The sequence below is a fragment of the Cricetibacter osteomyelitidis genome (assembly GCF_004340985.1).
Taxonomy (GTDB): Bacteria; Pseudomonadota; Gammaproteobacteria; order Enterobacterales; family Pasteurellaceae; genus Cricetibacter; species Cricetibacter osteomyelitidis.
Genome location: NZ_SLYB01000002.1, coordinates 1 through 115,343, shown reverse-complemented (window position 1 = coordinate 115,343; position 115,343 = coordinate 1). Strand labels below are relative to the sequence as shown.

General features: G+C 41.1%; 107 protein-coding genes (1 of these 107 running past the window's edge). 54 read left to right on the top strand and 53 right to left on the bottom strand.

Translation table 11 applies throughout. The features are described from left to right. On the top strand, nt 1-102 hold the 3' portion of the coding sequence (locus tag EDC44_RS01685; protein WP_131974746.1) for an MFS transporter. It extends 1,320 nt beyond the left edge of the window; the window shows 102 of its 1,422 coding nt (coding positions 1,321-1,422); its start codon lies off the left edge, out of view; its stop codon occupies nt 100-102. Nucleotides 103-307: 205 nt separating this feature from the next. Here EDC44_RS01685 and EDC44_RS01680 read toward each other — a convergent pair whose 3' ends face one another. Further along, nucleotides 308-1,099, bottom strand: coding sequence for a helix-turn-helix transcriptional regulator (locus tag EDC44_RS01680; protein WP_131974744.1), 792 nt, complete (start codon nt 1,097-1,099; stop codon nt 308-310). Between the two features lie 99 nt (nt 1,100-1,198). Between EDC44_RS01680 and EDC44_RS01675 the strand changes: the two genes are divergently transcribed. The 5 genes from EDC44_RS01675 (at nt 1,199) to modD (ending at nt 5,625) form a co-directional block, all read left to right on the top strand. After that, nucleotides 1,199-2,518: an MFS transporter gene (locus EDC44_RS01675; RefSeq protein ID WP_131974742.1), complete on the top strand. Its 1,320-nt coding sequence runs from the start codon at nt 1,199-1,201 to the stop codon at nt 2,516-2,518. Between the two features lie 132 nt (nt 2,519-2,650). Beyond that, on the top strand, nt 2,651-3,388 hold the full coding sequence (gene modA, locus EDC44_RS01670; RefSeq protein WP_131974740.1) for a molybdate ABC transporter substrate-binding protein: 738 nt from the start codon (nt 2,651-2,653) through the stop codon (nt 3,386-3,388). Next, nucleotides 3,363-4,160, top strand: coding sequence for an ABC transporter permease (locus tag EDC44_RS01665; RefSeq protein WP_131974738.1), 798 nt, complete (start codon nt 3,363-3,365; stop codon nt 4,158-4,160). Before modA ends, EDC44_RS01665 begins: the two co-directional genes overlap by 26 nt. 1 nt (nt 4,161) lies before the next feature. Then, on the top strand, nt 4,162-4,761 hold the full coding sequence (locus EDC44_RS01660) for an ABC transporter ATP-binding protein (RefSeq protein ID WP_131974736.1): 600 nt from the start codon (nt 4,162-4,164) through the stop codon (nt 4,759-4,761). A gap of 18 nt (nt 4,762-4,779) precedes the next feature. Then, a complete protein-coding gene (gene modD, locus EDC44_RS01655) occupies nt 4,780-5,625 on the top strand; it encodes a ModD protein (RefSeq protein WP_131974734.1) in 846 nt (281 codons plus the stop codon). A 190-nt stretch (nt 5,626-5,815) separates the two neighbouring features. Here the strand turns inward: modD and EDC44_RS01650 are convergent, their stop codons facing one another. The 11 genes from EDC44_RS01650 to mnmG all read right to left on the bottom strand — a co-directional run bounded on the left by EDC44_RS01650 (nt 5,816) and on the right by mnmG (nt 15,587). Continuing rightward, on the bottom strand, nt 5,816-6,244 hold the full coding sequence (locus EDC44_RS01650; RefSeq protein WP_131974732.1) for a F0F1 ATP synthase subunit epsilon: 429 nt from the start codon (nt 6,242-6,244) through the stop codon (nt 5,816-5,818). Between the two features lie 43 nt (nt 6,245-6,287). After that, a complete protein-coding gene (atpD, locus tag EDC44_RS01645) occupies nt 6,288-7,661 on the bottom strand; it encodes a F0F1 ATP synthase subunit beta (protein ID WP_131974730.1) in 1,374 nt (457 codons plus the stop codon). 20 nt (nt 7,662-7,681) lie between these two features. Beyond that, nucleotides 7,682-8,548 carry a F0F1 ATP synthase subunit gamma gene (atpG, locus tag EDC44_RS01640; protein ID WP_131974728.1) on the bottom strand — a complete coding sequence of 289 codons (867 nt, stop codon included), beginning with the start codon at nt 8,546-8,548 and terminating at the stop codon, nt 7,682-7,684. A gap of 21 nt (nt 8,549-8,569) precedes the next feature. Further along, nucleotides 8,570-10,111, bottom strand: a complete 1,542-nt coding sequence (atpA, locus tag EDC44_RS01635) for a F0F1 ATP synthase subunit alpha (protein ID WP_131974726.1) — start codon at nt 10,109-10,111, stop codon at nt 8,570-8,572. Between the two features lie 12 nt (nt 10,112-10,123). Next, complete coding sequence (atpH, locus tag EDC44_RS01630; RefSeq protein ID WP_131974724.1) at nt 10,124-10,657, bottom strand: F0F1 ATP synthase subunit delta; 534 nt, start codon at nt 10,655-10,657, stop codon at nt 10,124-10,126. Between the two features lie 10 nt (nt 10,658-10,667). After that, nucleotides 10,668-11,138 carry a F0F1 ATP synthase subunit B gene (gene atpF / locus EDC44_RS01625; RefSeq protein ID WP_131974722.1) on the bottom strand — a complete coding sequence of 157 codons (471 nt, stop codon included), beginning with the start codon at nt 11,136-11,138 and terminating at the stop codon, nt 10,668-10,670. A gap of 79 nt (nt 11,139-11,217) precedes the next feature. Continuing rightward, nucleotides 11,218-11,472, bottom strand: a complete 255-nt coding sequence (atpE, locus tag EDC44_RS01620; RefSeq protein ID WP_131974720.1) for a F0F1 ATP synthase subunit C — start codon at nt 11,470-11,472, stop codon at nt 11,218-11,220. Nucleotides 11,473-11,616: 144 nt separating this feature from the next. Beyond that, on the bottom strand, nt 11,617-12,417 hold the full coding sequence (atpB, locus tag EDC44_RS01615) for a F0F1 ATP synthase subunit A (protein ID WP_131974718.1): 801 nt from the start codon (nt 12,415-12,417) through the stop codon (nt 11,617-11,619). Nucleotides 12,418-12,435: 18 nt separating this feature from the next. Beyond that, complete coding sequence (locus EDC44_RS01610; protein WP_131974716.1) at nt 12,436-12,843, bottom strand: ATP synthase subunit I; 408 nt, start codon at nt 12,841-12,843, stop codon at nt 12,436-12,438. Nucleotides 12,844-13,065: 222 nt separating this feature from the next. Continuing rightward, nucleotides 13,066-13,698: a 16S rRNA (guanine(527)-N(7))-methyltransferase RsmG gene (gene rsmG, locus EDC44_RS01605; protein ID WP_131974714.1), complete on the bottom strand. Its 633-nt coding sequence runs from the start codon at nt 13,696-13,698 to the stop codon at nt 13,066-13,068. After that, nucleotides 13,698-15,587, bottom strand: a complete 1,890-nt coding sequence (gene mnmG / locus EDC44_RS01600) for a tRNA uridine-5-carboxymethylaminomethyl(34) synthesis enzyme MnmG (RefSeq protein ID WP_131974712.1) — start codon at nt 15,585-15,587, stop codon at nt 13,698-13,700. The genes rsmG and mnmG overlap by 1 nt, the downstream gene beginning before the upstream one ends. A gap of 641 nt (nt 15,588-16,228) precedes the next feature. On the opposite strand from mnmG, the gene recA reads away from it, so the two are divergent. Beyond that, on the top strand, nt 16,229-17,359 hold the full coding sequence (gene recA, locus EDC44_RS01595) for a recombinase RecA (protein ID WP_131974710.1): 1,131 nt from the start codon (nt 16,229-16,231) through the stop codon (nt 17,357-17,359). Nucleotides 17,360-17,450: 91 nt separating this feature from the next. On the opposite strand, the gene EDC44_RS01590 is transcribed toward recA, so the two are convergent. From EDC44_RS01590 to EDC44_RS01560, 7 genes are read right to left on the bottom strand one after another with little or no spacing between them, the layout of a single operon-like run. Beyond that, the gene (locus tag EDC44_RS01590) at nt 17,451-18,236 is read right to left on the bottom strand and encodes a DeoR/GlpR family DNA-binding transcription regulator (protein ID WP_131974708.1); all 786 of its coding nucleotides are present in this window, start codon (nt 18,234-18,236) and stop codon (nt 17,451-17,453) included. A gap of 54 nt (nt 18,237-18,290) precedes the next feature. Further along, the gene (locus EDC44_RS01585) at nt 18,291-19,334 is read right to left on the bottom strand and encodes a zinc-binding dehydrogenase (RefSeq protein ID WP_131974706.1); all 1,044 of its coding nucleotides are present in this window, start codon (nt 19,332-19,334) and stop codon (nt 18,291-18,293) included. Between the two features lie 56 nt (nt 19,335-19,390). Beyond that, nucleotides 19,391-20,749, bottom strand: coding sequence for a PTS galactitol transporter subunit IIC (locus EDC44_RS01580; protein WP_131974704.1), 1,359 nt, complete (start codon nt 20,747-20,749; stop codon nt 19,391-19,393). Between the two features lie 4 nt (nt 20,750-20,753). Further along, nucleotides 20,754-21,038, bottom strand: a complete 285-nt coding sequence (gatB, locus tag EDC44_RS01575; protein WP_131974702.1) for a PTS galactitol transporter subunit IIB — start codon at nt 21,036-21,038, stop codon at nt 20,754-20,756. Nucleotides 21,039-21,052: 14 nt separating this feature from the next. Then, the gene (gene gatA / locus EDC44_RS01570; RefSeq protein WP_131974700.1) at nt 21,053-21,502 is read right to left on the bottom strand and encodes a PTS galactitol transporter subunit IIA; all 450 of its coding nucleotides are present in this window, start codon (nt 21,500-21,502) and stop codon (nt 21,053-21,055) included. Then, on the bottom strand, nt 21,492-22,769 hold the full coding sequence (gene gatZ / locus EDC44_RS01565) for a tagatose-bisphosphate aldolase subunit GatZ (RefSeq protein WP_131974698.1): 1,278 nt from the start codon (nt 22,767-22,769) through the stop codon (nt 21,492-21,494). Before gatZ ends, gatA begins: the two co-directional genes overlap by 11 nt. 9 nt (nt 22,770-22,778) lie before the next feature. Then, nucleotides 22,779-23,726 (bottom strand): tagatose 1,6-diphosphate aldolase, encoded by a 948-nt coding sequence (locus EDC44_RS01560; RefSeq protein WP_131974696.1) that lies wholly within the window; start codon nt 23,724-23,726, stop codon nt 22,779-22,781. Nucleotides 23,727-23,982: 256 nt separating this feature from the next. Between EDC44_RS01560 and def the strand changes: the two genes are divergently transcribed. Genes def through EDC44_RS01530 form a run of 6 tightly spaced genes read left to right on the top strand, consistent with a single transcriptional unit; the run spans nt 23,983 to nt 29,791 of the window. Next, nucleotides 23,983-24,495, top strand: a complete 513-nt coding sequence (gene def / locus EDC44_RS01555) for a peptide deformylase (RefSeq protein WP_131974694.1) — start codon at nt 23,983-23,985, stop codon at nt 24,493-24,495. A 5-nt stretch (nt 24,496-24,500) separates the two neighbouring features. Further along, nucleotides 24,501-25,442, top strand: a complete 942-nt coding sequence (locus EDC44_RS01550) for an alpha/beta fold hydrolase (protein ID WP_131974692.1) — start codon at nt 24,501-24,503, stop codon at nt 25,440-25,442. 21 nt (nt 25,443-25,463) lie between these two features. Next, nucleotides 25,464-26,966, top strand: a complete 1,503-nt coding sequence (locus EDC44_RS01545; protein ID WP_131974690.1) for a helicase HerA-like C-terminal domain-containing protein — start codon at nt 25,464-25,466, stop codon at nt 26,964-26,966. A gap of 33 nt (nt 26,967-26,999) precedes the next feature. Beyond that, nucleotides 27,000-28,151 carry a UDP-galactopyranose mutase gene (gene glf / locus EDC44_RS01540; protein ID WP_131974688.1) on the top strand — a complete coding sequence of 384 codons (1,152 nt, stop codon included), beginning with the start codon at nt 27,000-27,002 and terminating at the stop codon, nt 28,149-28,151. 12 nt (nt 28,152-28,163) lie between these two features. Continuing rightward, a complete protein-coding gene (locus EDC44_RS01535) occupies nt 28,164-28,988 on the top strand; it encodes a DUF4422 domain-containing protein (protein ID WP_131974686.1) in 825 nt (274 codons plus the stop codon). Nucleotides 28,989-29,002: 14 nt separating this feature from the next. Next, on the top strand, nt 29,003-29,791 hold the full coding sequence (locus tag EDC44_RS01530; protein WP_131974684.1) for a DUF4422 domain-containing protein: 789 nt from the start codon (nt 29,003-29,005) through the stop codon (nt 29,789-29,791). Nucleotides 29,792-29,838: 47 nt separating this feature from the next. On the opposite strand, the gene EDC44_RS01525 is transcribed toward EDC44_RS01530, so the two are convergent. The 4 genes from EDC44_RS01525 to EDC44_RS01510 are packed head-to-tail and all read right to left on the bottom strand — an operon-like array spanning nt 29,839 to nt 36,060. Further along, entirely contained in the window at nt 29,839-31,230 is a 1,392-nt protein-coding gene (locus EDC44_RS01525) for an efflux transporter outer membrane subunit (RefSeq protein WP_131974682.1), read from the bottom strand. Between the two features lie 4 nt (nt 31,231-31,234). Then, the gene (locus EDC44_RS01520; RefSeq protein WP_131974680.1) at nt 31,235-32,353 is read right to left on the bottom strand and encodes an ABC transporter permease; all 1,119 of its coding nucleotides are present in this window, start codon (nt 32,351-32,353) and stop codon (nt 31,235-31,237) included. Continuing rightward, nucleotides 32,354-35,083, bottom strand: coding sequence for a ribosome-associated ATPase/putative transporter RbbA (gene rbbA / locus EDC44_RS01515; RefSeq protein ID WP_131974678.1), 2,730 nt, complete (start codon nt 35,081-35,083; stop codon nt 32,354-32,356). 8 nt (nt 35,084-35,091) lie between these two features. Further along, a complete protein-coding gene (locus EDC44_RS01510; RefSeq protein WP_131974676.1) occupies nt 35,092-36,060 on the bottom strand; it encodes an HlyD family secretion protein in 969 nt (322 codons plus the stop codon). Between the two features lie 158 nt (nt 36,061-36,218). Here EDC44_RS01510 and EDC44_RS01505 point away from each other — a divergent pair, with 158 nt between their 5' ends. The 6 genes from EDC44_RS01505 (at nt 36,219) to EDC44_RS01480 (ending at nt 44,342) form a co-directional block, all read left to right on the top strand. Next, the gene (locus EDC44_RS01505) at nt 36,219-36,794 is read left to right on the top strand and encodes a TetR/AcrR family transcriptional regulator (protein ID WP_165870211.1); all 576 of its coding nucleotides are present in this window, start codon (nt 36,219-36,221) and stop codon (nt 36,792-36,794) included. A gap of 80 nt (nt 36,795-36,874) precedes the next feature. Continuing rightward, entirely contained in the window at nt 36,875-39,223 is a 2,349-nt protein-coding gene (gene hsdR / locus EDC44_RS01500; protein ID WP_131974672.1) for an EcoAI/FtnUII family type I restriction enzme subunit R, read from the top strand. A 179-nt stretch (nt 39,224-39,402) separates the two neighbouring features. Then, nucleotides 39,403-40,872 (top strand): class I SAM-dependent DNA methyltransferase, encoded by a 1,470-nt coding sequence (locus EDC44_RS01495; RefSeq protein WP_131974670.1) that lies wholly within the window; start codon nt 39,403-39,405, stop codon nt 40,870-40,872. A 7-nt stretch (nt 40,873-40,879) separates the two neighbouring features. Beyond that, nucleotides 40,880-41,875 carry a virulence RhuM family protein gene (locus EDC44_RS01490; protein WP_131974668.1) on the top strand — a complete coding sequence of 332 codons (996 nt, stop codon included), beginning with the start codon at nt 40,880-40,882 and terminating at the stop codon, nt 41,873-41,875. Then, a complete protein-coding gene (locus tag EDC44_RS01485) occupies nt 41,872-43,395 on the top strand; it encodes a restriction endonuclease subunit S (RefSeq protein WP_131974666.1) in 1,524 nt (507 codons plus the stop codon). The genes EDC44_RS01490 and EDC44_RS01485 overlap by 4 nt, the downstream gene beginning before the upstream one ends. A gap of 143 nt (nt 43,396-43,538) precedes the next feature. Further along, nucleotides 43,539-44,342, top strand: coding sequence for a tyrosine-type recombinase/integrase (locus EDC44_RS01480; protein WP_131974664.1), 804 nt, complete (start codon nt 43,539-43,541; stop codon nt 44,340-44,342). A 44-nt stretch (nt 44,343-44,386) separates the two neighbouring features. Here EDC44_RS01480 and EDC44_RS01475 read toward each other — a convergent pair whose 3' ends face one another. After that, nucleotides 44,387-45,709 carry a restriction endonuclease subunit S gene (locus tag EDC44_RS01475; RefSeq protein WP_131974662.1) on the bottom strand — a complete coding sequence of 441 codons (1,323 nt, stop codon included), beginning with the start codon at nt 45,707-45,709 and terminating at the stop codon, nt 44,387-44,389. A 71-nt stretch (nt 45,710-45,780) separates the two neighbouring features. Continuing rightward, on the bottom strand, nt 45,781-46,671 hold the full coding sequence (locus EDC44_RS01470; RefSeq protein ID WP_131974660.1) for a LysR family transcriptional regulator: 891 nt from the start codon (nt 46,669-46,671) through the stop codon (nt 45,781-45,783). Nucleotides 46,672-46,793: 122 nt separating this feature from the next. Here EDC44_RS01470 and EDC44_RS01465 point away from each other — a divergent pair, with 122 nt between their 5' ends. Together EDC44_RS01465 and EDC44_RS01460 are read left to right on the top strand one after the other, a co-directional pair. Beyond that, entirely contained in the window at nt 46,794-47,237 is a 444-nt protein-coding gene (locus tag EDC44_RS01465) for a nuclear transport factor 2 family protein (protein WP_131974658.1), read from the top strand. Between the two features lie 32 nt (nt 47,238-47,269). Further along, a complete protein-coding gene (locus EDC44_RS01460; protein WP_131974656.1) occupies nt 47,270-47,929 on the top strand; it encodes an NAD(P)-dependent oxidoreductase in 660 nt (219 codons plus the stop codon). Between the two features lie 49 nt (nt 47,930-47,978). Here the strand turns inward: EDC44_RS01460 and EDC44_RS01455 are convergent, their stop codons facing one another. Next, nucleotides 47,979-48,239 carry an antitoxin gene (locus EDC44_RS01455; protein ID WP_243647872.1) on the bottom strand — a complete coding sequence of 87 codons (261 nt, stop codon included), beginning with the start codon at nt 48,237-48,239 and terminating at the stop codon, nt 47,979-47,981. Between the two features lie 243 nt (nt 48,240-48,482). On the opposite strand from EDC44_RS01455, the gene EDC44_RS01450 reads away from it, so the two are divergent. Beyond that, entirely contained in the window at nt 48,483-49,706 is a 1,224-nt protein-coding gene (locus tag EDC44_RS01450; RefSeq protein WP_131974654.1) for an ATP-binding protein, read from the top strand. 15 nt (nt 49,707-49,721) lie between these two features. On the opposite strand, the gene qatD is transcribed toward EDC44_RS01450, so the two are convergent. The 6 genes from qatD to EDC44_RS01420 form a co-directional block, all read right to left on the bottom strand. Then, a complete protein-coding gene (qatD, locus tag EDC44_RS01445; protein WP_131974652.1) occupies nt 49,722-50,453 on the bottom strand; it encodes a Qat anti-phage system TatD family nuclease QatD in 732 nt (243 codons plus the stop codon). Next, nucleotides 50,450-51,766 (bottom strand): Qat anti-phage system QueC-like protein QatC, encoded by a 1,317-nt coding sequence (qatC, locus tag EDC44_RS01440; protein ID WP_131974650.1) that lies wholly within the window; start codon nt 51,764-51,766, stop codon nt 50,450-50,452. The genes qatD and qatC overlap by 4 nt, the downstream gene beginning before the upstream one ends. Then, nucleotides 51,766-52,506: a hypothetical protein gene (locus EDC44_RS01435; RefSeq protein WP_131974648.1), complete on the bottom strand. Its 741-nt coding sequence runs from the start codon at nt 52,504-52,506 to the stop codon at nt 51,766-51,768. The genes qatC and EDC44_RS01435 overlap by 1 nt, the downstream gene beginning before the upstream one ends. Nucleotides 52,507-52,509: 3 nt before the next feature. After that, entirely contained in the window at nt 52,510-54,276 is a 1,767-nt protein-coding gene (locus tag EDC44_RS01430) for a KAP family P-loop NTPase fold protein (protein WP_131974646.1), read from the bottom strand. A gap of 125 nt (nt 54,277-54,401) precedes the next feature. Continuing rightward, nucleotides 54,402-55,082, bottom strand: coding sequence for a hypothetical protein (locus tag EDC44_RS01425; RefSeq protein WP_131974644.1), 681 nt, complete (start codon nt 55,080-55,082; stop codon nt 54,402-54,404). A gap of 708 nt (nt 55,083-55,790) precedes the next feature. Then, entirely contained in the window at nt 55,791-56,954 is a 1,164-nt protein-coding gene (locus EDC44_RS01420; protein ID WP_165870210.1) for a WYL domain-containing protein, read from the bottom strand. A gap of 157 nt (nt 56,955-57,111) precedes the next feature. Between EDC44_RS01420 and EDC44_RS12925 the strand changes: the two genes are divergently transcribed. Beyond that, entirely contained in the window at nt 57,112-57,285 is a 174-nt protein-coding gene (locus EDC44_RS12925; RefSeq protein ID WP_165870209.1) for a hypothetical protein, read from the top strand. Nucleotides 57,286-57,631: 346 nt separating this feature from the next. On the opposite strand, the gene metH is transcribed toward EDC44_RS12925, so the two are convergent. Further along, complete coding sequence (metH, locus tag EDC44_RS01415; RefSeq protein WP_131974640.1) at nt 57,632-61,318, bottom strand: methionine synthase; 3,687 nt, start codon at nt 61,316-61,318, stop codon at nt 57,632-57,634. Between the two features lie 210 nt (nt 61,319-61,528). Between metH and metF the strand changes: the two genes are divergently transcribed. The 7 genes from metF to EDC44_RS01380 all read left to right on the top strand — a co-directional run bounded on the left by metF (nt 61,529) and on the right by EDC44_RS01380 (nt 68,296). Continuing rightward, the gene (gene metF / locus EDC44_RS01410) at nt 61,529-62,443 is read left to right on the top strand and encodes a methylenetetrahydrofolate reductase (protein ID WP_131974638.1); all 915 of its coding nucleotides are present in this window, start codon (nt 61,529-61,531) and stop codon (nt 62,441-62,443) included. A 48-nt stretch (nt 62,444-62,491) separates the two neighbouring features. Then, nucleotides 62,492-64,342, top strand: a complete 1,851-nt coding sequence (locus tag EDC44_RS01405) for a TonB-dependent receptor domain-containing protein (RefSeq protein WP_131974636.1) — start codon at nt 62,492-62,494, stop codon at nt 64,340-64,342. Nucleotides 64,343-64,391: 49 nt separating this feature from the next. Beyond that, a complete protein-coding gene (locus EDC44_RS01400; RefSeq protein ID WP_131974634.1) occupies nt 64,392-65,207 on the top strand; it encodes a substrate-binding domain-containing protein in 816 nt (271 codons plus the stop codon). Nucleotides 65,208-65,214: 7 nt separating this feature from the next. Next, the gene (locus EDC44_RS01395; protein ID WP_131974632.1) at nt 65,215-66,240 is read left to right on the top strand and encodes a FecCD family ABC transporter permease; all 1,026 of its coding nucleotides are present in this window, start codon (nt 65,215-65,217) and stop codon (nt 66,238-66,240) included. After that, nucleotides 66,233-66,964, top strand: a complete 732-nt coding sequence (locus EDC44_RS01390) for an ABC transporter ATP-binding protein (protein WP_131974630.1) — start codon at nt 66,233-66,235, stop codon at nt 66,962-66,964. Before EDC44_RS01395 ends, EDC44_RS01390 begins: the two co-directional genes overlap by 8 nt. 72 nt (nt 66,965-67,036) lie before the next feature. After that, nucleotides 67,037-67,786, top strand: coding sequence for an MlaA family lipoprotein (locus tag EDC44_RS01385; protein ID WP_131974628.1), 750 nt, complete (start codon nt 67,037-67,039; stop codon nt 67,784-67,786). A 15-nt stretch (nt 67,787-67,801) separates the two neighbouring features. After that, entirely contained in the window at nt 67,802-68,296 is a 495-nt protein-coding gene (locus tag EDC44_RS01380) for a YfbU family protein (protein ID WP_131974626.1), read from the top strand. Between the two features lie 34 nt (nt 68,297-68,330). On the opposite strand, the gene rarD is transcribed toward EDC44_RS01380, so the two are convergent. From rarD to ftsY, 4 genes are read right to left on the bottom strand one after another with little or no spacing between them, the layout of a single operon-like run. Continuing rightward, nucleotides 68,331-69,206 carry an EamA family transporter RarD gene (rarD, locus tag EDC44_RS01375; RefSeq protein WP_131974840.1) on the bottom strand — a complete coding sequence of 292 codons (876 nt, stop codon included), beginning with the start codon at nt 69,204-69,206 and terminating at the stop codon, nt 68,331-68,333. 44 nt (nt 69,207-69,250) lie between these two features. Next, nucleotides 69,251-70,171: a permease-like cell division protein FtsX gene (gene ftsX / locus EDC44_RS01370; protein WP_131974624.1), complete on the bottom strand. Its 921-nt coding sequence runs from the start codon at nt 70,169-70,171 to the stop codon at nt 69,251-69,253. Between the two features lie 8 nt (nt 70,172-70,179). Further along, nucleotides 70,180-70,836: a cell division ATP-binding protein FtsE gene (gene ftsE, locus EDC44_RS01365; RefSeq protein ID WP_131974622.1), complete on the bottom strand. Its 657-nt coding sequence runs from the start codon at nt 70,834-70,836 to the stop codon at nt 70,180-70,182. A gap of 39 nt (nt 70,837-70,875) precedes the next feature. Beyond that, nucleotides 70,876-72,153: a signal recognition particle-docking protein FtsY gene (gene ftsY, locus EDC44_RS01360; protein WP_131974620.1), complete on the bottom strand. Its 1,278-nt coding sequence runs from the start codon at nt 72,151-72,153 to the stop codon at nt 70,876-70,878. Nucleotides 72,154-72,250: 97 nt separating this feature from the next. Between ftsY and rsmD the strand changes: the two genes are divergently transcribed. Next, the gene (gene rsmD / locus EDC44_RS01355) at nt 72,251-72,865 is read left to right on the top strand and encodes a 16S rRNA (guanine(966)-N(2))-methyltransferase RsmD (protein ID WP_131974618.1); all 615 of its coding nucleotides are present in this window, start codon (nt 72,251-72,253) and stop codon (nt 72,863-72,865) included. Nucleotides 72,866-72,868: 3 nt separating this feature from the next. Here rsmD and hypE read toward each other — a convergent pair whose 3' ends face one another. From hypE to hypB, 3 genes are read right to left on the bottom strand one after another with little or no spacing between them, the layout of a single operon-like run. After that, nucleotides 72,869-73,882 carry a hydrogenase expression/formation protein HypE gene (gene hypE / locus EDC44_RS01350; protein WP_131974616.1) on the bottom strand — a complete coding sequence of 338 codons (1,014 nt, stop codon included), beginning with the start codon at nt 73,880-73,882 and terminating at the stop codon, nt 72,869-72,871. Between the two features lie 9 nt (nt 73,883-73,891). Next, nucleotides 73,892-75,004 carry a hydrogenase formation protein HypD gene (hypD, locus tag EDC44_RS01345; RefSeq protein ID WP_131974614.1) on the bottom strand — a complete coding sequence of 371 codons (1,113 nt, stop codon included), beginning with the start codon at nt 75,002-75,004 and terminating at the stop codon, nt 73,892-73,894. A 3-nt stretch (nt 75,005-75,007) separates the two neighbouring features. Then, nucleotides 75,008-75,811, bottom strand: coding sequence for a hydrogenase nickel incorporation protein HypB (gene hypB / locus EDC44_RS01340; RefSeq protein WP_131974612.1), 804 nt, complete (start codon nt 75,809-75,811; stop codon nt 75,008-75,010). 137 nt (nt 75,812-75,948) lie between these two features. On the opposite strand from hypB, the gene hypA reads away from it, so the two are divergent. Next, nucleotides 75,949-76,290 carry a hydrogenase maturation nickel metallochaperone HypA gene (gene hypA / locus EDC44_RS01335; protein ID WP_131974610.1) on the top strand — a complete coding sequence of 114 codons (342 nt, stop codon included), beginning with the start codon at nt 75,949-75,951 and terminating at the stop codon, nt 76,288-76,290. A 41-nt stretch (nt 76,291-76,331) separates the two neighbouring features. Here hypA and fdhF read toward each other — a convergent pair whose 3' ends face one another. From fdhF to EDC44_RS01275, 12 genes are all read right to left on the bottom strand, one after another. Next, the gene (gene fdhF / locus EDC44_RS01330) at nt 76,332-78,485 is read right to left on the bottom strand and encodes a formate dehydrogenase subunit alpha (RefSeq protein ID WP_131974608.1); all 2,154 of its coding nucleotides are present in this window, start codon (nt 78,483-78,485) and stop codon (nt 76,332-76,334) included. A 134-nt stretch (nt 78,486-78,619) separates the two neighbouring features. Beyond that, nucleotides 78,620-79,078, bottom strand: coding sequence for a hydrogenase maturation peptidase HycI (gene hycI, locus EDC44_RS01325; RefSeq protein WP_131974606.1), 459 nt, complete (start codon nt 79,076-79,078; stop codon nt 78,620-78,622). Continuing rightward, nucleotides 79,071-79,472 (bottom strand): formate hydrogenlyase maturation HycH family protein, encoded by a 402-nt coding sequence (locus EDC44_RS01320; protein ID WP_131974604.1) that lies wholly within the window; start codon nt 79,470-79,472, stop codon nt 79,071-79,073. The genes hycI and EDC44_RS01320 overlap by 8 nt, the downstream gene beginning before the upstream one ends. Before the next feature lie 9 nt (nt 79,473-79,481). Next, complete coding sequence (locus EDC44_RS01315; protein WP_131974602.1) at nt 79,482-80,258, bottom strand: NADH-quinone oxidoreductase subunit B family protein; 777 nt, start codon at nt 80,256-80,258, stop codon at nt 79,482-79,484. A gap of 11 nt (nt 80,259-80,269) precedes the next feature. Then, a complete protein-coding gene (locus EDC44_RS01310; protein ID WP_131974600.1) occupies nt 80,270-80,842 on the bottom strand; it encodes a formate hydrogenlyase complex iron-sulfur subunit in 573 nt (190 codons plus the stop codon). Between the two features lie 22 nt (nt 80,843-80,864). Next, nucleotides 80,865-82,595, bottom strand: a complete 1,731-nt coding sequence (locus EDC44_RS01305) for a hydrogenase large subunit (RefSeq protein ID WP_131974598.1) — start codon at nt 82,593-82,595, stop codon at nt 80,865-80,867. Between the two features lie 17 nt (nt 82,596-82,612). Next, on the bottom strand, nt 82,613-84,148 hold the full coding sequence (locus tag EDC44_RS01300; RefSeq protein WP_131974596.1) for a hydrogenase 4 subunit F: 1,536 nt from the start codon (nt 84,146-84,148) through the stop codon (nt 82,613-82,615). 1 nt (nt 84,149) lies between these two features. Further along, nucleotides 84,150-84,788, bottom strand: a complete 639-nt coding sequence (gene hyfE / locus EDC44_RS01295; RefSeq protein ID WP_131974594.1) for a hydrogenase 4 membrane subunit — start codon at nt 84,786-84,788, stop codon at nt 84,150-84,152. Between the two features lie 10 nt (nt 84,789-84,798). Further along, nucleotides 84,799-86,244, bottom strand: a complete 1,446-nt coding sequence (locus EDC44_RS01290) for a hydrogenase 4 subunit D (protein WP_131974592.1) — start codon at nt 86,242-86,244, stop codon at nt 84,799-84,801. A 10-nt stretch (nt 86,245-86,254) separates the two neighbouring features. Continuing rightward, nucleotides 86,255-87,229, bottom strand: coding sequence for a respiratory chain complex I subunit 1 family protein (locus EDC44_RS01285; RefSeq protein ID WP_131974838.1), 975 nt, complete (start codon nt 87,227-87,229; stop codon nt 86,255-86,257). 10 nt (nt 87,230-87,239) lie between these two features. Continuing rightward, nucleotides 87,240-89,258 (bottom strand): hydrogenase 4 subunit B, encoded by a 2,019-nt coding sequence (hyfB, locus tag EDC44_RS01280; protein WP_424275969.1) that lies wholly within the window; start codon nt 89,256-89,258, stop codon nt 87,240-87,242. Nucleotides 89,259-89,292: 34 nt separating this feature from the next. Then, nucleotides 89,293-89,892, bottom strand: coding sequence for a 4Fe-4S dicluster domain-containing protein (locus EDC44_RS01275; RefSeq protein WP_131974588.1), 600 nt, complete (start codon nt 89,890-89,892; stop codon nt 89,293-89,295). Between the two features lie 325 nt (nt 89,893-90,217). Here EDC44_RS01275 and EDC44_RS01270 point away from each other — a divergent pair, with 325 nt between their 5' ends. The 6 genes from EDC44_RS01270 to EDC44_RS01245 all read left to right on the top strand — a co-directional run bounded on the left by EDC44_RS01270 (nt 90,218) and on the right by EDC44_RS01245 (nt 96,210). Continuing rightward, on the top strand, nt 90,218-90,691 hold the full coding sequence (locus tag EDC44_RS01270; RefSeq protein WP_131974586.1) for a low molecular weight protein-tyrosine-phosphatase: 474 nt from the start codon (nt 90,218-90,220) through the stop codon (nt 90,689-90,691). A gap of 182 nt (nt 90,692-90,873) precedes the next feature. Then, nucleotides 90,874-92,112: an HAAAP family serine/threonine permease gene (locus EDC44_RS01265; RefSeq protein ID WP_131974584.1), complete on the top strand. Its 1,239-nt coding sequence runs from the start codon at nt 90,874-90,876 to the stop codon at nt 92,110-92,112. Nucleotides 92,113-92,211: 99 nt separating this feature from the next. Further along, nucleotides 92,212-93,576 (top strand): L-serine ammonia-lyase, encoded by a 1,365-nt coding sequence (locus tag EDC44_RS01260; protein ID WP_131974582.1) that lies wholly within the window; start codon nt 92,212-92,214, stop codon nt 93,574-93,576. A 204-nt stretch (nt 93,577-93,780) separates the two neighbouring features. Continuing rightward, nucleotides 93,781-94,470: a 7-cyano-7-deazaguanine/7-aminomethyl-7-deazaguanine transporter gene (locus EDC44_RS01255; RefSeq protein ID WP_131974580.1), complete on the top strand. Its 690-nt coding sequence runs from the start codon at nt 93,781-93,783 to the stop codon at nt 94,468-94,470. 271 nt (nt 94,471-94,741) lie between these two features. After that, nucleotides 94,742-95,587: an RNA polymerase sigma factor RpoH gene (gene rpoH, locus EDC44_RS01250; RefSeq protein WP_131974578.1), complete on the top strand. Its 846-nt coding sequence runs from the start codon at nt 94,742-94,744 to the stop codon at nt 95,585-95,587. 77 nt (nt 95,588-95,664) lie between these two features. Next, nucleotides 95,665-96,210: a TIGR00645 family protein gene (locus EDC44_RS01245; protein WP_131974576.1), complete on the top strand. Its 546-nt coding sequence runs from the start codon at nt 95,665-95,667 to the stop codon at nt 96,208-96,210. 38 nt (nt 96,211-96,248) lie between these two features. Here EDC44_RS01245 and EDC44_RS01240 read toward each other — a convergent pair whose 3' ends face one another. After that, nucleotides 96,249-96,470 carry a SlyX family protein gene (locus EDC44_RS01240; protein ID WP_131974574.1) on the bottom strand — a complete coding sequence of 74 codons (222 nt, stop codon included), beginning with the start codon at nt 96,468-96,470 and terminating at the stop codon, nt 96,249-96,251. 67 nt (nt 96,471-96,537) lie between these two features. On the opposite strand from EDC44_RS01240, the gene fkpA reads away from it, so the two are divergent. The 16 genes from fkpA to EDC44_RS01160 all read left to right on the top strand — a co-directional run. Next, the gene (gene fkpA, locus EDC44_RS01235; RefSeq protein WP_131974572.1) at nt 96,538-97,272 is read left to right on the top strand and encodes an FKBP-type peptidyl-prolyl cis-trans isomerase; all 735 of its coding nucleotides are present in this window, start codon (nt 96,538-96,540) and stop codon (nt 97,270-97,272) included. Nucleotides 97,273-97,348: 76 nt separating this feature from the next. Further along, nucleotides 97,349-98,014 carry a helix-turn-helix transcriptional regulator gene (locus EDC44_RS01230; protein ID WP_131974570.1) on the top strand — a complete coding sequence of 222 codons (666 nt, stop codon included), beginning with the start codon at nt 97,349-97,351 and terminating at the stop codon, nt 98,012-98,014. After that, on the top strand, nt 98,011-98,391 hold the full coding sequence (tusD, locus tag EDC44_RS01225) for a sulfurtransferase complex subunit TusD (protein WP_131974568.1): 381 nt from the start codon (nt 98,011-98,013) through the stop codon (nt 98,389-98,391). The genes EDC44_RS01230 and tusD overlap by 4 nt, the downstream gene beginning before the upstream one ends. Then, the gene (gene tusC / locus EDC44_RS01220; RefSeq protein ID WP_207896678.1) at nt 98,391-98,750 is read left to right on the top strand and encodes a sulfurtransferase complex subunit TusC; all 360 of its coding nucleotides are present in this window, start codon (nt 98,391-98,393) and stop codon (nt 98,748-98,750) included. Before tusD ends, tusC begins: the two co-directional genes overlap by 1 nt. A gap of 1 nt (nt 98,751) precedes the next feature. Then, nucleotides 98,752-99,027: a DsrH/TusB family sulfur relay protein gene (locus EDC44_RS01215; RefSeq protein ID WP_131974564.1), complete on the top strand. Its 276-nt coding sequence runs from the start codon at nt 98,752-98,754 to the stop codon at nt 99,025-99,027. A 213-nt stretch (nt 99,028-99,240) separates the two neighbouring features. Next, entirely contained in the window at nt 99,241-99,615 is a 375-nt protein-coding gene (gene rpsL, locus EDC44_RS01210; protein WP_013745731.1) for a 30S ribosomal protein S12, read from the top strand. 141 nt (nt 99,616-99,756) lie between these two features. Continuing rightward, entirely contained in the window at nt 99,757-100,227 is a 471-nt protein-coding gene (gene rpsG, locus EDC44_RS01205; protein WP_131974562.1) for a 30S ribosomal protein S7, read from the top strand. A gap of 114 nt (nt 100,228-100,341) precedes the next feature. Next, nucleotides 100,342-102,444, top strand: coding sequence for an elongation factor G (fusA, locus tag EDC44_RS01200; RefSeq protein ID WP_131974560.1), 2,103 nt, complete (start codon nt 100,342-100,344; stop codon nt 102,442-102,444). A gap of 65 nt (nt 102,445-102,509) precedes the next feature. Further along, entirely contained in the window at nt 102,510-103,694 is a 1,185-nt protein-coding gene (gene tuf, locus EDC44_RS01195) for an elongation factor Tu (RefSeq protein WP_131974558.1), read from the top strand. Between the two features lie 177 nt (nt 103,695-103,871). Continuing rightward, complete coding sequence (gene proS, locus EDC44_RS01190) at nt 103,872-105,572, top strand: proline--tRNA ligase (RefSeq protein WP_131974555.1); 1,701 nt, start codon at nt 103,872-103,874, stop codon at nt 105,570-105,572. Between the two features lie 42 nt (nt 105,573-105,614). Beyond that, nucleotides 105,615-106,166, top strand: coding sequence for a DUF805 domain-containing protein (locus EDC44_RS01185; RefSeq protein WP_131974553.1), 552 nt, complete (start codon nt 105,615-105,617; stop codon nt 106,164-106,166). A gap of 74 nt (nt 106,167-106,240) precedes the next feature. Beyond that, complete coding sequence (gene ilvA, locus EDC44_RS01180) at nt 106,241-107,776, top strand: threonine ammonia-lyase, biosynthetic (protein ID WP_131974551.1); 1,536 nt, start codon at nt 106,241-106,243, stop codon at nt 107,774-107,776. Nucleotides 107,777-108,428: 652 nt separating this feature from the next. Continuing rightward, nucleotides 108,429-110,486: a type VI secretion system Vgr family protein gene (locus tag EDC44_RS01175; protein ID WP_131974549.1), complete on the top strand. Its 2,058-nt coding sequence runs from the start codon at nt 108,429-108,431 to the stop codon at nt 110,484-110,486. A 20-nt stretch (nt 110,487-110,506) separates the two neighbouring features. Then, a complete protein-coding gene (locus EDC44_RS01170; RefSeq protein ID WP_131974547.1) occupies nt 110,507-111,856 on the top strand; it encodes a DUF4123 domain-containing protein in 1,350 nt (449 codons plus the stop codon). Next, entirely contained in the window at nt 111,856-114,735 is a 2,880-nt protein-coding gene (locus EDC44_RS01165; RefSeq protein ID WP_131974545.1) for a toxin VasX, read from the top strand. The genes EDC44_RS01170 and EDC44_RS01165 overlap by 1 nt, the downstream gene beginning before the upstream one ends. Nucleotides 114,736-114,747: 12 nt before the next feature. Further along, nucleotides 114,748-115,343: hypothetical protein (locus tag EDC44_RS01160; RefSeq protein WP_131974543.1), on the top strand; the 596-nt coding region annotated here is incomplete at its 3' end.

Genomic DNA, 115,343 nt, shown 5'->3' with positions numbered 1-115,343 from the left:
TTAGCGGTGGGTTTAGGGGCGATATTGACCCTTACTGCCTTCTTTTCTGCAATGAAGATCCACACGGAATATAAGTTAGATAAGCCACACAACCACCATTAATCAGGGTATTTTATTATAGCGTTGTTGCCCAATAAAGTGCGGTCAGATTCAACATCATATTGTTTTCTACAAAATCTTAGTAAAAACCGACCGCACTTTTCTTGGCTTTTTTATTGATAATCTTTGCTCAATATTCAATTGATTGATTTTTTAATAAATTTTCTCTGTTTATCTAAAATTTTAAATCGCTATCCTTATGTTAAGTTTATTTTTTATTCTCTTGTATCCGCCAAGTAAAAAATTGACGCGGTGGCATTCCAAGCAACTGCCTGAACATATAAGAAAATGCACTCTGACCTTTATAACCAAGCGCTAATGCAATTTGGCTAAGGCTTTCTCCTTTTTCAAACAAAACAATCGCTTGAGAAAGTAACGCTTGTTTTCGCCACGTTGAAAAACTGCAATGAAGTTCCCGTTTAAAAAGCCGTTGTAATGTACTAATACTCGCTCCGGCTTGTAAAGTCAGATCGGCGAGTGTTTGTTGAAGATCTGGTTGCTTTAGCAGTTTTTCACAACAATGATATAAACGTTTATCTTTTGGCATCATTATTCCAAGACTAAATTGAGGTGCATAGCGGATTTCATACAAAATTAATGGCATTGTTAACGCATAATACTCGTCATTATGATGTTGTTCCTGCGTTAACGACATCAGAAGCGCTTTAAGTAATGGACGAACAAATATACTGTAGCATCGTAATGATTCATTAAGAGCTGATAAGCAAACGACATACAGATCGGCACTTTCTATTATATCGACAGAATGCGGTGTATTTGCCGGTATATACACAGCATAATGCGGTGGCAAGGTAAAAACCGTATTTTCACTCCATATTCTCACTACACCTTGTTCGGTAAAAATCAGCTGTGCCCAAGGATGGCTATGTTGGCATACATGATTTTGAGCAATATGTCGCCTAAAAATCACTTTTACAGGATAACTTTCACTGAGCTGAATCGGAAAATCCATTGGCGGAAGAATAATTTTTTCAGACATATTGACCTCTTTTCGATAATTTTTGATTTATCTTCGTAAGAATAGCATAACTTAGAGCATTAATATGTTAAAAAATAATGAAATAGATTGGGAGTTAATATGCTAAATAAATCCGACAAACATTTAATGTATTTATTAATACTGGGGATTGTACTTCCATTGCTGGATACAACCCTAGTTAATGTAGCGCTAACAGTAATTAACCGTGAATTTAATTCGGATTTAACGTATAGCCAATGGATCATTTCATCCTATGGATTAGCGGCAGTATGTACTGTTCCTCTAGCCGCATTCTTAACGGAGAGCATTGGAACAAAACGGGTCTGGCTTATTGGGTTAATGTTATTTTGTAGCGGAATATTACTTGCTGGTTTATCTGCTGCTCTCGGTTGGTTAATTACAGCAAGAATAATGCAAGGAGCCGCTACTGGTTTAATGTTACCAACAATGCAAATCATTGTTGTACAATCTGTCGGTGCAGAAAAAACAAGATCAGCGTTAGCAATGATGTCTGTACCTACGGTTATCGCCCCGATCATTGCCCCTTTAATCGCAGGTTTGATTTTAGATTATTACAGCTGGCAATGGCTATTTTGGTTACAAATGCCACTTTGTATATTGGCTTGGATTTTATCTTGGATTCACTTACCAGACTACCATCCAACAAATCAAAGTAAAGCAGATATTAGCGGACTATTAATGATTATATCGGCGCTTTGTTTAACGGTTTATAATCTTAACCATTTTCAAACATTCTATAACGGATTAGGAATCGGAGGTGGTTTGCTCATTGGTCTGCTGTTTTACTATCACCAAAAAAAGAAAGCTGAAGCTGCAATTAATCTTAACCTGTTCCATATATTGCACTTTCGCTATCAAATAAGTTTATTATTTCAAAGTAGCTTACTTTATTATGGAGGAATTGTATTTTACCCCATTCTATTTATTCAAAGCGGTCTCCCGGCTATTACAGTTGGTGGTTTGCTGGCTTTACAAGGCATAGGCACATTAATTTCCCGACAAATGCTAGCAAAATTATCAACACGTTATACTGATCATCAAATACTTATCTTTTGTAGCGGATTAACCTTAATCTCATCACTTATATTAGCTTTGCCTTTAGCAATTAACACAATTTCCATTACGGCTTTATTGATGTTATTACGAGGTTACGGTCTTGGTATTTTGACGATTTTACCTATGTCAAACCTCTATCAAGGCTTGGAGAAAAAACAGATTGCTCATGCTTCAGTCATCAGCAGAATGGTTATTTATCTTGCTGCATCACTTGCTGCCGTGATCGTATCCATTGGCTTAACCCTATCCTCTTCTACGATACATTTTATATTTGCCCTTGTAATACTATGGGGATTATTTGGTGAAAAAAACAGAAACAATTCAAATAATGAGTTTAAATAGGATTCTTGAAAAGGTGAAATATTACTAGAAATTAGAGCATGACATTAGTTGTAGAAATAGCGTTAAAATCGTTATATTATAAACTATACAATGATATAATATAGTCACTTTAGCGTTATCAAGGAGAACATAATGAAAAAACTTATCACATTAATTATATCCATCACGACTACCTTATCAGTACAAGCTGCTGATTTATATCTTTATGCCGGTGTAGGGCTTAAAGAACCCGTAGAAAAGATTGTGAAACAATTTGAGCAACAAACGGGACATAAAGTTACCATTGAATACGGCGGCTCAGGTCAATTATTAGCTCGTTATAATGCGGTTAAAACAGGCGATCTTTATTTGCCGGGCTCAAATGATTATGTTGAAAAACTGGAGAAAACAGGAGAAGTCAAAGCATCTGCCCAATTAGTGCTACATATTCCTGTTATGGCAATTCGTAAAGATAAAAGCGCAGGTATTCATTCTTTTCAAGCGCTTGCGGAAAGTCGGTTACGTTTAGGTATTGGAGATAGTAAAGCTATGGCACTGGGTAAAGGTGCAGAAAAAATCTTTGAACGCTCCGGATACCAAAAAGCATTAAATGACAAAGTGGTTGTAAAAGCGGCAACAGTCAAACAATTGATGCTTTACCTATTAAATGGCGATGTTGATGCAGCCGTTGTTGGGCGTGCCGGCGCTTGGAAAATACGTGATAAAGTAGATATACTTCCAAATCCGGCAGGCACACCAGAAGAAAAAGTCACAATAGCGCTGCTTTCTTCTAATCAACATCCGGCTGAAGCAAAACAGCTTCTCGATTTCTTCAAATCCGAACAAGGTGTGAAATATTTTACTGATGAAGGCTTCCTACCTATTAAGTAAGAGCACAAGTTTAAAGTTAGCATTAGTGCCTCTTGCTCTCTTATTATTCGTGGTAACAGGTGCTATATTTTCCTTAATCAGTCAACTTGATACTCATTTTTTCGGAATTATTTTAACCGATCCGGAATTACATTTTGCGTTGATGATGTCATTAGGAACATCGATTATATCGCTTATACTTGCACTAATGATAGCCATCCCTTCTGCCTGGGTAATGAGCCAAGTGCGGTTACCTTTTCAAAAGTTTATTGATACGGCACTTGATTTACCAATGGTCTTGCCACCGCTAGTAACAGGACTCAGTTTACTCCTGTTATTTAATTCGCAAGGCATTGTTAGCCAACTTATACCTATCGTCAGCCAATGGATTTTCAGTCCGACCGGAATTGTGATTGCGCAAACTTATATCGCAAGTTCCATTATATTACGTCATGCACGCGGTACCTTTTCTACATTAGATTCAGGTTATCGTCTCACCGCATATAATCTCGGTTTATCTCCATTAAAAACCTTAATCAGCATTGAACTTCCTATGTGTTGGAGACCTATCCTTTGTGGCGCGATCCTTGCTTGGTCACGCGCCATTGGTGAATTTGGTGCAACGCTGATGTTAGCGGGAGCAACCCGCTTTAAAACAGAAACATTACCGATGGCTGTTTATCTTAATATTGCAAGTGGTGATTTCGAAATTGCAATTGGTGCCTCGCTATGGCTATTGTTTATTTCAGCCTGCTTACTGTTTTTACTACGTACAATTAATCGGAACATTTAGTATGTTAAGAATTACACAATTATATGCAGGTATTCTTCAAAATATCCATTTATACCTTAATAAAGGTGAATGTATCGCTATCATTGGACAATCCGGCAGCGGGAAAACAACATTACTCAATACCATTGCCGGCTATATTGATTATCAGGGTGAAATTGAATTAGCTCAAAAAAATCTCAAGCAAATCCCACCTTGGCAACGTAGCTGTCGCTATCTCAATCAAAGACTATACTTGTTTCCGCATAAAACGGTTGCGGGTAACTTAACGTTAGCAAAACCAACCGCACTTCGTTCCGAACAACTACAGTTACTTGCTAAATTAAACATTGATCACTTGATTGATCGTTATCCACATCAGCTTTCAGGCGGTGAACAACAGCGTGCGGCACTTGCTAGAGCATTAATCAATCCTCCCGATGTATTACTGCTTGATGAACCGTTTTCATCACTTGACTGGGAAACCAGACAACATATTTGGATAGTGCTTAAGAAATTAATTCAGGCAGAAAAAATTACCACTCTGTTAGTCACACATGAACCCAAAGAAGCCGATTATTTTGCAGATCAACAAATTCAATTATGTAAAGGTAAACTGATTTAACTCAAAAAGGAACTTACTATGATTTATTTTTCAGATAAAGAACTTGATGACTTTTTACTTGAAGATATTTACCGTGGCGATCTCACGACTCATGCTTTAGGAATTGAGCATGTAGCTGCGAGGATTTTATTTAAACGTAAAACAGCAGGCATTGTAGCAGGTATTCACATTGCAGAAAAATTACTGCAAAAGCTAGGTATCCGACCTCATATTTATGTAAATGAAGGTGACATAGTCAAAGCGGGAGACTTACTAATTAGCGCAGAAGCATGCGCAGATCAGCTCCATCAAGCATGGAAAGTCATACAACTTATCTTAGAATGGTCTTGTGGAGTCGCACAATATACATCAGAGATGATCGCAACGGCCAAAGCAATTAACCCAAATGCAGTTGTCGCTTGCACACGTAAAAGTATTCCGAATACGAGAAAGCTTGCCACTAATGCCGTACTCGCTGCGGGCGGTCATATTCATCGACAAGGAATTAGTGAAACATTACTTGTCTTTACAAATCATCGTCACTTGCTCGATAAACCTGAAGATTGGCAACATATTGTCGCCACACTAAAACGAGAAGCGCCAGAAAATAAAGTGACATTGGAAGCAGATAATTTAGCACAATTTGAAGCAATGCTCATTGCCGAACCTGATATTATTCAATTAGACAAATTTTCACCGGCACAAGTAAGACAAGCTCTAGCGCTCTTAGCTGCATCACAAAAAAAGATAACTATCTCAGTTGCCGGTGGCGTCAATAAAAATAATATCGCTGATTACGCGAAATTAGGGATAGCGTTATTTATTACATCAGCCCCTTATTACGCACCTCCGGAAGATATTAAAGTAATCATTGAAAAGCAGTAACCTGATTATCAATCCTTACAAAAAAATTGAGCCCTGTAGATTACAGGGCTCAATATTTAAGTTAAATTATCTGTCCAGATTCTGGGGAGCAGATCACTTTGATAAATTCAAAGTGCGGTCACAAAAAACAACGATTTTTTTAACGTTAGCTTCACCAATGACCGATTATAAATACTCTTACAGAAAAATTTTAGCGTTTTGATTTCACTAATTTTTCTGTCAATTCATAAGCACGAAGTTTAGCAAGTTCTTTGGAAAGTTTGGCTGCCAGTAATTCGTGATTCGCATCCGAATGATGTGCCACGATATTTTCTTCCGCTTTGCGTTTCGCTTCCAAAATACGATTTTGATCCAATTCGGAACCGCGAATTGCCACATCAGCCAGCACGGTAACAATGTTCGGCTGTACTTCTAAAAATCCACCGGAAACATAAATAACATCTTCGCTACCGTTTTCCAAAGTAAATTTTACAATCCCAGGTTTTATACCGGTTAGTAACGGAGTATGTCCGGGTAAAATACCCAATTCACCTTCCGTACCTGTCGCCTGTACATTGTTTACAACGCCTTCGAAGATTTTTTCTTCAGCACTTACCACAGTTAAGTTAAATGTTGCCATATTATTCTCCTTCAAGTTATCTGGTAATCAGTTCTTGAAGTGATTACATTTTGTTGGCTTTTTCTAGCACTTCTTCAATTGAACCGACCATATAGAACGCTTGTTCCGGAATATGGTCGTATTCACCGTCTAAAATACCTTTGAAACCACGGATAGTATCTTTTAATGATACGTATTTACCCGGTGATCCGGTAAATACTTCGGCAACGAAGAATGGTTGTGATAAGAAACGTTCGATTTTACGTGCACGTGCTACCACTAATTTATCGTCTTCGGATAATTCGTCCATACCAAGGATTGCGATAATATCTTTCAATTCTTTATAACGTTGCAAAATACCTTGTACACCCCGTGCTACATCATAATGTTCTTGACCTACAACTAACGGGTCTAATTGGCGAGATGTAGAATCTAACGGGTCAACCGCCGGATAGATACCTAATGACGCAATTTGACGGCTCAATACTACTGTTGAATCCAAGTGAGCAAAGGTTGTAGCCGGAGATGGGTCGGTTAAGTCATCCGCCGGTACGTAAACCGCTTGAACGGAAGTGATAGAACCGGTTTTAGTTGATGTGATACGTTCTTGCAACACACCCATTTCTTCCGCCAATGTCGGCTGATAACCTACCGCTGACGGCATACGGCCTAACAATGCGGATACTTCTGTACCTGCAAGGGTATAACGATAAATATTATCCACGAAGAATAATACATCACGACCTTCATCACGGAATTTTTCTGCCATTGTTAAACCGGTTAATGCAACGCGTAAACGGTTACCCGGTGGCTCATTCATTTGACCGTACACTAAAGATACTTTATCCAATACGTTGGATTCTGTCATTTCATGATAGAAGTCGTTACCTTCTCGAGTACGTTCACCTACACCGGCGAATACGGAATAACCACTGTGTTCAATCGCGATGTTACGGATTAACTCCATCATATTAACGGTTTTACCCACACCCGCACCACCGAACAGACCCACTTTACCGCCTTTCGCAAACGGACAAATCAAGTCGATAACTTTGATACCGGTTTCCAATAACTCCGTACTGTTGGATTGATCTTCGTAGCTTGGTGCCTGACGATGGATTGCCCATTCTTCTTCAGCACCGATAGGACCTTGTTCATCAATAGGTTCGCCTAACACATTCATAATACGGCCTAAGGTTTTAGTACCTACCGGTACAGAGATAGGATTTCCCGTATTAGTTACGCTTAAACCACGTTTTAAACCGTCGGATGTACCCATTGCGATACAACGTACAACACCACCACCTAATTGTTGTTGAACTTCAAGGGTTAAACCCGATTCAACTTTCAATGCATCGTAAACTTTTGGCACTGCATCTTGTGGGAATTCAACGTCAATCACCGCACCGATGATTTGTATAATTTTTCCTGCTGCCATTACCGTTCCTCTAAGATTTGTTAAATTGCTGCCGCACCGGCTACAATTTCATTTAATTCATTTGTGATACTTGCTTGACGGGCTTTGTTATACACCAACTGCAATTCATTGATTAAATTACCTGCATTATCTGTTGCTGCTTTCATTGCTACCATCCGAGCTGCCTGCTCCGAAGCCAAATTATCAACCACCGATTGATAAACTTGAGATTCTAAATAACGGATCAATAGGCTGTCTAACAGCACTTTCGGATCCGGCTCGTAAATATAATCCCAAGATTGTTTTTCGTCTAAATTATCGCTATCTAATTCCGGTAGCGGAACCAATTGTTGGACAAGCGGTTTTTGCGACATCGTATTGATGAATTGATTATAGGCAATATAGATTGCATCAATTTTGCCTTTTTTATAAACTTCAAACATTTGGTTCGCAATACCGATTAATTCTTCTACCGAAGGATTATCGCCCATACCGGAATGTTGTGTTCTGATTTCTACCCCTAATGAACGGAAAAAAGCAATACCTTTCGAACCGATAATACCCAGTTCAACATCAACGCCTTTTTCCTTCCATTGTTTAATTTCGGTCATAATGGATTTAAATAAATTAATATTCAAACCACCACACATACCGCGGTCTGTAGAAACAACTAACATACCGATTTTTCTCGGTTCACGCTCGACTAAAAACGGATGTTTATAACCGATACTGGCTTTAGATACGTGGCTGATAACGTGACGAATTGTTTCAGAATACGGGCGAGATGAAGCCATACGATCCTGCGTTTTACGCATTTTCGATGTAGCTACCATTTCCATTGCCTTAGTAATTTTTTGTGTACTTTGTACACTGGCAATTTTGGTTTTTATCTCTTTTGCACCTGCCATTTCGTTTCTCCGTTTCCGCTATTACCAGGTATTATTTGCTTTGAATGTATCTAAAATACCTTTTAACGTATCTTTGATTTCATCGTTATAATTACCGGCTTTGGTTAAATCCTGCATAAAATCAGCATTTGTACGTTTCGCGTAATCTAAAAGTGCGGTCTCAAAATCAGCAATTTTGTTTAACTCCACATCCTCTAAATAGCCGAATTCCACAGCGAACAACATTACTGCTTGTTCAGCAACGGATAACGGTGCATATTGTTTTTGTTTCAACAATTCGGTTACTTTTTCACCATGTGCCAATTGTTTACGGGTTGCATCGTCAAGATCGGAGGCAAATTGAGCAAACGCCGCTAATTCACGATACTGAGCAAGTGCAGTACGAATACCACCGGCTAATTTTTTAATCACTTTAGTTTGTGCTGCACCACCTACCCGGGATACGGAAATACCCGGGTTTACTGCCGGACGAATACCCGCATTAAACATATTGGATTCTAAGAAAATCTGACCGTCGGTAATAGAAATTACGTTAGTCGGAACGAACGCTGATACGTCACCGGCCTGAGTTTCGATAATCGGTAATGCAGTCAAAGAACCTGTTTGACCTTTTACTGCACCTTTGGTGAATTTTTCTACGTATTCTTCGTTTACACGGGAAGCACGTTCAAGTAAACGTGAGTGTAAATAAAATACATCACCAGGAAATGCTTCACGGCCCGGCGGACGGCGTAATAATAAGGAAATTTGACGATAAGCTACCGCTTGTTTGGATAAATCATCATATACGATTAATGCATCTTCACCACGATCGCGGAAATATTCCCCCATCGCACAACCTGAATATGGTGCTAAATATTGTAATGCCGCTGATTCCGATGCCGAAGCGACAACTACAATAGTATTGGCTAATGCACCGTGTTCTTCCAATTTACGCACTACGTTGGCGATTGTCGATGCTTTTTGACCGATTGCCACATAGATACATTTAATACCTGAATCACGTTGGTTGATAATAGCATCAATAGCTAATGCGGTTTTACCTGTTTGACGGTCACCGATGATCAATTCGCGTTGGCCGCGACCGATTGGTACCATTGAGTCAACGGCTTTATAACCGGTTTGTACTGGCTGATCAACGGATTTACGTTCGATAACACCCGGTGCAATTACTTCAACCGGCGAGAAACCGTCATTTTCAATTTCGCCTTTACCGTCAATTGGCTGACCTAACGTATTTACCACACGACCTAACAAACCGCGACCTACCGGTACTTCAAGAATACGGCCGGTACATTGAACTTCCATACCTTCCGCTAAATCGGTGTAAGGGCCCATTACCACAGCACCGACTGAATCACGTTCCAAGTTCAATGCCATGGCATAAATATTACCCGGTAATGCAATCATTTCACCTTGCATCACATCCGTTAAGCCACTGATACGAATAATACCGTCACTTACGGAAACGATTGTACCAGTATTACGAGCTTCACTCGTTACATTAAAATCGGCAATTCGTTTTTTAATTAATTCACTAATTTCTGTAGAATTTAGTTGCATATATTGTTCCTCTTACAGTTGTAATTCGTTTGCCAAACGGGTGAGTTGTCCACGGCTTGAACCGTCAATCACCATATCGCCGGCACGAATAATTACCCCTGCGATCAATGTGCTGTCCACAGTACAATGTAATTTCACTTTTTTATCAAGTTTACGTTCCATTGCTTGTTGGATTTTTTTAATCTGTACATCACTTAATGGTTGAGCTGAAATGACATCAACGTCCGCAGTTGCTTGATGTTCGGCAACATAAGATAAAAATTGCTGAAACACTGCCGGAAGTGCGGTCAAACGTTGATTTTCCGCCATTAGCTTAATAAAGTTACGCCCCTGCTCATTAAGTTTGTCACCACAAATTGCAATTACAGTATCCGCTGTTTTATGTACTGATGAATCGCCGCGTAAAAATTGTTGAATAGTTTTGTTTTCAACAACCTGAGTAGCGAAATCAAGCATATTCTGCCATTGATCAATACTTTTGTTTTCTACTGCAAAATCAAATGCGGCTTTTGCATAAGGGCGAGCGATAGTAGTTAATTCCGACATAAGGCTCACCTTAGAGTTCTGCAACTAATTTATCAATAATGTCATTGTTTGCCGCTTCATCTACTGTACGACCCACAATTTTCTCAGCACCGGCAATTGCCAATGATGCCACTTTAACGCGTAATTCTTCTTGCACCCGTTTACGTTCGGATTCCACTTCGGCATGACCTTGAGCGATAATTTTCGCTTTTAATTCATCTGCTTCGGTTTTTACATTTTCTAAAATTTCATTACGACGTTTATTGGCTAAATCAACAATCTCTTGTGCTTGAGATTTCGCTTTCGCAATTTCTTGCTCTGCCAATACTTTAGTATCAGCCTGCTCTTTTCTCGCAGCATCAGCGGATGCAAGTGCATCGGCAATTTTTGCCTGACGCTCTTCAATCGCTTTGATGATCGGCGGCCATACAAATTTCATACAAAACAGTACGAAAAGAATAAAGGCTACCGTTTGCCAAATTAATGTTGCATTTAAATTCACAACGTCCTCCTCGAGTTGGTTATTAGTTTGTTTCAGAACAAACCAATTGGTTATTTAACACTAAGTCCAACTCTGTTTATTATGATAATAAACTAATAAATGGGTTTGCGAAGATGAAAAGTAAAGCAATACCAACAGCAATCATTGAAATCGCATCTAATAGACCGGCGATAATGAACATTTTTGTTTGTAAGCTGTTTGCCAATTCTGGTTGACGAGCAGAAGATTCTAAGAATTTACCGCCAAGCAAACCAAAGCCGATTGCCGTACCAATCGCCGCAAATGCTAGCAAAATCGCTGATGCAATGATAGTTGATGAAATTACAGTTTCCATAGTTTTCTCCATTAAGTTGAAGGAATTAGCCGAATGGCTAGGTTTAGTTAATAAAAATTTTTTGTATTAAGAGCGGTCAGTTTTTATAAAATTTATTAAAAATCCACCGCACTTTTATTCTATTCGTTAAAAATCGAATTCGTTTTAATGATCGGCTTTGTTATAACCAATACTTAAGTACACTACAGTCAACATCATAAAGATGAACGCTTGCAGAGTAATAACTAAAATATGGAAGATAGCCCAAATCAAGTGTAAAGGTACACCCATTGCCGCAATTAATCCGTTCGCTCCGTACATTACCGCGATTAAAACGAAAATCAATTCACCGGCATACATATTACCGAATAACCGGAATGCCAAAGAAATAGGTTTTGCCAAAAGCGTAACGGTTTCAAGGATAAAGTTTACCGGAATTAAAGCCCAGTGATTAAACGGATGTAGAGTATATTCTTTCACTAAACCGCTAAATCCTTTGGATTTAACCGTGTAGTATAAAATAAGGAAAAATACGCCGATACCTAAAGAAAGGGTAATACTGATATCAGCCGTCGGTACTGCGCGCAGATAGTGAAGACCGGTCATTTGAGCTGTTTGCGGCAAATAATCTACCGGTACCAAATCGATCAGGTTCATAATGAAAACCCAACAGAAAATGGTTAAAGCTAATGGTGCGACCACATTACGCGGACCGTGAAAATTTTCACGTACGACACCATCAACCCATTCAACCAGTATTTCTACAAAACATTGTAGCTTTCCCGGTACACCGCTAGTCGCTTTTTTCGCTGCCGAACGGAATATCCAAAGAAAAACCAAACCGGATAATACGCTAAAGAAAATAGAGTCGAGATGAACGGACCAAAAAGAATCACCTGTAGTTAAAAACTGTAAGTGATGCTGAATGTAACCTTCAGATGTAAGTTCAGTTGCTTGCCCAGCCATAAACTATCCTATTGATAATTAATTAAATACATTCTGTTTTTGGTTTTCTTTTTGTTTGAAATAAATAGGCAGTAAGTTATTAAGCACTAATGCCACAATAAAACCGACAAAAAAGAAAATGTAATTCATTGTTTGATACAAAGAGAAAAATCCCGCCATCAATACAATGGTTATTGCAAACTTGATCGCTTCACCTTGGTAAAGTGCGGTCATATTCTGCATATTTTGTTGAGATTGGCGGCGAAAATAAACAAAAAAAATCAGGGCACATTGCGGAACGAAAATACTGAATACCCCCAAGGCAAAAGCAATTCCGTCATTAATTTGATAACAAATGATAAGCAATGTCGCCGTTATAAAACACAGTAATTCAATAAGTATTACTTTTCGGTACATTTTTTTTGTTCGTTTTAATATTGCCGACATTTTTATTCCATTTTATATGAACAGGCATATAAATTTACAACAAATCAAACGCCCCCTATTATACGTTAGAAAGCATATTATTCAATGTTTTCCGTATAATAAATATGCCTTTAGATCAAATAAAAATGTGATAAAGATCACATTTCATACAAAAATTTAACATTTAATTAAAAAACAAGCAAAATTTTATTTTCTTAATTAAATTATATAACCTATAAAACCTTAACGAATCAGTATCAGATGTCGTTCACCCACTAATTCGGGTACTTGCAATTCAATCACTTGCAGTACCTTAAATTTTTTATCCAATTGCTGCACTTCATCTTGTTGATATTGCCCTTTTAAAGCATAAAACAGACCATTTTCGGCAGGCAAATGATGACACCAATCCGTCATATCTTTTAATAAGGCAAAAGCCCGACTTAATACTCCGTCAAATAGATGATCGGGTGCAAATTCTTCTACGCGACTAAGCACCGGCTGTATGTTAGTCAGATCTAACTCACGCACAGCATTACGGATAAAACTAATGCGTTTGCCGAGACTGTCTAATAATACAAACTGTTTATCGGGATTGATAATCGCTAGCGGCAAGCCCGGCAAACCGGGACCTGTACCCACATCAATAAAACGTTCGCCTTGTAAATAAGGGCTAACAATCACGCTATCCAAAATATGTTTTATCAACATTTCCAAAGGATCACGCACGGAAGTCAGATTATAGGCTTTATTCCATTTTTGTAATAACAACACTAACTGCACCAGCTGTTTTTTTTGTCGATCGGTCACGGAAAGTGCGGTCTGTTTTAACAAAATTTCCAGTTTTTCTGCTAACTGTTGTTCAAGGTTCATCATTATTCACCCCGCTTTAACATACCCTGTTTTTTCAGGTACACCAGCAAAATAGAAATAGCCGCCGGTGTCACGCCGGAAATTCGACTGGCTTGACCGATAGAAACCGGACGATGTTGTTCCAATTTAGACCGCACTTCGTTAGAAAGTCCGGAAACGGAAGCATAATCAAAGGTTGTTGGAATTACAGTATTTTCGTGGCGTTTTTGTTTTTCGATTTCTTCCAATTGATGTTCTATATAGCCTTGATATTTCACTCCTATTTCCACTTGTTCCGCCGCTTCTTTATCGCTCAAAGCAGGTTGGAACGGCGTAAGTGCGGTCAGAATTTCATAAGAAATTTCCGGACGACGTAATAAATCTTCACCGCTGGCTTCACGCACTAAAGGCGAACCCAATACCTGATTGGCTTCATCTAAATATTCGGAACGAGGATGCAGCCAAATACTACGTAAACGTTGTTTTTCCAGCTCAATATTATTCATTTTTTCATTAAAACGAGCCCATCGTTTGTCATCAATCAATCCTAATTTATAAGCAATCGGCGTTAAACGCATATCCGCATTGTCTTCACGCAATAACAAACGGTATTCCGCACGGGAAGTGAAAACACGATAGGGTTCTTTTGTGCCTAAAGTACAGAGATCATCTACCAACACACCGGTATAAGATTGATCACGACGCGGATACCACTGTTCTTTTTCTTGCACTAAAAGACCCGCATTAATACCTGCTAACAAACCTTGTGCCGCTGCTTCTTCATAACCGGTCGTGCCGTTAATCTGACCGGCAAAAAATAAACCACGGATTGCTTTAGTTTCTAAAGTAGGTTTTAAATCACGGGGATCAAAATAATCATATTCGATAGCATAACCCGGCTTCATAATACGGGTATGTTCCATACCTTTCATGGAATTTACTATTTTCATTTGCACATCAAAAGGCAGGCTGGTAGAAATTCCGTTCGGATAAATTTCATTGGATGTCAGTCCTTCCGGTTCCAAGTAAATTTGATGAGAATTACGTTCTGCAAAACGCATTACTTTATCTTCAATAGACGGACAATAACGCGGTCCGATCCCTTCTATCACACCAGTGTACATCGGACTGCGATCCAAATTATTACGAATCACGTCATGAGTTTGTTCATTGGTATGGGTAATATAACAGGGAATCTGACGAGGATGTTGATCTACGGATCCCATAAAAGAAAACACCGGCAATATATCATCGCCGTGCTGTTTGGCTAATACATCAAAATTAATGGTACGAGCATCCAAACGCGGTGGTGTACCGGTTTTTAAACGATCAACCCGCAATCCCAGATCACGCAAACGATCCGCCAGCATGACTGCTGCAGGATCGCCGGCACGACCACCGCTATAATTTTCCAAACCAATATGGATCTTACCTGCTAAAAAAGTACCGGCAGTTAAGATCACTGTTTTAGCACGGAATTTCAGCCCCATTTTGGTTTCTACCGCTGAAACTCGATCCTGATCCAATAAAATATCCGTTACTTCTTGTTGGAAAATATCTAAATTTTCTTGATTTTCTAAAGCAATACGCACTGCTTGACGATACAGCACACGATCAGCTTGAGCACGGGTTGCCCGCACCGCAGGGCCTTTTGAACTGTTTAAGGTACGAAACTGAATCCCCGCCTGATCGGCAGCCGTTGCCATTAAACCACCCATCGCATCAATTTCTTTTACTAAGTGCCCCTTACCAATCCCACCAATCGCAGGATTACAAGACATTTGTCCTAATGTATCAACATTGTGTGTAATCAGTAGTGTTTTTAATCCCATCCGAGCAGGGGCAAGAGCTGCTTCCGTACCGGCATGACCGCCGCCAATAACGATCACATCATAGTTTTCAGTATAAAACATAATTTCTTCTTAAATTCAGTATTAAAATAAATTTGGCGTATTTTACTGAAAATTCCCCTTGCTTGAAAGCAACATTTACGGATTAGCTAAAAAGCCCTTTTTTGAGATCCTGTTGCTTATAAAAGAAAGATCTTATTTATATATAAAGATCTTATTATTACTATTATTAGATCCTTTCGATCTTGTGAATAAGATCTTTTTTTCTTTAGATCTAAAGATCTTAACTTTGATCTTTAGTTGTGAAAATCTATCCTTTTTTAGGATCATTTGTTGTGGATAACTATGCTGTTTATCCACAATGGTTATTTGGTTTAAAGTTATTAAAGCGTTATTCCTGTATTTTACACAGATTTATAAATAAATTTATCCACAGGATCTTTTGGTTAATCTATCACCGTTTTGCATAAATAATACCTTTTTATTAAAAATTTTGTTATTTTGTGATCTGGTTTCCAAAAATGATCGTTACTATCTTTTGTTTCTTTTATTTAAACTGTCATTAATATAGTTTATAACTTATTAAGTTTATTTAATTCTTTAAAAAATTAAAAAAAGATCAAAATTTACTTGTTACTGTGATCCTATACAGTATAAAATACGGGAAAATTTATTTTATTACTGATGATATAAGGAATTTGAAAATGGCTAAAAACGATAAACCGACTAAAATTGTAAATAAAGTAGCGGGTGGTAATGCCTCTGAAGAAAAACAAAAAGCATTGGCTGCGGCATTAGGTCAAATTGAAAAACAATTTGGTAAAGGTTCTATTATGAAACTGGGAGATACGCCCGATTTGGATATAGAATCCGTTTCTACAGGTTCTTTAGGTTTGGATATTGCCTTAGGGATCGGCGGTTTGCCAATGGGTCGTATCGTAGAAATTTTCGGACCGGAATCATCGGGTAAAACCACGTTGACTCTTGAATTGATTGCTCAAGCACAGAAAAAAGGTAAAACTTGTGCCTTTATTGATGCGGAACATGCTTTAGATCCTATTTATGCAGCGAAATTAGGTGTTAATACGGCTGAATTATTGGTTTCTCAACCGGATAACGGCGAACAGGCCTTAGAAATTTGTGATGCCTTAGTGCGTTCAGGTGCGGTAGATGTAGTGATTGTGGACTCTGTGGCAGCATTAACGCCGAAAGCGGAAATAGAAGGCGATATGGGCGATTCCCACGTAGGTCTGCAGGCCCGTTTAATGTCACAAGCATTGCGTAAACTCACCGGTAATATTAAATCTGCTAATTGCTTAGTGGTGTTTATTAACCAAATTCGGATGAAAATAGGTGTTATGTTCGGTAATCCGGAAACTACCACCGGCGGTAATGCATTAAAATTTTATGCTTCCGTGCGTTTAGATATTCGTCGTACCGGTGCTATTAAAAACGGTGAAGAAATTATTGGTAATGAAACCCGCGTAAAAGTGGTGAAAAATAAAGTAGCAGCCCCGTTCCGTCAAGTGGATTTCCAAATTTACTATGGCGAAGGAATTTCCAAAAACGGCGAATTGATCGATTTAGGCGTTGCACATAAATTAATTGAAAAAGCCGGTGCTTGGTATGCTATGAACGGTGAAAAAATCGGTCAAGGTAAAACCAATGCAATGAAATGGTTGAAAGAACACCCTGAACAAGCAGAGGCATTGGAAGCCAAATTACGTAAAGAATTATTGGCTCATCCGGAAAAATCATTAACCGGTTTAACATCTGATAAAATGCTAAATTCAGAAAATGAAGATAATAATGAAGAATATAATGATAATTTTTAATCATTTAATTTAATGAATAAAGAGCGGTGAAAAATTTTGATATTTTTAGCCGCTCTTTTATTTTTAGTTGTTCTTAAAATAATCGTATTTGTTATACCAATTCAATATTAATTCCGCTTTCCCGTAAAATAGATACTTTTTCTTGTGGAGCTTTAATATCGGTAATAAGAGTATTTATTTTCTCTTTCGGCAGTACTAAATTAAACCCATTTCGATTAAATTTAGTGGAATCTACTACGGCAACCACTTTGGCGGAAGCCTCCGCCATTACAGCACTGATATGATAGCCTTCGTTAAAGGTTGTTATACCTACATTAGGATCAATGCCGTCGGCTCCCACGAACATAATGTCTGCTTTGATGCCTTGTAAAGTGCTTTCGGTGATAGAACCATGCATAGAGCGGGTTTTATGTCGCACATAGCCACCGCAAATAACAAGAGTGATGTCAAGGGAATCGGAGAGAATATAAGCCGCCGGTAAATTATTAGTGATAACGGTGATATTTTTGATTTTTAATAGCTCGTAAGCAATCATCATTGTGGTACTGCCGCTGTCTAAAATTACGGTATCACCTTCTTTAATCATCGCTGCGGCTTTTTCCGCTATGCGTTGTTTCGGATCTGCGGATAAGGTATAACGTTCTTCCAATACCTTTTCTCTGTGTTCTTCCGTTTCTCTGTCTATGTCGGGTGGAGCTTGAAATTTCCCCGCTCCACCATGGAAGCGAGTGAGGCGGCGTTGTTCTTCCAACACACGCAAATCCGTGCGGATGGTGACTTCTGAGGTGTCAAAGCGTTTTGCTAAATCGGCAACCAATACCGTACCGTTTTGTTGTAGTAGTTCAATAATGTGATTTCGTCTTTCAAATGTGTTCATTTTTATTCCTTTTATCACCGCCGCCTTATTTCAGATAATTTTATTTGCTTGCGGTTAGTTTGCTTTTAACACAATCTTACCATTCATTGGTTTTCCTTCAAGTTTTTTTACCGCTTGAACGTAACCGTCAAATTGTTTAACCGAAGCTATTAATGGCGGAATATTGATTTTGCCGGTATTGATTAATTTCATGGCTTGTGTCCATTCACGCCCCGGCCAAGGATGGGAATAATTCATCCATGAACCTAAAATTGCCAATTCTTTACGTAAAATCATTCCGAATACGGTTTGATTAAGGGTTAAATCGTGATGCAAAGTTCCCACTAACACTATTTGAGCTCGAGGGCCTGCCACTTCAATAGAAATATTAACCGCTTGCGGCACACCGGCAGTTTCCAATACTAATTGATCAAAACGCAAGTCATTTAACAGTTCACGAATTTCGGCAGCGGATTGTTTCATTGAATTGAATGCAAAATCTGCCCCTAATTCTTTAGCAAGAGTTAATTTTTCTTCGTTAATATCAATCACACTGACCGTTTTCGCCCCTAATCCTTTCGCTGCTTGAGCGGCTAATAGGCCGATAGTGCCGGCGCCGACGATGATTACATTTTTATTTTCACAGCCGTTGGCAAGGTAGATAGCGTGCAAGCCCACGGTAATGGGTTCGATAAATGAGCTGTATAACGGGTCAGAAGTGCGGTCGATTTTTACCAAGTTTTTTACATTTACGCTAATATATTCCGCATTACCGCCGGCACGTCTTGAACCTACAAAGGTGTAATTTTTACACAGGGAATAGAAACCTTTTTCACATTCGGGGCAGTTAAAGCACGGTAATAAAGGGGCACAGACCACTAAATCATTAATATCCAAATTTTTCACCGCACTTCCTTTACCCACCACTAGGCCACTAAATTCGTGACCGAGGATAATCGGGTAATTATGAGCGCCGTTATGGAAAATACGTGGAATATCCGAGCCGCAAACACCGGAATACAATACTTTTACTAAAACATCGTCGTTCGCCACGATTTTAGGCGTTTCTACTTCTTTTATCACAGGATTATTGTTTGATTCGATAACAACCGCTTTCATTTTATCTCTCCAAATATTTTGTTATACCTAGGGCAAATTACCCTAGGTTATTATTTTTATACTTGCTGATTTTCCGTGGCTATTTGTTTAGTGTATGCTCTGGCTCTTGCCCAAGTAAGATACACACCTAAAGCATACACCACACCAATCACCACTAAGCCCATTACATTTTCAAAGGTGAGTAATTGCACTAATAGATAGGTAATCGGAGCACCGCCTTGGTCCATCGCCCCCACCATTTCACCGGCTTTCAATGTGCCCGCATTGGCAGCAAGTTGAGTAACCAACGGAATAGTTTGAGTAGCAATCCATAAGGTGATGGACATAATAATACTGCCGGAAATCAAGGTTCTGAATAAATTGCCTTGATGAACCGCAACCGCCATTGCTACAAAGAAACCGATGGTTGCCAAGTCACCGAATGGTAAGAGTTGGTTGGTCGGTAATATTACGGAAATTAAAATAGTCACCGGAATAAAGATCAGGCTCGCAGATACCACAGCGGTTTGACCGAGTAATAACGCCGGATCCAAGCCGATTAAGAAATCCTGACCGCCGAATTTAGCCTGTAATTTTTTGCGTGCCTGTTTGGCAATTGGAGTTAAGCCGTCCATAATTGGTTTGATGACACGCGGCATTAATAGCATTACTGCTGCGGTTTTCACGCCTAGTTGTAATACGTCTTTAATTTCATATCCGGCCAATAAACCAATGATAATTCCCATAATAAAACCCACGGTTACCGGTTCACCCAAAGCACCGAAACGTTTTTGTAAATCGTCCGCTGAAAAGTGAATTTTATTTAAACCCGGTATTTTTTCGATTACAGTATCCACCAACACAGCGACAGGTCCGAGATAAGCGGAAGTACCGTGCGGAATGGCAATGCCGTCTAATTCAAAGAAGTGCTTGGTATCTTTGGCAAACCAATCACCTAATTTGTAGGCAAAGGCTGCATGTACTACCACACCTAAAATTCCTAACCAGTATGAGCCGGTAGCTATATGCACTAAGGCACCGGTAAAAGTCATATGCCAGATGTTCCAAATATCCACATTTACCACTCGGGTCATTTTGAGTAATAACATAACCACATTTACCGCAATGGCAATAGGAATGGCTATTAAGGCGATTTGTGATGCCCAAGTAATAGGTGCAGTACCTGGCCAACCGAGATCCACTACGTGTAGATTAATATCAAAAGTATGTGCCATCGCTTTTGCAGCAGGACCGATGGAATCCAACATCAATCCAATAACCAAACCGATCCCCACAAACCCAATACCGATTTGCAAACCAGCTTTAAAAGAATCACCGAATTTCATTCCCAGCAATAAAGAGAAAATGATGATAATAATCGGCAACATTACCGCCGGACCGAGATCCAAAATATATTGCATTACCTGTGCAAACATAGTTTTATCCTCTTAAAATAGTTAAGATTTTCTCTTTCAATTCATCAATACCCACACCGGATACAAAAGGCATACCGTGAACAATAGGCACATCACCATAGGTTTGGCTTATTTTGGCGGTAGCACAAATTAAATCCACATCGTCAATATAGCTGTCGATTTCATTAATACGGCATTGCACCAATTCCAACGGAATATTGTTTTCAGCACATAATTCTTTAATTTCTTCCGCTGCCAAAGTAGAAGTTGCAACAGCACCGCCACAAGCTACGATTACTTTCTTTTTCATAATTCACACTCCGTTTAGTTGAAATTCAGGTTTTGGTTGATTAGTACAGGCAGCTCGCTTTCGGTCGCCGCCAATAAACGTTCAACAAATTCATTGTCTTGCAATTTACCGAACAGGGTACGCAGCAGTTTAAGTTGCTGTTGCGGATCGGTAACGACCAAGGCGATAATCAAATCCACTGCAAGTTGTCCGTCTCCATCGGCACGGTTAAAATTCACTTTGTCATTCGGTCGAATGAAATAAATTGCCGGTTTCAACGCATGTTCCGCTTCACAGTGCGGAATGGCCACCGCATAATGTTCTAAAGCAATACCGGTGGGGAAATGTTCTTCCCGTTCTATTACCGATTGACGATAACTTTCTTTTACAATGCCTTTTGCTATCAGTTCATCTGCTAAAAAATTCAGTACATTTTCAAAGCCGTCAAAGCTGATATCGGTTTTAATTAAAACTTCAGTTTGCATTTTTTTCTCCGTGGCAACCGTATGCGTAATCTGCTAAAACTTGTTGGATTTTATCTAAAATCAATGCATTCGGTGAACGTTTTATCGAGCCTTGTAACACTTTATGGAATTGTTCCGGCAAGTATTGGCTGAGTAACCCGAGGGGAATATCCGCTTGAGCCAAATTTTCTGTTAATTTTTCCACCGCACTTTGAATACGAGGATGAGGCCAATAATAACGAATACGATCAGACAAACTGAAATACAAATCCACCATGGCTTTGGAATGTAGTGATGAATAATATTTTTGCCAATATTTCGGTTCGTCTTGCATAACTTGATCGGCAACATTTAATAGATAACTGCGGTGTTCCGGTGAAATCAATTCATCTTCGATTTTTGCCAAAGCAAATAAGGCTTCACGCAATGCAAAAGTCAACGCAGGCCCAACTTTTAAGATTGCAAAATGATCTTTCACCAAATTACGATAACTCTCACGGGTTTGATAATCCGTGGAATGTGCCTCAAAAATATAAGGGGTAGTTTCAATGAAGCTGACAATATCGGTTGCTAATTCCGGTTTATATAAAATCACTTTGGAATGATCAAATTCCACACCCGGTTGCACCACCACACCCACTACACGGTTAAAAGCCTCGTTTAAACCTAAATCTGCGAAAGCTTGGCGATGGGTTTCAATGGTTTCTTTTATGCTGTCTACAGTAGTCACATCGACGGTTTGAATAGCGTGTGCTTCACCGCCCGGCACAGGCACTTCCGTACCCACAATATAGCTCACCTGTTCCTTCTGTGTCGGTGTTAAAACATTTTCTACCGCTTGACATAAAAGTGCGGCTCGTTCTGCCACTGTTTTCGGTGCAAGTGGAATCGGATCGTCAGCACAAGACATTGAGGCATCCAAGTGAATTTTGGTGAAACCGGCTTTGGCATATTCCGCCACCAACACTTTGGATTTTTCCATTGCACTGGCTGCCGGTTCGTTTTGCCAACAGTTCGGACCGAGATGATCACCGCCTAAAATTAAACGTTCCGCCGGAAAACCGATATTTTTCGCAATACCTAATACAAAATCTCTGAAATCAGCCGGTTGCATGCCGGTATATCCGCCGAATTGATTTACTTGATTTGAAGTGGCTTCAATTAATACTTTATTATCGGTATGTAAATCAAAACGTAATGCCGCTTCAATGACCAACGGGTGAGCAGAACAAACGGAACAAATACCGATGTCACGACCTGATTTATGTAAATTAACGATGGTTTTCATTGTTTTATCCTAGAATTTAATCGGTGTTGCAGTAACTTTTAATATGTCGTTGAGTTCGCTAATATTTTTAACCCCTTCGCTTTGTAGCCATTGGTTAGCCGCTTGTTCGCCTTGAGCTTTAAATTGTTCGGCGGCTCCCGCCCAAGTGGCACGTCCGCAGAGTACACCGTTAAACCTTGAGCCTGCTTGTTTGGCAAAAATTAAGGTATCTTGGAATAATTTTGGTTTTACCCCGGCACTTAAGAAAATAAACGGCAGATTTGTGGCATCGCTTTGTTGTTTGAAATAGGTTTGTGCTTGAGCGGCGGTATGCACCACATCATCGCCATAACTTTGCACAAAATTCATATCTACCGGCACCTCTACTTTTAATACATCAACGGCAAAACGCGGATCGGAATATTGTTTCATGGCTTCAATCACTTTATGCGGTTTTAAACTTGCGAATGCTTTCTTATTCGAAATTTCGGCATCATAGGTGAGAATTTCTAAAAAGAAAGGCAAACCTTCCGCTTTACATTCGGCACCCACACGTTCCACAAAGGTTTTTTTCACATCATTGACTGTATCACCTTCGTCCACATCCACATAAAGCAGTAATTTCACTGCATCCGCCCCTTTTTCTTTCAAACGTAACACGGACACATTATCAATCAAATCAGGATAACGTCCGGGTATATTTTTATCGTAACCGGTTTTTTCATAAGCCATAATTAAACCGCAATTAGGCACTTTTTGATTCGCCGCAACCCAGCCGTATTCAGGATCTAATAAAATTGATGAGGCATAAGGAGTAAGATTTTTTGACACCAAAGATTTAAATAATTCCGCCTGACTTGCCGGTATATCATCACCCAACATACGGCGTAATGCACCGCGTTGATCGATGGCCAAAGCACCGATAATACCGTTTTTATCACAGAGTTTTTGCAGTTTTTGTTGTTTTATATTGCTCATTTCGTCCTACCTTTTGGATTAAGATAAATAACTTTCGATTTCTTTTGAAATAATATTAAACCAGTAAAACGAAAATAAAAGTATTAAAATAGAAATTTGTGATAAAGATCACAAAAAATCGAAAGATTTTGAAAGATGAAATAAGAAATGCGATGAAATAACATTGAATAAGAAGTGTCTTAAAGAATATTTCTTATTTTTAACAAAACCAGTTAAAATAAGCTCACATTTTATTAACTATTAAGCAGAGAAATTTATGGCTATTTTAGATATTGTGCATTTTCCTGATGAGCGACTGCGTACTGTTGCTCAGCCTGTGACTGAATTTAATGATGAATTACAAACCTTTATTGATGATATGTTTGACACAATGTATCATGATCAAGGTATTGGGTTAGCGGCAACTCAGGTAGATGTGCATAAAAGAGTGATCACTATTGATATTGAAGGGGATAAAACCAATCAAATCGTATTGATTAACCCTGAAATTTTAGAAAGCAGCGGCGAAACCGGTATTGAAGAAGGTTGTTTGTCTATTCCTGATTGCCGTGGATTTGTACCGCGTAAAGAAAAAGTGAAAGTGAAAGCCTTAAATCGTCACGGCGAAGAATTTGTGCTGGAAGCCGATGATTTATTGGCTATTTGTATCCAACACGAAATTGATCATTTAAACGGCGTGTTATTTGTGGATTATCTTTCACCGTTAAAACGTCAACGCATTAAAGAAAAAATGCTGAAACTGCAAAAACAATTGAAACGTCAAAAATAAGATTAATGAATAGAGAACCTTACTTCTGTCAATTTGCGCTGAAAGAGTTGTTACCTTTTGCCGAGCAATTTCCTTTGCAATATGTACAAGGCAATGGCAACGTAAAAATTGCTTATCGACATTTTGTGCATACTGATAATCGATCACAAAAATTGGTAATTATTGTCAATGGGCGTTCGGAAAACATTTTGAAATGGACAGAAGTAGCTTATGATTTTTATCAGCAGGGCTACGATGTGTTGGCTTTTGATCATCGCGGACAGGGCTATTCTCAACGTTTATTGACTGATACCGATAAAGGTTATTTGGATCAATTCCGTTTTTATGCGGATGATATGGATATTGTAATTGAAACGGTGAATGCTCAATATCAATACGCCCAACAACATATTATTGCTCATTCATTGGGAGCGTTAATCAGCACTTTTTATCTGGCGGATTATCCTCATAACATTAAAAGTGCGGTATTTTCCGCCCCATTTTTTCAATTTCATTTAAACCGCCCTCTGTTGGATGAAATTATCGTGCATCTAATGGTGCTGTTCGGTCAGGGCAAGCGTTATGTATTCGGAAAAACTGCCTATAAACAGGCTAATTTGGATAATAACGAACTGAGTTTTTGCAAAACCCGAATGAAATGGATGAACCGCATTAATCGGAAATATCCTGCTATTCATTTAGGCGGGCCCACATTCCGCTGGGTACACTTATTGTTGAATGCAATGAAAAAACTGCCTCGTGCCATTAGAAAAGTAAATATCCCCATACTGATTTTATATTCGGAAAAAGAAAAAATCGTCAGCAATAAAAATCTGGCAAAATTAACCGCACTTTTTTTGCACTGTGAAACCAAACAAATCAATCACGCTAAACACGAAATTTTATTTGAGCGTGATCATATCCGAGAATTGGCAATGAAAGAAATTTTTCAATTTTTTAATAAATGAAAGGAATAAAAGGAATACGCTATGACTGAATACGCATTAGCCCGCACTCATCAAGGACAAACCTTAGGCATCACCGTAAAAATGGCAAACCGCCACGGCTTAATTGCCGGTGCGACGGGAACCGGGAAAACCGTGACATTACGCAAAATGGCAGAGGCATTCAGCGATGACGGCGTGCCGGTGTTTTTGGTGGATGTGAAAGGGGATTTATCCGGTATTGTTAAGCCCGGTGAAATGCAGGGAAAAATTGCCGAGCGTATCGAACAATTTGAACTGGGCGGCGAAAGCTATTTAAGCGGTTATCCTGCTTCCTTTTGGGATGTCTTCGGCGAAACAGGTATTCCGTTGCGTACCACCATTTCAGAGATGGGGCCATTATTACTTTCTCGTTTATTAAATCTTAACGCCACCCAAGAAGGCTTATTAAATTTGGTATTCCGTGTAGCAGACGACAAAGGGTTATTGCTGATTGATTTAAAAGACTTGCGGGCAATGCTTAAACATGTGGCAGAAAATGCTAAAATCTACCAAGTGGAATACGGCAATGTGTCCGCCGCCAGTGTGGGAGCTATTCAACGAGCTTTATTAACCCTTGAAAATGAAGGGGCGGCAAATTTATTCGGTGAACCCGCATTAAATTTAGATGATTGGCTGCAAACCCGCGACGGCCGCGGCGTAATCAATGTATTAAATTCAGAAAAGCTGATTAATTCGCCGAGAATGTATAGTGCATTTTTATTATGGTTAATGTCGGAATTATTTGAAACCTTGCCGGAAGTAGGCGATCCAGACAAACCGAAATTTGTGATGTTCTTTGATGAAGCCCACTTGATTTTTGACGGTGCACCGGCAGTGTTGGTAGATAAAGTAGAACAAGTAGTGCGTTTAATCCGTTCCAAAGGCGTGGGTATTTATTTTGTCACCCAAAATCCGTTGGATTTGCCCGATACTGTATTAGGGCAATTAGGTAACCGTGTGCAACACGCCTTGCGAGCATTCACCCCGCGTGATCAAAAAGCCGTGAAGTCCGCAGCTGAAACTTTTCGTTCCAACCCGAATGTTAATGTAGTGGAAGCCATTTCCATCTTGGGTGTGGGCGAAGCCTTAATTTCTTTCTTGGATGCCAAAGGGATGCCGAAACCGGTAGAAATAGCTTACATTTATCCACCGAAAAGCCGGCTTAAACCATTAACCGATGAACAATGCCGACAATGGGTGAAAGATGATGATTTATTCACTCACTACAATAATTATGTGGACAATGTTTCTGCTTTTGAAATGTTGGCCGAACAAGCAAATTTGGAACAAGTAGCTCAAAAACAGGCAGAGCAGGCACAGGAAGAAAAGGATAACGGTATTTTAGGCAGTTTCAGCCGAATGATTTTCGGTACTAAAAAACGCGGCGAACAGCTGACTGTGACGGAACAAGTGGTAAGTTCGGTAACAAAATCCGTAGGTCGAAATATTCGTAACCAAATCACCAAGCAAATTATGCGTAGCATTTTAGGGGCTCTTAAGAAGTAAGTTTTTTCTTATTTTTTAGGAAAGTTAATTGTTATGAATAAATCTTTTTTATTCGTTGGAGCTGGTTTTTCTAATGCCGTTATTGCACGTGAATTGGCGGAACAAGGCTATAAAACAACAGTAATTGATCAACGATCACATGTAGCGGGTAATTGTTATTCCGAACGCGATTCTGAAACAAATGTTATGGTCCATGTTTATGGGCCACACATTTTTCATACGGACAATGAACGGGTATGGGCATATTTTAACCGTTTTGGTGAAATAATGCCGTTCACTAATCGAGTAAAAACAGTTAGTGGTGGAGCAGTATATTCTTTACCTATTAACCTGCATACCATTAACCAATTTTTTGGAAAAACCTGTTATCCTAAAGAAGCAAAAGATCTAATTGAAGCTCAAGCTGATCTCTCTATTACTAAGCCGCAAACCTTTGAAGAACAAGCGATGCGTTTTGTCGGTAAAGATTTATATAAAGCGTTTTTCTATGGTTACACTAAAAAACAATGGGGTGTAGAACCGAGAGAATTACCTGCAAGTATTCTTAAACGTTTACCGATCCGCTTTAATTATGATGACAATTATTTTGCCCATAAATATCAAGGTATGCCGAAAAACGGTTATACCGAGATTGTAGTAAATATACTTAATCATCCCAATATCACTGTTAAGTTAAATACGGCCTATAAACCAGAAATGAAAGAACAATATTCACATATTTTCTGGTCGGCACCTTTAGATGCGTGGTTTAATTTTGAATTGGGGCGTTTGGGGTATCGTACTCTTGATTTTGAAATATTCCGTGATGAAGGTGATTTTCAAGGTAATGCCGTTATTAATTATGGTGACGAGTCGGTTCCTTATACCCGTATTTCCGAACATAAGCACTTCGCTCCTTGGGAACAACATGAGAAAACAATTTGTTATAAAGAATACAGCCGATATTGTGGTGAGAATGATATTCCCTACTATCCTATTCGTTTAGTCAAAGATAAAGCGTTATTGGATCAATATGTATCTAAAGCGATGCAAGAAGATAAAATCACTTTTGTTGGACGTTTAGGCACATATCGTTATTTAGATATGGATGTAACAATAAAAGAAGCGTTAGAAGTTGCTGATATGGTAAAGGTTGCATTATCAAGTAATGGAAAATTAAAGCCATTTTACGTTGAAATGAATTAAAAAAGGATAATAATGGAAAGACTAAATCCGGATATTAATATTTTTGTTGCTACTCATAAGGTTTTTCAAATGTTTGCCGAAGGTGACGGCCAAATATATATTCCGTTACAAGTCGGTACTGCTCCTAATTTGGGTTATTTATCTGAAAATCAATTAGATAATATCGCACATAAAAATACTAACTTTTGCGAGTTAACCGCACTATATTTTTTATGGAAAAATGTTAAATGCAAATATGCGGGTTTAATCCATTATCGTCGTTATTTGGGATTAAGACATTCCGGACAAATGTCAATAATCAGTGATAAAGATATAAGAAAAATCCTAAAACGTAATAGTATTCTTGGCGTATCTGATAATGTGGAATTAAAAATTCCTATTTTTAGAAGTCATCAACAAGTGTCTATTTTAACGCGGGAAGAAATAGAATTAATATTATCAAGTTATGATATTATCGTCCCCGCTGCTGTAGAAATGGATGAACCTTTGCGGGAGCAGTATGCTAAATATCATAATATACGTGATTTTGATATCTGCCGTGAAATCATAGCAGAAAAATATCCCGATTATATTCCTGTTTTTGATGCTATGGCAAAACAAAATAGAATTTATTATGCCAATATGGTTGTGGCAAAAAAAGAAGTATTAGATGAATATTGCCAATGGATATTTGATATTTTATTTGAAGCAGAAAAACGAATAGATATTTCTCAATATACCGCTTATAACAAACGCGTATTTGGTTTTTTAGCCGAACGTTTATTTAGCATTTGGATAGTGAAAAATAATAAAAAATTTAAATGTTATAGCAGTGCTATAGCGATTGAAATTAAATAATAAGCGGAAATATTATGAATAGATTAAATCAACATATAAATATTTTTATTGCAACTCACAAAGTATTTCGTGCACCGGCTGCTTTTAATTCACAGATTTATACGCCAATTCAAGTCGGAATTAAACCGAATATGGGATATTTATCTGAAAATCAATTAGATAATATTGCCCATAAAAACACATGGTTTTATGAACTTACCGCATTATATTTTCTATGGAAAAATGTAAAAAGCGAATATGCGGGATTGGTGCATTATCGTCGTTTTTTCGCTTCTAAATTTAATCAGTCTAAAATTTTAGATCGTAGTGAAATGGAACTTATTCTCTCTATTTACGATATTATTTTGCCAAAAAAATTTACCATGGGAAATATAACCGTAAAAGATCAATATATAAAACATCACTATCTTAAAGACTGGGATTTAACGCGCAAGATTATTGCAGAATATCAATCGGATTATCTAGAGGCGTTTGATAAGATTTCTCGGCAGACAAGCCTTTTTCCTTATAATATGTTTATCAGTAAAAAAGAAATTTCTGATGAATATTGTGAGTGGTTGTTTGGTATTTTATTTAATTTAGAGTCGTTAATAGATATAAGTTATTATGATCAATATCAACAGCGTATTTTTGTTTTTTTAGCCGAACGTTTATTTAATGTATGGTTGTGGAAAAATAATGATCGTTTTACTCATTATTGTTTACCATTACAAAATTCCGGTTCTTCACAAAACAATGAAAGAATAATAACACAATCTACGGTTTACTATAAAAAAGGTCAAAAGAATATCATTAGAGTATAAATTAATAAAGTGCGGTTAAATTTATAAAATTTTAACCGCACTTTTTTCTACCAGCCGCCGCCCAGTGCTTTATATATACTGATTAATGCACTGCCTTGTGCCAGTTGGGATTGGATCAGATTATCTTGTAATTGAATCGCGGAAAGCCGGGCATTTAAGGTTTCATCCAGTGTGCGACTGCCATAGCGGAATAATTTTTCTGCATCAGCAGCGGATTTTTGTGCGGAATTGACCGCACTTTTCAGTTGTCGGTTTTGTTGTACTAATGCCTGTTGCATTTGATAGGCGTTATCCACATCAGCCAAAGCTTGTAGCAGAGTTTTATCATAGTTCAACAATGCGGTTTTTAAGCGGGCATCGGCGGCATCAATGTTGGCTTGAATACGACCGTTGGTGAAAATAGGCATATTGATACCCAAGCTCAGCAAACTCGCCCAACCTTTTAATGCCGTATCGCCGTCGATATCAATATGTCCGCCCTGTCCCATAAAATTTAGGGTAAAACGCGGGTATAAATCAGCTTTGGCACTGGCGACTCTTGCTGCCTGAGCCTGAACTGACATGGCTTGAGCCCGAATATCAGGACGGCGTTCCAATAAACCTTGGGGTGTTTGTCCGCTTGGGCTTTGCGGTTGATTGGCCAATAAATTTCTGCTGCTGTCAGGCAGGCTAAAAGTCTGCGGCGTTTGCCCTGTTAATACCGCTATCGCACGCACATATTGTTTGTATTCTGCCTGTAAACGGCTTTGTGCAGATTGGGTTGCCGTTAATTGCGAACTGATTCGGTTTAATTCATAAGCCGTTGCATCGCCTGAGTTAAATCGCCCTTGCACATAGGTTTTCATACGTTGCAGCACGGCAATTTGCTGTTTTAAATTGGCTTGTTGCTGTTGACTGGCTTTGGCTTTCAGATAGTTTTCGGCAATATTGGCTGCAACCAATATTTGAGCTGCATGAATCTGTTCTTGCACGCTGAGTGCGGAAAATTGTGCCGCATCGCGATCACTGCGTTTTTGTCCGAAAAAATCTAATTCCCAACCGGCACTGATACCACCGGTAAGCTGTGTGCCGTGACTGTCAATGTTGTTGCCGCTATAAGTCGGAATGGTAACATCAGAATAACGCTCGCCCGCATTGCCGCCGGCACTCACATTCGGCCCTAAATCCGCTTGTGCCAAACGGGCTTGGGCATTAGCTTCATTTAAACGGCTGCGGGCAATTTGCACATCATAATTTTGTTGAATCCCTTGTTCGATTAAACCGCTTAAAACGGGATCATTCCAGCTTTGCCACCAACGACTTAACTCAATTTGTGCTGTGCCTTGTTGTTGAAATTGAGCAGGTAATTGCACCTTGGTTGCTATATCTACTTGAGTATTTTGACAGGCCGCTAATACCAAGACGACCAATAATGAAAAAGAAAGTTTTGTTAATTTCATGGTATTATCCTTGTTTTTCCAACATTTTTTGAAAGTTAATCAATGCTATTACCAAACTGATAGTGGAAACCGCGACTAATGCGAAAAATTGATGCCAGACAATAGCGAAATCGGCACCGCGAAACAGGATATCTTGAGATAACTTGGCAAAAATGGTGGTCGGCCAGTATTCGCTGATTGCTTGAGCCAATTCGGGCATATTAATACGCGGTGCAGCAGAGCCGGAAAATAATAACAACACCAAATAAGTCGGCAGCATTAATAAACTAAATTGAGCCATTGTGGGAGCAATCACAGCGAGAACTACTGCAATTGCCGCAACTGAAAATAAAAATAAGAACATTCCGGCGCCATATAATGCCAGTGAACCGGCAATTGGCACGCCTAAAAAACCGATTACTACAAATTTCATGGAAAGCATTGCCACACACCAAATTACAATGCCGTTAGCCAAGATTTTTGATAATAAAATTTCTACGGCATTTACCGGCATTACCAATAAGTGTTCCAATGTGCCGCGTTCCCGTTCGCGGATAATGGCGGCACCGGTGAGAATCAGCACCATTAATGACAGCATATCGCCGATTTTCATCGGGGGAACGAAATATTCGCTGGCTGCATTAGGGTTATACAACACATTTACAACGGATTTAATCGGTTCTTTGCCACTTGGCAGTTGCAAAAATTCTTGAATGGTTTGATTGATGTAGCCCACTAACATTGTGGAACCGGCACCGGCCTGGGTCATCATTGTGGCATCGATTTGCAACTGTAACTCCGGATTGCGTCCGGCGAGTAAGTCCTTTTCAAAATTTACCGGAATATCCAATACAAAAATAATTTTACTGCTATCCATCATTTTATCCGCTTCATCACGGGTAATTTCCACCGGTTTTTGGAAATAAGGTTCTTGCATTGACTCGATAATACGATAACTTAATGTTGAATGATCGTTATTAATAACGCCGATCGGGGCATTTTTCACATCCACCGTAATCGATTTTGCCAACATCCAGATCACCACCGTAAACACAAATACCATAAATGCCATAAGTACAGGTTCGCCGAACAGGCTTTTTATTTCTTTCCAAGTCAGTGTGAGTAAAGATTTTATTGCCCGCATTTATGGCTCCTGTTTTTTCAATTTAATACAGGCTATCGCCAAATAAATAATAACGAAAACCAATAAGGCGATAAAATCACCCTGCATATCGGCAAGGGCGATACCTTTGGTAAAACTGCCGGTACTGATATTTTTAAACCAGGTTGTCGGGAATGCATTACTCAGTATTTGAGCCCAATCAGCCATACTGGAAACGGGATATAACATACCGGAAAAATTCATTGTAGGAACCAATGTGCCGATAGCTGTCATTACGATGGCGGCGGCTTGCGAAGTTACTACGCTGGAAATCAATAAACCGAAACTGGTTGCCGCCCATATCAACAGTAACGCTCCTGCGGTTAATACAAGAAAAGAGCCTTTTACTGGCACATCAAACCAAAAAATCGTCAGCAACATTAATGCTACATAATTGAGTACACCCATCACAATATAAGGCAGTTGTTTACCCATTAAAAACTGAGCTACGTTAGCCGGTGATGAATACAGATTGGTTATGGAACCGATTTCCCGCTCACGCACCACACCAAGTGCAGTCATCATTGCCGGAATCATCATCATAATCATCATCAGCAAACTCGGCGTAATGGCATTAACACTTCTTGAATCGGGGTTATACATTAAACGCGGCACCACATTAATTACAGGTTGTGTTGTGGAATGTGTTAATTCCGTTATATGATTTTGCAAAATGCCTGTAATGTAGCTTTTTACCGTTGCCGTATTTACGGGCTGAGTACCGTTAATAAAAAATCCGATTTCCGGCTGTTTACCGCTCAATAAGTCTTTACCGTAGTTCGGCGGAATATCTATCACGACTTCTGCCTGTGCCTTTTTTAAGATTAAATTCAATTCTGATCGGGATTTTAAGTTTGGCAATACCGAAAAATAGGCTGTGCCGGAAAAAGCTTCAACCAATGCTCGACTTTCTTGCGATTGATCTTGATCGTACACACCCAAATTCATTTTGTTCACATCAAAAGATACCGCCCAACCGGTTGCCGTTAATAAAATAATCGGACCGAATACCCCAAAGAATAAACGGATTTTATCCCGTGCCAATTCTTTAAATTCTCGCACGGCAAACGCCCATAACATGGTAAAAAAGTAGAGAAAACCTACCGCACTTTTATGTGTGGTTTCCGTATTTTTTGCGTTGTTTTCGGTAGAGAGCGCTGATTTTTTGTTTATCTCAATATTGTTTTCCGGTTCCGCAACTAACAAATACTGAATAAAGGCTTGTTCTAAATTTTCTGAATGATAATAGTCGATTAATTCCTGCGGTGTTCCCACACCCAGCACCGTACCTTTGTGCATAAAGGAAATACGGTCGCAACGCAGTGCTTCGTTCATAAAGTGAGTGGAAACAAAAATAGTAATACGGTCATCGCGGGATAATCTCAGCAAATAACGCCAAAACATATCACGAGCGGCAGGATCTACACCCGATGTGGGTTCGTCTAAAATCAACACTTCCGGTTTATGCAGACAGGCTGCGGCAAGTTGCAAACGCTGACGAATACCGAGCGGCAAGGATGATGGCAATAAATCCGTTTCTTTTTCCAAATCGAATTGGTTTAAGGATTCGGCAATAAACTGTTCCCGTTGCTGTTCGGGGATTTCATATAAACGGGCGTGCAATTGCAAATTTTCCCGTACGGTGAGTTCTTCATACAAGGAAAATGCCTGCGACATATAACCCACCCGCTTTTTGATTTCGTTTGAACCTGCGGCAATGGATTTCCCTAATAATTGTGCCTTACCACTGGTGGGCTCCAGTAGGCCGGTAAGCATTTTCATTGTGGTGGATTTACCGCAACCGTTTGAGCCTAAAAAGCCAAAAATTTCCCCTTTTTCGATTTTAAACGATACATTATTTACCGCGGTGAAATCACCGAATTGCTTGGTTAATCCTTCCGCTTCCATTGCCGGCGGCAAGTTTGGATCTTTCACAAAGGGTGTGAGATTCAACCCTTCGCCACTGCCCCGTTTTTCTTGCGGTAGCATTTGTACATAGGCATCCTCCAGCGATAAAGTGCGGTAGGTTTTCAGCACGTTTTCCGTTTTATCGCTGACCAAAATTTTGCCGTCGTCCATCGCAATCAAATATTCAAAGCTTTGTGCTTCATCAATGTAAGCGGTAGCGACAATGACAGTCATATTCGGCGATTCTGCCCGCAGATTATCCACTAACGCCCAGAATTGACGGCGCGACAATGGATCCACGCCGGTGGTGGGTTCGTCTAAAATCAATAAATCGGGGTTATGCACCAAGGCACAACATAAGCTTAATTTTTGTTTCATCCCGCCGGATAATTTACCTGCGGCACGGTCGGCAAATGGCGTTAAACCGGTAGCTTGCAATAAACGGGTAGTGCGGGCTTTCAATGCTTTTTTGCTTAAACCGAATAAATTGGCGTGAAATTCGATATTTTCACTGATGGTCAATGTAGGATATAAATTATGCCCCAAACCTTGCGGCATAAAGGCAATACGTGGCAGCTGCTTTTCCCGGCTGGATTTTTCCGCTATATTGCCGCCCAGCACGGTTACTTGACCGGTTTGAATGATTTTTACTCCGGCAATCAGTGATAACAAGGTAGATTTACCTACGCCGTCCGGTCCCACCAAGCCTACGGTCGCCCCCTGTTTAATATTGAGTGAGAGCATATTCAAGGCTTGTGTGTCGCCATAACGGTGGGATAAATTGGTAATAGAAACTGCGTTCATATCGAATCCTATTCAGGCAATTTTACCGCTAAATTCGGTCGCCAGTCTGCGTTATTCAACCGCACATAGCCGTTGCCGGACATACCGCTTTTTAACAAACTGTTATATTTCAACGCCACTTCTGCCGACACTTTAAGTTTGATTTTAAACATAAATTTTGTGCGTTCCTGCCGGGTTTCTACGGATTTCGGGGTGAATTGGTTGTAGTCGGCAATATAGCTGATAGTCGCTGGGAACACCGCATCAATGCCGTCTAATACAATACGGGCTTCATCGCCCACTTTGAGTTTAGCCATTTCCGTCATCGGCACAAAAATATTCATTGATACATCGCTCGGATCTAACAAACTGGCTACACGGGTTCCTGCATTAACCACATTGCCCAATTCCACAAAGCGGTATTCTACTTTGCCGTCGATAGGAGAACGAATGACGAGATCGTTGATAATTGATGATGATTGATCGATTTGAGCCTGTGCCGCTTCGGTGGCTGCTTTGGCTTCTGCCTGTGCCGCTTGGGCGGATTGCACGGCCGCTTTAATGCGATCTAAATCCGCTCGACGTTTAGTCACTTCTGAATTAGACACTAAATTTTCTTTGCGTAATTTTAAGGCGTTATCTAAATCTAGCTGAGCCACTTTTTGTTGTTGCACATAGGTTTCCACTTGAGCTGTTGCCCGATTTACCGCATCTAAGGCTTGTTGGCGTTGTGCTTTGGCGGCGGACAGCTGTGCGTTGGCGGTTTCTGATGAAAGTGCGGTCAGAATTTGATCTTTTTTCACGTTGTCACCTTCATCTACAAAAATTTCCTGCACCCGTCCGGCATAAAGACTGGCAATATCCAAACGATTTAATTCCAAGCGTCCGTTCGATTGAGCGATATTGCCATTATCTGCCGTTTGCTCGGAATGTTGCCAATAAAAATAACTGCTTGCAGCAACGACGATAATAAGAAGTAATGGAATTATTTTTTTCATTTTTATTTCCTTTTTTATACCGCAAAATATCACTTATGAACATAATAATAGGCGGTTAAAATTGTTTAAACAAGCACCAAAATTCGCTACAATCCCTGTTTATGCAGACAAAATTTTAAAAATGTATGTTTATAAATAGAGAATGTGGAAAATATTTTATGAAAAATTCACATAAATCAACGGGAAAAATCGATTTAAGGGTGGTTAAAACCCATAAGTATATTCGTCAGGCGTTGGTGGATCTGTTGCAAATAAAAGGCTTTCGTGAAATTACCGTGGATGATATTTTGCAAACCGCAATGGTGAATCGCACCACGTTTTACCGCTATTATTCCGGCAAAAGCGATTTGGCGGGTAAGATGATTGCAGATGTAAAAATTTTGCTGGATCAAACAATTAAACAACGTTTAAGCTGTACAAACTTGTCTGAATTTTATCAGTACGCTGTGCCGGTACTGTTTCAAGAACGGCAGACTTTTCTGGCTTTATGGAAAATCGACACACCGCGGCATCATCTTTATCAGGATATGCGTAGTATCATTAAAGTCGGGGCAGAAAAAATAATTTTACAAAAACATCCGCATATTGATGCCGAACAATTAGATTTTCAAAGTACAATGATGTCTGCATTATTACTGGAAAGCATACGTTATCATTTTGAACGTAATATTATCGCCGACCCTAAAAAAGTATTAGCCAGTATTCACAATGCTATTTCGACGTTAGATTTTTAACATAATCATAAATCCTCTTAGAAACCAACCGCACTTTTGCTATAATCTTCCGATAAAAAATGCTTATCGGAAGGAAGATTATGTTTACTCCAGCAGAAAAACGTGAGATGTCGGAAGCGGATATTCGTTCCAAATTCATTACTCCTACCATTCGGAATGTAGGTTGGGACGATAGACAGATTCGTGAAGAATACTCGTTTAAAGCGGATAAACAAATTACCGACGGGCGGATGCTGATTGATCCGAAAACGAAAAAAGCCAGCCGTAAGGACGGCAAGCGAGTAGATTACCTGCTCTATCTATCGGCGAATCGTAAAATTGCCGTGGTTGAAGCAAAAGATAACAAACACACCGCCAGAGATGGTTTGCAACAAGCAATGGACTACGCTTTGTTACTTGATATTCCTTTTGCTTACAGCACTAACGGCGATGAATTTGTCGAACACGATTTTATAACAGGTAAACAACGCACTTTGCCGATGACACAATTCCCAACACCGCAAGAATTAGAACAGCGTTGGACACAGCAATATACCACCGATGAGCTAAAAATTATTCAACAGCCTTATTACACTAGTGCAGCCAGCCAATTTAAATCCCCTCGCTATTATCAAGAAATTGCCATTAACCGCACGGTAGAAGCGGTGGCAAAAGGACAAAACCGGATTCTATTGGTTATGGCAACCGGCACGGGTAAAACCTATACCGCCTTTCAGATTATTCACCGTTTACGCACAAGCGGTGCAAAACGCAAAGTGCTGTTTTTAGCTGACCGAAATGTGCTGGTGGATCAGCCGATGACACAGGATTTCAAACCGTTTAAAGATAAAATGGTAAAAGTCAGTAATAAAACGCTGGATAGTGCCTACGAAGTTTATCTTGCCCTGTACCAACAACTTGACGGCGAAGAGAATAATGAACTGTTTAAACAATTTCAGCCCTCTTTTTTCGATCTGATTATTATTGATGAATGTCATCGCGGCAGTGCAAAAGAAAATTCAAACTGGCGGGCGATTTTGGATTATTTCAGTGCTGCAACCCACATTGGTATGACAGCAACACCAAAAGAAACCAATGAGGCAAGCAATATCAGCTATTTTGGCGAGCCGATTTATACCTATAGTTTAAAACAAGGTATTGATGACGGTTTTCTTGCCCCTTACCGTGTAGTGCGGGTGGATTTGGATTGTGATTTAAAAGGTTGGCGACCAACTAAGGGATTAAAGGATAAAAACGGTGAATTAGTGGAAGACCGGCTTTATACCATTAAAGATTTTGATTACAACATCATCTTAGATGACCGTACTCGCCTTGTTGCCGAACGCATTAGCGAATTTTTGAAGAAAACGGACCGCTTGAGTAAAACGATAGTATTCTGTGCCAATATCAACCACGCCCAACGAATGGTTGCTGCGTTGTCAGAGCTGAATGCCGATATGCTGGCAGAAAATCCCAAATATATACGCCAAATTACCGGTGATCAAACGAGTAAAAATGCGGATTTAGAAGCATTTTGCGATGTCAAAAATGAAGGTAATATCTACCCGGTGATTGCGGTAACCTCTAAATTAATGACAACCGGTGTGGACAGTAAAACCTGCAAACTGGTGGTGCTGGATGACAATATTCAGTCAATAACCGAATTTAAACAGATTATCGGGCGGGGTACACGGCTACGCCCCGATGCCGGAAAAACATTTTTCACGATTATGGATTTTCGAGGGGTAACGGATTTATTTGCTGATCCCGATTTTGACGGTGATCCGATTGTGATTTTTGACCCCGATGAAGAGCTTAAAACAAGCGGAGAAAAAGATCCAACTCCACTTGATGACAATATTATTCAAGAACCTGAACCGATTTATAAACCTACTATCGAAATCGAAGCCGGAAAATTATTACTACGTATTATTGATGAAAAAGTACAGTACCTCAATGAACGGGGAGAGCTGGTTTCTGAGGAAATCGAAGTCTATTCCAAACGCCATATACGTCAGGATTTCACCTCTTATAAGCAGCTTCAAGATAGCTGGCTTTCAAGCGGTGAAGTTTTCTCAAAATTTTACACCAATGAAAACTGGCTCAATTCGCTTCGCACAAAGCATAAATGGGGCAGCAATGTGGACGATTTAGATATTCTCCGCAGCGTGGCATTTGATAAGCCCGTAATGAGCAAAACCGAACGGATCGCCAAAGTGAAACAGAGCGGCTATGTAGAACAATATGATGCAGAAAATCGGCAGGTTTTAAACTTAATTTTAGCGGAATATACCAAATCGGGAGCGAAAGATCTCAGTAAACCTGAACTATTAAAAAACAGCCAATTTGAACCTTTCGGCGGCTTAATTTCCATTGTGAAAAAATTTGGCGGCAAAGCACTTTACCAAAAAGCGGTAAAAGGATTGGAAAGTATACTTTATTCGGATTAATAAATAAAAAAGAAGAATTGCAGCCGTTACTAACAGGCTCGGTCTTCGTTCAAATAGTCAACATTTTATTTGATAGCTTAATATCAAACAAACCATTAGAAAGATTTAACAAATTGATATTAAATAATTTTTTTATTTGATGGTTATTTGATAACACGAACAAACAACAAAGGAAAAATATGAGTCTAAACAATCTCGTGAAACGCCTACAAGATGTAATGAGAAACGATGCCGGAATCAACGGCGATGCCCAACGTATTGAGCAAATCGTCTGGATTTTATTTCTTAAAATCTACGATGCCAAAGAACAGGAATGGGAGTTGATTAACGACAATTATCAATCTATTTTGCCCAAATTTTTACGTTGGTCAAATTGGGCAAAAGATAATAAAGACGGCAAAGCAATGACGGGCGATGAGCTGCTGAATTTCGTCAATAATGACTTATTTCCTGCGTTAAAGAATTTGCCGATTTCCGTCAATACGCCAATGAACCAGAAAATCATTCGGGCAGCATTTGAAGATAATAATAACTATATGAAAAATGGCATACTGTTACGTCAAGTAATTAATATCATTGATGAAATCAACTTCGAGCAATATCAAGAACGCCACGCTTTCGGCGATATTTATGAAAACATTCTCAAAAGCCTACAAAGTGCGGGCAATGCGGGAGAATTTTATACGCCTCGAGCCGTCACTGATTTTATGGTGCAAATGATTGCCCCAAAACTCGGTGAGAAAATTGCCGATTTTGCCTGCGGCACGGGTGGATTTTTAACTTCGGCATTAAAAGTGCTGGAAAAACAAATTCAAACGATTTCCGACCGCACTTTGTTTAATAATGCAGTTTATGGTGTTGAGAAAAAAGCCTTACCGCACTTACTTTGTGTAACAAACTTACTGCTACACGATATTGATAACCCGAATGTTCACCACGATAATGCGTTGGAAAAAAACGTCAAAGATTACACCGACGAGGAAAAATTTGATGTAATTTTAATGAACCCGCCCTATGGTGGCAGCGAGATCGAGCAGATTAAAATGAACTTCCCTGCCGCATTACGCAGCAGCGAAACAGCGGATCTGTTTATGTCGGTAATTATGTACCGTTTGAAAAAAAACGGGCGTGTGGCGATTGTGTTGCCGGACGGCTTCCTATTCGGGACAGATAACGCCAAAGTAGCGATTAAACAAAAATTGATGAGCGAAATGAATTTGCACACGGTCATCCGCCTGCCCCATAGCGTTTTTGCTCCTTATACCTCAATCACTACCAATATTCTCTTTTTTGATAACACCCAACCGACAACAAAAACCTGGTTTTATCGCTTAGATATGCCTGAGGGTTATAAAAATTTCTCCAAAACCAAACCGATGAAATTGGAGCATTTCAATGAGGTGATGGAATGGTGGCATAATCGCCAACCCATTGAAATTGAAGGCTTTGATAAGGCGAGAAGTTACAGCTACCAAGAACTTGCCGATCGCCAATTTAATATCGACTTGTGCGGTTTTCCGCACGAAGAAGAGCAAATCTTACCACCGGATGAGTTAATTGCACATTATCAGCAAAAACGCACCGCTTTAAATGCCGATATTGACCAAATTTTAGCGGAAATTACAGGGATTTTAGGGATTAAGCTGTAAGAAAAATATGTCTGATTTGATTATTTACAACACCGAAGACGGAAAAAGCAAAGTCTCGCTTTTTGTACAAGGCAATGAAGTTTGGCTAACGCAAAATCAGCTTGCCGAACTTTTTGACACCTCTGTTCAAAATATAGGCTTGCATGTGAAAAATATTATAGAAGACAAAGAGTTAGATGCTATTTCAGTTATAAAGGATTTCTTTATAACTGCCCTTGACGGTAAAAATTATCAAGTGAAACATTATTCCCTTGAAATGATCTTAGCCATTGGTTTTCGGGTGCGTAGCCCGCGTGGTGTGCAGTTTCGCCGTTGGGCAAATACCCATTTACGAACCTATCTTGAAAAAGGCTTTTTACTCGATGACGAACGGCTGAAAAATCCGCAAGGGCGAACTGATCATTTTGATGAATTACTGGAACGCATTCGCGATATTCGTGCCAGTGAAATGCGATTTTATCAGAAGGTGCGGGAGCTGTTTAAGCTTTCCAGTGATTATGATAAAAACGATAAAGCGACCGAAATGTTCTTTGCCGAAGCACAAAATAAATTGATTTATGCGGTAACCAAACAGACTGCGGCAGAATTAATTTGTAGTCGGGCAAATGGTGAATTACCGAATATGGGGCTGATTTCTTGGAGCGGTGAACGGGTATTGAAAGCCGATATTATTATCTCCAAAAATTATCTCAATGCAGATGAAATTGATACTTTAAACAGACTAACGGTAATCTTCTTAGAAAGTGCGGAATTACGGGCGAAAAACAGGCAGGATCTCACCCTTAAATTTTGGCAGCATCGTATTGATAGCATTATTGAGGATAACGGCTTTGAGGTTTTAGCCGGCAAAGGCAGCAAAAGCCGTAAGCAAATAGAAGATTTCACATCAGAACAATATGTAATATTTAGCCAAAAACGCCGAGAAGCCTTAAAACTACAGGCTGAGCAAGACGATTTAGCAATCATTGAAACATTGGGAAAACGGATTAAAAATAAAAAATGAAAGCTCAACAATTAAAAAACGCCATTTTGCAGCTGGCTATTCAAGGGAAACTTGTACCACAAGATCCAAATGATGAACCGGCATCAGTACTTTTAGAAAAAATCCAACAAGAAAAAGCAAAACTGATTGCTGAAGGTAAGATCAAAAAAAGCAAAAAATCTACCGATAAACTTCCTTTTGCGAAGGACGATAAATTTCCCTTTGAGATTCCAGAGAATTGGCAGTGGGTGAGGTTAGGTGAGATATGTAAATTTAATTCTCAAGGGGCTATATCTGGCTCAGATATTCCTCTTAATTCTTGGGTATTAGATTTAGAAGATATTGAAAAGCAATCTGGTCTTTTAATACAAAAGAAACTAAAAACATCTAATTCTATAAAAAGCCAAAGAAATTTATTTGAGAAAAATGATATTTTGTATGGGAAATTAAGACCGTATTTAAATAAAGTTATTATTGCTGATGAAAATGGATTTTGCTCTACTGAAATTGTACCACTAAAGTGTAGTGAATATATCTTTAATAAATATGCACAACTACTACTAATGTCAAGCTACTTCCTGGGATATTCCAAAAATAATTCTCATGGAACAAAAATGCCTAGATTTAATTTAGAAAAAGGAAAAAATTTCTTATTTCCACTCCCCCCGCTCGCCGAACAACACCGCATTGTCGCAAAAATCGAAGAACTTCTTCCTTTTATCGACCAATATGCCAAAAAAGAGCAAGAACTCACCGCGTTACATCAAGCCTTTCCGCAGCAGCTTAAAAAATCCATTTTACAAGCGGCAATTCAAGGTAAATTAACTGAGCAAGCCCCAAATGATAAGCCGGCAAGCGAACTGCTTAAACACATTCAACAAGAAAAAGTGCGGTTGATTTCCGAGAAGAAATTAAAGAAACCAAAACAACATTCAGAGATCATAATACGGGATAATATTCCTTATGAGATTATTGACGGTGTGGAGCGTTGTATCGCGGATGAAGTGCCGTTTGAGGTTCCTAAAAATTGGTGTTGGGTGAGATTAGGAGAGATTATAATATTAAACCCGAAGAATAAAGCTGATGATGCGTTAAATGTGTCATTTATCCCAATGAAAGATATAAAAGATGGTTATAAAAATGAACATACTTTTTCTGTAAGAAAATGGAAAGATATTAAATCCGGATTCACACATTTTCAAAATAATGATATAGGTATTGCTAAAATTACTCCATGCTTCGAAAATAAAAAATCTGTCATTTTTAAAAATCTGAATAATCAAATTGGTGCCGGAACAACAGAGTTATTTGTTGTTCGTCCTTTATGTAATACAATAAAAGTAGAATATTTATTATGGTTCTTTAAAACTTTTTATTTTATTAATGAAGGAATAAAAAATTTTACAGGTACGGCAGGGCAACAAAGAATATCTTCAGACTATATAAAAAATTTATTATTTCCTATTCCCCCATTAGAAGAACAAGAACGCATTATAAATAAAATAGAAAATTTATTTTTATCAATAAATAAATTAGAATGAATATAATTGATAAAAATATTTTATTATTATTAAATAACTCATCCTAGGGATGTCATTATTTTGGCATCCAAACATATTGTGTAAACATCTATTTTTATATCTATTATCATACTTCTTTTCAACTTCAAATAAGGAAAATTAGTATGATTAATTCGTTTCAACGTTATCTTTCAAACCAAAATCTAGCAAATAACACAGTTTCAGTTTATTTGTTTGCCATAAGACAATATTATAATCTCTTTCCTGAAATTACAAAATCTTCTCTAAAACAATATAAAACATTCTTAATTGAACACTATAAACCGCAAACTGTAAATTTAAGAATAAGAGCAATTAATTATTATTTGGAATTTATCAAGAAAGAAAAATTGAAATTAACTTTTGTTAAAGTTCAACAAAAAACATTTCTGGAAAATGTAATTAGTGAAGCAGATTACCGCTATTTTAAAGAAAGATTAAAAGCCGATAATAATCTTTATTGGTATTTTGTTATTCGCTTTATGGCAGCAACCGGAGCAAGGGTTAGCGAGCTTATTCAGATCAAATATGAACATATTAAAATAGGATATATTGATCTTTATTCAAAAGGTGGAAAGTTGCGTAGAATTTATATTCCCGAATTATTACAAAAGGAATGTTTAAAATGGTTAGAAAATATTAACCGGCAACACGGATTTATTTTCCTTAATCGTTATAATAAAAGAATTACTACTCGCGGTATTGCCGGACAATTAAAAATGCTAGCCAAACATTATCAAATAGATCCGAAATTAGTTTACCCTCATTCTTTCCGACATCGTTTTGCAAAAAGTTTTTTAGAGCGGTTTAATGATCTTGCATTTTTAGCGGATTTAATGGGGCATGAAACCATAGAAACCACAAGAATATATTTACGTCGAACAAGTACAGAGCAACAAGCAATTGTAAATAAAGTGATTGATTGGTAATTTATTATTGTTATGGGCGTAAGATAATAAATACGCCCATAGAGTTATTTAAACTTTTCTAATGATAAAAATAACTTTTCAATTTTATCTACGATACGTTTTTGTTCTACTAATGGAGGAAGTGCGAATAAATAATTTACAATTTTTTCTTTAGAAATATTCGGTTGTCCACTTCCTTCACTTCTTTTTTGAAATTCAGATTTTTGAGACATTAAATAATAAAATAAGTATTTATTAAATATTCCTGTGTAAGGAATACAAGCACAACAGGCTTGGTTTGTTGTTGCTTCAATATTTAAAATTCCTAATTTACCAATTGTTGCACCATACATTGCAATTAAAACCGAGCCGATAGGATTCAATTTTACTGATGTTTTTTCTAACGCCAATTCAGAAATGTATTCTGGAATATCATTAATAAATCCATCATTTAAATCACCTGTTTTTAGCCAAGGAATGGTACCGTGATCATAAAATTTGGGTTCATGTCTATTAGGCGTCGCCCCGGAACCCCATTCACCAATCTCTCCCAATCTCACCCAACACCAATTTTTAGGAATCTCAAACGGCACTTCATCTGCGATACAACGCTCTACATCGTCAATAATCTCATAAGGAATATTATCCCGCATTATGATCTCTGAATGTTGTTTTGGTTTCTTTAATTTCTTCTCGGCAATCAACCGCACTTTTTCTTGTTGAATGCGTTTAAGCAGTTCGCTTGCCGGCTCATCATTTGGGTCTTGCTCAGTTAATTTGCCCTGAATTGCCGCTTGCAAAATGGATTTTTTAAGCTGCTGTGGAAAGGCTTGATGTAACGCAGTGAGTTCTTGCTCTTTTTTGGCATATTGGTCGATAAAAGGAAGCAATTCTTCGATTTTTGCGACAATGCGGTGTTGTTCGGCAAGTGGTGGAAGAGCAAATAAATAATTTATAATTTTTTCTTTAGAAATATTAGGTTGACCACTTCCTTCACTTTTCTTTTGGAGCTCAGACTTTTGAGACATTAAATAATAAAATAAGTATTTATTAATTATCCCTGTGTAAGGAATACAAGCACAACAGGCTTGGTTTGTTGTTGCTTCAATATTTAAAATTCCTAATTTACCAATTGTCGCACCATACATTGCAATTAAAACAGAGCCAATGGGATTTAATTTTACTGATGTTTTTTCTAACGCCAATTCAGATATATATTCTGGAATATCATTAATAAATCCGTCATTTAAATCACCTGTTTTTAGCCATGGAATTATGCCATTATCATAAAATTTAGGTTCGTGTCTATTTGGAGTTGCTCCAGCCCGCCATTCACCTATATCCCCCAATCTAACCCACCTCCAACTCTCCGGAATTTCAAAGGGCATTTCGTTTTGGTTCGCAAAAGGAAGTTTATACCTTGTTGCTTTCTTCTATCTACACTAAATTTCCAACCAACCTACCAATCCCTTCCCCGGAACCTTTCTACCAAAAAATCAATCAGCTGCCGCACGGCGAGAGGGAGGCGGTGGCGGCTGGGGTAAAGCAGGTAGATGCCGAAAATGGGCAGCTCCCAGTCGGGCAGGACGGCTTGGAGTGTGCCGTTTTCGAGATGTTCGCCGACCATATATTTCGGCAGCATTGCAATGCCGTTGCCGGCGAGGGTGCTGTTGAGCAGGGCGAGAGCGTCATTGGTGGCGAAACGGGCGTTGAGTTCCAATTCCACCGGTTCGCTCTGCTGTTGTAGCCGAAGAGTTTTACGATTGACGTTGGTGTGCGAGAGAAATTGATGTTGCTGCAGATCCACCGGTGTTGTGGGTGTACCAGAACGTGCCAAATAATCGGGCGTTGCCACCAATACGGAATGGGCATCCGCCACTTTGCGACCGACCAAATTCGGGTCGGGATTGTTGGTAAAGCGTACCGCCAGATCAATCCGTTCGGCGACCAAATCCACCAGATTATCCGTCAGTTGCAGCTGGATATTCAATTTTGGGTGCAGGGCGAGAAATTCATTGATCTGCTTGAGCAAATGGGTTGCACCAAAAGCAGCATTACAGGTCAGCCGCAGCACGCCACGCAATTCCCCCTGTGCCGCTGCCATTTCCTGCTCCATTTCCGCCGTCTGCATTGCAATTTTTCGACAAAATGCCACCGCTTGCTCACCGGCATCAGTCAGCGACACTTTTCGCGTAGTGCGTTGCAGCAGCCGTGCGTGCAGCCATTCTTCCATTAGGGCGATATGGCGGCTCACCATCGGCTTTGACATTTCCAACCGTTCTGCCGTGGCGGTAAAACTGCCGGTCTCGGCGAGATCCAAAAACACTTGAATCGAAGTAAATTTATCCATTTTTTGCTCTATTTGTTTCGTAATATGAAACAATTATATTCAAAAATCGTTCTTTTTCCCATTTTTTATTTCAGTATAATGCCCCACATCAACCGAACATTACTCAACAAGAGGAAAACAAAATGAAAAAAACACTTTTAACTTTAACCGCACTTTTCACCGCTGCTACTGCAATGGCTCAAACCACATCGGAGCAAAACAAAGCGAATGCGTTGGCATTCTATGAAATGGCGTTCAACCAACACCAGTTGCAAGAAGCGGTGGATAAATATGTCGGCAAGGAATATTTGCAGCACAATCCGCACGTTGCGGACGGTGGTCAGGCATTTATTGATGCGTTCGCCCCGTTCTTAAAGGAAAATCCGGGTTCAAAAGCCACCGTTAAACGCGTGCTGGCGGACGGCGATTTGGTCGCCCTGCACGTTCACAGCCAGTTGAACGAGCAAGACCAAGGCGAAGCGGTAGTGGATATTTTCCGCTTTGATGAGGACGGTAAAATTGTCGAGCATTGGGACGTGATCCAAGCCGTGCCGGAAAAAACCGTGAGCGGTCGTGGAATGTTTTAATTTTAGAGTCAATAAGCTAGAGGAAAAATAAAATGAAGAAAATCGCCGTTATCGGTGCAACAGGCTATGTGGGCAATGCCGTTGTGCAAGAATTGGTAAGCCGTGGACACCAAGTCACCGCCTTTGCCCGTAATGTTGAAAAAGTATTCAAAGCGGACAACGTGCAAGCGGTCGCCGCAGACGTAAATTCTGCAAACTTCGCCGAGCAATTACAGGGCTTTGATGCCGTTGTCAGTGCCTTCAACCCGGGCTGGACAAACCCGAATATCGCCGAGGATTTCACCCGTGGCGCAAACGCCATTGTGGAAGCGGCAAAAACCGCTCAAGTGCCGTATTTATTGGTAGTGGGCGGTGCCGGCAGTCTGTATGTTGCCCCGAATGTGCAGCTGATCGACACACCGGATTTCCCACAGGAAATTTTCGCCGGTGCTAACGCCGCCCGCAATTTGTTAAATGACTTACGGAATCGCCGTGATGTCAACTGGGCGTTCATCTCCCCACCGGCAATGCTCGGTGCCGATGCCGGCTTTAGCGAAGACCGCACCGGCAGCTACCGCTTAGGCGGCGAAGAACTCTTGATGAACAGCGAAGCCCCAGCAGGCATCAGCGTCGCCGACCTTGCTATCGCCATCGCTGATGATGCCGAACAAAAAGCCCATTTGTTTAAACGGTTTACGGTGGCGGTGAAGTAGGTTAGATTTTGGGAAACTGCCTGAGGAAGCTTGGGTGGTTTTTGATTAACTAAATAATGATATTGCTATCCAGTAGATAGATCTTCACGCTTCTGTGGCGGTAAATTACCACGCCCGGAAACGCCTCAATAAAAGTATCATCAAAACCATCAAATAAAGTTAGAAAGCTCTCCGAAGACTGACGGGCAGGTCGTAAAGTCACATCACTACTATTCACTCCCAAAATTTCAACCACACCCACATCAAAACGAAAATCTGCAGGAATCCTCACTACTTGACTGTTATCACGTTGAAAAACGCAAATTTGCATAGTGTATCACTACAAATTTAGGAAAAAATTATATTACAGCCAAAGCAAGAATTTGAGTTTTTAACGTTGGATTAGCTTTATAGCAATGATGAAACGATGGTGCGCATCTAAAATTTAATTCATCAATATTCTCAGATACTTATATCATAAACCTAAACAATCACATAAAATAGATTTCTTTATGGTTATAACCATAAAGATAATGTAAAATATCATCAAGTTAAACTTATATGCATAAATACTATGATCACAAGACCTACTTATCTCGAAAAGCTTAAACCCTTTATCAACACGCCGTTTATCAAAGTGATCACCGGCTTGCGCCGTAGTGGTAAATCGACAGTATTGAAACTATTACAAGCAGAATTGCTTAATCTCGGTGTAAAAAACGAGCAAATTATTTACATCAATCTTGAAAGCTTTGCCTTTACTGAACTAAAAAGTGCGGTGAAATTATATGAATTTGTAAAAGGGCAAATTCATTCCGCAGAAAAGCATTACATCCTGCTTGATGAAATCCAAGACGTGCAAGAATGGGAAAAGGCAGTGAATGCGTTTATGGTGGATTTTAATGTAGATCTCTATATTACCGGTTCAAATTCGCAGCTGCTTTCTTCCGAACTTTCTACTTATTTGGCAGGGCGTTATGTGGAAATTCCGATTTTTACGCTGTCGTTTCAAGAATTTTTAACCTTTAAACAGGCTTATACCAATGAAACGCCAATGCCACAAACTGCATTTAATGAATACTTGCATAAAGGCGGATTTCCCGTTATCCACACCGCTAATTACAGCGAAGAAACAGCCTATAAAATAGTACAAGATATTTATGCCTCAGTGATTTTGCGAGATACGGTACAGCGACATAAGATTCGTGATGTTGAGTTGTTGGAGCGAATTGTTAAATTTGCCTTTGACAATATCGGTAACACTTTTTCAGGCAAAAATGTCGCTGATTTTTTTAAAAGTCAGCAGCGAAAAGTCGATATAAATACGGTTTATAATTATCTAAAAGCCTTAGAAAGTGCCTTTATTTTACATCGTGTTGAACGTTTTGATATCCGAGGCAAAGAGATTCTGAAAACCCAAGAAAAATTTTATTTGGGCGATATTTCGTTGCTTTATGCCGTAATGGGATTCCGCCCAATGCTGATCTCAGGCATTTTAGAAAATATCGTTTATCTTGAACTCAAACGCAGAGGTTATCAGGTTTACATCGGTAAACTTGGCGACAAAGAAGTGGATTTTATCGCCCAAAAGCAAGATGAAAAACTTTATATTCAAGTCGCCTATAAATTAGAAAGCGAACAAACCGTTCAACGAGAATTTTCTCCGCTCTTAGCGATTGCCGATAATTACCCGAAATATGTAGTCACAATGGACGAACTGTGGCGCGGAAATATTGAAGGGGTGCGACATTTGCATTTGGTGGAGTTTTTGATGAGTGAAAATGATATTACAGTATAATGTGGGGCTATTGGTTTATATATGTTTTGAAACTAAGCTAAAGAGATTTTGTCTCAATATATTTTCAGTTTCTGAAATATTCATCCCCCACATATCTGCCAATATTGCAATGGCAATATTGGCATTCCAGGGGAATAAAGCTTGTGTTTTAATATTCCCAAAAGGCCCATCGGTTTCAATCAATATTTTTTCTATTGGCATGAGTTGAACCAACTCATAACCCTTTTTACTGCTTAACATTGCAGGTCCTACAGAAAAATAGCAGCCCATTTCAATCGCTCGTTTTAATTGTTGTTTTGTGCCTGAAAACCAATGAAGGATTGGCAAATTATCATTTACTTGACTTAATTCATCCAGTACAGCATTTGCACTCATTCTAGAGTGTATACTTAATATTTTTCCGCCAGATTTTGCTGAGCTTCTTAAAATATGGCGAAAAACCTTTAATTGGGTTTCCCAATGTGTTTTAAACTCTTTTCCGCCATCCAAACCAATCTCACCCACGTAGCGAGTTTGGTTTAATAATGCATCAAACAATTCCAATTCCTGCCAACGTTCGTGAGCCAGTTGGGGATGCAATCCCAATGCGGTACGAATACGAGGACAATCTTTTGCCAATAAACTTGTTCCATACCATGCTTTGGGTGTGGTTGTAACAGATAATACATAAAGATTTTCATCCTGACATCGTTTTACAACGTATCGTGGATTTGGATATAAATCCAAATGGCAATGCATATCCATCATAATATTCGATTTGCTATTAAAAGTTGTTCCACTTCATTCAATCCATTCATAAAAACATCAGCAAATTGATTTAATTGTTGAATGGGCAATGAACCACTTTGTAAAACCCATTGATTCATATTACGATGATTTTTTTGACGAATAGCACTAATTAAAGCAAATAAATCATCTTTTCTATCCTGATTTGTCAAAATTTGTCGAATATCATTGAATTCATATTCAGCATCATTCGTCATACCAGCATAATGTAATGACGCTCTACGAATAAGGCAGGGAACACAAACTCCACATTGTTGATTTTTGCGTTTCCAGTGACTACATGAAACGGTACTGGGGATAATTTCTTGTAATAATGGCAAATTTCTACATTTTTCTATCATTTGACCTTTAGTTTTAAATTGATAAGGATTTTTTAAAGTAAAAGGAATATTGATCGCAGTGAATAATTTTTGTATTTCTTGGATAAAATAAGGGTGTGTTGTACGGGTACTCAAAGTACCTACTCTGCGTGCAGTTAAAGGCGCATTGATTGAGATTACCCCATTCTCAGGTACAAAAACATCAATTTCTTCTTGCACAACTTCCTGTAATGCATAAGCTGATGCAATTGCAAATGCCAAAAAATTTAAACTCCTGGTTCGCATTGTGATTTCAGTAGTCCTACCATTATTTAAATGTGGCTGTGCAATCGCATTAAATTGGGAAAATTGATTAATATAACCATTTTGGTTAAGTTGCTGGATAATGGCTTGCTGGCGTGATCTATCACCTTTATAAGAATGACTAACCAAAACGGGTGAATACCCCAGCTCCAATAAATCAATTGCCCCAATTGCTGAATCTAAACCACCTGAAAATAAACAAACACAGTCTTTATTTCTTAAATCTACTAACTTGGCTCTACCATTTTGTGAATAAGGTCGTGGAGGGAACTGTCCGTTTTCTTGAAAATCAAATTGCCAAATATCACCACTTAAAAAGTGTAAAATCTGTTCTAAATGAGCTTTGCTTGCTTGCCAAATATCTGGTTGGCACAATGGTAAAGTGATAGAAAAGGAACGACACCAGCCGTTTGCCGTATCTTTTCGCAAAACAAAAGTATCTGCTGCTGTTACTGCCATAGCAATGGTTAGAAAATCCATTACTTGATCATTAAGTCCAGCACCTAATCTTCTTACACTATCCAAAACCTTATTGCCGATATTCGCAATTTGTAAATTTTTATCTCCCGTTCCGTACAGTTGAACAGGTACTACATTGTTTGGTAGATTCTTTAATTGTTCAATATCGTGATGAAAAACCAGCTGTGTCATCAATAAGCCTCCCATATTTCCCAAATTTCCAAAATAGCTTGGTTCTGAATTTCTTGCATTTGCTCGGTTGTTAAATAGTAAATATCATCCGTGAATTTAGGGGCGAGTGTAATATCCACCACCTCGCGAATTAATTGCCTTAAATCATTTTCAATGTCAGAAATTTGAACAGGATTATCTGCCTTATTCCACGCCTTGCCTGCATCATGTGTAATTTGCAGAAAAATACTTTCAGTTAAATAACAAACCATCATTTTACCAATAACTTCAACAGTAATGCTGTTTTCATCAAAAGTCACTATTCCTTCTAAGGCTTCCGATAACGCCGCATTCATCGCTGAACGAATCTTGTCTGAATCACCGTGATGACCAACCAAAATTTCAGTAATTTGGTTGATAACTTCATCGCAAGGCTGACCATTTAAACTATGTAAATTAACCGAATATTGTTGTTGCAGACTGTCTGAAAAAATGCCAAATAAGCCCGAACCTGCTTGGATAATTTTACCTAGTTTTTGTACGGCAGTATGCTTACCACCACTGGCTTTTCTGGCATAATGACCGAGTGCTTTACGCACATCATTACGCCCACCACCTTGCACAGCCCTACCAATCGCTTGGCGCAATCCCTTTAATCTTTGCGAGTCTGGCGTTAGTGGTAGTACTTGACTATCATCAACCCAAGAAGGCAATAAAGGCGAACGACCATTTGGTCCTACGCTAGATTGTGAAGTTCCCATTGATTACTCCTGATACCAAGTTTCGTTTTCTAGTCTTTTTGTAAGCCACGGATAATTAACACCTTTACCTTCCAATTCAATAATGAAGCGAGTTAAAATTTTTGCGCCTTCTTCTGAATTTTTCGCCAACAAACAAGCGCCCATAAAACCATTTGGGCTTTCCTTCCAATTATCCACTTTTCGTAATTGTACAAGTAAGGCTTCCATAACAGAGATTTGCTCATCCATTGTTAGCTGTTTAATAGCATTTTGTGTATTTTGTGAACCTGTTCTTGATGCGGTTTTAAGTAAAATGCTTAAAGCATCTTGGGCTTTTTGAGAAAGTTGAGCAGTATAAGTATTTAACGGTATAGTTTCTCTAGATAAATAAATTGCTGCTCGCAAATCAACATCGGATAATTTTGGCTCTAATTTTACCCATTCTTTGATAAATGTTTGAATAGGTTTGTTTTCAGATAGAGTAGATAGGATCTGCTCGTTATTATTTTCTAGTTCTTTTAATAATTCAGGTTTGCCCTCTCCTTCATTAATCAGCTGATAAAATTTTGTTACAACATCAGAATCCACGCATCGTTCAAAAATCACCAATTTGGTAATAATCGCTTCATCTAACGGCATTTGACGCTTGTCTGCAATTTTGGTACGCATTTTAATAGTATTTAAAATGCGTTTTACAATTCTAGGATTACCATAAATATTCGGTGAATTTGCCAATAAAGGGGCTATTCTGTTCGCTCGTTCAAAATCTGCCAGTAAATCTTGATTATCTTGTTCACCAATATTACTAGCTGCTTGTTCTGGATTTAAGGATTGATTTTGCCAAGATTGTTGCAAATGGGTTTCTAAAAATTGGCGTAAATTTGCCAGTTTTTCAGTAGGTAATTTTTGATGAATGGCATATAACATATACAAATATGCACGAATTTCAAGAACGCCAGCTTTCGGTACACGAATGGGAATTTGAATGAGCTTATCTAAATAATCTATTTGATGACGATAGGACAAATCTTTGTAATGCTCTGCAACCGAATGGCGAATCATTTCCTCATCAGCCGCGATAATAAAAGCGGTGCGATTTAAGAATAGGAATAAACGAATAGCTTCCAATGTTTGAATAGCATTAGCAGGCAAACAGCGGTCAAGATTATCAATTACAATAACTAGCTTTCTACCTAAATCCTGTAATATTTCACTATATTCTTTTCTAAATGCATCGATTTGTTGTGGTGGTGTTTGTTTCTCTTTTGGTTTGAGAAGATTTTTTCCTGAATCAACAATTTCTTTTCCTGTTTCTACAACTTGCTTACTTTCTTTTTCATCTTGAATACCATCTAAAGCATTTTTGGCTGTTCCAAGCAGTTTGGAAACCAAGCCAAAAGTAGGAAAACCTACTGTTAAAGCCGCCCCTTCTGCAAGCAAACCAGCCAAACGAAGACCATCAATTCTAGCTAATAAATTTTTGGATTTTTGCAAGACGGTCTCTTCATCTTTGGCAGCTTGAATCAAATGACTTGCAATCGCTTCTAAAAGTGCCGCCCTGGCATCATCAAACCCCTGATAAAGCCAAGCATCAAATTTAATTATAATCCACTCATCAGGTTTGATTTGTTGCTCAATCAAATTTAACAGAGAGGACTTACCCGCACCCCAGTTACCAAAAATACCTATTGAAACTGGTAGCATAGCTTCAGTTTCTAATATTTCAGTAACAATTTGAGATACTTCACCAAAATTGAGATAGTCTTCTTTAGATTCAGTATCTGACCACATTAAATTACTCTCACTTATAAAATATAGGTCTTTACATCTTAACACATTTTCAATGTTTTTATAATGATAAAGTATGGGAAGTGTAGTGTATCACTACATCCCTTGATTTATAAATTTTATTCTAACTATTTTTTATTATTTTCAGGAAGATAGATATATTCTGATTCTATAACGAATAGATCATTTAAAATATAGAATAAAGGAAAAAGACTTGTAATTATTATACTCACGGAAAGTATTTTTGATGTTTCTTCAGCATATGCCAAGAAATCAATATACAACTGAATTAAAATCGGATTACCACCATTATTAGAAAGCAAATAATAAAACACAAATAAGAACAGCATTCCCCAAATAGCTTTCTTTCTTAATCCATTTCTTATAAACCTTTGCTTTTTACTATCACAATATTGCATCAAAGCATTATTATTAGCTTTAACTGCATTCAATATAGCAGTATCCAGATAACAATAATTTTTATAATCTTCAGGGGATTTTATATCATATGGCGATCGATAAATATTAAAACCTATATTTTGTAAAACATCAGACAAGATAAATATATAAAAAATCTTTAATATGGGGAATAGACAAATAAAAATCATTGAAAACAATAAAATCATATAGAGATAGTCAATTGGATTTGTGAAATATCTCCCCATATCTTCCATTGCTATAATTATAGATACATTATATTTAACGCTAAAATAAACATCTATATAGGTTACGATTAAAAGAAATAATGCGAACCATACATCATCCATAAGTGCAGCGAGTATATTTTTAAGTTCTTTGATTTTGTCCACTTGATTTACCATATAATTTTTTAAAAATCCTACCGGTTGTATTTAAATTTACAATACCAAATCCTATCATTTAAGAGCAGTGATTAATTTAAATTCTTTAGTGTTATTCATAACCAAAATTGCATAGCAACTTAATGCATAGCAAGCAATTCATAAATTATTTCTGCTGATTGTGTATCTTGACATTTTAACTTATCTACCTGTTCCTTCACGCTCCTACGGTAGTAAATTATCGTGATCGGATAACATCCAAAAATCATCAAAACCGTAAAATAAAACCAGAAAACTTTCCTCAAGCTTACGAATAGGGCATAAAATCACATCGTCACTTTTCATCAAAAAATTTCAACCACATTAAATCGGAAATCAGCAGGAATTCTCACCGCTTGACGGTTACCACTTTAAAATATATGAGTTTGTATAACTTCCTCCTTTTCGTTTTGTATATACTAAGAAACATTTTTGATATATACAGATAATGAGATTGTGTTAAGTTAATAATAAAGCTGAATTATGCTAGCATCCTTGCTACTGCCCTTTTTATTTATTGTCCTAATCAATGATGCACATGCCCTCACGCATTTCGAAATCCCCTTTATAAATAAGCTCTACGACTTCTGTAAAAAATCTGAGGATATATTTTCCAACTATTTTTTGATTTAGCTAATGTCTAAAATTGGTAATAATTTTGCTTGGTCATTATTTATTTTAACTATGAGGTTCAATGTTAAAATCCGCAAATCCTTTTTGCCATCCTAGATTATACGCTTCTTGAGCTGATCGGTGTCTTCCTGTTCCCGCCTGGCTGTAAGGAAGATCTAGCTCATCCAAAGAGCGTTTTTTGTTATTTAAACCATCCCTAATTCCAGCTTCATAAGCACATCCTGCACATCGATGACGTCCTTTTTCTGAATTTTGACTTAGTGGTAGAGTTGATAGTACATTTGCATATCTATGATTTTTATTACATATCCTAGCTAGGGATAAGATAGTCTCGATAGTAGATTGATTTACTAATTCAAAATACAGAAATTTATCATCATCTATTTCAGATGTGAAACCAATTTTGAAATTGGATTTTATGAACGTAAATAGGGCTGCTCGACTTGTAATAGTTAATAATTCACTATCTTCCATAAAAAAATCCTTTTGGATACCTCTTTGGATTGGCTCAGGAAGTTTACTATTTATTTTTACTTCTATCGGCATAAATGTATTCCAGTTATTATCATATTCAATTGTTTCACTTTTTAGTGGTTCTAATTGTGGATCATAAGTAGCTTTTGTAACTCTAGATATCTTAAAGTTTTTAAATTGGGCAGATTCATCATCTCGTTCAAAAGCCCTAAAATACCAATCTTGATTATTTATAAATAAGATCGTCGGAAATAAAATACGCTCATTATTTTTCTTACTATTACTAGATGTGTATAAACATCTAACTCCTTTTTTTCTATGTAGAGCTCTAGTAACATTAATAATTGACTCTTCCTCTATTTGGGCAGGTTGTATATCATTAATTATTTCTATTGACATAGCCTTGGTTTTCTTAGTAAATCTATTTCTATTAAATCCATTTATCAGAACATCCAAAGCATCATTAGGACTAATTTTAAATATAGGTTGAAACTGTTCAGATATCTCAGTTACCCTTTCCTTATTATTTAATAATGTACCTGATCTATTTAATTCTCTATATTCATTAAGATCTTTTGATGCCGCAGCCGCTGCAATTTCAAATTCATTCATGATATCTAAACGAGAGATAACCCCTAAATAATTAAGATAAATATCAATAAAAATTAATCGCTCAATTTGATTAAACTTTTTGCTATTTTTCTCTAAAAAATGCTCTATTGATTGAGTAAACATGTTTCCTCCCATTGTTAAATGCATCAAGATCCTAAATTTAGATCATTATGGTCTTTTTTTTAGATCAATATTGACTTTAAAATGTATCTTTGGTATAGTTTAACATGTTTTCAGTAATTGAAAAGACCTTTCTAAACTTAAGTATAAGGAGTCATGTATGGCTAAAAATCCTCCATATGGAGATAATCAACGTAAAGGTATGGTCTGTGATAGATCTCAAACTTATAACCCTAAAACTGAGTTATGGGTTAAACGAGATACTATTACAGGGAAATTTATGGATGTAAAACAAGATGGCAAGCCATTTAAGGGGGTAAGGAAAGAAAAATAAAATGTAGATATTTGTAAAAAACAGCTTGAAATGCGGCAACATTTCAAGCTGAGATGGAATGGAAGTGAGAACGCCCCTCTTCCTATGATGCCTATACAGACATAGTTGAAATCTTCGTTATTGTATTTATTTTAGGTTATCTAATCAATATCGTTCTCGTAATTTCAACACAGGAGTTATATATGCTTCAATGTCAATATCCAAAAGCTGTGCATGTGAGAGCATATTTTCGTTTCAAACGAGGACAATGGGAGAAAGTTTCTGAACATTGTCGTCGATATCCTCAGTAAAAGATAGCTATCAAAAAAGGTCGGCTCAAAAGCTGACTTTTTATTAGGAAATCCCCCTACCCCATCGCCACTCCCAACCACTTCACCATCTCTCTTTCCGTCCAGCCCTTACGCTCCGCATAATCTCTCGCCTGATCTTCATCAATCCGTCCTAGTGTGAAATAGTTACTCGCAGGGTGGGTGAAATACCAACCACAAACCGAAGCCGCCGGCCACATTGCGTAGCTTTCGGTGAGTTTCATTCCGATGCGGTGTTCGACTTCAAGTAGATCCCAAATGATCTGTTTTTCTGTGTGTTCCGGGCAGCTTGGGTAGCCGGGGGCGGGGCGGATGCCGGTGTAGTCTTCTCGGATCAAGCGGTCGTTTTCGAGTGTTTCTTTGCTATAACCCCAGATTTTTGTGCGGAGTTCAAAATGCAAGTATTCCGCCATTGCTTCGGCAAGTCGGTCGCCCACGGCTTGCAGCAGAATGGCGTTGTAGTCATCGCCGGCGGCTTTGTAGCCGTCCACCAAATCGTGTTCTTCGATACCGGCACAGACGGCAAACATTCCGAACCAGTCTTGGCGACCGCTCTCTTTGCTTGCGATAAAGTCGCTCAAACATAGGTTATACGGGCTTTTGCTGTTTTTGCCCCGTTCGGCTTGTTGGCGGAGATTATAGGCAACGCCTGCCACTGAAGTGCGGTCAGAATCGGCGTAGATTTCGATATCATCGCCTACGCTGTTTGCTGGGAAAATCCCCATAATACCGCTTGGGTTAAGTTTATGATTTTGCTCAAATTCGTCCAATACCCGTTGGGCATCGTTCCACACTTTGCGTGCTTCTTCGCCGCCTTCCGGATAATCGAACGCATCGGGGTAGCCGCCCATTAAGCCCCAAAGCCTAAAGAACGGCGACCAATCGATAAATTGGCGTAGGGTCGCAATCGGCACATTTTTATATTCGATAATGCCGGTCTGTTTCGGCACAGGCACTTGGTAATCCGCCCATTCGCCGCTGAATGCGTCAAAGCGGTTGGCACGAGCCTCGGCAATCGATAGCTGTTTGCGTGGGGCTTTTTTATTGGCGAAAGCCTGCTGAATTTGCTCGTATTCTTTTTTGGTGCGTTCCCACAATTCCGCTTTAGTGTCAGGGTTCATCAGGGCGGCACAGACGGTTACGGCACGGGAAGCATTGGTGGTGTAAATCACTTCGTAGGCGTATTTCGGGTAAAGTTTAATCGCAGTGTGTTCTTTGGACGTGGTCGCTCCGCCGATAATCACCGGAATATTGAGCTTCAAGCGGTTCATTTCGCCAAGGAAATATTCCATTTCGTCCAGCGATGGCGTAATTAAGCCACTCAAGCCGATGATATCCGCCTTTTCCCGAATTGCCGTGTCGATAATTTTATCTGCCGGCACCATTACGCCAAGGTCGATCACTTCAAAATTATTACATTGCAACACTACGCTGACGATATTTTTGCCGATGTCGTGCACATCGCCTTTCACGGTGGCAATCACCACTTTGCCGTTGCTTGAGCCTTTTTGCTTGGTAGCGTTGATAAAGGGTTCTAAATAGGCAACCGATTGTTTCATCACTCGGGCGGATTTCACCACTTGTGGCAGGAACATTTTGCCGTCGCCGAACAGGTCGCCCACTACGTCCATTCCGTCCATTAGCGGCCCTTCGATCACCTCCAGTGGCGAGCTGAATTGTTGGCGTGCTTCTTCTGTGTCTTCAATAATATGTGTCGTAATCCCTTTGACTAAGGCGTGTTTGAGCCGCTCTTCCACCGCCCACGTCCGCCATTCCGCTACCGTGTTTTCCTCCGTACTAGCGGTCGAGTTTCGGTATTTTTCTGCAAGATCCAACAGGCGTTCGGTAGCATCATCTCGGCGGTTTAGCACCGCATCTTCCACCGTTTCACGCAGTTCGGGATCGAGATCGTCATAAATGGCAAGCTGTCCGGCATTGACAATCCCCATATCCATTCCGACCTTGATGGCGTGGTATAAAAACACGGCGTGAATTGCCTCACGCATTGCGTTATTGCCACGAAATGAGAACGAGATATTGGATACGCCGCCGGAAATTTTGGCAAAGGGCAGGCTTTGCTTAATGCGTTGGGTGGCGTTAATAAAGTCCACACCGTAGTTGTTGTGTTCCTCAATGCCTGTGCCGATGGCAAAAATATTCGGGTCGAAAATAATATCTTCCGGCGGAAAATCGAGTTGATCCACCAAAATGCGATAGGCTCGGGTACAGATTTCCACCTTGCGATCTTCGGTGTCCGCCTGCCCCACTTCGTCAAATGCCATTACCACCACGGCAGCACCATAACGGCGAACCAGTTTCGCCTGTTGGATAAATTTTTCCTCGCCCTCTTTCAAAGAAATAGAATTGACGATCCCCTTGCCTTGAATAGATTGCAGCCCGGCTTCTATCACTTCCCATTTACTTGAGTCAATCATCACCGGCACTTTCGCCGCATCGGGTTCGGTCGCCATAATATTCAGAAAACGGGTCATACATTTTTGCGAGTCAAGCAACGCTTCGTCCATATTCACATCAATAACCTGCGCCCCGTTTTCCACTTGGTCAATGGCGATTTCCATTGCTTCGGCGTATTTTTCCTCTTTAATCAACCGTTTGAATTTTGCCGAACCGGTAACGTTATTGCGTTCGCCCACATTGACGAACAGGCTGTCGTCATCAATGGTCAGCGGCTCCAACCCCGACAATCGCATTGCAGTTTTAATGGTGGGGAGCGGTCGTGGCTTAATGCCTTGCATTGCGTTGGCAAAGGCTTGAATATGCTCAGGGGTCGTGCCGCAGCAACCGCCGACAATGTTCAGGAAACCACTCTCTGCCCATTCTTTGAGTTGTGCTGCCATTTCCTCTGCCCCTAAATCGTAGCCGCCAAAGGCGTTCGGCAAACCGGCGTTCGGGTGGGCGGAAACGTAACATTCGCTGATTTTGGATAGTTGTTCCACATACTGCCGCAGCTCTTTCGGGCCTAAGGCACAGTTTAAGCCGAAACTGAGTGGCTTGGCGTGGCGGAGTGAGTTGTAAAAGGCCTCCGTGGTTTGCCCTGAAAGTGTTCGCCCTGACGCATCGGTGATCGTGCCGGAAATCATCACCGGCAATTTCACACCCATTTCTTCAAACACTTGCTCAATGGCGAATACAGCGGCTTTGGCGTTTAAGGTGTCGAAAATGGTTTCGATCATCAAAATATCCGCCCCGCCTTCAATCAAGCCTCGGGCAGCTTCAGCGTAGGCTTCCACCAGTTGCATAAAGGTAATATTGCGGAAACCGGGGTCGTTTACATCGGGGGAAATGGATGCGGTGCGGTTGGTCGGTCCTAACACACCGGCAACGAAACGGGGCTTATCAGGTGTGGAATATTGATCCGCCGCCAGCCGTGCCAGTCTTGCCCCTGCAACATTCAGCTCATAAGCGACCGCTTGCAGATCATAATCCGCTTGGGCAATAGTGGTGGCACTGAAAGTGTTGGTCTCAATAATATCCGCCCCTGCCGCCAGATATTTCTCGTGAATGGCTTTAATCAGCAGCGGTTGGGTCAGACTTAACAGATCATTATTACCACGCAAATCCACCGCACTTTGTGCAAACCGCTCACCACGGAAATCGGCTTCGGTGAGTTTATATTGCTGGATCATCGTGCCCATTGCACCGTCCAGAATAAGAATACGTTGAGCAAGCGCTTGATGTAAAAGAGTTATGGTGTTGTGCGGCATAAGGCTTTCCATTTATAAATGTTTGTTATTTGAAATTAAGAAAATGAATGGGATAAATATAGCTTGTTTGATATGGTCTATCAAATAAAACATTTTGTCGATAACATTAATCTTTTTCATAAAGATTATGAAAAATATGAGATTGATTTTACTTTATAAGGCTTTTAAAGTTTATCAATACAACATTAAAAATAAATAGGAACAAACACAATGAGTTATGCCAAAGAAATTGATCATTTAAATTATTCGCTTGCCAATTTAAATGGTGAGATCAACGTTTCTTTTGAATTTTTCCCGGCAAAAAATGAAAAAATGGAGACAATGCTGTGGGATTCCATTCATCGTTTAGCTCCGCTTAAACCAAAATTTGTATCGGTCACTTATGGTGCAAACTCCGGGGAACGTGACCGCACGCATGGCATTGTCAAACGTATTCAACAAGATACCGGTTTGGTGGCGGCACCGCATTTAACCGGTATTGATGCCACACCGGATCAACTGCGTGTGATTGCAAAAGATTACTGGGACAGCGGCATCCGCAATATCGTGGCGTTGCGTGGGGATGAACCGCCGGGTTATGCCAAACAGCCGTTTTATGCCGCCGATTTGGTGAAATTACTGAAAGAAATAGCAGATTTCGATATTTCTGTGGCAGCCTATCCGGAAGTGCACCCGGAGGCAAAATCAGCTCAAGCGGATCTGCTGCGTTTAAAAGAGAAAATTGAAGCCGGTGCCAACCGTGCGATCACGCAGTTCTTTTTTGATGTGGATAGCTATTTGCGTTTCCGCGACCGCTGTGCCGCCGTAGGCATTGATGTGGAAATCGTCCCAGGTATTTTGCCCGTCACTAACTTCAAACAATTACAAAAAATGGCGACCATCACCAACGTAAAAATCCCAAGCTGGATGCCGAAAATGTACGAAGGTTTGGATAACGATCAGACCACCCGTAATTTGGTTGCCGCCAGTATCGCGATTGATATGGTGAAAATCCTATCGAAAGAGGGCGTAAAAGATTTCCATTTCTACACCTTAAACCGTTCTGAGCTGACTTATGCGATTTGTCATATGTTGGGCGTAAAACCTGGTTTGCAAAAAACGATACAACTAAATTACAGAGCATAGTGCACACATCCGTTATTTTAAATTTTGTATTTTACTTGAGAGAAACCAATGAAAAAAAATCTAATTACTACCGCACTTTTATTTACCGTTCCGGTTGTTGCCGTTGCGAAACAGCAAACCAACGATCTTGATCCTATCGTGGTTACTGCAACCCGTACCGCAACCGCTACGACCAATACCGTTGCACAAGTCCGCGTAATTGATGAAAAAGAGTTGGCACAACATCAAGGGCAAACGTTACTTGATATAATTAAATTCCAACCCGGTATAAGTTCGACGGGTTATGGCGGTGCAGATAAAACCAGCAGTATTTTTTTACGCGGTTACAACAGTACGGCTGTGTTGGTGCTGATTGATGGCATTCGTTATAGTTCGGCGACGACCGGTAGTGCCGCATTAAATTTATTACCGGTTGATCAAATCGAGCGAATTGAAATTCTCTATGGTGCCACCGGTGCGGCATTATATGGGGCTGATGCAATGGGCGGAGTGATTCAGGTTTTCACCAAAAAAGCCGCAACACACGGCAGTAATATCTATGCCACAGTCGGTATGGGTTCCAACGATCAGTTTACCTATGGCGGTGGTGCAGGTTATCAAGATGAGAAAACCAATATCAGTGTAAACGGCAGTTACAATAAGACTGACGGCTTTAATGCGGTTGAATCCCCTTATGTTGCGAACCAACGTGATGATGACGGTTATAAAAGCAAAAACGGTAGCTTTGCCATTAGTCATAAATTTACAGATATTTTTACCGTCGGTGCAAGCGGGCTTTATAATCGCTCTACCACAGAATTTGATAATGTTTGGGGGGCGGCATCGGATGTTATCTATAAGCAAAAAAATGGTGCTGCACAGGTTTTTGCTGATTGGCAATATCGTGCAGGTTCAAATATCCGCGTACAATATGGTGAGTCTATTGATAAAGCGACACAATACGGAGACGGTGTAAATCAAGGAACATTTAATACCGAACAACAACAAACCAGTTTTCAGGTTAATCATCAATTACCGCTTGGTACATTAATTGCCGGTGCGGAATATCTTAAACAAAAAGTAAAAAGCAGCACGGCATACACAAAAAACAAACGTGATGTTACCAGCGGATTTTTAGGCTATCAGCTTGTGCAAGATAAATTTGACGGACAGGCTTTTATCCGTTATGACGATAATTCACAGTTCGGCAGCAAAATCACCTACAATATCGGTACGGCTTATGCGGTTATGCCGGATCTGCGTATCGGGGCAAGTTATGCAACCGCATACCGTGCACCAACATTTAACGAATTATATTATCCGATTGAGTGGGGCAGCGGCGGTAATCCGGATTTAAAACCGGAAACCGGTAAAAACATCGAAGCCTTTATTGAATACAGCGGCACTTATCACAATACCCGTTTAACCGGCTATTATAATAAAGTGAAAGATATGATTACCGGCTGGACACCATACAACTTATCTAAAGCCAAAATCAAAGGGGTAACGTTCATTTCGGATTGGCAGATTGATAACTATTTATTCGGTTTTAGTTACGATTATCAAAAAGCCAAAGATGCCGGCGGAGGTGCAAATCATGGTAAATTACTTGAAATTCGACCAAAGCATAAAGGGACGGCATATATCGGTTATCGCTTTACTGATTTAGATATTCGGGCAGAATATCAATATGTGGGCAAATATTACCGCACCGCAGGTGAAACGAATCCGATTAGCAGTTACAGCCTGGTGAATTTAAGCGGTACATACCGTATTTCACCAAATCTTAGCGTAACAGGTCGCATTAATAACTTGTTTGATAAAGACTATGTTACTAATTCTTCAACCTCGTGGGGAACTACTACAACCTATAAAGAAGAGGGGACAAACTTCTTTATTTCAGCGACGTTGAGTTATTAAACAATTCCTCTCGCCCGTAAGTGGGCGAGGGAGTAATTAGATTTCAACAATGCAAAAAATTTTTAAAATTTTCACCGCACTTTGGCTGTTCGCAATCCAAACCGTTGCCGCCAAACCCACCGAGCAATTCGTCTCGCTCACCCTATGCAGCGACCGATTGCTGCTCGAACTGGCTCGCCCCGAACAAATCGCCGCAATGTCGTCTTATTCTAAAAAGCCGTTGATGATGTTGGATAAAATTAACACAGACAACCCCACACTTGAACCTACGCTTAGTGCATTATTGCCCTATTTGGACAAAACCATTCTGATTAATGAAGCCTTTTATCCGCAGTTAGTCAGCAGCCTAAAACAGCTTGGGGTGAACATCGTGCCGGTGAACGACAGCCCGCAAACGCCGGAACAGCTGTTTGAATATATTATCCGGCTTGGCAAAATCACGCATAATGAACAACATGCTGAACAATTAGTGGCAACGTTGAAAACCAAAAATTTTCAGTTAGATCAACGCTTAACCGACACACTAATATTATCTGACACCGGCGTGGTGGAAGGCTATTGGCCGCAATATCAAACGCTGTTGCAATTACTCGGCTTAACGCCGCTTAAAATCAAACTCAGCTCGCAAAATTTTTCGTTGGAAAAAGTGTTGCGCAGCCAGCCGAATTTTCTGATAACAATCACCGACAAACGAGGTTACAACGAACGGGCGGAACTGCTTTCCCATCCGCTTTTGCAAGATTTATTTAAAAATCGACCGCTTGCTACTATTCCGCTAAAATATACTTATTGCTTTGACCACGGTGTGTGGCAGGGGGCGGAGAAGCTGTATCAACAATTAAAAAAAGAAAAACGGAATAATTAAAAATTTTATGAAAAACGACCGCACTTTAGCCAAGCATTGCGTGCCGGAGGTGCGCTTACGTGCCGGGCGGTTAAATCTGGCATTGTTCGCATTATTACTCGCAATCAGCGGCACAGCCGTTTACTACCAGCTAGGTGACTTTGCCGCTTTGCTGAATGCAGAAGGCGTGTTGACGGATATGCGTTCGCTGGTGTTGTGGGATATTCGCTTACCACGTATTGGTTTAGCGATACTCACCGGAGCAAGTTTGGCGTTGGCGGGCAATGCAATGCAGGGAATTTTCCAGAATCCGCTTGCCAGTCCCGGATTACTCGGCAGTGCCAACGGCGCAACCGCAGCCAGTGTGTTTATTCTCTATTACTTTTCTGCGCCGTTAAGCGTGCTATTATTGAGTGGTGTTTTTGGGGCGTTGGCGAGCTTTCTGCTGGTTTGGTTGATTGCAAAAAACAAAGGTTCGACGATGATGATTTTAAGCGGGGTTGCCGTCAATATGCTGCTCGGTTCGGCGATTGCGTTACTGCTCTCAAATGCGGAAAGTCCATGGGCGTTAGCGGAACTGTATCGCTGGCTGCAAGGCTCGCTGGTATGGGCGAAACTCGATACCTTATTGCTGTCGTTGCCGATTATATTGCTTGGGTTACTCTGCCTATATCGACAACGCCGTTACATTGATTTGCTCACCTTTGGCGAAGAAACCGCCGCCACAATGGGCGTTGATCCGAAAAAGAGCTTTTTTATCACCACATTAGGTGCGGCATTATTGGTAGGCACAGTGATTCCGCAAACAGGCACTATCGGTTTTATCGGACTGATTGCGCCGCATATCGCCCGCATTTTGCTGAAAAAACGCCCGTCGCAACTGTATATAACCAGTGCCTTATTGGGGGCATTACTGCTATTGATTGCCGATCTCAGTATTCTTTATATACCGTTTTTTTCACATATTTATATCGGCACGCTTACCGCGATTATTGGTGCACCCTGCTTGATTTGGATTTTGTTTACCCGGCAGCGGAGAATAGCGAATGATTAAGCTCGAAAAAGTCAGTCTCCCTTATGCGTTAAGCAATGTCAGCTGCACTATTTCGCAAGGCAGATTGGTCGGCATTATGGGGGCAAACGGTGCGGGTAAATCCACTTTGCTCAAAGCCATCGCCGGGATTTTACTGCCCGCAAGCGGACAGATTTTGCTGAAAAATTGCAACATTAACACCATGACCACCCAAGCGAAAAGCACCGCCATTGCCTATTTTGCCCAAAACACTGCAATTTATTGGGATTTATCCGTGTATGATGTCATCGCCCTCGGCTTACTGCACTCGCTACCTGCTACGGCGGAACAGCAAAAAGTGCGGTCGGTTTCCGAGCAGTTTTCTATCCGGCACTTGCTGGATAAACCGTTCCAACGGCTTTCCGGTGGCGAAAAAGCACGTGTACAGCTCGCCCGTTGTTGTATTAAAGACACTCCGTTATTGCTGGCAGACGAACCCGTCGCATCGCTCGATCCTTACTATCAAATCGATATAATGGAACAACTCAAAGCGCTGACAATGGAAAAAACCTGTGTAGTGGCGATTCATCATCTTTCGCTTGCTTACCGTTTTTGTGATGAAATAATTCTGCTTGGCAATGGCGGATTAATCGCCGCAGGCAATACGCAAGCGGTGTTAAATGCTGAAAATCTTGCAAAAGCGTTTGGCGTGAAGGCGGAGATTGATACGGCGAGAAGGGAGATTATTGGGGTGGAGAAGTTGTAAATAAAAATAATTTTGTAGTTCACGGATAAGTCATTTACAATGACAGGTAAGATTCGCGAAAGAGAGCCCAAGATGAAAAAAAATAAGTTAATTCTAACCGCACTTTTAACTGCAGGCGTGCTGACCGGTTGTGCGACGACAGATCCGGAAACCGGTGTGCGTAATGATCCGTTGGAAGGGTTTAACCGTTCCATGTGGAATTTCAACTATAATTATTTAGATCCTTATTTGTTAAAACCGGTTGCCAAAGGTTGGAAAAATTATGTGCCGTCGCCGGTGACCGCCGGTTTGGTAAATGTGGCGAATAACCTTGATGAACCGGTGAGTTTTGTGAACCGTTTGATTGAAGGGGAAGGTAAAAAAGCCATGGTTCACTTTAACCGTTTTTGGATCAATTCGGTATTCGGGTTGGGCGGTTTGATCGACTGGGCGAGTTATGATGACCGCTTGAAAATCGACGGCGAGCGTACCTTCGGCGATACTTTAGCCAGCTATGGCGTGGAACAAGGCGCTTATATCATGCTGCCTGCTTATGGGGCAACCACGCCGACGCAATTAACCGGTTCTGTAGTGGATATGGCTTATACTTACCCATTCTGGGATTGGGTGGGCGGTCCGTGGTCTTTAGTGAAGTACGGCGTGCAAGCGGTGGATAGTCGGGCTAAAGCAATGGATAAAGAAGCGTTATTGGAGCAGGCTCAAGATCCGTATATTACCTTCCGCGAAGCCTATTTCCAAAATCTTGATTTCCGAGCCACCGACGGTAAAGGTCAAGAAGTGAAAGAAACTCTTTCTCAAGAAGAATTGAACAGCATCGATTAACAAAAGGAAAAACCTATGGAAATGTCATCAACGCAACGTTTGATTTTAGCCAATCAATACCGTTTAATGGGCTTGTTAGATAGTCAAAATGCACAAAAATATCAACGTTTTGAAACTATTGTGAAAGGCGGTTTCGGTTTGGAACTGAAAGAATTGGATAAAGATTTTTCCGATATTTCAGAAGCGGAATGCCGTACAGTGTTAGATACCTTGGAAATGTATAATGCCCTGCACGTTTCTTATAACAATCTGCCGAACAAATCCGATTTAACCCCGCACCGTTTGCAGTTTGCCGGTTATTGTGCGGTTCGCGAGAAAAAATATTTGAATTATTTGCGTTTTATCACCGGTGTAGAAGGCAAATATCAAGAGTTTATGCAATGTGCCCACGGTTGCGATTCGCAAACGCCAATGTGGGATAAATACAGCAAAATGCTCGAAGCTTGGCGTGCCTGCCCGCACGAATATCATTTGAGTATGGAAGAAATCCAACGGATTTTGAATGCGTAAACTAAAATATCCCATTGTTTGATGGGATATTTTTTTAGGTTTTTTTATGCAAAGTGCGGTAGATTCCGTCAATAATTATCAGCATCATTGCGATGCTCAGACAAATAAACAGCGGATAACTTTCCGCATCCACTTTTTCACCGATGAAAAAGGAAATCACTACCATTAAAATAGTTTCCACATAACCCAATAATCCCAATAAATTCATCGGCAGCATTACGCTGGCAAGGATGTAGGCAATTAATGCGGTGCCGCTAATGAGTCCCAGTACGGGTAGCAGATATAAAATATGTTCGTTGTGTTGTTGGATTTGATTGAAATCTACTTGCCGGGCGAAATAAATACAAACCGGCAATAATAAGGTCATTTCAATGCAGAAACTGGACAGATCGGCGATTTTAAAGTATTTCCGCACAGAAAAGTAAATTGTGTAGCCGATACAAACTACAATGCTTTCCCAAGAAAAACCGCCTTTGATGATGATGTTTGAAATTACGCCTGTGGCGGCAATCGCCACAGCCAGCATTTTGATTTTAGTGATTTGTTCTTTAAATATAATGCGGGCGATCACCACTAATACCAACGGCAACAATAAATAGCCGAAGGATGTGCTGATGGCACTGCCGTTATTGGGAGCCCATAAGAACAGCCACATTTGAAAGCCTATTATGCCGCTGCAAAGTATATAAATAAGCAGCAGTGCGGGGCGTTGTTTGAGCTGAATCAGACGTGCGATAAATTGCTGCTTTTGTTTGAACAGGATAATTGCCGCATAAATAAAAGGCATAGTAAAAATAATGCGGTAACCGAATATTCCTTCTCCGCTGAGTGGTTGCAGCAGCGTGGAAAAGTAGTACATATAGCCGAATAAAATCGATGCTAAGAGAGAAGTTGCGACACCTTTAAACATAACCATAGGGCAGGCATATTATACCTGCCGAAAAGAATAAGAAATTACTTCTGATTAATATGCCGACTGGCGGAAATCCAGGCGGAAGCATAACCGATAACCGAACAGATTACCAATAAGAATAGAATTTCGCTGAATTGCAAGCCATTCAGCTCGAATTTCACCGCGAAAATATCTGTTACATATTGCACTGCACTGTCGAAATAAGCCAGCAATAAACCGCTTAAAATACAGGCGAATAACGCCCCGAAAAAGCCGTAGATAACACCGATGAGCAAGAACGGACGCAGCACAAATTGTTCCGTTGCTCCCAATAATTTGGATACTTCAATTTGAGCCCGGCTGCCGTATACATCAGAGCGGATGCTGTTGCCGATAACCAAGCACACCGCAATCGCCATTAAAACGGTGCTGACAATCGCCACATGAGCAATCAGCCAGGTAAGTGCGGTGAGTTTTTCCATACATTCGTTATCCTGACGGACTTCTTGCACCCCTTTGATTTTATTTAAGCCGGTGACTAAATCGCTGCGTTTGGATGATTCGTTATATTCCTGCGTTGTTTTAATAGTAACTACGGCCGGCAACGGGTTATCGTCTAAAATATCCAATTCTTCGCCAAAACCCGACCACGCGCGAAATTCGTTCAGGCTTTCTTGGCGGGAAATATAATTGAGCGATTCGATACCTTCTTGATTGCGGATTTTATCCACCACCGCATTGGCATCTTTTTCACTCAGATTTTTATGCAGATACACCGTCAATTCTGATTCGGGATAGAATTGAGTGGCCGCTAAATGGCTGTTTTTCCAAAGTAAAAATGTGGTTACCGGAATTGTTAAAGATACCGTAATGGCTAAAATCGTGAGAAATGTACCGATTTTTTTATTCATCAAATCCGCCCAGACGGAACGGAATACATAAGCGGTTTGCACAAAAATTGAAGCATTGATTTGGCGAGCCATAATACCACCTAATAGCGTAAATAGCCTTGCTCAAGCACCAAGCAAGGCTTTTGTTTTTGTTGAATAATATTAATGTCGTGAGTGGCAATTAACACCGTCACGCCCGCTCGGTTGAATTCTTCAAAAAGATTAAAGATTTCAAGGGATAAGGCTGAATCCAAATTACCTGTGGGTTCGTCAGCAAGTAATAATTGCGGACGATTTACGATGGCTCTGGCAATATCCACCCGTTGCTGTTCACCACCGGACAAATGCACCGGCAAATGTTTAGCGCGGGTCAATAAACCCACTTTATCCAATGCGGCACTGGCACGGCGTTTGATTTCATCAGGGTGCATTCCGCTGATAATTAGCGGCAGGGAGACGTTATCGATCACGCTGCGATCCGGCAGCAGGCGGTAATCTTGATGCACCATGCCGATTTGACGGCGTAAAAACGGGATTTCGTGCTGAGATAAGCGGGTGATATCGTGACCGTTAAAGAAAATCTGTCCGTCGTTGGCACGTTCCATTCCCATAATGAGTTTTAACAGGGTGCTTTTCCCGGCACCGGAATGACCGGTGAGATAGGTCATACTGCCTACCGGCAAATGAAAATTAAGCCCTTGCAAGGCGGGTTTGTTCACTCCGCGATAGGCTTTGCTGACATTTAAAAATCGAATCATCGTATTTCTCTTTTGCTTTCCTATTTGTATGTCGAGCGGTTACTCATCTTGCGTAAATAACGCATCAATAAATTCTGTGGCCTGGAACGGACGCAGGTCTTCAATTTTTTCACCCACCCCGATATAGCGAATCGGTAGATTGAACTGATCGGCGATAGCAAAGATCACTCCGCCTTTTGCCGTGCCGTCTAATTTGGTTAGGCTGATACCGGTTAATCCCACTGCTTCATTAAACAGTTTGGCTTGGGAAATGGCATTTTGCCCTGTGCCTGCATCCAAGGTGAGCATAATTTCGTGCGGTGCGGTTTCATCATATTTTTTCATTACCCGCACAATTTTTTTCAGCTCATCCATTAAGTTGTTTTTATTTTGCAGACGGCCTGCGGTGTCTGCGATTAGAATATCCGTATTACGGGCGGCGGCAGACTGCATGGCATCGAAAATTACTGAGGCGGAATCGGAACCGGTGCTTTGTGCCACCACCGGAATATGATTACGTTCGCCCCATACTTGCAGCTGTTCCACCGCAGCGGCACGGAAGGTATCGCCCGCGGCCAACATCACCGATTTACCCTGTTGTTGGAATTGACGGGCTAATTTACCGATGGTGGTGGTTTTGCCTACGCCGTTCACGCCCACCATTAAAATCACATAAGGTTTTTTGCTGTTGTCGATTTCAAGCGGCTGTTCTACGGGTTTTAAAATATCCGCCAGTTCCACTTTCAGTTGTTGATACAACAATTCCGCATCTTTTAATTCTTTGCGGCTGGCGTGTTGGGTTAAATTATTGATAATTTTGGTGGTTGTTGGCACACCGATGTCGGCAACCAACAACTGTTCTTCGAGTTCATCAAATAAATCATCATCGATTTTTTTGCCGAAAAATAAATCGCGAAAGCCGTCGCCGATATTTTGTTTGGTTTTCAATAACCCTTTCACCAATCGGCTGAAAAATCCGCCTTCGCTCGGTTTTTCTTGGGTTTGAGCAGATTTAGGAATGGTTTCTTGTTCTGCTTGTTGTTCGGCAGTAAGAATTTCAGCTTCCGGCTGTTCAGTATTTTCGGTGATGTATTCATCAAGTGCGGTGGAAATTTCAGTAATTTCGCTGGGAATATCTAATGCCGGTTCGCTTGCTTGCTCATATTGTTTTTCAATTTCCGGTTCGGTTTCGGCAATCGGCTCGGCTTTTTCTATTTCGATTTCCTGTTCGATAAACTCGACAAATTCTTCGGTTTTTGCTTTCGGCTGATTTTCTTGTTTATTTTTACCAATGCTCAACCACGACCAAAAACCGCCTTTTTTCTTTTCGTCTGCCATAAAGTGTTTCTCAATATTAAAATATTATAAAATTCGACTATTTTACCTGAAAATAGCATAAAATAGTTGCAGATTTATCGTTAAATAATAATTTTTTATGAAAACCGTCAGATCAAACAAAAAATCCCCGCAAACCCAACAAACAAAAGGCGAAGTGCGTATCATTGCCGGGCTATGGAGAGGGCGAAAACTGCCCGTGTTAACTTCGCAAGGGCTACGCCCCACCGGTGATCGTGTGAAAGAAACGCTGTTTAATTGGCTGATGCCATATATTGCGGATGCCTGTTGTTTGGATTGCTTTGCCGGCAGCGGTTCGTTGGGTTTGGAAGCACTTTCCCGCCAGGCCAAACAGGTGACGTTTCTGGAATTAGATAAAACGGTCGCCGGTCAGCTAAATAAAAATCTGCAAATTTTAAAGTGCGGTGAAAATCAGGCGAAAGTGATCAATCAAAATAGTTTGGAATTTCTAAAACAGCCGCAAAACCAACCGCACTTTGACATAGTGTTTCTCGATCCGCCCTTTCATTTCGGCTTGGCACAACAATCCGTTGATTTATTAGTGCAAAATAACTGGCTGCAGGCGGATGCGTTGATTTACATCGAAACTGAAAAAGACCAGTCACTGAATATCCCTGCTCATTGGCAGCAGCTTAAAGAGAAAACTACGGGAATGGTGAGTTATGGATTGTATCGGAATAACTCACCTGAGTGAAAACTAACAAATTCTCGGCAATGGATCATTCGTCGGTAAATCCAATAAGCGGCTTTGACCGAAAATGCCTATTAGACGGACTTTTTTATCGGTGGTGACTTCACCGATAACGGCGGCATTTTTGCCTAGTTGGTGAGAGTGAAGTGCGGTGAGAATTTCCGTTGTTTTTTCGGGTTTGGCGATAATCACTAATTTACCTTCATTAGCAAAATTCAGCGGATCTAAACCGAGTAATTCACAAATGCCGCGGACTTCTTGACGCAGTGGCAATAACTCTTCTTGAATCTGCATACCGAGCTGACGAGACTGAGCGAACTCGTGCAATACGGCATTCACGCCACCGCGAGTGGCATCACGAATAGCTTTCACGCCGTCGATGGCACGTAATCTATCAATCAATGGGGAAAGCACTGTACAGTCGCTTTCAAGTGCGGTCTGAATACCGAGATTTTCCCGTAAATTTAAAATTGTCGCACCATGATCGCCCAGTGTGCCGCTCACAATAATGCTGTCGCCCGCTTCGATTCGATGGGTTCCCCAGTCCAGTTGAACCGGAATCACGCCAATGCCTGATGTGTTGATAAAAATCTTATCTACAGCGCTTTTCTGCACCACTTTGGTATCGCCGGTGACCACTTGAATCCCGTGTTCGGCACAGGTTTTTGCTATGGATTGAATAATTTGTTTCAGCGTATCGAGCGGCAAGCCTTCTTCCAAAATAAAACCACAGGAAAGATATTTTGGTATGGCACCGCATACTGCAATATCATTAGCCGTGCCGCATACTGCCAGTTTGCCGATATCGCCGCCGGGAAAGAAAATCGGATCAATCACAAAGCTATCCGTGCTGAAAGCAAGCTGATTGCCTTGCGAGCTTAATTCAGCCAAACTCAAGCGGGCTTGGTCTTCGCCTTGAGTCAAAATCGGGTTGGCAAAGGCCTGTACGAAATAATCGCTGATCAGCTGCTGCATTGCTGCACCACCGTTGCCGTGAGCCATGGTGATAAAATCGGTCATAATGAAATCCTATTCTCGTCTGTATTGATAGTAGGCGGCACAAGCCCCTTCGGATGATACCATTAATGCACCGTAAGCATTATCGGGATTACATTGTGCGGCAAACAGCGGGCAATCTGCCGGTTTGCATTTGCCTGTGAGTACATCGCCGCAACGGGAATTGGGGTCGTCCGCCACTTGCTGCGGTTGGCTGTTGAAATAGGTTTCCGCATCAAAACGGCGATATGCCGGTGTGAGTTCCACGCCGGATTCTGCAATTTCGCCCAAGCCCCGCCATTCGCTGCTGGATTTTAGTTGAAATACGGCTTGCATGACTTGTTGAGCCAGTTGGTTGCCGTGGCTGTGTACAATGCGTTTATATTGATTTTCGATTTCGCATCGACCGTCCACAAATTGCTGCACCAGCATTACGATGGATTGCAGAATATCCAATGGTTCAAATCCGGTGATCACAAAGGGTTTGTGGAACTTTTCGCACAGGTCTTGATAAGGATCGGATCCGATCACCATGCTGACATGTCCCGGTGCGATAAATCCGTCGATTTTGATTTGATCTTGCGATAATAAGCTGCGAAGTGTCGGGATAATGGTGATATTTTGGCATACGATCCAAAAGTTTTTTATTTGCTGTTTTTCTGCTTGTTGAATAGTTACCGCCGCACTGGGCATGGTGGTTTCAAAACCGAGCGAGAAAAATACCACTTTTTTATGGGGATTATTCACCGCAATGTTCAAAGCATCTAACGGCGAATAAACAATCCGCACATCCGCCCCGCGAGCTTTGGCTTCCAATAATGACCCTTTGCGACCTTTCACCCGCATGGCATCACCGAATGTACAGAAAATTACATCAGATTTTTCCGCAATTTCAATGCATACATCAATCCGTCCCATGGGTAATACACACACAGGACAACCGGGGCCGTGAATAAATTCAATACTTTCCGGCAAAATGCGGTCTAAACCGAATTTAAAAATGGTATGCGTATGTCCGCCGCACACTTCCATTAAATACAAAGGATTTTGCTTATTAAAGTGCGGTAGTTTTTGCATGAGATTTTGCAATTTTGCTACTAAATCCTTAGCCAGCTTCGGATCGCGGAATTCATCCACAAATTGCATAAATTAATCCTTTTGCAACCAATTTAACCAGCGTTCCAAACCTTCACCGGTGGTGGCGGACAGTTGGATAATTTCAATCTCAGGGTTTACTTGTTTGGCATAAGCCAAGCATTTTTCCACATCAAATTGTAAATAAGGCAATAGATCCGTTTTGTTTAAAATCATCAGTTTCGATGCGGCAAACATATGGGGATATTTCAAGGGTTTATCTTCCCCTTCGGTCACGGATAAAATCACCACTTTGGCTTTTTCGCCGAGATCAAACTCTGACGGACACACCAAATTTCCTACGTTTTCGATAAATAGCAGGCTGTTTTCAACAGGTTGTAATTTTACAATGGCTTCGCTGATCATCTGCGCATCTAAATGACAGCCTTTGCCCGTATTCACCTGAATAGCGGGTATGCCGGTAGCTCGAATGCGATCCGCATCGTTTTCTGTTTGTTGATCGCCTTCAATAACATAACAATTACGCTGATTTTTCAAGGCGTTAAGTGTGGTGGTTAATAACGTGGTTTTGCCGGATCCGGGGCTGGAAACCAGATTGAAGACTGAAATTTGCTGCTTATGGAAAAAAGTACGGTTGTTTTCGGCGATTTTATTGTTTTTGCCGAGTACATCTTGTTCCACTTTAAGCAAACGAGTCTGCATTGCTTGGGCTTCATCAGGATTGGTTTGAGCGACATGAAAGGTAAAATGCGAAAAATCTGTTTTTTTCACCGCACTTTTTTGTTCCGATGCGTGAGTATGGGGTAATTCGCCGATGCGGACTTGATCCGGGTGTCCGCAACCACAGGTTGAACACATAATATATCTCCGATTTGTTCGGTCGTTTAATGAAATAAGCATAACATAATTATATTTTTTAAAGTTGATGGAGATCACAAAAATAAAATGAAAACAATATTATACTTCTAACGAGTTAGCGGGATTTAAGGATAGCTATGCACGAATTATCGCTTTGTCAAAATATGATGGAAATCATCGAACAGCAATGCCGCGATCACAATGTCAAACAAGTGACGGACTTGTGGGTGGAAATTGGGGCATTATCTTGTGTCGAATCCAGTGCTTTGGAATTTTGTTTTGAAATAAGTTGCAAAGACACTGTGGCGGAAGGCTGCAAATTGCACTTAATCCCTATTGCTGCCCAAGCCTGGTGCTGGCATTGTAAAAAAATGGTGGAAATTCAAGCTCATCACGATTGTTGCCCCATTTGCCAAAGCCCGCATTTACAACGTCAAAGCGGCGATGAATTGCGGATTCGGGAAATGGCGGTGAAGTGATACGAAAGGGGCGACATTATATCGCCCCTTTATGCTTATATTTACGCCACAAGTGCGGTTTGTTTTAAATGATTTTTCAAATTGGTGTATTCGGTGACAACATAGTGTTCCGCCCAATTTTGATCGTCGATTTTATCGATGCGTACCGCACTGTATTTGTATTCCGGTGTTCTTGAACCCGGATTCAAATGTTCGGCGGTGAGTTCGTTACATTTTCCGATCCACCATTGGTAGGTCATGTAACAAGCTCCGCGGTTAGTTCGGGTGCTCACATCAGCACGACTGATGACTTTGCCGCGGGATGATGAAATCCATACCAAATCATTATTCTTAATGCCTAGTGCTTTCGCATCTTGGTCATTCATTTGTACAAATCCCGGTTCGTCTGCGAGAGCGGCCAAGGCTCGGCAGTTACCGGTCATTGAACGGCAGGAATAATGTCCCACTTCCCGTACGGTGGAAAGCACCAATGGGAATTCTTCGCTGACAGATTCCATCGGCGGTTCCCAGTCGCAAGCGAAAAATTCCGCTTTGCCGTTCGGGCGATCAAAGATTTGGTCTTTATACAGCCATTGCGTACCTTGATCTTCAGGACTTTCGTCAGTACAAGGCCATTGAATGTAGCCCAAGCCTTCCATTTTTTCGTAGGTTGCACCTTTGTAAATAGGGCAAAGTCCGCGCAGTTCGTCCCAAATTTCTTTGGTGTTGTTGTAGTGCATCGGGTAACCCATCGCGGTAGCGATTTCGCTGATAATGACCCAGTCATCTTTCACATCACCGGTCGGTTCAACGGCTTTATAGAAACGTTGGAAACCTCGGTCGGCGGCACTGTACACGCCTTCGTGTTCCGCACAGGATGTGGCTGGCAATAACACGTCCGCTTCGGCGGCGGTTTGTGTCATAAAGATGTCTTGCACCACTAAGAATTCCACTTTCTTAAAGGCTTCTTTCACCGCATTGATATCCGGTTCCGTTTGCAGAGTATCTTCACCCATAATATAGAAGGCTTTGATTTTATCTTCCATAATGGCTTCCGGCACTTCACTAAGCGGTATGCCCGGATTCGGATTTAATTCCGGAATTCCCCAGGCTTTGGCGAATTTCGCATTGGTTTCAGGGTCTTTAAAACTTTGATAGCCCGGCAAGGTGTTAAATAACGCTCCCATATCGCAAGCCCCTTGTACGTTATTTTGACCACGCACAGGGTTCACACCCACATTCGGTTTGCCGAGATTACCCGTTAGCATTGCCAAACTTGCCAAGGCACGCACGGTTTCCACCCCTTGTTTGAATTGGCAGACCCCCATACCCCACAAGATAGTGGCGGTTTCCGCTTTAGCATAAGTGCGGGCGATTTCACGCAACATTTGCGGTTCGATACCGGTAATATGCTGAGTGGATTCCGGTGTGTAAGCACTGACGATTTCACGGAATGCATCAAAATTTTCCGTATGTTCGTCAATGAATTTTTGATCTTGCAAGCCTTCTTCCAAAATCACGTTCATCATAGCATTTAAGAATGCCACGTTACTGCCGTTTGCCAATGGTGCGTAAATATCTGCCAAACGGGCAGTTTCGATTTTACGCGGATCGCAAACAATGATTTTTGCCCCTTTGGCTTTGGCGTGATTAATACGACGAGCCACAATAGGGTGTGATGTTGAGGCGTTATAACCAAAGATAAAGACACATTTGGTATCTTCAATTTCAACGATTGAGTTGGACATTGCGCCGTTTCCGACCGATTTGAGCAGACCTGTTACAGAAGGGCCGTGTCAAACGCGCGCACAACAGTCAACGTTGTTATTTCTTAATACCGCACGGGCAAATTTTTGCATGACATAGTTCACTTCATTGCCCGGCCCGCGGGATGAACCGGTCACCATAATACTTTCGTTGCCATACTTTTCTTTGATTTCACTCAGGCGTTTTGCCGTATAAGAAATCGCTTCGTCCCAACTGACCGGTGTAAAGGCTTCACCGCGTTTGTAGCGAATCATCGGTTGCGTTAAACGAGGAGTCAGGATTTTTGTATCGTGAACGAAATCCCAACCGTAATAACCTTTGAGGCAGAGTTCTCCCTCATTGGTTTTGCCGTTTGCACCTTCGGCACCCACAATTTTGTTGTTTTCGACCAATAAATTGATCTTACAACCCGAAGCGCAATACGGACAGACAGTTATTACTTTTTTCATAATGCACGTCCTTTTTGTTTATGTAAAAATAAAATCCTATTGTTATCATATGCCTAAATTCGGCATATTCACCCACAAAAAATAGGGATTTATTGATTTAAAACCACTTTTCATCAAATTCTTTTTGCGTTGTGTTATAACGCTTCAATGCGATCTAAGGCATTGTTTTTTATTAAATCATACAGAAAATTAACCGCACTTTTGACTTTCTCTGTGAGCGGAAAACCGAAAGACACTAAATCCGGCTGAATACCGATAAACACAATATTCGGAATATCTGCTTCCAACTGCTCAATTAAGAAATTGAGTGGCATATTATGTGTGCTCATAAAGAACATTTCGGCGATTAGGTCCTTGTCGATAATACGGATTTCTCCCGGTTCCAGATTCATATCGCTGGCATCGACAATTATCAGGTTTTTCGGTTTCATCGCCCGCACGGTATGGGCGTGATTTTCCGGCGCGGAACCGCCGTCAAGTGCGGTCCAATTTTCCAATGGATTTTCATTCATCAGTCGATACAGATAAGGGCCTGCGGCATCATCACCCATTAATGAATTGCCTACGGTAAGTAGTAAATTTTCTTTATTCATCGCATCGTTTCACCATGATATACATCACCGGTTCTTGCTGGATTGCAGCCAGTGTACCCATTAAAATCTCTGCCCATTGTTGATGCGTTGCACTGAAACGGGCTTTATTTTCATCTAAGGCTTTTGCCAATAAGTTCACATGGCTGCTGTCGATGACGATTTCACCGAATTTCATTAAACCGGCAAATTTGCGACGGGCTTCCCCTTCAGGAAAACTGTTCACAAATTGCTGATAATCGTCATAATCACAAATCAGCAATTTTTTAAAGCAATCAATCACCCCGACGTGATGCCCGATGGCTAAAGAGTAATACATCACTTCTTTAGCCGCATCCGGTACTTGTCCGTCGTTTTCCACAAAACGTTGGTTTAACAGATAAAAATACACTTTCATAACATCGCCTTAACCGGAAAACGGCATACTAATAGCATGCAGACGATTGACGATTTCGCTTAAGCGTGGATCCGCTTCCCGTTCTAAAAATTCCCCTAAACGTACTCCGAAAGGCACATTATTTTGTTCCGTCATCATTGCCATGAAATGATCGGCTATATCACCGCCCTGACGATAACCCGCCAAGCGACGGGCTTCCCGCTCAAGGGTAATGCGTAAATCATAAGGAATGGTCGGGAATCGTACTTTTGCTGCTGCGTTAGGATCGGCAATTTCTTGTTTGCCTTTGAGTTTTTGATCTAACAATCCCAATGCCATAGCAAACCCATAAATAGTGGCGGCTGGTGTCGGCGGGCAACCGGGAATATACACATCAATGGGCACAATTTGATCGCTGCCGCCCCATACGCAATAGAGATCGTGGAATATACCGCCGCCGCAACCGCAAGCACCATAAGAAATACAGATTTTCGGATCGGGAGCCGCTTGATATGCCCGCATTGCCGGTGTCCGCATGGCACGTGTCACCGCACCGGTGAACAGCAAAATATCGGCATGCCGTGGTGAAGCCACCACTTTAATGCCAAACCGTTCGGCATCGAAAGTCGGTGTAATGGTGCTGAAAATCTCGATTTCGCAACCGTTGCAACCGCCGCAATCCACCCGATAAACATAGGCGGAACGCTGGATGTTTTTCAACAATGTCTGCTTCATTTTGGCAATGTTTTCATCAATGCTGAATGGCGCTGAAATGCCGTTTACCGGCATAGGAATTTGTGTGTTCATCCTGTCTCTCCTTAACGCATTGCGTGCACATGATCAAATTGTGCCAATGGGATTGCGATATGCTGATCCATTTCTGCGGTTTTTTCCAAACTGTTTTGTCGTTTGCAGTTCGGACAAGTGCGTAATACTAATAATTGTTGTGCCAGTTGTGCTTCCGTTAAGCCTTGCTGTTTTAATAAATCAATGGTGTAGTTGAGTTCTTTTTCAGAAATAAAGGACTCGCCGCATTGCGGGCAAATAGCCGTATTAAATGTGGTTTCTTGGTATAAATCCTGTTTGTTTTTGACCGATAATTCAAAATCCTGGGTCAGCCGAATGGCTTTGGTCGGGCACACTTCTTCGCAACGTCCGCAGAATATGCAGCGGCCTAAGAATAACGACCAAGTGCGGTTGTTTTCGACAGGATTTGTGTTCATGGTCAAGGCATTGGCGGGACATGCGATAGTGCAGGCACCGCACACAATACATTGATCGGCGTTTAATTCCGGTTTGCCGCGAAAATCAGGATCCACTTCATAAGGTTTGAAGGGATATTTCGTCGTGGCATCCCCTGTTTTAAAGACGGTTTTCAGTAATTTAAACATAATCCGTTTCCTTATAGTCAGCCTATTTCAGCGGTGAATTTTTACGTTCGATGCCGTAGCGTTCGATTTCTTTGTATTCCACGGTTTTGGCTTTGCGTTTGCGTACATCTACCACGGTAACGCGGTCGGTACAGGAATAGCAAGGGTCAACACTGCCGATAATCAATGGGGCATCGGACACCGTATTACCGCGCAACATATAACGTAATGTCGGCCAGTTGGCGTAAGTCGCCGCACGGCAACGCCAGCGGAATAATTTTTGGTTGTCACCGAGCATAGACCAGTGAATATCTTCACCCCGCGGTGCTTCGGTAATACCTAACGCAAAACGTCCCGGTGTGTAGTTGAAACCTTCATTGAGTAATTCGCCGCTCGGTAAATTATCCACCATGTAGTCGATAATATTCATGGCTTCAAAGGTTTCGTTGATGCGTACGGAAACTCGCGACATCACATCGCCGTTTTCTTCGTGGAAGACTTGGAACGGTACATCGCCGTAACCTGAGAACGGATGTACTTTGCGTACATCACGGGTAAAACCGGAACCTCGCACCATCGGCCCTACCGGACTGAAATCGCGAGCCACTTGTTTGTCTAAAATTCCCACGCCCACGGTGCGTTGTTTGATGTTCGGCGTGTTGAGCAAAATATCCACCAGATTTTTCACTTCTTCCCGCATTTCTTTAATCAATTTTACGCATTGTTCCCGTTGATGTTTCAACATATCGCGACGTACACCGCCGATTAGATTGATACCGTAGGTTTTACGGGCACCGGTTAACACTTCCGCCAAGGTCATGGATTTTTCCCGTACACGGAAAAACTGCATAAAGCCTGTATCAAAACCGGTGAAATGGCTGGAAAGCCCTAGGTTCAATAAGTGGCTGTGCAAACGTTCCACTTCCAATAAAATCGCCCGAATCCATTGAGCCCGTACCGGAACTTGAATACCCAATGCGTTTTCAACGGAATTGGAATATGCCACGCTGTGAGTAAATCCGCAGATACCGCATACACGGTCGGCCAAGAAGGTCACTTGGTCGTAATCCATTCGGGTTTCCGCCAGTTTTTCCATACCACGGTGAACATAGAACAAACGGTAATCCGCATCGATAATATCTTCCCCGTCCACAAATAAACGGAAATGTCCCGGTTCGTCGGATGTTATGTGTAACGGACCGATTGGCACTATACGGGCTTCGCCTTTTTCGTTGATGAATTCATAGGTTTCCGTGGCGGTTGTCGGATCCGGACGTAAACGGTAATCCATCGAATCTTTACGCAATGGGTAAATATCATCAGGCCAATCGTCCGGCAACACTAAACGGCGTTGATCCGGCAAGCCCACGGCTTTTAAGCCGAACATATCGAACATTTCCCGTTCTGCCCATACCGCCGCTTTGACTCGCGGTGTAACGGACGGAAATTCTTGCGTGACCGGATCCACCAAGGCTTTCACGGTGACAAAACTTTTCACTTCCCCTTCCATTGAAAGTACATAGTACACCGCAAAATTACCGTGAATAGAACGCTCGTCATTGGCAAAAGCAATCGGCAGCCAACCTTCGTGTTGGTAATACAAATATTCCACCACATCAGGCAACATATTGGTTTTAATCGTGATCGTCACCTGATTTTCTGTTGACCACTCCTCTTCCAAAATGGTATGCGGAAATTTTTGGTTCACGGCTTCAATATAATGTTTGCCTTTTGCTTGAGTCTGATCGACTGTTGTATTTTTCGTTAATTCCATTTTTTCCTCCTGTCGATCTAGTGAGTGACACTTTGCCACGGTAATAACAATTCACCGAATGAAACGTTATCCTGACTTAAAATAATACCCACAGCGTCCGTTAATAATTGCAAAAGCGGATCTGCAATATGGATGCCTACTACAAATAAGGATAATAAACAGATTGCCAGCACAGTAACAGAAAGTTTATTTAACTCACCAGCCTGCACACCTTCGGCCGGTTTACCCAACACGGTTTTTAATAACATCGTGGTTAACCCCCCGAGGGCAATGGTTAAGAAAATTAAACACAGAATGGCGAGCCAAATATTACCCGATGTAATCGCAGCGACCACAATGGCAAATTCACTAACAAACATACCGAACGGCGGCATACCGCTCAGTGCCAAGGCACCACCGGCAAATAATACGGCGGTTAGCGGCATGGTTTTCCATAAACCGCTTACATATTGAATGTCACGGCTGCGGTATTTAAGTAAAATGTTACCGGAAGCACAGAACAACAAGGCTTTAGCAAGGCTGTGCATGATGGTGTGTAATAAACCGGCAAACATACCGATTGGACCGCCTAAGCCGAAAGCAAAAGTAATCAGTCCCATGTTTTCTATACTGGAATAAGCCAGCATTCGTTTAATATCCGATTGGACAATAATGAATAACGCTGCCACTGCTACGGAAATCAAGCCGAAAACCAAAAACAGGGTTTGCCCATAGCTTTCTCCCACGCTTTGGGAAACCAGAATATAGTAACGTAGCACGACCAATATGGCACAGTTTAAAAGTACCGCAGAAAGCACCGCACTTACCGGACTCGGTGCTTCACTGTGTGCATCCGGCAGCCAAGTGTGCATCGGGAACAAACCGCATTTTGTACCGAAACCGATTAAGATAAATACAAAAGCAATGTGCATTAAGCTCGGATTCAAATTCACCGCGTGTTCTTTAATAGCGGACCAGAAAATCGCTTGTGTCGGATCATTGAGCAAATGATTAGCATCGGCAAAAGTTAAAATCGTGCCGAACAAACCGAACGCTACGCCCACGGAACAAATGATGATGTATTTCCAGGCGGCTTCCAAAGCGGTTTTTTGTTTATATGTTCCCACTAAGAAAGCAGAACTTAAGGTTGTAGCTTCAATGCCCACCCACATTAAAATGATGTTGTTAGTGGTGACAGAAAGTAACATGGTGAAAAAGAATAAATGCAACAAACTGTGATAGTTTGCATAGGTTTTGAAATCAACATGTCCTTCCGCTAACTCCTGATTCATATAACCGATGGAATAAATGGCTGCCAAGCTGCCTACCACACCGATTAAACCAATGAAAATCGCAGATAAACTGTCGATGTAAATCCAGTTACCCATGGCGATAATTTTGCCTTGAACCAACACGTCTTTGATGACTAACAGGGCAAAAATTGTCGTTAATACAATACCGGTGACATGAAGTGCGGTGCAAAGTGGCTGATTTTTGCTGTTGTTAATCAAGAAACAGGCAACGGAAACCGCCAACGGAGCGATTAGTAATGCATAAATCCATTCAGACATAATGTTACCCCTTCAATTCCGTAAGTTGTTTGGCATCTAAGGTGTGTAATGTGCGGTAAATTTTATTTACTAGCACCACCATAATGATGACGGCAAACAAGGCATCGGTGGCAATACCGATTTCCACCAATTCCGGTGCATCGCTTGCCAATAACGCCAAGGTTAAATGAGAGCCGTTTTCCATCAGACAATAGCCGAACACTTGTTTCAAAATATTGCGTTGGCTGACAATACACAATACGCCGATTAAAAAGTGACTTAATGAAACTGATAAGGCCGGTTTTAAATGTGCCGCTAACGGTACTTGCAACGGTGCAACCACCCAGTAGCACACCACCACAATGACTGCCACAATAGGAATCAGCCAGGCAGAATTGATACCGTTTGGCACCGCACTTTCATCCAATTTTTTAGTGGCATAGAGCAAAATTGCCGGCACGATAATGACTTTAGTGATAAACGCACCGATTGACCACATATAAAGAGAATGTGCCTGCAATTCTCCCGCAAGATAAACAAATATAGATACCAACACCAAGGATTGTAAGGCATAAAGTGCGGCGGCTTTTTTCGCCGTTTTGGCGATAATCACCAGTAGTGAGGTTAAAATCAATAAGCCGGCCAGGGTATTAATCATTAACATAGTTTCCCCCTTATCCTAAAAATTGGAGCCAGTAAGCGGCGATAAAGCCGGAACAAACGGACATCACCATTAACACCACCAATACCGCACTCATGGATAACGGTAACGGTTGGGCTTGTGCAACGGCTTCGGACGGTTTGCCCACCACACATTGACCGAATTTATACAACAGCCACACAAAGGTTGCGGTGCTTTCAATCAATGCGATTACCATTAACAGGGTGATCCATGTATATTGTGAGCCTAATTCAAACCCGGCGGCGAATAACGGGAATTTACTGAAAAATCCGTTAAACGGCGGCACACCGGCAATAGCCAATGCCGCAATGCCAAATCCTGTCCCCACAATCGGCATGGTACGCATAATACCTTGCAATAAAGGCATAGAACGCGTGCCGGTGGCATAAGCCAAGGAACCTGCGACCAAGAAAAACAAACTTTTCGCAAAGGCGTGGTTAAAAATGTAGGCAATGGCGGCTACAAATGCCAGTTTGGAACCGAGTGCAAATAAGGATAACCCGATGAAAATATACGCCAGTTGGGTAATGGTGGAATAGGCAAGTAAACGTTTTAAGTCCGTTTGCGGCAAGTACATCAAGAAACCGTAAATTAATGTGATCATCGCCATAATGATCCCCACTTCGCCTACGATACTTGGAATTTCTCCCGCAGAATAGACCGCTCTTGCGAAAATATAAACGCCCACTTTCACCATAGATGCCGCGTGCAAATAAGCACTCACCGGTGTCGGTGCTTCCATAGCATTCGGCAACCAAATTTGCATTGGCAGTTGTGCGGATTTACCCCAAGCGGCAAACATCACACCGAATAACACAATGGTTTTGGCTGTCGGATCAAGCTGTTCCAAGGCAGTAACGGAGAAAGTGCCGGATTGGCTGTATAAGTATGCGGCGGCCAAATATAAACCAATTGCCCCTACATGCGTAATAATCAAGGCTTTCATCGCAGCGGCTTTGGCTTTTTCCGATTGATAGTAGCTGATTAATCCCCAAGAGCAAGCACCGGTAATTTCAAAGAACAGTAATTGACCGAGCAAGGTGGATGAATAAACCAAACCTGCCATCGCACCCACAAAAATCAGTAAGAAAGCATAAAAACGCGGTAAACCGTTATGCGGATGCTCGCGATTCTTATCGGTTAAATAACCACAGGAATAGGTGATGATCAAAAAGCCTAAACCGACGACGGCAACAGCAATTAAAGTGCTGACTGCATCTAAGGTAACACCGAAAATTACCGCACTGCCGAAAGTGATGTAATCATAGCTGATTGATACTGCTCCGTTCATATACCATTGCCCCGCAAGGCAAACTGTGCATAAGGTGGTTAAGGCAGAAAATAACACGGCTAATTTCGGAAAGCCGTTTTTACCGACCCCCACCAAAAACGCCCCAATGAACGGTAGAATGATTGTAATCAGAGCTAAAGTTTCCATTTCATCCCCCTTACAATCCGATTAAATAAAACATAAAGGCAAATACGGAAATACCGAAGCCCACAATGGTTAAGCGCCCGGTCAGCATAAAACGGGTACGGGACAAGGTGTTTTCAAACACACAAGCCAACACGAATACCACCAGTAATTTGATAAAGAACCAAATTGCCCCAAAAACGACCGCACTTATAGTGAGTTCTTGTGCAGCACCGAATGGCAATAATAGGCTGACAAACAGTGAAGCCACCACCACAGATTTCAAACCGATGCCGATTTTGATTAATGCTAAGGACGGGCCGGAATATTCTGTGAGTGGGCCTTCTTGCAATTCTTGTTCTGCTTCTGCCAAATCGAAGGGAATTTTGCCCATTTCGATAAACACTGCAAAACCGCAGGCAAGCACGGCAACAAAAGTTGCCATCGGCAATGGACTGCCGAACCCGACGACCGATCCGGAAAGTGCGGTGGAAATTACGCCAAAATGTGTGGAACCGGCAATTAAGGCAATCACCAATAATGAGAGCATTAAAATCGGTTCTACCAACACGCCTAATGTCACTTCGCGGCTTGCGCCAATGCTTGAGAACGAACTATTGCTGTCTAACCCCGCAATAGAGAAAAAGAAGCGGAATAAAGCGAACAGGTAAATAGCGGTAATTAAATCACCGCCTGCCCCGAAGGGGGAAGCCAAGGTGAATAACGGCAATGCCATTGCGATCACCATAACGGTGCTGATTAACACATAAGGCATTACTTTTGATACTATACCGGCATTATCCGGTAAAATGTTTTGCCGTTTCATTAATTTCGCAATGTCGCGATAATCCTGTAAGATACCCGCACCGCGGCGAGATTGTATTCTTGCACGAATAAAGCGGGAAATGCCACTGAATAACGGTGCGAGAGCGAGTAAAATCAACGCTTGCACAATGCCTAACAGCAACATACCGCCTGATGTGGCAATTTCTGAAGGTAACGTAATCATCATTGCCCCCTTATAATGTTGCGGCAACGGTTAATAAAATAACCAGTGCAATCACAAAGTAAACACAATACAAGCGGAAATCACCGGCTTGCAACCATTGAAGTTTGTCGGCAATCCAAGGAATCAAGCGGGCAATCGGCATGGTGACTTTATCTTCCCACACCGGTTCGGCTTTGGTTGCACCTTTAATGGTCGCTTGAATGGCTTTATTACTGATTGGTGCAATGTCCAGGGTTTTACGAATGGTATAAAGCGGTTTGAACATTGTGCGTAACGGACGGGTGAAACCGCCGGCGGATGTTGCCATATCCATTTCATAGGCATAACCGCAAGCCCAAGGATTGCCTTTGTTGGTATCTGCCAAACGGGATTGTTTGGTCATCGCATAATAAGCAAACGGTACGGCAAAGAAAGCAATCAACATAATGGCAACCATTGGTGTTGAAAGTGCGGTTGTCGGTTGGGAACCGGCGACTACAACTCCGTTTTCTGCAAGCGGAAATCCGTTTAAGCCGGAAAGTGCGGTGGAAATCTTGGCAATTATCGGTGTAATCACCGATGCTCCGATGCCCAATAATATACAAAGTACCGCTAAAATTGCCATTGCCGCTACCATCGGCATTGGTACTTCACGAGCCTGTGCGGCTTTTTCGCTGCGTGGTGCGCCGCCAAAGCTGATACCATAGACTTTCACGAAACAAAGTGCCGCTAACGCCCCGGTTAAAGCAAGCATAATAATGGCAATAGGACCGGCTAATTTAAGTACAATGTCATCGCTTTGGCTGAGTGTAAACAAAGATTGATAAGTAAACCATTCACTCACAAAGCCGTTAAACGGCGGTAATGCGGAAATCGCCATGGTACCGATTAAGAAACACAACGCCGTATAGGGCATTAATTTACCCAAACCGCCCATTAAATCCATATCTTTACTGTGCAGCCGATACATAATCGATCCCGCACCTAAGAATAATAAGCCTTTGAATACCGCATGGTTGAGCAAGTGATATAAACCGCCGAGCAAGCCCACGGTGGCAAGTATCGGATTTTTAAGGGCAATACCGATCATACCTACCCCCACGCCCATCATAATAATGCCGACGTTTTCCACCGTGTGATAAGCCAATAAGCGTTTGATATCGTGTTCCGCCAAGGCATAAAGCACGCCAAGCACCGATGATACCGCACCGAAAGCCAACACAATTACGCCATACCAAAGATTATCCGCACCAAGCAGATCAATGCCTACTTTGATAATACCGAACACCCCGATTTTCACCATTACACCGGACATTAAGGCGGAAGCGTGAGACGGTGCGGCAGGGTGTGCTTTCGGCAGCCAACCGTGCAACGGAATCATCCCGGCTTTTGCCCCAAAACCTAAGAATGCAAGGATAAATACGGTAAAGGCTAAAGGCGTAGAAAGGGATGTTTGACGGAAAGCGGCAAATTCAAAACTGCCGGCATAGCAATAGAAAATAAAGAAGGCGATCATAATCAACACGGAACCGGCGTGTGCAATAAAGAAATATAACAAACCGGCGTTGGTGGCGTTGTCGTCTTGTTCGGTGAGCACTAAAAAGTATGATGCCAAAGACATCATTTCAAAAAAGACTAAAAAGTAGAACGCGTTATCGGTGGTAACAAGGGCGATCATCGAAGCAATAAACAGATTCATAAAGAATCCCATTGAACCGGCTCCTTTACCTTTGTATTCCTGCACATAAGCAAAGGAATAAATGGCACTGACCACCACCAACAAAGAAATCACACACACCATAAAAGCCGCCAAACCGTCGATTCGCAGGGAAAAATCGGCGAATTCAAAAGGCGTTTTGAATGTGTCTGTTATCGTTTCACTGCCGAATAGTACCGGTGCAACGGCAACAATGCCTAAAACACCGCCAATAATACTGGCAATACCGGATAGATTGATTGAAAGTTGTTCGTTCCGTTTAACCCACAGCGAAGCGAACGCACCTGCAACATACACTATCAAGGCAGTGATGAGTAAAGTAATTGTACCCATAATTCACTCCATTGATGCAATAAGCAAAAATCAATTAATGGGGAATAGCCGGTGAATTGATCATCGCCGATTCACGTTTCGCTTGATTTGCTTGTTGAATACTTTCGTCACTGATTAAGAATAAGGTTTTTGTCGGACAGGTTTGCACACAAGCCGGACCCTCTTCACGGAAATAGCACAAATCGCACTTAATAGCGATGGCTTTCACACCAGGTTGCCAAGCCAGCATATTATGTACATTACTATTATCCGGTGCGGTACGGATGTCCCTTTTCACTGCATCGGCAAAAGTGAAATGCTCATAATAAGCCGGTGCATCAATAGCGGTGCTGCCATGTTGGGTAATTGCACCGAACGGACAAGCAATACCGCATAATTTACAGCCGATACAAAGACTTTCGTTAAGTTGAATGGTATCGTTCTTGTGCGTGATCGCATGCACGGGACAAACAGTGGCACAAGGTGCGTCATCGCAGTGACGGCATAAGATAGGAACAGTGATGTCGTCATTACGCATCACCTGTAAGCGTGGAAAAGATTGCAATCCGAAGGCTTTATGGGTTTCGCTGCATGCGGCCATGCAAGTGTTACAACCAATACAGTCTTTGGGATCGCCGATAACGAATCGGTTCATATGTCCCCCATTTCTGATTGTTTACAACAAAAAATTAAAACTCTTTCGGATTTGTCAAATTTTATAAAAAGAAAAAACAGAATGTTTTATAAAAAGCACAAATCCGTTTGTGGGTATAGACCTATAACCCTGTTTTTTGTAAGGATAAGGAAAATACCTCGGAAAAGGTAGGGGTAATTCGCTCAAATTTTGATTAAGATCATAAAAATTTTACTTTTTTTCACCGCACTTATATTATTGGTTTATTTAGAAATATTTAGTTGAAAATAACTATTATTAGCATTTTTATTTAATGTTAAAGATAAAACGATTTACAGGAAATAATATGAAACCCAGAATCCATATTCTCTTTGTCTGCCTAGGCAATATTTGCCGTTCTCCAATGGCGGAATTTATAATGCTCGATAAAGTAAAGAAAGCGCATTTGGATAATCGTATTTTTACCGCCAGTGCAGGCACGGCAGGTTATCACGACGGTGACGGAATGCATTGCGGCACGGCAGATATGCTGGATCTGCATAACATTGACAGCCGTGGATTCGTCAGCCGCAAAGTTCGAATGAGTGATTGGCAACAATTTGACTATATTATTGCCATGGACGACAGTAATTTACGTGATCTCGAACGCTTATTCGGCAGACATCCGGAAAAATTATTTAAAATCACCGCACTTTGCCCCGATCTTGCTTACGATCACATCCCCGACCCTTGGTATTCCGGCAATTTTGCACAGACTTATGAATTGTTGGATCAGTGTTGCGATGCGTTGTTGTTGAAGTTGAAAACGGAATTAACATAATGTCTATAGCGGCTAAATCACATTAGTCGCTTTTTTATTTTGTCGTTATATGCTGAATATTTCAACAAATACAAAATAAACTTTTGAAGTAGATCACATTTCCAAAATTTTAAGCTTGAGATAAACAACTCTTAAGCATATCATCCCGCCCGAATTTTATTAATAATAAACAAGGAGTTTTTATGGCACAGGAATATCCTAAATGGAGCAAATTTGACATTACCTGGATGCTTAATTTATTTGGTACGGCGGTCGGTGCCGGTGTACTGTTTTTACCAATTAATGCCGGTATGGGCGGTTTTTGGCCGCTGATTATTATGGCGATTATCGTAGGTCCTATGACTTACTTAGCTCACCGAGGATTGTCACGTTTTGTATTGTCTTCCTCAAAACCCGGTAGCGATATTACCGAAGTCGTTGAAGAACATTTCGGTAAGAGTGCGGGAAAATTGATTACTTTGCTGTATTTTTTTGCAATCTTTCCAATTCTTTTAATTTACGGTAATGGTATTACCAATACCGTTGATTCATTTATTGTCAATCAATTAGGTATGACATCGCCAAATCGTATTATTCTTTCATTCGTTCTTATTGCGGCACTTATTTCCGTGATGCTGATGAATGAACGTGTTATGTTACGATTAACCGAATTACTGGTTTATCCGTTGGTTTTCATTTTATTTGCATTGTCTATTTATCTTATTCCTGAATGGAATACTTCGATGTTAAATGAATTTCCGACAGCAACGGGGTTATTAAAAACACTTTGGATTACCATTCCGGTATTAGTCTTTTCCTTTAACCATTCACCGGCCATTTCTGCATTTTCTCAATCTCAGCAACATCAATATCAAGATCCGACACTGACTGAAAAACACGCAAGTCGTACATTAAAGGGAACTGCAAGTATTTTATTTATATTTGTTATGTTTTTTGTGTTCAGCTGTGTGTTAACGCTGACTCCGGCAGAATTAGCGGCGACAAAAGAACAAAATATCAGTATTTTATCTTTCTTAGCCAATAAATTTGAAAATCCGTACATTTCATATCTTGGCCCGTTAGTAGCATTCCTTGCCATTACCAGTTCATTCTTCGGTCACTATTTAGGTGCACGTGAAGGTTTGGAAGGGTTATATATCAAAATGAGCGGAAAAACTGAAATTAACCGTAAAAAACTTAATTACGGTGCTGCGGTATTTTTCCTATTTACATTATGGGGAGTAGCCATTCTCAATCCAAGTATCTTAGGTTTAATCGAATCGCTAGGTGGTCCGATTATTGCAATGATCCTATTCATCATGCCGATGTATGCAATCCGTAAAGTACCGGCAATGAAAAAATACAGCGGCAAATTCAGTAATGTATTTGTCACCGTTATGGGGCTGGTTGCAATTTCAGCCGTCGTTTACGGACTATTTTAAAACTTAATTTAAAATACCGAATTTTTCGCAATAATAACAATGAAATTACCTTCACTCATTTCATTGAGTGAAGGTAATTATTTTTAAAAAGAGAATAATATGATTAGCGTTTTTGATATGTTTAAGGTAGGGATTGGGCCTTCAAGCTCGCATACCGTGGGACCAATGAAAGCGGGAAAACAATTTATTGACGATTTGATCGAACAAGGCAAAATCGCAGATATTACTCAAATTCATGCGGATGTGTACGGTTCATTGTCGATGACCGGTCGCGGTCATAACACCGATATTGCCATTATTATGGGATTGGCAGGCTATTTGCCGCACAACGTGGATATTGACAGCATTCCTCATTTCATTTCTGAGGTAAAACGGACCGCACTTTTACCTATTGCCGAAGGGAAATATACGGTTAAATTTCATTTTGATGAAGATATGGAATTTCATAATAGCTTTCTCTCATTACATGAAAACGGGATGAGAATTACCGCACTTATTGAGCAAGAAATCATTTACCAACAGACTTACTATTCTATCGGCGGCGGTTTTATCGTGGATGAAGCTCATTTCGGTCAGCAACAAGATGCTCAACAAGATATTCCCTATCCCTATAATAATGCAGAAGATATTTTAAACTATTGTCGTGAAACGGGTTTGGCACTCTCCACCATAATGCTTAAAAATGAAATTGCATTACACGGCAAAGAAGCCGTTTCAGCCCACCTTGCCTTGATTTGGAAAACCATGACGGATTGCATTGAGCACGGTTTAAGTACGGAAGGTATTTTACCCGGTCCGTTGAAAGTATCTCGTCGAGCTTCATCTTTGCATCGATTATTACAGGCAAACAGCTCATTGACCAATGACCCGATGCAGATAATTGACTGGATTAACGTGTATGCGCTTGCTGTAAACGAAGAAAATGCCGCCGGCGGACGAGTGGTCACGGCACCGACAAACGGCGCATGTGGAATTGTACCCGCCGTATTGTCTTACTATCAAAAATTTATTTCGCCTCTTAATTCCGAAACAATTGAACGCTATTTATTAGCCTGCGGAATGATAGGCTCCTTATACAAAATGAACGCCTCGATCTCCGGTGCCGAAGTGGGTTGTCAAGGCGAAGTGGGGGTAGCTTGTTCAATGGCGGCGGCAGGACTCACGGAAATTCTTGGCGGCAGTCCGGAGCAGGTGTGTATCGCAGCGGAAATCGCCATGGAGCATAATCTCGGTTTAACCTGCGACCCTGTGAGCGGACAAGTGCAAGTGCCTTGCATCGAACGTAACGCCATTGCTTCGGTAAAAGCGATTAATGCCGCTCGAATGGCATTACGACGGACATCAAACCCGCGAGTGTCATTAGACAAAGTGATCGAAACCATGTATGAAACCGGTAAAGATATGAATGCAAAATACCGAGAAACTTCCCAAGGCGGATTGGCGGTTAAAGTTGTTTGCAGCTGAAATTATTTTCTTTATCTAACAGCGTATATAAAAATGATACTGAAATTGGTACATAATTTGTATAAGAAGAGATATCTGACAAGTTTTACATTAAAATCCACTTGAAAAATCACGCCAATTCAGTATCATTTTCAGTCCGCATTTTATGTGGATAGGCTAGGTTCCCTCACCCTGGCGACGATTAATCTAAAAAAAGGATATAAAATGAACGCTATTTATTCCCCCTTTACATCTCAACAAAAACGCAACGCGTTAATTATTCTTAGTTTTTTTCATATTTTTATTATTGCGGCAAGCAATTATTTAGTGCAGATTCCTTTTGAAGTGCGGTTGCCTTTTGGCGAATTTTCTTTCCATAGCACTTGGGGAACCTTGACGTTTCCGTTTATTTTTTTAGCGACGGATTTAACTGTACGGATTTTTGGTGCGAAAGAAGCCCGCTGGATTATTTTTATGGTAATGTTGCCGGCATTAGTGATCAGCTACTTAATTTCCGTGCTGTTTTTTGAAACGCACTACCAAGGCTTGTCCGCGTTAAGCAGTTTTAACGGCTTTGTATTCCGTATCGCTTTTGCCAGTTTTTGTGCTTATGTATTCGGTCAATTATTGGATGTGTTAGTGTTTAACCGTTTACGCCAACTCAAAACGTGGTGGATTGCTCCCACCAGTTCTATGGTATTCGGTTCTATGGCGGATACGTTGTTATTCTTTGCGGTGGCGTTTTATGCCAGCAGTGATCCGTTTATGGCAGAACATTGGATGCAATTAGGTTTTGTTGATTATTTATTCAAGCTGTTTATCGGTATTGTTTTGTTTGTTCCTGCTTATGGCGTAGCATTGAGTTTTATCGTGCGTAAATTGCAGGCATTGACAAGCTCTCCCCGGTTGGCATAATGCTTAATTTCTTTAAAATCGAATAAGACTGACAAGCATGCAAACAATAACATTAAGAGAAAAAATTGATCAAAACCTAATGAACGATTATTAGTGGGCGATCGTGATAAATCTGCTCAAAAAATTCCCTGAAAGCCATCAGAAATTAAGAATTTTTTAAGAAAAGTGCGGTCTAATTTAACATAAAATTTTGGCCGTCATGATTGATTTTGTCAGAATTTATGTTATAACTAAACACCAGTAAACATGCTGGAAGGTAAGAAGGAAGAGAATGAATACAGAACAAACAATGATGCTCGTACCGCAAGGTAGTATCGAAGGCTATATCCGTGCGGCAAACGAGTACCCTATGCTCACCGCGGAAGAAGAAAAAAGCCTGGCAGAACGTTTGTACTACAATGAAGATGTGGAAGCGGCAAAAAAACTGATTTTGTCCCACCTTCGTTTTGTCATTCATGTCGCCCGCGGCTATTCCGGTTATGGCTTGCCGCAAGCGGATTTGATTCAGGAAGGCAATATCGGTTTGATGAAAGCAGTGAAACGCTTTAATCCGGAAATAGGCGTGCGTTTGGTGTCTTTTGCAGTGCATTGGATCAAAGCGGAAATTCACGAATATGTGTTGCGTAACTGGCGTATCGTGAAAGTAGCCACTACCAAAGCACAGCGTAAATTATTCTTTAATTTGCGTAAAACCAAGCAGCGTTTAGGTTGGTTCAGTGACAACGAAGTGAACATGGTTGCCGACGAATTGGGCGTATCCGCACAAGATGTGTTGGAAATGGAATCCCGTATGACCGGTTCCGATGTGGCATTTGATTTGCCGACGGATGAAACGGAAGAAGAAACCTATTCACCGGCATTATATTTGGAAGATAAAAATTCCAACTTTGCCTCTGAATTGGAGAACGAAAATTACGAAAACGAAGCGGCGGAGCAACTTTCTACGGCTTTGGCAAGTTTAGATGCCCGTAGCCAAGATATTATCAAAACCCGTTGGCTGGATGAAAACAAAGCTACGTTGCAGGATTTGGCGGCGAAATATAACATCTCTGCGGAACGAGTACGACAACTTGAAAGCAACGCTTTGAAAAAGCTAAAAAGTGCGGTCAGTTTTTAAGAAATTTTAAAGTAACTTATAAGCAAAGCCCGGATTTATTCCGGGTTTTTTGTGGTATCAATCTATCAAAGGAATCTATGGAACAAGAACTTAAAATCAGAAAACCACGTAAAAGAACACCGACTTTAATTAGTCAAATGGTGTTTGCCAGCCGTTGGATTCAACTGCCGATTTATTTTGGTTTGATCGTCGTGCAAGGTGTATATGCCTATAAATTCGGCACGTTATTATGGGATTTGGTGGTGAATCTGGGCGTTTATGATTCCAATACCGTGATGTTGGCAGTGCTCAATCTTATAGATGTCGTGATGATTGCCAACCTGTTGATTATGGTGTTGATCGGCGGTTATGAAACGTTTGTGTCGAGATTAAATACGGATGGTCACCCCGATGAACCGGAATGGCTAAGCCATGTTAATGCTTCGGTATTGAAGGTTAAACTTGCGATGGCGATTATCAGTATTTCTTCCATCCATTTGCTGCAAACCTTTATCAATACGGCAAATCTTACGGAAAAACAAATGATGTGGCAGTTGTTGATTCATCTCGGCTTTATTGCATCAGCTATTGGTTTGGCGTTGACGGATAAGATTTTGTATGGCACGGTACATAAAAACCATTAAATAAGACATAATGGAGAACCTTGATTCTCCATTATTTATTAATAATGCGGCGGTGGCGTTTCTTCCGCTTGACTGGCGATATTAGATAACTGCATACCGGCCAGTTTGGCGGCTAAATGACGCACTTGAATTTGCAGTTTATCAACTATAAATTGTTGTTCGATCAAAGATTGATTCAATTCTTCGATAGTCTGTTCCTGAAAAGTGGTTTTCATTTCTAATTCGGCTAGTCGCTGTTCGATTTTTTGTAATTGAGTCATTGAAAATCCCTAACTAAAGGTGATACTATCCCATAAATTTCCATTCATTATACAGGATAAATAAAAAATGAAAAAATTATCAGCAGCTGCCTTGTTAATCGGTGCAGTATTTTCATATTCGACAGCATTAGCGGCGGATGCACAAATTACCGACAAAAAATTTATTGACGATTCGTCTTATGCAGTTGGCGTATCAATGGGTAAATATTTGGAATCCATGTTGTCGGATCAAAAAAACCTGATTAAATTAGATAAAGAATTGTTATTAAAAGGGGTTAAAGATGCCGTTAATGGTAAAGTGACCTTAACAAACGAACAATTACAACAACAAAACCAAGCGTTATTCAGTAAGATTGAAGAAATTAAAATAGCTAAAGCACAAGAACTGGCACAGCAAGCCAAAACCAAAGGCGATGCGTTCCGTGCGGATTATGCGAAAAAAGACGGTGTTAAACAAACTCAATCCGGTATTTTATATAAAATTGAAAAAGCGGGCGAAGGGGGGGCGCCAAAACCGGAGGATACGGTAAAAGTGCATTACACCGGTAAATTGGTTGATGGGACAGTGTTTGACAGTTCCGCAGAACGCGGTCAGCCGGCAGAATTTACGTTATCGCAATTAATTCCGGGCTGGACAGAAGGTATCGCGTTAATCAAAAAAGGCGGCAAAATCGAATTGGTATTGCCACCGGAGTTAGCATACGGTAAACAAGGTGCGGGCGATGCTATTCCGGGCAATTCAACCTTGATTTTTGATATTGAATTGTTAGATGTGACTCCTGCCGCAGAAGCAGTAAAATAATCTATAATTTGACCGCACTTTGACGATTTTTATGTTAAAGTGCGGTTTATTTTTGAAAGAAAGAGGAGTCCCCGCTATGTTAAATGACCGTCGCCCCTTTACTGACGAAGATCGCACTATTCTCAATTCCTATGTTGCGGTAGTGGACGGCTTGTCGGCATTAATCGGCGAGCATTGCGAAATCGTATTACATTCTTTGGAAGATCTGGAACACTCTGCCATTTGTATTGCCAACGGGCATAATACCAATCGCAAAGTGGGTTCACCGATTACGGATTTAGCGTTGAAATCATTACATAATATGCAAAGTGACAGCGTGTCCAAGCCCTATTTTACCCGAGCGAGAGCAAACGGCCTGATGAAGTCCGTCACTGTTGCAATTCGTAACAAAGATCAACGTATCATCGGTTTGCTGTGCATAAATATCAATCTTGAAGTACCGGTATCTCAATTCTTACAAGCCTTTATGCCGACGGCGGAACAGGCGGATGCCGCAGCGGTGAATTTCGCCAGCTCGGTGGAAGATTTAGTGACACAAACCATTGAACATACTATCGAAGAAGTGACGGCAGACAGATTGGTCGCGAATAATAATAAAAACCGCCAAATCGTCGTCTCTCTGTTTGAAAAAGGGATTTTTGATATTAAAGATGCCATAAATTTAGTGGCGGAACGCTTAAATATTTCCCGTCATACGGTATATTTATATATTCGCCAAATCAAACAGGACGATGCCAAGTGAACTATGTGTTAGCGGTGAAACAGCCGGTCTATGGTTCGCAGGGAGCCTATACCGCCTATCAATTTGCCGTGGCATTATTACGTGCCGGACACCAAATCACGCAAATCTTTTTCTTTCAAGAGGGCGTCAGCAACGGCAATGTCTTGGTTTATCCTGCTAATGACGAAGTGAATTTAGTCAAACTTTGGCAGCGGTTGGCGCAAGAACATCAAGTGCCGCTGCATTTATGCGTGGCGGCTTCACAACGCCGCGGAATTGTGGATAAACTCACCGCACTTTATGCTGATCAAACTAATCTCGCCGAATATTTTACTATTGCCGGGCTTGGCGAATTTACCAAAGCTACCTTGGAAGCCGACAGAGTGATCACATTATGATTAAACTCGCCTTTGTTTTCCGCACCGCTCCCCACGGTACATCAGTCAGCCGCGAAGGGCTCGATGCTTTATTGGCAGCCACCGCATTTTGTGATGAAAACGAAATTGCCGTCCATTTTATGGATGACGGCGTGCTGAATTTACTGAAAAATCAGCAACCGGATCACATTTTGCAAAAAGACTATATTCCGCTGTTCAAATTATTAGATTTATACGACATCGAAAATCGTTACATTTGTGAACAATCTTTGCAACGATTTTCATTGAGCGAGCAGGATTTGGTGCTAAATTTGCAAAAAACAGACCGCACTTTATTGATGCGGCAACTCAATCAGGCAGAAAAAATTCTGGTGTTTTAATATGCTCTATACCTTTTCGCAGGCGGATTACCCGCAACCGGAATTACAACGTATTCTGGAAAATATCACCGCACAAGATGCCGTGCTATTATGGCAAAACGGCGTGTTATTAGCGGTGAAATATCCGGAGTTTTTTGCAGATTGCTATATATTGGAAACCGATGTTTCAGCCCGCAATCTCACCGCACTTTTGCCGGAAGGACACAAAGTGCGGTTGATTTCAATGGAAAATTTAGTGCAACTAACGGAACGGTTTAGTCCGCAATTTGCACTTTAATGGCACCTCACAAAAATCAGTAACCGGAGGAGCATGAAAGTGCGGTAGGTTTTGTAAAAGTTTTTAATTTGCCCGCATAAGGATCTGAAAAGATCCTTGCTTAATCCTTGACACTCGGCATTTAACTCACTAAAATGTGCTGTCTATCTCTCTATGGGATAGATTTCAAAACACATTATTGTTAATAATATCGTTAAAACTGGAGCTTTTTTAATGGCAACTATCAACCAGCTAGTACGCAAACCGCGTGTGAAAAAGGTTGTAAAAAGTAACGTTCCTGCTTTAGAGGCTTGCCCGCAGAAACGTGGCGTGTGTACTCGTGTATACACTACTACACCTAAAAAACCGAATTCAGCATTACGTAAAGTATGCCGTATTCGTTTAACTAACGGTTACGAAGTAACCTCTTATATCGGCGGTGAAGGTCACAACCTTCAAGAGCACAGTGTTGTGCTTATCCGTGGCGGTCGTGTTAAAGATTTACCGGGTGTGCGTTATCACACCGTACGTGGAGCACTTGACTGTGCGGGCGTGAAAGATCGTAAACAAGGTCGTTCTAAATACGGCGTTAAACGCCCTAAAGCTTAATGGTTCTCCGTTAAGTAAGGCCAAACGTCAATTAAATTATTAATTAACCATAAACTCCAGTAAAAATAGACATCGCAAAGTGCGGTGAATTATTTAAGAGTTTTGGATAATCCTGAAGATTAAAATACGGAGAAATTCGCAATGCCACGTCGTCGTAGTGTTGAACAACGCAAGATCCTTCCAGATCCAAAATTCGGATCAGAATTACTTGCTAAATTTATTAACGTTTTAATGGTAGATGGTAAAAAATCTATCGCAGAAAAAATCGTTTATGGTGCGTTAGATGTATTAGCACAACGCACAGGTAAAGAACATTTAGAAGCTTTCGAAGCGGCTTTAGACAATGTACGTCCGACCGTTGAGGTTAAATCTCGTCGTGTTGGTGGGTCTACCTACCAAGTTCCGGTTGAAGTACGTCCGGTTCGTCGTAACGCATTAGGTATGCGTTGGATTGTTGATGCAGCTCGTAAACGCGGTGATAAATCAATGGCGTTACGCTTAGCTAACGAATTATCTGATGCAGCAGAAAACAAAGGTGCAGCAGTTAAGAAACGTGAAGACGTTCATCGTATGGCTGAAGCTAACAAAGCGTTTGCTCATTACCGTTGGTAATTTCGTTAGGCAACGTTTTATAGGCTTTATCTCATTGATGTGTTTTCACAAAAGTGCGGTAAAGCCTTACGCATATTAAATTTTTAAATTAATAATTCCAGCAAGGAAATAATAATGGCTCGTACAACCCCTATTTCACGCTACCGTAACATTGGTATCAGTGCCCACATTGATGCGGGTAAAACGACTACCTCTGAGCGTATCTTATTCTATACCGGCGTAAGTCACAAAATCGGTGAAGTGCACGATGGTGCAGCAACCATGGACTGGATGGAACAAGAGCAAGAGCGTGGTATCACAATTACATCTGCGGCCACCACAGCATTCTGGAGTGGTATGTCGCAACAGTTCGAACAACATCGTATCAACGTTATCGATACTCCGGGGCACGTAGACTTCACAATTGAAGTAGAACGTTCTATGCGTGTTCTTGACGGTGCGGTAATGGTTTACTGTGCGGTTGGCGGTGTTCAACCGCAATCCGAAACTGTATGGCGTCAAGCAAACAAATATAAAGTGCCACGTATTGCATTCGTAAACAAAATGGACCGTACCGGTGCTAACTTCCTGCGTGTTGTTGAACAAATCAAAACACGTTTAGGCGGTAATTCCGTTCCTCTACAACTTCCAATCGGTGCTGAAGACAGCTTTACCGGTGTTGTTGACTTGATCAAAATGAAAGCGATCAACTGGAACGAAGCTGATCAAGGTATGACTTTTACTTATGAAGATGTGCCTGCAAATATGCTGGCTGATTGTGAAGAGTGGAGAAACCACTTGATCGAAGCTGCAGCAGAATCTTCTGAAGAATTAATGGAAAAATATTTGGGCGGTGACGAGTTAACTGAAGAAGAAATCAAAGCGGCATTACGTCAACGCGTACTTGCAAATGAAATCATCTTGGTAACTTGTGGTTCTGCATTCAAAAATAAAGGTGTTCAAGCAATGCTTGACGCAGTAGTTGAATACTTACCTGCACCGACTGATATCGAAGCGATTAAAGGTATCAACCCGGATGAAACTGAAGGTGAACGTCACGCAAGCGATGATGAACCGTTCTCTGCACTTGCATTTAAAATTGCAACTGACCCGTTTGTAGGTAACTTAACCTTCTTCCGTGTGTATTCGGGTGTAATTAATTCCGGTGATACCGTATTAAACTCTGTTAAAGACAAACGTGAACGTTTCGGTCGTATCGTACAGATGCACGCAAATAAACGTGAAGAGATTAAAGAAGTTCGTGCGGGCGATATTGCTGCGGCAATCGGCTTGAAAGATGTTGGTACCGGTGACACGTTATGTGCAATTGATGCCCCAATCATTCTTGAACGTATGGAATTCCCTGAGCCGGTAATTTCTGTTGCGGTAGAACCGAAAACTAAAGCAGACCAAGAAAAAATGGGTCTTGCATTAGGTCGTTTAGCACAAGAAGACCCTTCATTCCGTGTTCATACGGATGAAGAGTCCGGTGAAACCATTATTTCCGGTATGGGTGAGCTGCACTTGGATATTATCGTTGACCGTATGAAACGTGAGTTCAAAGTGGAAGCGAATATCGGTAAACCACAAGTATCTTATCGTGAAACTATCCGCACACGTGTTAATGATGTTGAAGGTAAACACGCGAAACAATCCGGTGGTCGCGGTCAATACGGTCATGTTGTGATTGATATGTATCCGTTGGATCCGGAAGGTCCTGGTTATGAGTTCGTGAACGAAATCAAAGGTGGTGTAATTCCGACTGAATATATCCCTGCGGTTGATAAAGGTATTCAAGAACAGCTTAAATCCGGTCCGTTAGCGGGTTATCCGGTAGTTGACTTGGGTATACGTTTACACTTCGGTTCATATCATGATGTTGACTCATCAGAATTAGCGTTCAAACTTGCTGCATCTATTGCGTTTAAAGCAGCATTTAACAAAGCGAACCCTGTTCTCCTTGAGCCAATCATGAAAGTGGAAGTTGAAACTCCACCGGAATATGTGGGTGATGTAATTGGTGACTTAAGCCGTCGTCGTGCTATCGTAAACGGTCAGGAAAGTAATGAATTTGTAACTATGATCAGTGCGGAAGTACCACTTTCAGAAATGTTTGGTTATGCAACTGACTTACGTTCACAAACTCAAGGTCGTGCATCATATTCAATGGAGCCGTTTAAATACGCGGAAGCTCCTGCTAACGTAGCAGCGGCAGTAATTGAAGCCCGTAAAAAATAATTTTGTTTAATCAAAACCCGTAGCACTTTTTCGGTGCTACGGAACTTCATAAAGGAAATTTAGCAATGTCTAAAGAAAAATTTGAACGTACAAAACCGCACGTTAACGTGGGTACAATCGGTCACGTTGACCACGGTAAAACAACTTTAACCGCAGCAATCACTACAGTGTTATCTAAACACTACGGCGGTGCGGCACGCGCATTCGACCAAATCGATAACGCACCTGAAGAAAAAGCACGCGGTATCACCATCAACACTTCACACGTTGAATATGATACGCCGACTCGTCACTATGCACACGTTGACTGCCCGGGACACGCGGACTATGTTAAAAACATGATCACAGGTGCGGCACAAATGGACGGAGCTATTTTAGTAGTAGCGGCAACAGACGGTCCAATGCCACAAACTCGTGAACACATCCTTTTAGGTCGCCAAGTAGGTGTTCCTTACATCATCGTATTCTTAAACAAATGCGACATGGTAGATGACGAGGAATTATTGGAATTAGTTGAAATGGAAGTACGTGAACTTCTATCTCAATACGATTTCCCTGGTGACGATACACCAATCGTACGCGGTTCAGCATTAAAAGCGTTAGAAGGTGATGCAGCCTGGGAAGAAAAAATCCTTGAATTGGCGGGTCACTTGGATTCTTACATCCCGGAACCTGAACGTGCAATCGACCAACCGTTCTTATTACCAATCGAAGACGTGTTCTCAATCTCCGGTCGCGGTACCGTGGTAACAGGTCGTGTTGAGCGCGGTATCATCCGTACAGGTGATGAAGTTGAAATCGTCGGTATCAAAGATACGGCGAAAACGACTGTAACAGGTGTTGAAATGTTCCGTAAATTGCTTGACGAAGGTCGTGCGGGTGAGAATATCGGTGCATTATTGCGTGGAACCAAACGTGAAGAAATCGAACGTGGTCAAGTATTGGCGAAACCGGGTTCAATCACGCCACACACCGACTTTGAATCAGAAGTTTATGTGTTATCAAAAGAAGAAGGTGGTCGTCATACTCCATTCTTCAAAGGCTACCGTCCACAGTTCTATTTCCGTACAACGGACGTAACCGGTACAATCGAATTACCGGAAGGCGTAGAAATGGTAATGCCGGGGGATAACATCAAAATGACAGTAAGCCTAATCCACCCAATCGCGATGGACCAAGGTTTACGTTTTGCAATCCGTGAAGGCGGTCGTACAGTAGGTGCGGGCGTTGTGGCGAAAATCATTAAATAATAGTTTTTATCAGTTATTGATAAACAAAAAGAGCGGTCAGTTTTGGCCGCTTTTTGTTTTTTCCTTTTCTTTCAAGAAAAATCAGTAAAATCCTCTTATTTATCCTTTGTACTGCCTTCACTCAATGGTAAACTAGCGAGTAATTTTTTATTTTTAAATACAATTGGAAATAATACAATGCGAGCAAGTCAATATCTATTCTCAACCCTAAAAGAAACCCCGAATGATGCCCAAGTGGTCAGTCACCAATTAATGTTACGTGCCGGTATGATCCGAGCATCCGCTTCCGGTTTATATAACTGGCTGCCTACTGGTATCCGCGTCTTGAACAAAGTTGAACAAATTGTTCGTGAAGAAATGAATAAATGTTCGTTGGAAGTAAAAATGCCCGTGGTGCAACCGGCAGAATTATGGCAAGAATCCGGTCGTTGGGATCAGTATGGTCCGGAATTACTGCGTTTCAAAGATCGTGGTGATCGTGATTTTATTCTAGGCCCGACCAATGAAGAAGCCATTACGGATTTAGTACGCCGCGAAGTGACATCTTACAAACAATTGCCGATGAATTTTTATCATATTCAAACCAAATTTCGCGACGAAGTACGTCCGCGTTTCGGGGTGATGCGTTCCCGTGAATTTGTGATGAAAGATGCCTATTCTTTCCATGCTGACCGCGACAGTTTACAAGAAACCTACGATATTATGTATCAAACCTATTCCAATATTTTCAATCGCTTAGGTTTGGATTTCCGTGCGGTGCAGGCGGATACCGGCGCTATCGGCGGTTCGGCTTCTCACGAATTCCAAGTGTTGGCACAAAGTGGTGAAGACGATATCGTATTTTCCACAGAATCCGATTTTGCCGCCAATATTGAATTGGCAGAAGCGGTGGCATTAGGTGAAAAATCTGTGCCGACAAAAGAATTAAAATTAGTGGATACGCCGAATGCGAAAACTATCAATGAGTTAGTAGAGCAGTATGGTTTACCGATTGAGAAAACCGTAAAAACCTTGATTGTGAAAGGGGCGACAGAAGAGCATCCATTAGTAGCACTTGTGCTGCGCGGCGATCACGAACTAAACGAAATCAAAGCGGAAAAAGTCGCATTAGTGGCTAAACCTTTTGAGTTTGCCGATGAAGCGGATATTAAAGCAGCGATTGGGGCGACTATAGGTTCATTAGGCGTAGTGAATCTGCCGATTCCAATGGTGATTGACCGCACGGTGGCGAATATGTCGGATTTCTCTTGTGGTGCGAATATTGACGATAAACATTATTTCGGTGTGAACTGGGAGCGCGATGCGGCGATCCCGGAAATTGCCGATTTACGTAACGTAGTGGAAGGCGATCCGAGCCCAGACGGCAAAGGCACATTATTGATTAAACGCGGTATTGAAGTAGGTCATATTTTCCAATTGGGCACAAAATATTCCGAAGCGATGAATGCGACTGTGCAAGGCGAAGACGGTCGTCCGTTGACGATGCTGATGGGTTGCTACGGTATCGGCGTAACTCGCGTGGTTGCGGCTGCGATTGAGCAAAATCACGATGAGCGCGGCATCATTTGGCCGGATAATATCGCACCGTTTAAAGTGGCGATTGTGCCGATGAATATGCACAAATCTAAAGCAGTGCAGGAATTTTCCGAAAATTTATACCGCACTTTAACCGCTCAGGGCGTAGAAGTGATTTTCGATGATCGTAAGGAACGTCCGGGCGTAATGTTTGCGGATATGGAATTAATCGGTATTCCGCATATGATCGTAATCGGCGAGAAAAATCTGGCTAACGCTGAAATTGAATACAAACACCGTCGTAGCGGTGAAAAACGTATGATTGCGAAAGATGAGCTAATTACGTTTTTAAGCCGCCTGTAAGCCTAAGTGCGGTGGATTTTACGGAAATTTTAGGAAATCAGAATGAATGGCTTTATTTTCGCTTGGCAGAACGCGTTTAATTATAAGGGGCGGGCGACAAGAGAGGAATTTGGCGGATTCGTTCTGATTTCTTTATTTATTTTATTGTTTATCGGCTGGCTTGAGTGGGTGATTTTTGATTTGCCTTTTGGTGAAGGTTATTTCAATATTTTCTTTAATGTGATTAGCTTATGCCCGTTGGCGACACTGATTATCCGCCGTTTGCACGATTTGAATAAATCTGCTTGGTGGCAGATGTTATTATGGGGCCCGCTACTGTTTTTAACCGTACTTTTGTCAGATGTGGATTTTAGCAAAGGTATTTTGTCTGCCAGTCTCGGTCTTTTCTGGTTTCCGTTGGCAATTTACTGTATCGTATTGATTTATTGCGGTATCGGTATATTATTAAAACTCGGTGATGAAGCGGCAAATAAATATGGTGAACGCCCCGAAATCCCGAATATTAATAAAGCACAATTTGCGTTGTCTTTATACCAACAACTAAAAAACGAAACCAACGCATTATGGCTCAAAGCCAAACAAAAGTTTGAATAACTCAAAGTGCGGTGTGATTTTTAAAATTTTTGAAATTTTTACCGCACTTTCATTAAAAGAAGTAAGGTTCAACAATGGTATATGATCTAAACCAACATCCAACCGGTTCGGAATATCTTCGTGCCGTATTAAGTTCGAAAGTGTATGACGTGGCACAAGTCACGCCATTACAAGTAATGCCTAAACTTTCCGCTCGCAAACATAACCAAATTTTGATTAAACGCGAAGACCGCCAGCCGGTGCACAGCTTTAAACTGCGCGGTGCTTATGCCATGATCGCAGGGCTTAGCGTAGCACAAAAAACAAACGGTGTGATTGCCGCATCTGCGGGTAATCACGCTCAGGGCGTGGCACTTTCGGCTAAACATCTTGGCTTAAAAGCCTTAATCGTGATGCCGCAAAGCACGCCGAGTATTAAAGTAGATGCCGTGCGTGGTTTTGGCAGTGAAGTGTTATTACACGGCACAAACTTTGACGAAGCCAAAGCGAAAGCCATTGAGTTGGCCGAAAGCAAAAATATGACCTTTATTCCGCCGTTTGATCATCCGGCGGTAATTGCCGGACAAGGTTCATTGGCAATGGAATTGTTGCAGCAAAACACTAATATCGACCGTATTTTCGTACCTGCGGGCGGCGGCGGTTTATTGGCAGGCATTGCCGTGTTGATCAAACAATTATTGCCGGATATCAAAGTAATCGGTGTGGAATCAAAAGATTCGGCTTGTTTATACGCCGCATTAAAAGCCGGTCATCCGGTGGATTTAGAGCGTGTGGGCTTATTTGCCGACGGTGTAGCGGTAAAGCGTATAGGCGATGAAACTTTCCGTGTATGTCAGCAATATGTGGATGACATGGTGTTAGTGGACAGTGACGAAATCTGTGCTGCAATGAAAGATATTTTTGAAGATGTGAGGGCGGTGGCAGAGCCTTCCGGTGCGTTATCCTTGGCAGGTCTGAAAAAATATGTGGAAGAACACAATATTCAAGGTGAAACTCTGGTGAATATCTTATCCGGTGCCAATGTGAATTTCCACACCTTGCGTTATGTGTCCGAACGTTGCGAATTGGGTGAAAAACACGAGGCTTTGTTTGCGGTGACTATTCCGGAACAAAAAGGCAGCTTCTTGAAATTCTGTAATATTTTGGGTAATCGTGCGGTGACGGAATTTAATTACCGCTATTCTGATGATGTGACGGCTCGCGTGTTTGTCGGCGTGCGTATCAGTGGTGAAGCGGAAAAACAGGAAATTATCGCTCAGCTTCAACAAGGCGGTTATGATGTGATGGATATGTCGGACGATGATATGGCAAAAACGCATATTCGTTATATGATCGGCGGGCGTTCATCCAGTGAATTAAAAGAGCGGTTGTATTCTTTCGAGTTTCCGGAGCAAAAAGGTGCGTTGGTGAAATTCTTAGAAACTCTTGGCACACAAGCTAATATATCGTTGTTCCATTATCGTGCTCATGGTGTGGACTATGGTGATATTTTAGCCGGTTTCCAACTTGATGATACGCAGTTAGAAAATTTCCATCGTCATTTGGAAGTATTGGGATATGTGTATCAAGATGTGACCGATAGCCCCGCATATCGTTATTTTTTAGGTTAATTTAAGGAACTTATATGAAAACCAAGGCAATTGTAATTGGCTGCTTGGCGATGAGTGCCTGTACTTTATTGCAAAACACATCCGAACCGAGTGAAATTAAAAAAAGGCGACGGCGTGATTTATGAATGTAACGGCGAAAGCAGCTGTTATCAGGTGAAATAATAAAAACACAGGGCTATCGTCCTGTTTTTATTTTGCTTAATCCAAGCGGAGAGTTCTTCGAACAACTGTGCGAAACCTTCCACTGCGAAGGCGGTGACGAAGTGATATTGGAAAGCGCAGGCGGACGGGTGATATTTAATGCCGAGGGTGTAACTTCGATGGTGCGCTTATTCCACATATATGGCTATATTTAGACGTATGGGGTTTGCCTTATGAACCTTTGTATCGTTATGAATGTGACGAACTGAGATTCCTTATTTAATTGAGTTAAATTCGGATATTAATGCCTCTATAGTAAAAGAGTTATTTACTGATATACGTTATGGTTCGGGATTGTTTACTGAAACAGGTACACAGTATAATACTTGGAGCCTGCGCGGTACTCTAATCAAGCTTTCTATGCAGGCATAATTTATAATTGTAAAATGTAGTATTTTTATACTACACTTAATTAATACAACACATTTAACAAACAAAGAAGGATATTAATATGACCCAACAATCCGACTACCGCTATAGTTTAAACGTGAACGGCGCTACCGAATTCGATGTCGTCAGTTTTGTATTAAAAGAAGGACTTTCTCAACTTTTTCGTCTGGAATTGGAGTTAGCCAGTTTTGATTCGTCACCGTCGTTCTCTGAGATTCTGGACAACAGTGCCACACTCACTTTCTGGCAAGGCTCTGAGCCGGTGCGTTATGTTAACGGGGTTGTGACGCAGTTGGTGCAGGGCGAAAGCGGCTTCTCCCGCACCCGCTATAACATGGTCATCGAGCCGGATTTGGTGCGGGCCTCCTATCAATCGGATAATAAAATCTTCCAACAACAAGACAGCGAAAAAATCCTGCGTCAGCTCCTTTCAAAGAATCATATCAATCAAGTCGAATTTCATTTAAGTGACAGTTATTGGCAACGGGAATACTGCGTACAATACCGGGAAACGGACTTAGCCTTTATCGAACGGCTGGCGGCGGAAGAAGGAACCTACTACTATTTTTCACATACCGAAGACAGCCATACCCTGCATTTCAGCAACCACAGTGCACTGGCAGCGGAAAAAGGCACATTGTTGTATAACCCCACCCCTGCCGGTGAATGCCCCGAAGCCGCTTTATGGCACTGGGCATATCAGGCCCGACTCGGCACCAACCGCCAAACCCTACGCGATTACACCTTCACCCACCCGACTTACCCTCAAGAACACCAACATGCTAATCAGCAAAGTCACATCTTCGGCGAAAGTGCGGTCAATATTTACGAAAAATACGATTACCCGGGGCGTTACAAACGCGATGCACAGGGCGAACCGTTCAGCCGCTACCGATTGGAATACGAACGGCGCGAAGCGGAAGTGGCACTTGCCACCGGGGATGATTTACGCCTGATTCCCGGTTATCGCTTTACCCTCTCAGGGCATCCGCGGGAAAGTTTCAACCAAAGCTGGTTAGCGGTGGAAGTAGAACATCGCGGCTGGCAGCCCGGCATTCTGGAAGAAGAAGCGGGAGAACAGGGCAACCGCTATGAAAACCATATCAAGTTTATCCCAAGCAGCACGCAATGGCGCCCGACCCCGAATCCGAAACCGCGAGTAGACGGCCCGCAAATCGCCCATGTCGTCGGCCCGGCGGGCGAAGAGATTTACTGCGACGACTGGGGACGGGTGAAAATACAATTCCCTTGGGACAGGGAGGGCGAAAACAACGAAAACAGCTCCTGCTGGGTACGGGTCAGCCAGGCATGGGCGGGCGCCCAGTTCGGCAATATCGCCATCCCCAGAATCGGACATGAAGTCATCGTGGACTTCTTGGAAGGCGACCCGGACCAACCGATTATCACCGGCCGCACCTATCACAGCACCACCGAACCGCCGTATAACCTGCCGGAACACAAAACCCGCATGTCGATAAAATCCAAAACGCACAAGGGCAACGGCTTTAACGAACTGCGCTTTGAAGATGAAAAGGACCAGGAAGAAATCTTTATTCACGCCGAAAAAGACCAAAACAACGTGGTCAATCACGACGAAACCACCCAAATCGGCAATGATAGAACCGAACAAGTGGGGCATGATGAAACGATTAATATCGGCAATAACCGCACCGAAACGGTGGGCGTGGATGAGTCAATCACAATCGGACAGGATCAAAGCCTATTGGTACACCGCAATCGCCGAACGAAAATAGAGAAAGATGATATTTTAAATATCGGTAATCATTTAAGTTTAGATGTGTATGCTGACAAAAAAGAGAAACAAGGCAGAGACCGTAATGTGCAGGTTGCGAGAAATACTATAGTAAAAGTTGGCCAACAAATTAAGCTACATAGCAAAAACATTAAGATGACAGGCTATGACAATATGAAAATGCTTGGTAAAGCAGGAACTATGGTAATTGATGGCAGTGGTATTATCTTAAAAGGGAGAGTAACAATTAAAGGTAATTTGGCGATTATTGGTGGTTCACCGGATTCTCCTGAGGTGATTAGTTTAACCGCCAATAGCGCACAACCGATTTGCGAGGTGTGCGAAGCAATGAAAAATAAAGAATAATAAAAAACAGGAAATAACTTATGTCAGAAAAAATACTCTGGGCCGGTTATTACCGGCGATTCTATCAAACCGACCCGAACACCCATCATTTTGGCTATTGCCTGGCTTTTGCGCAAGGTCGGGATGATTTTCAGCAGAAAATAGAAACTTATTGTCAACGCCACCAATGCCGCTTAGTGAGCCAACTTGCACCGTTACCGGCAACCCGTTGGTTTGAACGACACGGTTTTAACGGGCAAATATTGCAGCAAGCCCGAGCGATAAAAGACGATAGCCTGCATTTTCTTTTGCAGGAAGAGAAGCAATCAACGGTTTCACAGGGAACCTATCTTCGGCAGCAAACCGTCGGCATAGCGCCGCTACCCGATGTTTTTCATCAACCGGAGCCAATATTAAATACCCCGTATTTACCGCCGGAATTGCGGGAACGCGGTTTCTTCGCCCATTTAAACGCGGCAGAAAACCCGAAGGAAGGGTTAATGTATGCCAATAGCGGGTTTGTTTATTTGCCTGATACGCCGCGTTATTACGCCATTGTGGATGGTGTCAAATCAATTGCCCTGCCTCAACTGTGTGAACGTGAAGGACGCACGGAATCCTTATATAAAGGTGAATTAAAACAACGAATGGACGACAATGCGCCGTTTCTCACCCAACTGACAGTCAACGACAGAAACAGCAGCGAATTTGTCCATTTATTGTTTGCCCAATCGGAAAAAGACTGGTTTGGGTTATGGGATTTAAACCCGGCAATATTTATCCGTAGTTATCACGATTTTGAGGCTATTCATTACCATTTTCGTAAGTTTACTCATTTATATAACGAACAAACGAAGAAATGGTATTTTTTCCGATTTTATGACCCGGTCGTGTTAGTGGCGTATTTACAATATATCGCCAAGGAGCCGGAACGATTAGCTTCTTTTTTCGGCTATCGGGAGGGAGAGCTGTTAATTGAGAGTGTTGCCGCCAGAGTCGGAAATGAATTTCATATTTTTAGCCTGACGGATTTACCGGCGGATACCCAACCAAGTGCGGTGGCATATGATGAATTTTTGCAGGGATTTTTTATTCATAATAATAATTCCGTATTTGCAAAAGAATTGCTGACAAACATTTTACCGACAGAATTTGCTAACTTGAATATTACACATTCGGTTGTTGCTGGTTGGCTTGGTATCGGTCAGAAAATGGGATTTGAAAATAAAGGAGCATTGGAATTGTTTGTGAAAACGCAAATTTATTTACAACAAACCGATATAACGATTGAACAATTAATTGATGAAATTTCAGCAGAATACGGTAGCATCACTGATGTTGAATTATCAAAATTATGTTATTTAAAAGCAAAAATGGTAGGAAATAAATAATGGCGAAAGGACGCAATACAATGCCTGAAGGACAGCGTTTTGAGCAACACTGTATTTCAGGGATGCCTTGTCAAATCGAAGTAACACCGATTATTCCGGTTCGTTTTAGTTTAACCAAACAGGCGATTGAAAATACTGCAGAGAGTATCATCCCCGAGTTACCGAAAGCACTGGATGATAAAAATTACCAACTACGCCGTTTACGACAAGGGTATTTTTATCTTTTTACCGAACTGGGAATGACGACCCATTCCAGTGACGGAAAGCAAAACCAAGGCGGAAAGTGGCTGGTTTTTGAGTATGTTATGAACAGTACCGGGGATAGTAACGGTAATTTATTGTCTAATATAGGCAACAATGGCGGTACGGTTTCCGGTGTTATGAATGCTGCTTTAACTTATTTCAATAATAAGAAAAATGCATTATTGAACAAACCTTATCAATTCAGGAAATATACTTGGAAAGACGGTTCCGCCCGTAATGAATGGGTGGCGGATACAATGAGTTATCCTTATGCGTTTGTCAATAAAAGCGTGTCATTGATTCAGTATGCCTATAGTGAAGTACGCTGGCCGGCAGAACTGTTTGAATTATTAGAAAACGATGCCGCATTGCGTAAAACATTGATGCAGTCTGCTTCTCTGAAGCCGGAAAACAGCCCCAACAGTTTTCCGTTTTCTCAGTTGGGTGAAAAAGTTGTGGATTTTAACCCGCATTCCGATGCCTTGCAAGAACTTGCCGACAGTTATACCCGACGTACGGCACTGGGTTATTTTTCTCAACACACCATAACGATTAACGATAAAGGCGCACGAGAACGTGCGAGAGTTGTTGTCGTTCACGACCATATCGGCAATATCGCCGATATTTCTTGTTATCACGAATACATGTGGGCAAATTTAATTCAAGCTCAAAAGCAATATGATTATGCCACGACAACGGCGAAAGCTGTGACCTATCTCGAGCCTCATTTACGGAAAAAACGCTTATTCGATGGACTGTTCGGTGAACAGTATCCAATAGATGCAAGCAATCGGGCAGAACTGGAAAAATATGCGGATCCTTATTTTTTCACTAAGAAATTTGAATCGGAAATTAAGCAACTCACCAATATTGCCAAAGTTCATTCGGCATTAATAAAGCAGGACGGTCATTATTCGGTCAACAGCCAACTACAAGCCGTGTTGCAATTACTGAATACTCCCCATCAACCTGAACGATTGGCATTAACCAATGCTTATGCCGCCTATTTGTTGATTGCGTGTATACAACTACTGTCGGTTTCCACGCAAGGAATGCAAGCCTTGGCAAAACAACTTACAACGGATGAGTTAATCGGCACTTATCTTCAAACCGTGCTGACCACGTCTGCCAAAGTGATTTCTGCCTACGGACAATTAACGGAAAAACGGGCTTTGAAATTATTGGAAATCGAAACCTTGGTTGAAACCGTGAGTGCGGCTCAGCTGTACCGCTGGTCGCACAGTCATTTATTTTCAAATAGTATCACACAAGAAACATTCTTATCCGCTTTCGGCATGACACGGCAATATATCAAAATGAACGGCAATGCCGATATTTATTCACAACATCTGGAACGTCAGGTTAGGTTGTTTACTCAGAATCGAATCAGTATATCCAAGATGTCGACATTTAGCCCTAATTTGCAGCAAACAACCTTGAGCGGAACCGCATTTCGGCAGCAGGCGCAAGCGGTGATTATTGTACCTGACGGGCAAAGCGGCATCCAAAATCTGCAAGAGCAGGTGAATTTTACGAACAAAGTCGGTGTGTTTTTTGCTTTTGTTGCTTTGTTCGACACGTTGGAAAGTTTTAAAGCGGAGCCGGATAACCCGTTGTTAGACCCATTGTTACTCACTGCCACCAATTTAACCGGCTTTATTGCTTCGTTGGAATACGATGCCGACGGCATAGTGAAGCAAGGTGTAGAGAATGTGAAAAAAGCCGTGGGCAGCAGCTTATCGAGAACATTCGGTTCAAATAATCTGCTGGTGCAGGCGTTTAATCAAACCACGGATTTAGGTCGGGGAAAAATAAACCGAGCATTACAGATTATCGGGCATTGTGCCAATGTGCTGACAATTTTGGTGGCGATTGGCGAAGGGATTAAAGCCAATAAAACGGGTGATAAAACGGCATTATTATCGGCAAGTGAGGCAGGTTTTGCGGAAGTGGCGTTTATAATCGCCAAATACGGTTGGTTGGGCAGTGCAGCGCGTACACCGCTGATTATTTTGGGCGTGGTATTGGTGTTGGCTTCCGTAATTACTTTCTTTTTAACTGATAATGTCTATGAAAGTTGGGTGAGAAAAGGATTCTGGGGGAATTCTAGGGAGTATTGGAATGGACATAGAATAAAACAATATCCTTATTTAAAACGTTTAAATTTGACATATATCCTAGCTGACCCTAATAATCCTAATTATGCCGATGTTCAGAAGAAGTTAAATGATGAAATGAATGATTTTTATAACTTAATTTGGAATATCACCATAAAAAATGATGTTAAAGGAGATAATAAGTTATGTGTATATTGTCCGGCATTTGATGGGGAAGCAGCGGTACAGAAATTAACCGTACAATGGGAACAAATTACGACGATTCTGCTTCCTGGTGAAAGACAACAGCAATATAACGCTCTAAATGCTGCGGCGATTAAAAAGCAATGGTTGGGAAATTGTATCGAATTGGATTTTTCTGCGGCAACAAAGCTAGATAAGGATATCAAATTGAATTTTTTCAAGGAAGGTACACCAACTTGGGTGCAAGGCAAATTAACCGTAACTTATCCGCATTTAGGCGATAACGCAGAGAATTATTTTAAAGCAATTGCTATTTTTGCAGTTAATGAAGTTTAGTTGAGGGAACTAATGAACAAAATTATTGATTACACGCCGGATATAATTTCCCGTAATATCAAAAAAGTACGCAATGGATTGATTGAAATCAAACGTTATAGCGATTCGGGTATTCGATATTTAGTTTGGTCTTGGTTTTATATTGTATTGTTTTATTGGGGCTGGAATATTTTTGATTCTACACAGGGGTTGCACTACATTTTAAAATGGTCTTGGAATTCAGTGGAATTAGAACAAAAGTGGATAAATGAGTTTACTGATTACAAAAATCCATCATTAACAATAATGGGAGAACCAATACAACAATATAAAGAGCAGATATCAATATATGTAAAAGAAAATATTCGGGATGCTTGGTTATTATTAAGTGTTCCACTATGGTTATTTTTACTAGCCGGCTTTCCTAAATGGCGTCCGCTCCGTATTGATACGGAGCGACGTTTGGTTTATTTTTGGTTATGGGGGCAGTTTTATATTACCCGTTATCCGAAAAACGGCTGTCCGTTAAATGTATTGCACCCGAGAATGCACCGCCCATCGTTACGGTGGGAAACTCACGGGGCGTTGGTATTGCGTATTCCCCACGAAAGCAAAGCGGGCAAATGGAC

Excerpts from the sequence above, each read along its gene's own strand:
- EDC44_RS01475 (WP_131974662.1), bottom strand. The coding sequence starts at position 45,709 with ATGCCCTTTGAAATTCCGGAGAGTTGGAGGTGGGTTAGATTGGGGGAT.
- atpE (WP_131974720.1), bottom strand. The coding sequence starts at position 11,472 with ATGGAAACTGTAATTTCATCAACTATCATTGCATCAGCGATTTTGCTA.
- hsdR (WP_131974672.1), top strand. The coding sequence starts at position 36,875 with ATGTTTACTCCAGCAGAAAAACGTGAGATGTCGGAAGCGGATATTCGT.
- EDC44_RS01465 (WP_131974658.1), top strand. The coding sequence starts at position 46,794 with ATGAAAAAAACACTTTTAACTTTAACCGCACTTTTCACCGCTGCTACT.
- EDC44_RS01400 (WP_131974634.1), top strand. The coding sequence starts at position 64,392 with ATGCAAAAAATTTTTAAAATTTTCACCGCACTTTGGCTGTTCGCAATC.
- EDC44_RS01650 (WP_131974732.1), bottom strand. The coding sequence starts at position 6,244 with ATGGCAACATTTAACTTAACTGTGGTAAGTGCTGAAGAAAAAATCTTC.
- EDC44_RS01610 (WP_131974716.1), bottom strand. The coding sequence starts at position 12,843 with ATGTCGGCAATATTAAAACGAACAAAAAAAATGTACCGAAAAGTAATA.
- EDC44_RS01525 (WP_131974682.1), bottom strand. The coding sequence starts at position 31,230 with ATGAAATTAACAAAACTTTCTTTTTCATTATTGGTCGTCTTGGTATTA.
- gatZ (WP_131974698.1), bottom strand. The coding sequence starts at position 22,769 with ATGAAAACCATCGTTAATTTACATAAATCAGGTCGTGACATCGGTATT.
- EDC44_RS01680 (WP_131974744.1), bottom strand. The coding sequence starts at position 1,099 with ATGTCTGAAAAAATTATTCTTCCGCCAATGGATTTTCCGATTCAGCTC.
- modA (WP_131974740.1), top strand. The coding sequence starts at position 2,651 with ATGAAAAAACTTATCACATTAATTATATCCATCACGACTACCTTATCA.
- EDC44_RS01380 (WP_131974626.1), top strand. The coding sequence starts at position 67,802 with ATGGAAATGTCATCAACGCAACGTTTGATTTTAGCCAATCAATACCGT.
- EDC44_RS01505 (WP_165870211.1), top strand. The coding sequence starts at position 36,219 with ATGAAAAATTCACATAAATCAACGGGAAAAATCGATTTAAGGGTGGTT.
- EDC44_RS01480 (WP_131974664.1), top strand. The coding sequence starts at position 43,539 with ATGATTAATTCGTTTCAACGTTATCTTTCAAACCAAAATCTAGCAAAT.
- EDC44_RS01455 (WP_243647872.1), bottom strand. The coding sequence starts at position 48,239 with ATGCAAATTTGCGTTTTTCAACGTGATAACAGTCAAGTAGTGAGGATT.
- atpD (WP_131974730.1), bottom strand. The coding sequence starts at position 7,661 with ATGGCAGCAGGAAAAATTATACAAATCATCGGTGCGGTGATTGACGTT.
- EDC44_RS01460 (WP_131974656.1), top strand. The coding sequence starts at position 47,270 with ATGAAGAAAATCGCCGTTATCGGTGCAACAGGCTATGTGGGCAATGCC.
- ftsE (WP_131974622.1), bottom strand. The coding sequence starts at position 70,836 with ATGATTCGATTTTTAAATGTCAGCAAAGCCTATCGCGGAGTGAACAAA.
- EDC44_RS01170 (WP_131974547.1), top strand. The coding sequence starts at position 110,507 with ATGTCAGAAAAAATACTCTGGGCCGGTTATTACCGGCGATTCTATCAA.
- EDC44_RS01520 (WP_131974680.1), bottom strand. The coding sequence starts at position 32,353 with ATGCGGGCAATAAAATCTTTACTCACACTGACTTGGAAAGAAATAAAA.
- proS (WP_131974555.1), top strand. The coding sequence starts at position 103,872 with ATGCGAGCAAGTCAATATCTATTCTCAACCCTAAAAGAAACCCCGAAT.
- fusA (WP_131974560.1), top strand. The coding sequence starts at position 100,342 with ATGGCTCGTACAACCCCTATTTCACGCTACCGTAACATTGGTATCAGT.
- EDC44_RS01320 (WP_131974604.1), bottom strand. The coding sequence starts at position 79,472 with ATGAAAGTGTATTTTTATCTGTTAAACCAACGTTTTGTGGAAAACGAC.
- EDC44_RS01470 (WP_131974660.1), bottom strand. The coding sequence starts at position 46,671 with ATGGATAAATTTACTTCGATTCAAGTGTTTTTGGATCTCGCCGAGACC.
- EDC44_RS01585 (WP_131974706.1), bottom strand. The coding sequence starts at position 19,334 with ATGAAAGCGGTTGTTATCGAATCAAACAATAATCCTGTGATAAAAGAA.
- EDC44_RS01265 (WP_131974584.1), top strand. The coding sequence starts at position 90,874 with ATGGCACAGGAATATCCTAAATGGAGCAAATTTGACATTACCTGGATG.
- EDC44_RS01270 (WP_131974586.1), top strand. The coding sequence starts at position 90,218 with ATGAAACCCAGAATCCATATTCTCTTTGTCTGCCTAGGCAATATTTGC.
- hypA (WP_131974610.1), top strand. The coding sequence starts at position 75,949 with ATGCACGAATTATCGCTTTGTCAAAATATGATGGAAATCATCGAACAG.
- EDC44_RS01435 (WP_131974648.1), bottom strand. The coding sequence starts at position 52,506 with ATGGGAACTTCACAATCTAGCGTAGGACCAAATGGTCGTTCGCCTTTA.
- ftsX (WP_131974624.1), bottom strand. The coding sequence starts at position 70,171 with ATGGCTCGCCAAATCAATGCTTCAATTTTTGTGCAAACCGCTTATGTA.
- hypD (WP_131974614.1), bottom strand. The coding sequence starts at position 75,004 with ATGCAATTTGTGGATGAATTCCGCGATCCGAAGCTGGCTAAGGATTTA.
- fkpA (WP_131974572.1), top strand. The coding sequence starts at position 96,538 with ATGAAAAAATTATCAGCAGCTGCCTTGTTAATCGGTGCAGTATTTTCA.
- rpoH (WP_131974578.1), top strand. The coding sequence starts at position 94,742 with ATGAATACAGAACAAACAATGATGCTCGTACCGCAAGGTAGTATCGAA.
- EDC44_RS01290 (WP_131974592.1), bottom strand. The coding sequence starts at position 86,244 with ATGGAAACTTTAGCTCTGATTACAATCATTCTACCGTTCATTGGGGCG.
- EDC44_RS01245 (WP_131974576.1), top strand. The coding sequence starts at position 95,665 with ATGGAACAAGAACTTAAAATCAGAAAACCACGTAAAAGAACACCGACT.
- EDC44_RS01550 (WP_131974692.1), top strand. The coding sequence starts at position 24,501 with ATGAATAGAGAACCTTACTTCTGTCAATTTGCGCTGAAAGAGTTGTTA.
- hypB (WP_131974612.1), bottom strand. The coding sequence starts at position 75,811 with ATGTGTTCAACCTGTGGTTGCGGACACCCGGATCAAGTCCGCATCGGC.
- EDC44_RS12925 (WP_165870209.1), top strand. The coding sequence starts at position 57,112 with ATGGCTAAAAATCCTCCATATGGAGATAATCAACGTAAAGGTATGGTC.
- metF (WP_131974638.1), top strand. The coding sequence starts at position 61,529 with ATGAGTTATGCCAAAGAAATTGATCATTTAAATTATTCGCTTGCCAAT.
- EDC44_RS01215 (WP_131974564.1), top strand. The coding sequence starts at position 98,752 with ATGCTCTATACCTTTTCGCAGGCGGATTACCCGCAACCGGAATTACAA.
- tuf (WP_131974558.1), top strand. The coding sequence starts at position 102,510 with ATGTCTAAAGAAAAATTTGAACGTACAAAACCGCACGTTAACGTGGGT.
- EDC44_RS01580 (WP_131974704.1), bottom strand. The coding sequence starts at position 20,749 with ATGTTTGCACAGGTAATGCAATATATTTTGGATCTCGGTCCGGCGGTA.
- EDC44_RS01395 (WP_131974632.1), top strand. The coding sequence starts at position 65,215 with ATGAAAAACGACCGCACTTTAGCCAAGCATTGCGTGCCGGAGGTGCGC.
- EDC44_RS01305 (WP_131974598.1), bottom strand. The coding sequence starts at position 82,595 with ATGGAATTAACGAAAAATACAACAGTCGATCAGACTCAAGCAAAAGGC.
- rpsG (WP_131974562.1), top strand. The coding sequence starts at position 99,757 with ATGCCACGTCGTCGTAGTGTTGAACAACGCAAGATCCTTCCAGATCCA.
- gatB (WP_131974702.1), bottom strand. The coding sequence starts at position 21,038 with ATGAAAAAGAAAGTAATCGTAGCTTGTGGCGGTGCTGTTGCAACTTCT.
- EDC44_RS01485 (WP_131974666.1), top strand. The coding sequence starts at position 41,872 with ATGAAAGCTCAACAATTAAAAAACGCCATTTTGCAGCTGGCTATTCAA.
- ftsY (WP_131974620.1), bottom strand. The coding sequence starts at position 72,153 with ATGGCAGACGAAAAGAAAAAAGGCGGTTTTTGGTCGTGGTTGAGCATT.
- def (WP_131974694.1), top strand. The coding sequence starts at position 23,983 with ATGGCTATTTTAGATATTGTGCATTTTCCTGATGAGCGACTGCGTACT.
- hyfB (WP_424275969.1), bottom strand. The coding sequence starts at position 89,258 with ATGGGTACAATTACTTTACTCATCACTGCCTTGATAGTGTATGTTGCA.
- EDC44_RS01175 (WP_131974549.1), top strand. The coding sequence starts at position 108,429 with ATGACCCAACAATCCGACTACCGCTATAGTTTAAACGTGAACGGCGCT.
- rpsL (WP_013745731.1), top strand. The coding sequence starts at position 99,241 with ATGGCAACTATCAACCAGCTAGTACGCAAACCGCGTGTGAAAAAGGTT.
- metH (WP_131974640.1), bottom strand. The coding sequence starts at position 61,318 with ATGCCGCACAACACCATAACTCTTTTACATCAAGCGCTTGCTCAACGT.
- EDC44_RS01255 (WP_131974580.1), top strand. The coding sequence starts at position 93,781 with ATGAACGCTATTTATTCCCCCTTTACATCTCAACAAAAACGCAACGCG.
- EDC44_RS01275 (WP_131974588.1), bottom strand. The coding sequence starts at position 89,892 with ATGAACCGATTCGTTATCGGCGATCCCAAAGACTGTATTGGTTGTAAC.
- EDC44_RS01420 (WP_165870210.1), bottom strand. The coding sequence starts at position 56,954 with ATGTTTACTCAATCAATAGAGCATTTTTTAGAGAAAAATAGCAAAAAG.
- atpG (WP_131974728.1), bottom strand. The coding sequence starts at position 8,548 with ATGGCAGGTGCAAAAGAGATAAAAACCAAAATTGCCAGTGTACAAAGT.
- rbbA (WP_131974678.1), bottom strand. The coding sequence starts at position 35,083 with ATGAACGCAGTTTCTATTACCAATTTATCCCACCGTTATGGCGACACA.
- recA (WP_131974710.1), top strand. The coding sequence starts at position 16,229 with ATGGCTAAAAACGATAAACCGACTAAAATTGTAAATAAAGTAGCGGGT.
- EDC44_RS01285 (WP_131974838.1), bottom strand. The coding sequence starts at position 87,229 with ATGATTACGTTACCTTCAGAAATTGCCACATCAGGCGGTATGTTGCTG.
- hypE (WP_131974616.1), bottom strand. The coding sequence starts at position 73,882 with ATGACCGATTTTATCACCATGGCTCACGGCAACGGTGGTGCAGCAATG.
- EDC44_RS01405 (WP_131974636.1), top strand. The coding sequence starts at position 62,492 with ATGAAAAAAAATCTAATTACTACCGCACTTTTATTTACCGTTCCGGTT.
- EDC44_RS01185 (WP_131974553.1), top strand. The coding sequence starts at position 105,615 with ATGAATGGCTTTATTTTCGCTTGGCAGAACGCGTTTAATTATAAGGGG.
- EDC44_RS01260 (WP_131974582.1), top strand. The coding sequence starts at position 92,212 with ATGATTAGCGTTTTTGATATGTTTAAGGTAGGGATTGGGCCTTCAAGC.
- EDC44_RS01535 (WP_131974686.1), top strand. The coding sequence starts at position 28,164 with ATGGAAAGACTAAATCCGGATATTAATATTTTTGTTGCTACTCATAAG.
- EDC44_RS01240 (WP_131974574.1), bottom strand. The coding sequence starts at position 96,470 with ATGACTCAATTACAAAAAATCGAACAGCGACTAGCCGAATTAGAAATG.
- EDC44_RS01230 (WP_131974570.1), top strand. The coding sequence starts at position 97,349 with ATGTTAAATGACCGTCGCCCCTTTACTGACGAAGATCGCACTATTCTC.
- hyfE (WP_131974594.1), bottom strand. The coding sequence starts at position 84,788 with ATGTTAATGATTAATACCCTGGCCGGCTTATTGATTTTAACCTCACTA.
- EDC44_RS01315 (WP_131974602.1), bottom strand. The coding sequence starts at position 80,258 with ATGAACACACAAATTCCTATGCCGGTAAACGGCATTTCAGCGCCATTC.
- atpH (WP_131974724.1), bottom strand. The coding sequence starts at position 10,657 with ATGTCGGAATTAACTACTATCGCTCGCCCTTATGCAAAAGCCGCATTT.
- atpA (WP_131974726.1), bottom strand. The coding sequence starts at position 10,111 with ATGCAACTAAATTCTACAGAAATTAGTGAATTAATTAAAAAACGAATT.
- qatC (WP_131974650.1), bottom strand. The coding sequence starts at position 51,766 with ATGACACAGCTGGTTTTTCATCACGATATTGAACAATTAAAGAATCTA.
- EDC44_RS01385 (WP_131974628.1), top strand. The coding sequence starts at position 67,037 with ATGAAAAAAAATAAGTTAATTCTAACCGCACTTTTAACTGCAGGCGTG.
- qatD (WP_131974652.1), bottom strand. The coding sequence starts at position 50,453 with ATGATGGATATGCATTGCCATTTGGATTTATATCCAAATCCACGATAC.
- EDC44_RS01510 (WP_131974676.1), bottom strand. The coding sequence starts at position 36,060 with ATGAAAAAAATAATTCCATTACTTCTTATTATCGTCGTTGCTGCAAGC.
- modD (WP_131974734.1), top strand. The coding sequence starts at position 4,780 with ATGATTTATTTTTCAGATAAAGAACTTGATGACTTTTTACTTGAAGAT.
- EDC44_RS01665 (WP_131974738.1), top strand. The coding sequence starts at position 3,363 with ATGAAGGCTTCCTACCTATTAAGTAAGAGCACAAGTTTAAAGTTAGCA.
- rsmG (WP_131974714.1), bottom strand. The coding sequence starts at position 13,698 with ATGATGAACCTTGAACAACAGTTAGCAGAAAAACTGGAAATTTTGTTA.
- glf (WP_131974688.1), top strand. The coding sequence starts at position 27,000 with ATGAATAAATCTTTTTTATTCGTTGGAGCTGGTTTTTCTAATGCCGTT.
- EDC44_RS01490 (WP_131974668.1), top strand. The coding sequence starts at position 40,880 with ATGTCTGATTTGATTATTTACAACACCGAAGACGGAAAAAGCAAAGTC.
- EDC44_RS01660 (WP_131974736.1), top strand. The coding sequence starts at position 4,162 with ATGTTAAGAATTACACAATTATATGCAGGTATTCTTCAAAATATCCAT.
- EDC44_RS01495 (WP_131974670.1), top strand. The coding sequence starts at position 39,403 with ATGAGTCTAAACAATCTCGTGAAACGCCTACAAGATGTAATGAGAAAC.
- mnmG (WP_131974712.1), bottom strand. The coding sequence starts at position 15,587 with ATGTTTTATACTGAAAACTATGATGTGATCGTTATTGGCGGCGGTCAT.
- atpB (WP_131974718.1), bottom strand. The coding sequence starts at position 12,417 with ATGGCTGGGCAAGCAACTGAACTTACATCTGAAGGTTACATTCAGCAT.
- EDC44_RS01165 (WP_131974545.1), top strand. The coding sequence starts at position 111,856 with ATGGCGAAAGGACGCAATACAATGCCTGAAGGACAGCGTTTTGAGCAA.
- rsmD (WP_131974618.1), top strand. The coding sequence starts at position 72,251 with ATGAAAACCGTCAGATCAAACAAAAAATCCCCGCAAACCCAACAAACA.
- EDC44_RS01430 (WP_131974646.1), bottom strand. The coding sequence starts at position 54,276 with ATGTGGTCAGATACTGAATCTAAAGAAGACTATCTCAATTTTGGTGAA.
- hycI (WP_131974606.1), bottom strand. The coding sequence starts at position 79,078 with ATGAATAAAGAAAATTTACTACTTACCGTAGGCAATTCATTAATGGGT.
- EDC44_RS01560 (WP_131974696.1), bottom strand. The coding sequence starts at position 23,726 with ATGAGCAATATAAAACAACAAAAACTGCAAAAACTCTGTGATAAAAAC.
- rarD (WP_131974840.1), bottom strand. The coding sequence starts at position 69,206 with ATGTTTAAAGGTGTCGCAACTTCTCTCTTAGCATCGATTTTATTCGGC.
- gatA (WP_131974700.1), bottom strand. The coding sequence starts at position 21,502 with ATGCAAACTGAAGTTTTAATTAAAACCGATATCAGCTTTGACGGCTTT.
- EDC44_RS01545 (WP_131974690.1), top strand. The coding sequence starts at position 25,464 with ATGACTGAATACGCATTAGCCCGCACTCATCAAGGACAAACCTTAGGC.
- EDC44_RS01390 (WP_131974630.1), top strand. The coding sequence starts at position 66,233 with ATGATTAAGCTCGAAAAAGTCAGTCTCCCTTATGCGTTAAGCAATGTC.
- EDC44_RS01590 (WP_131974708.1), bottom strand. The coding sequence starts at position 18,236 with ATGAACACATTTGAAAGACGAAATCACATTATTGAACTACTACAACAA.
- EDC44_RS01675 (WP_131974742.1), top strand. The coding sequence starts at position 1,199 with ATGCTAAATAAATCCGACAAACATTTAATGTATTTATTAATACTGGGG.
- EDC44_RS01530 (WP_131974684.1), top strand. The coding sequence starts at position 29,003 with ATGAATAGATTAAATCAACATATAAATATTTTTATTGCAACTCACAAA.
- ilvA (WP_131974551.1), top strand. The coding sequence starts at position 106,241 with ATGGTATATGATCTAAACCAACATCCAACCGGTTCGGAATATCTTCGT.
- EDC44_RS01450 (WP_131974654.1), top strand. The coding sequence starts at position 48,483 with ATGATCACAAGACCTACTTATCTCGAAAAGCTTAAACCCTTTATCAAC.
- EDC44_RS01310 (WP_131974600.1), bottom strand. The coding sequence starts at position 80,842 with ATGTTTAAATTACTGAAAACCGTCTTTAAAACAGGGGATGCCACGACG.